The 85,759-nt window shown below is 43.5% G+C and carries 68 protein-coding genes, 2 pseudogenes and 1 riboswitch; of the genes and pseudogenes, 39 read left to right on the forward strand and 31 right to left on the reverse strand.

Features of this window, described 5'->3' with window-relative positions; all coding sequences use genetic code 11:
- Nucleotides 1–755: 755 nt before the first annotated feature.
- The 3 genes from gltB to CXF69_RS05010 all read left to right on the forward strand — a co-directional run bounded on the left by gltB (nt 756) and on the right by CXF69_RS05010 (nt 8,289).
- Nucleotides 756–5,219, forward strand: coding sequence for a glutamate synthase large subunit (gene gltB / locus CXF69_RS05000; RefSeq protein ID WP_101206079.1), 4,464 nt, complete (start codon nt 756–758; stop codon nt 5,217–5,219).
- Nucleotides 5,220–5,450: 231 nt separating this feature from the next.
- Nucleotides 5,451–6,872 (forward strand): glutamate synthase subunit beta, encoded by a 1,422-nt coding sequence (locus CXF69_RS05005; RefSeq protein ID WP_058024467.1) that lies wholly within the window; start codon nt 5,451–5,453, stop codon nt 6,870–6,872.
- Nucleotides 6,873–7,077: 205 nt separating this feature from the next.
- The gene (locus CXF69_RS05010; RefSeq protein WP_101206078.1) at nt 7,078–8,289 is read left to right on the forward strand and encodes an FUSC family protein; all 1,212 of its coding nucleotides are present in this window, start codon (nt 7,078–7,080) and stop codon (nt 8,287–8,289) included.
- Between the two features lie 82 nt (nt 8,290–8,371).
- Here CXF69_RS05010 and CXF69_RS05015 read toward each other — a convergent pair whose 3' ends face one another.
- Nucleotides 8,372–9,505 carry an ABC transporter substrate-binding protein gene (locus CXF69_RS05015; RefSeq protein ID WP_101206077.1) on the reverse strand — a complete coding sequence of 378 codons (1,134 nt, stop codon included), beginning with the start codon at nt 9,503–9,505 and terminating at the stop codon, nt 8,372–8,374.
- Between the two features lie 374 nt (nt 9,506–9,879).
- Between CXF69_RS05015 and CXF69_RS05020 the strand changes: the two genes are divergently transcribed.
- Nucleotides 9,880–10,707: a 3-oxoacyl-ACP reductase gene (locus CXF69_RS05020; RefSeq protein WP_101206076.1), complete on the forward strand. Its 828-nt coding sequence runs from the start codon at nt 9,880–9,882 to the stop codon at nt 10,705–10,707.
- A gap of 218 nt (nt 10,708–10,925) precedes the next feature.
- On the opposite strand, the gene CXF69_RS05025 is transcribed toward CXF69_RS05020, so the two are convergent.
- The gene (locus CXF69_RS05025; protein ID WP_101206075.1) at nt 10,926–11,756 is read right to left on the reverse strand and encodes a Cof-type HAD-IIB family hydrolase; all 831 of its coding nucleotides are present in this window, start codon (nt 11,754–11,756) and stop codon (nt 10,926–10,928) included.
- Nucleotides 11,757–12,055: 299 nt separating this feature from the next.
- Here CXF69_RS05025 and CXF69_RS05030 point away from each other — a divergent pair, with 299 nt between their 5' ends.
- The 4 genes from CXF69_RS05030 to CXF69_RS05045 all read left to right on the forward strand — a co-directional run bounded on the left by CXF69_RS05030 (nt 12,056) and on the right by CXF69_RS05045 (nt 14,928).
- Complete coding sequence (locus CXF69_RS05030; protein WP_101206074.1) at nt 12,056–12,562, forward strand: hypothetical protein; 507 nt, start codon at nt 12,056–12,058, stop codon at nt 12,560–12,562.
- Between the two features lie 452 nt (nt 12,563–13,014).
- Nucleotides 13,015–13,488 carry a BLUF domain-containing protein gene (locus CXF69_RS05035; RefSeq protein WP_101206073.1) on the forward strand — a complete coding sequence of 158 codons (474 nt, stop codon included), beginning with the start codon at nt 13,015–13,017 and terminating at the stop codon, nt 13,486–13,488.
- A 373-nt stretch (nt 13,489–13,861) separates the two neighbouring features.
- The gene (locus CXF69_RS05040) at nt 13,862–14,341 is read left to right on the forward strand and encodes a BLUF domain-containing protein (protein ID WP_101206072.1); all 480 of its coding nucleotides are present in this window, start codon (nt 13,862–13,864) and stop codon (nt 14,339–14,341) included.
- 107 nt (nt 14,342–14,448) lie between these two features.
- Nucleotides 14,449–14,928 (forward strand): BLUF domain-containing protein, encoded by a 480-nt coding sequence (locus CXF69_RS05045; RefSeq protein ID WP_101206071.1) that lies wholly within the window; start codon nt 14,449–14,451, stop codon nt 14,926–14,928.
- Nucleotides 14,929–15,057: 129 nt separating this feature from the next.
- Here the strand turns inward: CXF69_RS05045 and parC are convergent, their stop codons facing one another.
- Nucleotides 15,058–17,364, reverse strand: coding sequence for a DNA topoisomerase IV subunit A (gene parC / locus CXF69_RS05050; RefSeq protein WP_101206070.1), 2,307 nt, complete (start codon nt 17,362–17,364; stop codon nt 15,058–15,060).
- Between the two features lie 457 nt (nt 17,365–17,821).
- Here parC and CXF69_RS05055 point away from each other — a divergent pair, with 457 nt between their 5' ends.
- The 6 genes from CXF69_RS05055 (at nt 17,822) to CXF69_RS05080 (ending at nt 26,408) form a co-directional block, all read left to right on the forward strand.
- Entirely contained in the window at nt 17,822–19,615 is a 1,794-nt protein-coding gene (locus CXF69_RS05055) for a vWA domain-containing protein (protein ID WP_101206069.1), read from the forward strand.
- A 353-nt stretch (nt 19,616–19,968) separates the two neighbouring features.
- Nucleotides 19,969–21,696, forward strand: a complete 1,728-nt coding sequence (locus tag CXF69_RS05060) for an AMP-binding protein (RefSeq protein WP_101206068.1) — start codon at nt 19,969–19,971, stop codon at nt 21,694–21,696.
- A gap of 502 nt (nt 21,697–22,198) precedes the next feature.
- Nucleotides 22,199–23,998, forward strand: a complete 1,800-nt coding sequence (locus tag CXF69_RS05065) for an AMP-binding protein (RefSeq protein ID WP_101206067.1) — start codon at nt 22,199–22,201, stop codon at nt 23,996–23,998.
- Between the two features lie 181 nt (nt 23,999–24,179).
- Nucleotides 24,180–24,896: a ribonuclease PH gene (gene rph, locus CXF69_RS05070; RefSeq protein WP_101206066.1), complete on the forward strand. Its 717-nt coding sequence runs from the start codon at nt 24,180–24,182 to the stop codon at nt 24,894–24,896.
- A gap of 118 nt (nt 24,897–25,014) precedes the next feature.
- The gene (locus CXF69_RS05075) at nt 25,015–25,506 is read left to right on the forward strand and encodes a hypothetical protein (protein ID WP_101206065.1); all 492 of its coding nucleotides are present in this window, start codon (nt 25,015–25,017) and stop codon (nt 25,504–25,506) included.
- A gap of 263 nt (nt 25,507–25,769) precedes the next feature.
- Entirely contained in the window at nt 25,770–26,408 is a 639-nt protein-coding gene (locus CXF69_RS05080) for a hypothetical protein (RefSeq protein ID WP_102078421.1), read from the forward strand.
- A 112-nt stretch (nt 26,409–26,520) separates the two neighbouring features.
- Here the strand turns inward: CXF69_RS05080 and hemJ are convergent, their stop codons facing one another.
- From hemJ to serB, 6 genes are all read right to left on the reverse strand, one after another.
- Complete coding sequence (gene hemJ, locus CXF69_RS05085; RefSeq protein ID WP_101206086.1) at nt 26,521–26,955, reverse strand: protoporphyrinogen oxidase HemJ; 435 nt, start codon at nt 26,953–26,955, stop codon at nt 26,521–26,523.
- Nucleotides 26,956–26,995: 40 nt separating this feature from the next.
- Nucleotides 26,996–28,159, reverse strand: a complete 1,164-nt coding sequence (bioB, locus tag CXF69_RS05090; protein ID WP_101206063.1) for a biotin synthase BioB — start codon at nt 28,157–28,159, stop codon at nt 26,996–26,998.
- Between the two features lie 245 nt (nt 28,160–28,404).
- Nucleotides 28,405–28,911 (reverse strand): SCP2 sterol-binding domain-containing protein, encoded by a 507-nt coding sequence (locus tag CXF69_RS05095; protein ID WP_101206062.1) that lies wholly within the window; start codon nt 28,909–28,911, stop codon nt 28,405–28,407.
- 206 nt (nt 28,912–29,117) lie between these two features.
- A complete protein-coding gene (gene aciT, locus CXF69_RS05100; protein ID WP_227522969.1) occupies nt 29,118–29,510 on the reverse strand; it encodes an AciT family ciprofloxacin tolerance protein in 393 nt (130 codons plus the stop codon).
- Nucleotides 29,511–29,787: 277 nt separating this feature from the next.
- Entirely contained in the window at nt 29,788–30,783 is a 996-nt protein-coding gene (locus tag CXF69_RS05105; protein WP_102078422.1) for a DUF368 domain-containing protein, read from the reverse strand.
- Between the two features lie 351 nt (nt 30,784–31,134).
- Entirely contained in the window at nt 31,135–32,325 is a 1,191-nt protein-coding gene (serB, locus tag CXF69_RS05110) for a phosphoserine phosphatase SerB (protein WP_101206060.1), read from the reverse strand.
- Nucleotides 32,326–32,774: 449 nt separating this feature from the next.
- Between serB and CXF69_RS05120 the strand changes: the two genes are divergently transcribed.
- The 6 genes from CXF69_RS05120 to CXF69_RS05145 all read left to right on the forward strand — a co-directional run bounded on the left by CXF69_RS05120 (nt 32,775) and on the right by CXF69_RS05145 (nt 37,836).
- Nucleotides 32,775–34,232 (forward strand): hypothetical protein, encoded by a 1,458-nt coding sequence (locus tag CXF69_RS05120; protein WP_101206058.1) that lies wholly within the window; start codon nt 32,775–32,777, stop codon nt 34,230–34,232.
- Between the two features lie 186 nt (nt 34,233–34,418).
- Nucleotides 34,419–34,655, forward strand: coding sequence for a PA3496 family putative envelope integrity protein (locus CXF69_RS05125; protein ID WP_057761656.1), 237 nt, complete (start codon nt 34,419–34,421; stop codon nt 34,653–34,655).
- A 289-nt stretch (nt 34,656–34,944) separates the two neighbouring features.
- Nucleotides 34,945–35,502: a UPF0149 family protein gene (locus CXF69_RS05130; protein ID WP_101206057.1), complete on the forward strand. Its 558-nt coding sequence runs from the start codon at nt 34,945–34,947 to the stop codon at nt 35,500–35,502.
- A gap of 108 nt (nt 35,503–35,610) precedes the next feature.
- Nucleotides 35,611–36,051: a YbjQ family protein gene (locus CXF69_RS05135; RefSeq protein WP_227522968.1), complete on the forward strand. Its 441-nt coding sequence runs from the start codon at nt 35,611–35,613 to the stop codon at nt 36,049–36,051.
- Between the two features lie 48 nt (nt 36,052–36,099).
- Nucleotides 36,100–36,606, forward strand: coding sequence for a YbjQ family protein (locus tag CXF69_RS05140; protein ID WP_101206056.1), 507 nt, complete (start codon nt 36,100–36,102; stop codon nt 36,604–36,606).
- Nucleotides 36,607–36,912: 306 nt separating this feature from the next.
- Nucleotides 36,913–37,836 carry a bile acid:sodium symporter family protein gene (locus CXF69_RS05145; RefSeq protein ID WP_101206055.1) on the forward strand — a complete coding sequence of 308 codons (924 nt, stop codon included), beginning with the start codon at nt 36,913–36,915 and terminating at the stop codon, nt 37,834–37,836.
- A 187-nt stretch (nt 37,837–38,023) separates the two neighbouring features.
- Here CXF69_RS05145 and CXF69_RS05150 read toward each other — a convergent pair whose 3' ends face one another.
- Nucleotides 38,024–39,166 (reverse strand): formate/nitrite transporter family protein, encoded by a 1,143-nt coding sequence (locus CXF69_RS05150; RefSeq protein ID WP_227522967.1) that lies wholly within the window; start codon nt 39,164–39,166, stop codon nt 38,024–38,026.
- A 260-nt stretch (nt 39,167–39,426) separates the two neighbouring features.
- Here CXF69_RS05150 and CXF69_RS05155 point away from each other — a divergent pair, with 260 nt between their 5' ends.
- The 5 genes from CXF69_RS05155 to CXF69_RS05175 all read left to right on the forward strand — a co-directional run bounded on the left by CXF69_RS05155 (nt 39,427) and on the right by CXF69_RS05175 (nt 45,483).
- Entirely contained in the window at nt 39,427–42,396 is a 2,970-nt protein-coding gene (locus tag CXF69_RS05155; RefSeq protein ID WP_101206054.1) for a valine--tRNA ligase, read from the forward strand.
- Between the two features lie 399 nt (nt 42,397–42,795).
- Entirely contained in the window at nt 42,796–43,323 is a 528-nt protein-coding gene (locus CXF69_RS05160; protein WP_134292579.1) for a hypothetical protein, read from the forward strand.
- Between the two features lie 20 nt (nt 43,324–43,343).
- The gene (locus tag CXF69_RS05165; RefSeq protein ID WP_101206052.1) at nt 43,344–43,640 is read left to right on the forward strand and encodes a hypothetical protein; all 297 of its coding nucleotides are present in this window, start codon (nt 43,344–43,346) and stop codon (nt 43,638–43,640) included.
- Between the two features lie 4 nt (nt 43,641–43,644).
- On the forward strand, nt 43,645–44,040 hold the full coding sequence (locus CXF69_RS05170) for a protein-export chaperone SecB (RefSeq protein ID WP_101206051.1): 396 nt from the start codon (nt 43,645–43,647) through the stop codon (nt 44,038–44,040).
- Between the two features lie 132 nt (nt 44,041–44,172).
- Nucleotides 44,173–45,483: a VWA domain-containing protein gene (locus CXF69_RS05175; RefSeq protein WP_101206050.1), complete on the forward strand. Its 1,311-nt coding sequence runs from the start codon at nt 44,173–44,175 to the stop codon at nt 45,481–45,483.
- 109 nt (nt 45,484–45,592) lie between these two features.
- Here the strand turns inward: CXF69_RS05175 and CXF69_RS05180 are convergent, their stop codons facing one another.
- A complete protein-coding gene (locus tag CXF69_RS05180) occupies nt 45,593–46,489 on the reverse strand; it encodes an ABC transporter substrate-binding protein (RefSeq protein WP_101206049.1) in 897 nt (298 codons plus the stop codon).
- Nucleotides 46,490–46,659: 170 nt separating this feature from the next.
- Nucleotides 46,660–46,776: riboswitch (TPP riboswitch) on the reverse strand.
- 522 nt (nt 46,777–47,298) lie between these two features.
- On the opposite strand from CXF69_RS05180, the gene CXF69_RS05185 reads away from it, so the two are divergent.
- Together CXF69_RS05185 and CXF69_RS05190 are read left to right on the forward strand one after the other, a co-directional pair.
- Nucleotides 47,299–47,721, forward strand: a complete 423-nt coding sequence (locus tag CXF69_RS05185; protein ID WP_102078689.1) for a YbaN family protein — start codon at nt 47,299–47,301, stop codon at nt 47,719–47,721.
- Nucleotides 47,722–47,964: 243 nt separating this feature from the next.
- Nucleotides 47,965–48,174 carry a cold-shock protein gene (locus CXF69_RS05190; protein WP_045453470.1) on the forward strand — a complete coding sequence of 70 codons (210 nt, stop codon included), beginning with the start codon at nt 47,965–47,967 and terminating at the stop codon, nt 48,172–48,174.
- Between the two features lie 240 nt (nt 48,175–48,414).
- Here CXF69_RS05190 and CXF69_RS05195 read toward each other — a convergent pair whose 3' ends face one another.
- Nucleotides 48,415–49,536: a YeiH family protein gene (locus CXF69_RS05195; RefSeq protein ID WP_101206047.1), complete on the reverse strand. Its 1,122-nt coding sequence runs from the start codon at nt 49,534–49,536 to the stop codon at nt 48,415–48,417.
- A gap of 220 nt (nt 49,537–49,756) precedes the next feature.
- On the opposite strand from CXF69_RS05195, the gene CXF69_RS05200 reads away from it, so the two are divergent.
- Nucleotides 49,757–50,692, forward strand: a complete 936-nt coding sequence (locus CXF69_RS05200; RefSeq protein WP_101206046.1) for a LysR substrate-binding domain-containing protein — start codon at nt 49,757–49,759, stop codon at nt 50,690–50,692.
- A 107-nt stretch (nt 50,693–50,799) separates the two neighbouring features.
- On the opposite strand, the gene CXF69_RS05205 is transcribed toward CXF69_RS05200, so the two are convergent.
- Nucleotides 50,800–51,261 (reverse strand): universal stress protein, encoded by a 462-nt coding sequence (locus CXF69_RS05205; protein ID WP_057761630.1) that lies wholly within the window; start codon nt 51,259–51,261, stop codon nt 50,800–50,802.
- Nucleotides 51,262–51,364: 103 nt separating this feature from the next.
- Entirely contained in the window at nt 51,365–51,826 is a 462-nt protein-coding gene (locus tag CXF69_RS05210) for a universal stress protein (protein ID WP_101206045.1), read from the reverse strand.
- Between the two features lie 296 nt (nt 51,827–52,122).
- Between CXF69_RS05210 and CXF69_RS05215 the strand changes: the two genes are divergently transcribed.
- Nucleotides 52,123–55,203: an insulinase family protein gene (locus tag CXF69_RS05215; protein WP_101206044.1), complete on the forward strand. Its 3,081-nt coding sequence runs from the start codon at nt 52,123–52,125 to the stop codon at nt 55,201–55,203.
- 82 nt (nt 55,204–55,285) lie between these two features.
- On the opposite strand, the gene CXF69_RS05220 is transcribed toward CXF69_RS05215, so the two are convergent.
- Nucleotides 55,286–55,849 (reverse strand): NUDIX hydrolase, encoded by a 564-nt coding sequence (locus tag CXF69_RS05220; protein WP_101206043.1) that lies wholly within the window; start codon nt 55,847–55,849, stop codon nt 55,286–55,288.
- 558 nt (nt 55,850–56,407) lie between these two features.
- On the opposite strand from CXF69_RS05220, the gene CXF69_RS05225 reads away from it, so the two are divergent.
- The gene (locus tag CXF69_RS05225; protein ID WP_101206042.1) at nt 56,408–57,142 is read left to right on the forward strand and encodes an NUDIX hydrolase; all 735 of its coding nucleotides are present in this window, start codon (nt 56,408–56,410) and stop codon (nt 57,140–57,142) included.
- A gap of 132 nt (nt 57,143–57,274) precedes the next feature.
- Here CXF69_RS05225 and CXF69_RS05230 read toward each other — a convergent pair whose 3' ends face one another.
- From CXF69_RS05230 to nhaA, 3 genes are all read right to left on the reverse strand, one after another.
- Nucleotides 57,275–58,663: an oxygenase MpaB family protein gene (locus CXF69_RS05230; protein WP_101206041.1), complete on the reverse strand. Its 1,389-nt coding sequence runs from the start codon at nt 58,661–58,663 to the stop codon at nt 57,275–57,277.
- A gap of 77 nt (nt 58,664–58,740) precedes the next feature.
- The gene (locus tag CXF69_RS05235) at nt 58,741–59,343 is read right to left on the reverse strand and encodes a DUF2799 domain-containing protein (protein WP_101206040.1); all 603 of its coding nucleotides are present in this window, start codon (nt 59,341–59,343) and stop codon (nt 58,741–58,743) included.
- 209 nt (nt 59,344–59,552) lie between these two features.
- The gene (gene nhaA, locus CXF69_RS05240) at nt 59,553–60,755 is read right to left on the reverse strand and encodes a Na+/H+ antiporter NhaA (protein ID WP_101206039.1); all 1,203 of its coding nucleotides are present in this window, start codon (nt 60,753–60,755) and stop codon (nt 59,553–59,555) included.
- Between the two features lie 462 nt (nt 60,756–61,217).
- On the opposite strand from nhaA, the gene CXF69_RS05245 reads away from it, so the two are divergent.
- Nucleotides 61,218–61,973 (forward strand): TSUP family transporter, encoded by a 756-nt coding sequence (locus CXF69_RS05245; RefSeq protein WP_101206038.1) that lies wholly within the window; start codon nt 61,218–61,220, stop codon nt 61,971–61,973.
- A gap of 96 nt (nt 61,974–62,069) precedes the next feature.
- Here the strand turns inward: CXF69_RS05245 and CXF69_RS05250 are convergent, their stop codons facing one another.
- The 3 genes from CXF69_RS05250 to radC form a co-directional block, all read right to left on the reverse strand.
- The gene (locus CXF69_RS05250; RefSeq protein WP_101206037.1) at nt 62,070–63,446 is read right to left on the reverse strand and encodes a dicarboxylate/amino acid:cation symporter; all 1,377 of its coding nucleotides are present in this window, start codon (nt 63,444–63,446) and stop codon (nt 62,070–62,072) included.
- 524 nt (nt 63,447–63,970) lie between these two features.
- Entirely contained in the window at nt 63,971–66,904 is a 2,934-nt protein-coding gene (locus CXF69_RS05255; RefSeq protein WP_101206036.1) for an acyl-CoA dehydrogenase, read from the reverse strand.
- 348 nt (nt 66,905–67,252) lie between these two features.
- A complete protein-coding gene (gene radC, locus CXF69_RS05260) occupies nt 67,253–67,936 on the reverse strand; it encodes a RadC family protein (RefSeq protein ID WP_101206035.1) in 684 nt (227 codons plus the stop codon).
- A 128-nt stretch (nt 67,937–68,064) separates the two neighbouring features.
- Here radC and coaBC point away from each other — a divergent pair.
- The 3 genes and pseudogenes from coaBC to CXF69_RS05270 all read left to right on the forward strand — a co-directional run.
- Nucleotides 68,065–68,793, forward strand: a pseudogene (coaBC, locus tag CXF69_RS14625) (bifunctional phosphopantothenoylcysteine decarboxylase/phosphopantothenate--cysteine ligase CoaBC); the annotation flags it as partial.
- Between the two features lie 177 nt (nt 68,794–68,970).
- A pseudogene (locus tag CXF69_RS14630) lies at nt 68,971–69,471 on the forward strand (phosphopantothenoylcysteine decarboxylase); the annotation flags it as partial.
- A gap of 91 nt (nt 69,472–69,562) precedes the next feature.
- A complete protein-coding gene (locus CXF69_RS05270; protein WP_101206033.1) occupies nt 69,563–70,345 on the forward strand; it encodes a sulfite exporter TauE/SafE family protein in 783 nt (260 codons plus the stop codon).
- 33 nt (nt 70,346–70,378) lie between these two features.
- On the opposite strand, the gene CXF69_RS05275 is transcribed toward CXF69_RS05270, so the two are convergent.
- From CXF69_RS05275 to CXF69_RS05285, 3 genes are all read right to left on the reverse strand, one after another.
- On the reverse strand, nt 70,379–71,293 hold the full coding sequence (locus tag CXF69_RS05275; protein ID WP_102078829.1) for a histone deacetylase family protein: 915 nt from the start codon (nt 71,291–71,293) through the stop codon (nt 70,379–70,381).
- Nucleotides 71,294–71,438: 145 nt separating this feature from the next.
- The gene (locus CXF69_RS05280) at nt 71,439–72,233 is read right to left on the reverse strand and encodes a type III secretion system chaperone family protein (protein ID WP_102078830.1); all 795 of its coding nucleotides are present in this window, start codon (nt 72,231–72,233) and stop codon (nt 71,439–71,441) included.
- A gap of 30 nt (nt 72,234–72,263) precedes the next feature.
- Nucleotides 72,264–73,373 carry a hypothetical protein gene (locus tag CXF69_RS05285; protein ID WP_180952669.1) on the reverse strand — a complete coding sequence of 370 codons (1,110 nt, stop codon included), beginning with the start codon at nt 73,371–73,373 and terminating at the stop codon, nt 72,264–72,266.
- Between the two features lie 162 nt (nt 73,374–73,535).
- Between CXF69_RS05285 and ccmA the strand changes: the two genes are divergently transcribed.
- The 5 genes from ccmA to ccmE all read left to right on the forward strand — a co-directional run bounded on the left by ccmA (nt 73,536) and on the right by ccmE (nt 77,014).
- Nucleotides 73,536–74,165: a heme ABC exporter ATP-binding protein CcmA gene (ccmA, locus tag CXF69_RS05290; protein ID WP_101206030.1), complete on the forward strand. Its 630-nt coding sequence runs from the start codon at nt 73,536–73,538 to the stop codon at nt 74,163–74,165.
- A gap of 84 nt (nt 74,166–74,249) precedes the next feature.
- A complete protein-coding gene (locus tag CXF69_RS05295) occupies nt 74,250–74,957 on the forward strand; it encodes a heme exporter protein CcmB (protein WP_101206082.1) in 708 nt (235 codons plus the stop codon).
- Nucleotides 74,958–75,243: 286 nt separating this feature from the next.
- Complete coding sequence (gene ccmC / locus CXF69_RS05300; RefSeq protein WP_101206029.1) at nt 75,244–76,032, forward strand: heme ABC transporter permease CcmC; 789 nt, start codon at nt 75,244–75,246, stop codon at nt 76,030–76,032.
- Between the two features lie 16 nt (nt 76,033–76,048).
- Complete coding sequence (gene ccmD / locus CXF69_RS05305; RefSeq protein ID WP_101206028.1) at nt 76,049–76,270, forward strand: heme exporter protein CcmD; 222 nt, start codon at nt 76,049–76,051, stop codon at nt 76,268–76,270.
- Between the two features lie 243 nt (nt 76,271–76,513).
- Nucleotides 76,514–77,014, forward strand: coding sequence for a cytochrome c maturation protein CcmE (gene ccmE / locus CXF69_RS05310; protein WP_101206027.1), 501 nt, complete (start codon nt 76,514–76,516; stop codon nt 77,012–77,014).
- A 100-nt stretch (nt 77,015–77,114) separates the two neighbouring features.
- On the opposite strand, the gene CXF69_RS05315 is transcribed toward ccmE, so the two are convergent.
- The 7 genes from CXF69_RS05315 to CXF69_RS05345 all read right to left on the reverse strand — a co-directional run bounded on the left by CXF69_RS05315 (nt 77,115) and on the right by CXF69_RS05345 (nt 85,606).
- Nucleotides 77,115–77,963 carry an aldo/keto reductase gene (locus CXF69_RS05315; RefSeq protein ID WP_101206026.1) on the reverse strand — a complete coding sequence of 283 codons (849 nt, stop codon included), beginning with the start codon at nt 77,961–77,963 and terminating at the stop codon, nt 77,115–77,117.
- 327 nt (nt 77,964–78,290) lie between these two features.
- Nucleotides 78,291–79,268, reverse strand: coding sequence for a MetQ/NlpA family ABC transporter substrate-binding protein (locus CXF69_RS05320; RefSeq protein WP_101206025.1), 978 nt, complete (start codon nt 79,266–79,268; stop codon nt 78,291–78,293).
- 170 nt (nt 79,269–79,438) lie between these two features.
- Nucleotides 79,439–80,095, reverse strand: a complete 657-nt coding sequence (locus CXF69_RS05325; protein WP_370587210.1) for a methionine ABC transporter permease — start codon at nt 80,093–80,095, stop codon at nt 79,439–79,441.
- A gap of 49 nt (nt 80,096–80,144) precedes the next feature.
- Nucleotides 80,145–80,915: a methionine ABC transporter ATP-binding protein gene (locus CXF69_RS05330; RefSeq protein ID WP_057761581.1), complete on the reverse strand. Its 771-nt coding sequence runs from the start codon at nt 80,913–80,915 to the stop codon at nt 80,145–80,147.
- A 256-nt stretch (nt 80,916–81,171) separates the two neighbouring features.
- The gene (locus CXF69_RS05335; RefSeq protein ID WP_102078890.1) at nt 81,172–83,319 is read right to left on the reverse strand and encodes a sensor histidine kinase; all 2,148 of its coding nucleotides are present in this window, start codon (nt 83,317–83,319) and stop codon (nt 81,172–81,174) included.
- Between the two features lie 85 nt (nt 83,320–83,404).
- Entirely contained in the window at nt 83,405–84,127 is a 723-nt protein-coding gene (locus CXF69_RS05340) for a response regulator transcription factor (protein ID WP_057761578.1), read from the reverse strand.
- 255 nt (nt 84,128–84,382) lie between these two features.
- Nucleotides 84,383–85,606: an efflux RND transporter periplasmic adaptor subunit gene (locus CXF69_RS05345; protein ID WP_102078891.1), complete on the reverse strand. Its 1,224-nt coding sequence runs from the start codon at nt 85,604–85,606 to the stop codon at nt 84,383–84,385.
- Nucleotides 85,607–85,759 lie beyond the last annotated feature (153 nt).

The raw sequence follows: 85,759 nt of genomic DNA on the forward strand, positions 1-85,759 counted from the left end.
TTATCAAAGCCTTTTGCTAACTGTCATTTATATTGTTCGCATTAAAATTTTAACAGCATTTTTATTTGTCCTATAACCAATAGTAATAAGTCCTCTTACAATTTATGGCTAATGAATCGATAGAAAAGACTAGATTTTTCGACAATCATTAACTAATATAACTGTGGGCGACGTTCTGTATAGTTATCGTAAAAAATGTCTATTTAACAACTATTTAGTGGTTTTTTCTTAGTTTTTAGAGTTCTTTACTAAATATTATTGTCTCAAGCGCGGTTACTTACTATCCATAATTAGGTTATCGTAAGTGACGCAACCTCTCTTATTGTCACTCTTTTTAGGGTAAACAAAGTGCTTGAATACAGAGCGTCAGATATTCAAGATAAACAAGTGCACTGTTATTAAGTTATTGTATGCTTAGCTTTAAATGCTAGACATGACAACATAACAAATGATGCTTAAATGAATGGCATTAGATATCACTGATTGAGTAACTGGCATTTAAGGGCGTAGATTCTCCCGTTGCCAAGGGCTGCTACTTACTATCTTTTGATACACGGACCACATGTCAAGACATCAGCTAATGACCAGGAGGGTCAAGGGTTTTACTTTCTCTTAAAGTATGATGTCTATCGAGCATTGCGCTATTTGCCAATTCGAACACACGAATATCCACTATCAGCCCGTTCTGCTTACGGGTACCAACTTATACTCCGCATTGGAAATGTAAGTTGCCCGTCTACTTAAAAGGACAAGCTATGTCAATGATTTCCTCACAAACACACCTGGCCACGCCAGATGATTTTTCTGATAATTGCGGTTTTGGCCTAATTGCCCATATTGAGGGTGAAGCGAGCCATGATTTGGTAAAAACTGCCATTCATAGTTTAAGTTGTATGACACATCGCGGCGGTGTTGCTGCTGACGGTAGAACTGGTGATGGTTGTGGCTTACTATTAGCCACGCCTACTGATTTCTTTAAACAGATTGCTGACGAGCAGCAATTTGCCATTACGGACAACTTTGCTGTCGGTATGGTGTTCGTGAATTTAGATAGCGATAAAGCCAAGCATAGCCAACAAGTATTAAGCGATGAGATTACAGCCCAAGGGCTAGAAGTGGCTGGCTGGCGTGATGTACCACTCGACTTGAGTATTGTTGGTGAGATTGGTCGTGAGACATTACCAGACTTTAAGCAAGTGTTCGTTAATGCGCCAGATGATCTAGCTGCTGATGACTTCAACCGTAAGCTGTTTGTTGCACGCAAAAAAGCAGAGCAGCGTTTGACGGATGATGAGCTATTCTATGTCTGTTCATTGAGTTGTCAGACCATTATTTATAAAGGCTTGGTAATGCCTTCAGATTTGCCAGCGTTTTTCTTGGATTTGCAAGATGAGCGTTTGGCATCACATATCGTAGTATTCCATCAGCGTTTTTCAACCAATACGTTACCGCGCTGGCCACTGGCACAGCCATTCCGTTATCTTGCGCACAATGGTGAGTTAAATACCATTACAGGTAACCGCAACTGGTCTAAAGCCCGTACGCCAAAGCTAAAATCAGACAAGCTGCCTAACTTGAATGAGCTGACACCACTTGTAAATAGTACCGGTTCAGATTCATCAAGCTTAGACAACATGCTTGAAGTGCTTATGTCTGGTGGTATGAACCTATTCCATGCAATGTCTATTTTGGTACCGCCAGCGTGGCAGAATGTTGATAGCATGGATATGGATCTACGTGCGTTTTATGAGTTTTACTCACAGCATATGGAAGCGTGGGACGGTCCAGCAGGGCTAGTCATTCAAGATGGACGCTATGCGGTCTGTATGCTCGATAGAAACGGCCTGCGACCGTCACGTTGGGTAACCACTAAGAACGGCTATATCACTGTTGCATCAGAAGTGGGCGTTTGGGATTATGAGCCACAAGACGTATTGGCAAAAGGTCGTGTTGGACCTGGTCAAATGCTGGTCATTGATACGTTAACAGGTCAAATTTTAGATACGACGGCTATTGCAACTTTACTAAAAACGGCGCATCCATATCGCAAATGGTTGCGTGAAGAAGCGACGCGTGTTCGTGATGATGAGCGTCTAGAAGAGACATTGGCAACGCAAGCGTGCCGCGGTGATAAGCTCAAAGCGCTACAAAAAATGTATCACATCACCAATGAAGAGCGCACAGAAATCATTCGCCCTAATGCTGAAAATGGTCAAGAACCAGTCGGCTCAATGGGTGACGATACACCAATGGCTGTACTCTCGCAGCAAATTCGCCATGTCGGTGACTTTTTCCGTCAGCAGTTTGCACAGGTGACTAATCCGCCAATCGATCCATTACGTGAATCAATCGTGATGTCGTTGCAGACTTGTCTAGGTGCTGAGACTAATGTGTTTGCGCCATCAGCAAGAGATGCTCACCGTATTATTTTGTCATCACCAGTCTTGTCAGCCAGCAAGATGCAGCAGCTTGAAACCTTGGATGATCCAGCATTCAAGATGGCTCGTATCGATCTGAACTATGACCGTACTTTAGAGTTATCTGATGCTATCGTTGCTATTTGCGAAGAAGTGGCAGATAAAATCCGTTCGGGCAATACCTTGATCGTACTGTCTGATAAAGAGATCGATGCAGAAAAAGTACCTGCCAATGCCATCATGGTCACAGGAGCCGTGCACCATTACCTGATTGCAGAAGGTATCCGTACCGATGCTAACTTGGTGATTGAGACAGGTCTTGCGCGCGATTCGCATCAAGTGGCTGTATTGATCGGGTTTGGTGCAACTTGTGTGTATCCGTATCTGGCATATGATGTGATCGATGATTTGGTGGCTACTGGTGAGTTGCTTGGTGACCCAATTCAAGCCCGCGTTAATTTCCGCAAAGGCTTGGATAAAGGTTTGCTAAAAATCTTATCAAAAATGGGTATCTCTACCATTGTGTCGTATCGCGGTGCACAGCTGTTTGAAGCAGTTGGTCTGTCTGAAGAAGTCGTGAGCCTATGTTTTAAAGGTGTACAAAGCCGTATCAAAGGCGCTACCTTTGCAGATCTTGCCGCTGACCAAGCGCAACTGGCTGCCAACGCATTTAAGCGTCGTGCGCCACTAGATCAGGGCGGTTTGCTCAAATTTGTCTTCAATAAAGAGTACCATGCCTTTAACCCTGACGTGATCAACAGCCTGCATACGGCAGTACGTACGGGCAATTATGAGAATTATCAGAATTATGCCAATCTAGTCAATAGCCGCCCAGTGGCGACCTTACGTGACTTGTTGCAACTAAAGACTGACAACAGTATCGATGTCGATGATGTTGAAGATATCTCTGAGATTTTGACGCGTTTTGACTCAGCAGGCATGTCGTTAGGCGCGCTGTCTCCTGAGGCGCATGAATCGATTGCGATGGCGATGAATACTATCGGTGGACGTTCAAACTCTGGTGAGGGCGGTGAAGATCCTGCGCGTTATGGCACGTTGCGTAACTCAAAGATCAAGCAAGTGGCCTCTGGTCGTTTCGGCGTGACACCTGCATATCTGCGCTCAGCAGAAGTGATGCAGATTAAGGTCGCTCAAGGCGCAAAACCGGGCGAGGGTGGTCAGCTACCTGGTGGTAAAGTGAATGCGCTGATTGCGCGCTTGCGTTATTCGGTGCCAGGCGTGACCTTGATTTCACCGCCGCCGCATCATGATATTTACTCTATCGAAGATTTGGCGCAGCTGATTTTTGATTTGAAGCAAGTCAATCCAGACGCATTGGTATCCGTTAAATTGGTTTCACGTCCAGGTGTTGGTACGATCGCGACAGGCGTTGCAAAAGCCTATGCCGATTTGATTACGATCTCAGGTTATGATGGTGGTACAGCAGCATCTCCGCTATCGTCTATCCATCATGCAGGCTCGCCATGGGAGCTAGGTCTGGCTGAAACCCATCAGTCTCTACGAGTGAATGGATTACGTGATAAGGTACGTGTTCAGACCGATGGTGGTTTAAAAACAGGATTGGATGTCGTCAAGGCTGCCATTCTTGGTGCAGAGAGCTTTGGCTTTGGTACTACGCCGATGATTGCGGTTGGTTGTAAGTACCTTCGTATCTGTCATTTAAATAATTGTCCAACAGGGGTTGCTACCCAAAAAGCCAAGCTACGCGATGAGCATTTCATTGGCGAAGCAGAAATGCTGATTAATTTCTTTAAATTTGTGGCGACTGAAACACGTGAATGGTTAGCAGCGCTAGGTGTTCGTAGTATGGAAGAGCTGGTCGGTCGTACTGACTTGCTAGATATCTTAGAAGGTAATACGGACAAGCAGCGTCATCTTGATTTAACGCCATTGCTATTTAGTCACCCAGCCAGTGTGGGCAAAGCCCAAACGTGTCAGGTGGAGCGTAACGAGCCGTTTGATAAAGGCTTGCTCGCTGAGCAGATGATTCGCGATATGCTCGTCAATATTCGCCAAGGCTCAGGCGGCGATTATAGCTATTTCGTTGGCAACTGTGACCGCTCTATTGGTGCTCGTATCTCTGGTGAGATTGCGCAAGTATGGGGCAACCTTGGCATGAGCGATATGCCGATCAAGCTTCGTCTGACAGGTACTGCAGGGCAAAGTTTAGGCGTGTGGAATGCTGGCGGCTTAAATATCGAGCTTGAAGGCGATGCCAATGACTATGTGGGTAAAGGTATGGCGGGTGGTGAGATTGTCATTTATCCACCGAAAGACTCAAACTTTGTAGCACAAGAAACGGCCATCATCGGTAATACCTGCCTATATGGTGCAACGGGCGGTAAGTTATATGCTGCTGGGACCGCAGGTGAGCGTTTTGGCGTTCGTAACTCTGGCGCGCATGCAGTCATCGAGGGTACAGGAGACCATTGCTGTGAATATATGACTGGTGGCATCGTCACGATTCTTGGCCGTACTGGACTCAACTTCGGTGCTGGTATGACGGGTGGTTTTGCTTATGTACTCGATATGGAAGGCGACTTCTTTGACCGTTGCAACCATGAGCTAATCGATCTAAACCGTATTTCAAGCGAGCAAACAGAAGAGCATCGCATTCATTTGCAACAAGTTATTGAAGCTCATGTAGATAAAACAGGCAGTGCATGGGGTCAGACAATTCTGAACGACTTTGAGCACTATGTTCGTAAGTTCTATTTGGTTAAGCCAAAAGCGGCGAACATTGCAAGCCTTCTTAAAACTACCATGGCCGACCCACAATAGCCGATACGTAACTGCCTATCGTATCAATGGAATGCATTGATGGATTGTATTGATGGATCGGCAGTCGCTTTAATCAGGTTAGCCAGCGTTCCGTTTTTAGAGACGTTTTAACTCACAGGTTTTCAGCAGGTACGTGACAGCAGTGATATATGTCTTAAATTTTAGACAAACCAAACATCGCTGACTGTCACCACCCACTGCAAAAGAGCCTTATATAAAAGAGATAGCACCATGGCAAAACGCTTAGAAAATAACTTCCAGTTTTTAGATGTACCAAGATTTGATCCAACCAAAAAAGACATTGCAACGCGTTCAACAGAGTTTGTTGAAATTTATAAACCTTTCGAAAACGAAGCTGTTGCCCAGCAAGCGCATCGTTGTCTTGAGTGTGGTAACCCGTACTGCGAGTGGAAATGCCCAGTACACAATTATATTCCTAACTGGCTAAAGTTGGCGACAGAAGGACAGATATTCCAAGCGGCTGAATTATGCCATCGCACCAATACCTTGCCTGAAGTATGCGGACGAGTTTGCCCACAAGATCGCCTATGTGAAGGCGCTTGTACCTTGAATGACGGTTTTGGCGCAGTCACTATCGGTAACGTCGAGAAATATATCAACGATACCGCGTTTGCACTTGGCTGGCGCCCAGATATGTCTGAAGTCGTTTGGACAGACAAAAAAGTTGCTATCATTGGCGCAGGACCAGCAGGTCTTGGCTGCGCAGATATCTTGGTCAGAAATGGTGTCAAGCCTGTCGTCTTTGACAAACGTCCTGAAATTGGTGGCTTATTAACTTTTGGTATTCCTGAGTTCAAAATGGAAAAAGACGTCATGCGTAACCGCCGTGTCATCTTTGAAGACATGGGTATGGAATTTCGCTTAGAGACAGAGATCGGTACAGACGTCACCATTGATGAGCTATTGGCTGAGTATGACGCGGTCTTTATGGGTATGGGTACATACACCTATATGCGTGGCGGCTTCGCTGGTGAAGAGTTGACAGGCGTCTACGATGCGCTAGATTACCTGATTGCCAACGTCAACCGTTGTAATGACTGGGAAAAAGATGCCGAAGAGTACATCGACCTTAAAGGCAAAAGAGTTGTCGTACTAGGAGGTGGTGACACAGCGATGGACTGTAACCGTACCAGTATTCGTCAAGGTGCTGAAAAAGTCGTCTGTGCTTATCGCCGTGATGAAGAAAATATGCCTGGCTCACGCCGCGAAGTAGTCAATGCTCGTGAGGAAGGGGTTGAGTTTTTATTCAACCGCCAGCCTACTGAAATCATTGGCTTAAACGGCAAAGTCAATGGGGTAAAAGTAGTCACGACGCACTTGGGTGCGCCAGATAACCGCGGACGTCAGCGTCCTGAGCCGATTCCTAATTCTGAAGAGATTATCCCATGTGATGCAGTCATTATGGCATTTGGCTTTAGACCAAGTCCTGCTGATTGGTTCGAGTCGCAGCAAGTGGCAATGGACAGCTCTGGTCGAGTGTTGGCTGCAGAAAAACAAACCTTTAAATTCCAAACGCAGAATCCCAAAATTTTTGCAGGTGGTGATATGGTACGTGGCTCTGATTTGGTCGTGACGGCTATTTGGGAAGGCCGCGAAGCAGCAGAAGGTATACTAGACTTTTTAGAAGTATAATTACCTCGATTTAGATTCCACGATTTATTAGTGGTTTGTGATGTAAACGTCTTTTGTCTTTTATCAGACAAAAGACGTTTTTTTTGAGTGATGCTTGGTAAATCGAGGCTCGACTGCTAGCATGTTTTTGCGTACCCTATATGCTTTATCGTTTACCTCATTTATCCACTAAAACTCGTTTATTCACTAAAAAGAGTAGCCTTGCGTGAAATCAACCCTTTACCAGCTTATTACTGCTCCATTTACTGAGCCTTATGTTCGCTATCAACATGCCGACGTCTTGCACGCCATTCGCTTAGGAACGGCTGTCATACTGGCGCTACTGGCCAATAAACTCACCAACCTGCCGCATGGTGAGTGGACCACCATTACGGTTTTTATTATCTTGGGATTATTGCAGTATCAAGGCGCTATCTATACCAAAGCCAAAGAGCGTGTCTTGGGTACTCTATTAGGCATAGGTACGGCCCTTGGGGTGCTGTGGTTCATTCAAAATGCAGGTGCATGGCCATGGATCGATTATGCACTTATCGGTATATTAAGCGGCATCATTGGCTATTTAGCCGTCAGAAAGCTCGGATATACAGGGCTGCTAACGGGTATCACTATGTTGATGATTGTCTCTGACTTGGGTCACAACAGCATCGGTCAAGATGGCATCTACCGCGCGCTAAATATCTTACTGGGGACAGGCGTTTCGGTAGCAGTGACGCTGATTTTGCCGCTTAAATCAACGTTGATGTGGCGATTCTTATTGAGTAGTAATCTTGATGCTTGTAGTAGCCTCTACGCTGGCGTAGGTCATCATATTGAGGCGACGGATGGAGTGGTGGACGACTCTGTTCAAAAGCTAAACCCAGTGGCTTTTCCTGTCAAGGAAGTACCCGTTGATAGAGCGTTGGTCACAGCGTTACAGCAGATCAATAAACGCTTGCTAGCCGTGCGCCCCCATATCGCGGCGACAGCCAGTGAGTCAGGAATCGAAAAAGAAACATTAGAAACGATTCAGCGTACTCATCGTAATATCATTGGGACGATTGATTTACTACTAAGTGCGGCACCGCGCTTGGCAAATATCGACATTGATGAAGAAAACCATATTTTATTGGTACATTATCAGCATGAGCTAACCCAAGCGATGCAGCACATGGCAGCGGTATTACGTAGTCCAAGTGACGAAGTATTCCGGCCCATTACTCGAATCGCCGTCTCAGAGTATCCAAGCGTACAGCACCTGGCGTTTGAGTGGCAGGGCTATTTTTGGTTGACCCAAACCTTGCAGACTCAATTGCAGCAGCTGAGTGATTTACTGCAAACATCGAAACCGCATTGGTTTGCTGCATCTGGTCTGGGCTATCAGCGCCGCGAGCAGCGCCGGATGAAAGAGCAGGGCGGCGAGACGGATTTACATTTATGACATACAAAAAAACGCTGACCATTTAGGATCAGCGTTTTTATTTTAAAAGACTACGTTATTTTCAAGTGCTACATCAAAACTATTAACGACCCGTCTTTAGTTTGTCCCAATACTGCTGATACACTTGCAACGCCTCATCGCCCACATCTTCTTGGAACTCAGCTTTTGCCAGTACTTCTTTAGAAGGGTAAATCGTTGGGTTGTTTCGAACGCTCTCATCCATTAGCTCACGCGCTGCTATGTTTGGTGATGCGTAGCCGATCTCTTCGCTGACAACTTTTGCATTTTCAGGACGTAATAAATAATCAATAAACTTATGTGCTGCATCAACTTGCTTAGCATTTTTTGGAATGACAAAATTGTCCATCCATAAGATAGCGCCTTCGGTTGGATACTTATAAACCAAGCTAGTCAAACCTTCGTCATTGGCCATGACTGCTTCACCATTCCATGTCATACCAAGCGAAGTCTCACCTTCAATATACGGCATACGTGTCGCATCAGAGTTAAAAGTTTTGACGTTTGGCATCAACGTGGTGAGCTTATCGTAAGCGGCTTCGATTTCGTCAGGATTGCTACTATTACCTGAGTAGCCAAGAGTCAGCAGTGCCATACCGAATACTTCACGCACGTCATTGGTCAGCATCACCTGACCCTTATACTTAGGGTCCCAAAGGTCATTCCAGCTATTGACAGTTTTCGGATCGACACTGTCACCGTTAATGGCTAGACCAGTGCTGCCCCACATATAAGGGATAGAGTATTTGTTATCAGGATCAACTTTGGTATTGGTAAATGAGGTATCAAGGTTTTTAAAATTGCTCAATTTAGACTTGTCTAGCTCTTGTAGCAGTCCTTCTTTCGCCATTTTTTCGACGTAATAAGTCGATGGAATCGCTAAGTCATACTGACTAGAGTCATCGAGTAGTTTGAGCTTGGCATACATCGCTTCGTTAGAGTCAAATGTGGTGTAATTAACTGAGATGCCAGTTTCTTCTTCAAAACCATCTAAAATCTCTTGCGGCATATATTCTGACCAGTTGTAAAGGTTCAGCGTCTCATTGCTCGCCGCAGCACTGCCATCCGCTGCATTATCAGAGTTGCTACAGCTGGCAAGCACCAAGCCGACAGCCATTGCTAATAATGCTTTTGGCACTATACGACCGACACTAGCCGAGGTGTGAGTAGTGGGATGGAACGACGATAAATGGGTCAAAATATCTCTCCTAAATAAAGATAATGCAAATCAGAAAAATTCAATAAAAAAGCCAAAAACATACAAGCCTGACATGGCCAATAAAACTATTATGGTCATTAGTTTATACAATTTAAAGGGTTGTTATTAAGGTAATGCTTAACAATACTAATAAAAATAGTCAGTTGGGCTAATGAGATGGGTAGTAAACTAACTTAGTGACAGCTAATTTTGAGTAGAGTTGCTAGCGATCTGCTAAAGTCGAATCGAAAAAAGATAGCATATAACCATGCTATGATTGGCGCAGGCCGAAGTATGACGAACATCATCTAAGTAAGTATAAGCCTTCGGCTCTAAGACACCAACCATACCATAATAATAAAGGATACAGCACAATGACCGAAAGTACCTCAACTCAAAACGCCTTGAATAAAAGCCACTCAGTTATACCGGCATTGCTTACGGATAAAGTTGCCATAGTCACTGGTGCCAGTCGTGGGCTTGGTGCACAGATTGCACAGCAAATGGCAGCAGCAGGCGCTATCGTTTGCGTCAACTACCTCAATAGTAAAGAGGCTGCTGAGGCAGTAGTGGCTGATATCATCGCGACAGGTGGACAAGCATTTGCTTATCAGGCGGATGTGACCGATCTTGAGCAAGTACAAGCCATGGCAGCTGAAGTCATCACTCGTCATGGTCGTATCGATATATTGGTCAATAATGCCTTGCCAAGTTATCAGTTCAATCCAAGCGCTGCGTACACTAGTATTGAAACAGTAAGGTGGTCGCACTTTTCGCAACAAATGGACGGTATCGTCAAGGGCGCAGTCAATACAGTGCAAGCAGTGTTGCCGCAAATGAAAGCGCAGCAAGTAGGTAAAATTATTAACATCTCAACCAATCTTGTCTACAACCCAGTGGTTACCTATTATGATTACACCACGGCTAAATCAGCATTGATTGGACTGACCCGCAACCTAGCGAGCGAGCTTGGACAGTATGGTATTCGGGTTAATTTGCTAGCAGGTGGCTTATTAAAAACCACCGACGCAAGCAGCTTAACCACTGAAGAGGTATTTGACTATATCGCGACTACGACGCCGCTGCGCCAAGCGACTTCGGTAGCTGACTTTGCCAATTCAGTATTGCTCATGGCATCTGATTTGAGCATGGCTATTACTGGACAATCTATCGCTGTCGATGGTGGCTTAACCATGCCTTAATTGAGGCCTTAACTGACGCCTTACGTTCTATTAGATTTGTAGAAAGAATGAAATGAATACTCGACAAGGTATTGGAATTATCACCGCTACAGTTTCCAGTTGAAACGTTTATATAAAATTAGTCCATAACAAAAAGCCCTTACTAGTCGGTTAGTAAGGGCTTTTTTAATTGAACGTTAATTAAATAAACATTAATGGCTTTATGTGCCTGAACAGTCTTACGACTTCATTGCTAACTGATTAAGCACGGTTTGAATACCATACTCTTCAATCGTCCCAGTGACAAAGTCAGCGCGTTCTATTAAAGCTGGCTGCGCATCTCCCATGGCTACAGCAAATCCAACCAAGTCGAACATTTCTAAGTCATTCATACCATCACCAAATGCCATACACTCGCTTGCATCTACCGCATAGTACTCGCATACATCTTTGATGCCGCGAGCTTTTGATGCCTCTGCTGGCAATATATCGGCACCAATCTGATGCCAATGTACCAGCTTTAAATCATACTGGGCAAAGTCGATGTCTTGCATCTTTTCTTGCTGATTATTAAAAAATACCGAGCACTGATAGACGGTATTTGTTTTGTAGTACTCAGGATCAAAGATCGAGTTGGGCGTGACCGCATTGAACTCGCGTAAACGTTCATTTTCACCTGACCAAGCGATATGAGTGGCAGAGTCAAACTTATGAATCAAATCACTCTGCTGGCATAGGCGTACGATTTTATCTGTCTGTTCAGCAGTTAATGGGTAGTGGCTGATTCGGCCGCTTTTATCAAAACTATATTGTCCATTCATACAAATAATGGCGTCCAATATATCTGCATCAAGCAACGCTAAAATGTCTTCAGGCAATATGGCTTTAGAGCGGCCAGTCGAAATCACTAGTTTAATATCGGTATCTGCAAGCTGCTCAAGCGTCGCTTTATTGTGTTCAGCGATAATGCCGTTACGGCTCAAGGTATCATCGATGTCAAAAAAGATGATTTTTGGGGTCGAAATCTTAGTAGTCATACTTTCTTTGGCAATCTTATCTTCGATAAACATGATAATCCTATTATTTTTAGTCGTGTAGATACAATGATTCAGATACTACTACAACATACCCAATCAGATAAATACCTATCGAGTAACCTATGATGCTGCAAGCATGCTTATTGAAACAGTATTTGGATGTAGCCTGTAGAACCGCTCATTGCTTGTCCAGAGGATTAACAAAAATGCTAAACGATATGATTAACTTAACCGTGTCTATGTATTATAAAGTTATATTCAATTATCAAAAACAATCTACCAAATAAGATGGACTCTCGTTATTAATGCATCAGCTACCTAAAGGAATAAGTATGAAATTCTTTACCTTAAAATCGATTACAGTTTTTGCAACATTAGCTTTATCTACCAATGCTTTTGCAATGGATGTTAAATTTAATGATGCTGTTTGGGATGGCAAAAAAATACCTGAGGGGCAGCAATGTCTAAACTATGGTGGCAAAAGTCCAGCCACGCCTAGCATGACTGTCTCAAACATTCCGGCAGGCGCGGAAAGCTTGGTATTCGTCTATAACGATGTAAGCAACAAACGTATGCAGCATGGTGGCCATGGCATTGTGGAGTTCGCACTACCAGAGGGTGCTACGAGCGCAGAAGTGCCAAGAGTGTTTGGTCATACTTACGAAGTACCAGTAGATATTGAGATGGTCGCAGAATACCGTAACCGTAAAGGTGAGGCGGGCGGTGCATATAAGCCGCCTTGCTCTGGCGGCAAGAACCATCTGTATACGGTAGATGTACAAGCATGGCAAGGCGACTCGGTACTTGCTGAAACAACAGTTGAGATGGGACGGTATTGATACGTTAGCTACTCAATCAATATGCAACAGTTAGTATGCAACAAAGCCGTCTATACAAAACTGTTTATACATAGCATAGACGGCTTTTTATTGAGGGTAGGTTATGTTTCATATACCTATAAACGGGCTAGCTTAATAGACATTAAAGACCCTGATAAATGCTTGTAGAATTTAGTCTATAAGTAAACATGACTTAGTCATATAAGTGCGTTGAGGCAGGGCTATAGGAGAATATAGATTAGGCTTGTTAATTATTGGAATAATGCCAAGATACTGAACGTGACAACTTTGTAGTATAATTTTACTACTATGAATATTGGTATGCTATATCATTGAAACTTCTATGTTATAAATCTAAAAAAATCATAGCAAATGATAAAAAACGTTATTAATTATACTTTATCTTAAAGTGTATCTTGATTTGAATGAATTTTTTATAAATAAGGTTTCTTATGAACATAACGACAAGCCAATCCTCAGAAGATAGAAAAAGGCATGGCGAGCATATTCTTATCCACATGACATATATCGCCAAAAATGTCGATCTAGATTCTGGGATTGAGCTGACTCGCGCACTTGAGTACTGGCGCAGATATTTTGAAGAAAACGATATCGTTTCAGCTTTAGTCATTAGTGAAGGTTATTTCGTTCAAAGTTTTCAAGGGACAAGGCCTGCTATCAATACTGCCTTGGAAAAGATACTTGACGAGCATTCAACTATTGTCCCTAATATTGTGAATATAGAGGAAATCGAAACGCGTCAATGGAAAGGGTTTTTAGTTAAACATCTAACCTCAAGCGTTGAAGATGAAGAGCATGCCCTAAAGAACTTTTCAGCAGGCTCTGACTACAATCCTTATTTAATGAAAAGCTCTCAGATTGAAAGCTTCTTGAAGGCGGTTTTTGAAAATGCTGAATCTAATTAATTTTAAATGAATAGCATTTATTTCTTAAATATTTGCCTCTTAGAGTTGTTAGTAGTCACTTGTCCTAGCTTTCAGAAAAAAGCCGTCCATACGTTTGTATAGGTGGCTTTTTGTTGAAAGTAAGTTAGCAGTATCGGTACAGGATGTTTTCTTAGCAACTGGATAAAATATTGGCGGATGTTCATAGGTGACTATTCATACCTGACTCTTGCAGGATTTAACTACTAAAAATGACCTAGTGATACCTGTTTTTGTCATGTTATTTTAAAGTATGGATGATAAGAAGCTGGTCAATTCGCAAGAGTTTTATTGATTATACTTTATGATAGAGTGTATATTAATTTATATACCTACTATATAAATGGATTTTCTTATGCAAATAACGACAAGTCAATCTTCAGAAAATAGGAAAAGACATGGCGAGCATCTGCTGATTAGCCTAACGTATATCGGTAAAAATATTGAAATGAAAACAGGTATAGAGTTGACTCGTGCTCTTGAACAGTGGCGAAGATACTTTGAGGAAAGTGGGTTAGTTGCAGCGCTTGTGATCAATGACGGTTACTTTGTTCAAAATATTCAAGGCTCAAGACCGGCGGTCAACGCTGCTCTAGCGAAGATAATTGATGAGCATTTCAAGATTGTTCCTAATGTTGTCAAGGTGGAAGAAATAGAAGCGCTTCGGTGGGATGGGTTGGTAACCAAGCACCTGACGGAAAGTGCCGAAGATGAGGAGTATGCCTTAAAAAGTTTCTCAGCAGGGTTTGATTTCAATCCTTACCTAATGAAAAGTACTCAGATTGAAAATTTTCTAACAGCGATATTTGAAGGTGCTGAATCCGATAGGTTTTAAGTGAGTAACATTTACATATCATAAGAGTCATCTATTTTAATTGGCATAAAAAAGCCGCCTATAAAGTATCTTTTGATTTAGATAATTTTTTATAAATAAGGTTTCTTATGCGTATCACTACCAGCCAACCTTTAGAAGATAGAAAAAGACATGGTGAGCATATTACTCTCAGCCTAACGTATATTGGCAGAAATAGTGACAGTAATAATGGAATAGGATTGGCTCGTCTGCTTGAGCAATGGCGAAGGAATAATGAAAAAAGTGGTGTAACCTCAGCGCTTGTCGTGAATGACAATTACTTTATTCAAAATATTGAAGGTCCAAGACCTCTTATCAATGAAATACTAGTAAAATTAATCAGTGAGTACTCTTACCTAGTACCCCATCTCAGTGACATTGAGGAAATAGAGGAACGTAGGTGGGATGGGTTTTTAATAAAATATTTAACATCAAGTGCAGAAGACGAAGCATATGCCCTAAAAAGCGTTTCAGCAGGTGCTGACTTTAATCCGTATCTAATGAAAAGCACTCAGATTACAAGCTTCCTGAGAACGATCTTTAAGGATACCGAATTCAATAAAGCTTAAATAAATTCTATATTTTGATTAACGTAAAAAAGCCGCCTATACATTGTGTATGGGCGGCTTTTTAATAGGAGCTGTTTAATTTTATTAGCTAGATTTTGAACTAGGGTTTCCAAAATTTAACTAGTCAAACTACCCAATCTCAACACTCGTCACATTCTGAAAGCCTCTTGGCAACTGCCCACCACGATTACCGCGAACACCCGTATAGTTAGCCAAATCATTTGGCTTGAGTGTCACATGGCGTTTGCCAGCAGTAATGACAAGGCTGTCTTGCTGACTAAGTGGTGTGATAGCAAGTACCTCTTCGCCATCTTTCAGTTTAATAAGTTTGTTCCCTTTACCGCGAGCTTGTTCAGGCAAATCATCAAGGGCAAATATCAGTAGATATCCTGCATTGGTCGCGACAGCAACATGATCAGGTGTCACACGTATATTGCTACTTTCACCTTCGGCATTGGCGGCCGTCTCTACTGGTGCGTCGATACGTGCAACAGGGAGCAAGCGACTATCAGTTGCTAGGTTAATAACGTTTTTACCAGCTTTTTGATTGCTATCGAGATTACCAATGGTATTAATAAAACCATAACCTGCTGAGCTGGCAAGGATAATACGTTGATCGTTATCACCCGTTAGTAGCTGCTCAAAGCTAGCGCCTGCTGGCGGCTTTAATACACTGGTCAATGGATCACCTTGACCACGTGCAGATGCTAAATTATGCGCATCGATACTATAGCTGCGTCCCGTACTGTCGAGCACGTAAATCCTTTCGTTTGATTTGCCGCGCACGTGCGCTTGATAGCTGTCACCTGAGCGGTAACTCATACCAGCGGCATCGACATCATGGCCCTTGGCGGCACGAATCCAACCTGCTTTTGATAAGATGGCAGTGACCGGCTCACTCGGTACGAGATCTGACTCTTTCAGTGCTTGTGCTTCTTCGCGTTCTGCCAATGGTGATACACGCTCATTGCCATGTTCTTTCATATCGGCAGTAAGCTCATCGATCATCAAGTTGGTCAAACTGTCTGGATTGTCTAAGTATTCTTGAATGATGGCACGTTCGGCAGCAAGTTCATCTTGCTCGCGGCGCAGCTCAATCTCTTCTAATTTTGCCAACTGACGCAAACGAATATCCAAGATAGCATTGGCTTGAATGTCAGTCAGGTCATAATCCTGCATCAAGGTCGCTTTTGGATCATCCTCTTCACGAATGATGCGAATCACTTCATCAATATTCAGATAAGCAATCAGTAAGCCCGCCAAGATATGTAAGCGTTTATCGATTTTATCTAGGCGATATTGCAAGCGTCGCGTGACCACCGAGCGGCGACAGATTAACCATTCTTCCAAGACTTCCTTTAAGTTTTTCACCTGCGGCTTACCATTTAAGCCAATCATATTCATATTGACGCGGTAATTGCTTTCTAGGTCAGTACTGGCAAACAGGTGACTCATGACACGATCGACATCGACTCGCGTTGAGCGCAACTCAAGGACGATACGGCAGGCATTTTCGTGATCTGATTCATCATGAATATCCGTCACCCAAGGCAGCTTTTTATCGGTCATAAGCTTAGCTATTTGCTCTTGGATTTTGTTGCCTGACACTTGGTAAGGAAGCGCATCAATGATGACGAGGTTTTTTTCTTTAGGGTCAACATGAAAGGTGGCACGCATCTTATAACTGCCACGTCCAGTTTCGTACATCGCTTGCAAATCTTTTTTGCTAGTGATGATTTCCGCTGGTGTCGGCAGGTCAGGTGCGGGTATCGATTGGGTAAGCTGCTTAACCGACAGCTCTGGGTTTTTGAGCAAACGAATGGCTGCGCGTACCACTTCATTAAGGTTATGCGGCGGAATATCGGTTGCCATACCGACTGCGATACCTGTTGTACCGTTTAATAAAATATTAGGCAGGCGGGCAGGTAAGGTAGTTGGTTCTTGCATCGTACCATCGAAGTTATCTTGCCAATCGACTGTACCTTGACCCAATTCTGCGAGCAACGTATTGGCATAAGCCGACATTTTAGCTTCGGTATAACGCATCGCCGCAAAGGATTTCGGATCATCTGGGCTACCCCAATTACCTTGACCAGTGATAAGCGGATAGCGATAACTAAACGGCTGAGCCATCAGTACCATTGCCTCGTAACAAGCGCTGTCACCATGCGGATGGTATTTACCCAATACGTCACCGACTGTACGCGCGGATTTCTTGGCCTTGGCAGAGGACTTTAGCCCAAGCTCGCTCATGGCATATACGATGCGACGCTGGACAGGTTTTAGACCGTCAGCAATATTTGGCAGCGCCCGATCCATGATGACGTACATGGCATAGTTGAGGTAGGCCTGCTCAGTGAACTCTGCGACTGAACGAGTGTCCATCGGTTCATTGGGAATAATTGGGGCGATCGTATGATCAATAACATCAGACATAAAATAGGATTCACTTATCAGTTTTAATAGGTATAGATAATTGGTTCAAGCATACAAATAGGATAGTGCTATCGTAAAGGATATTGCACCAATTAAAAAGACGTATGTCAGAATATACGACATCTCGTGACGTGCTTAAAACAAGCGCTTACAACGGTCTTTTATAGTGTGGTGATTCATAGCTTTTATAGATTAAGTTAAGTATAGTAAATCTAATATTTGTTTTTTATATGGTTAATAAATGTCTTAAGGTTGAATCCTTTTTATTTAAGATATTTTGTCTATCATCAATCCAAAAACAGTAGGTTCAAAATAGTTCTAATGCAAAACTAATAACTGAAAGTATGACAGTTAATAGACTGAATAAGGCGGCTGATTTGCCTATTTAAATAGCGTTAACCATATATTGACACGGACAAGTCGCTACTGAATTATCTTACAATAAGGAATTTCTGTTATGTCATTTGACACTTTATCTAAAATTTCCGCCTCTAAAATGCTAAAAAACGAAAGTAAGCACCTAGGGAAAAACGCTACTAGAAATGTACTATTGATTACTGCTATAACCAGTCTGGGATTGACAGCCTGTAGCCCTTCACAAATGAGCAAAACGCTACCAGCCGAGACAAGCAGCACAGTCAATCAAGATGCAGCAGTGATGTCAGAGTCTATCATGGCATCACCCAGTGTGAGGCCATCAGTCATCAGTCAACAGATGATGATACGTTCTGCGGCACAGACAGGTATCGTACGCCCATCACCGAGCATCATAGTCACGCCAGAGGCAAAAGACAACTATCAAAAAAACGCCGCCAATCCTGTACATCGAACTACGGATATGGCGGTATCAACTTTGTCTATCGATACCGATACGGGCAGCTACGCCAATGTGCGCCGCTATCTAAACGAGGGTCAACTACCACCTGTTAATGCCGTACGCGTAGAGGAATTGATTAATTATTTTAACTATCAATTTGATGATGGCAAACGCTTAGGTAGTGCCCCGTTTGTTATATCAACTGAGGTAGTGGACTCACCTTGGGATAGAGCAGATCAGGATAATAAAATCGTCAAAGTTGGTATCAAAGCCGTTGATAGTAGCTGGTCGCAAAAAACGGATAAGCAATCTATGCCACCTGCCAATCTCGTATTTTTGGTAGACGTGTCAGGATCTATGTCGTCACGCGATAAGCTGCCATTGGCACAGTCATCGCTTAAGCTATTGACAGAGCAAATGCGCGCCCAAGACAGCATCAGTATCGTGACCTATTCAGGTAGTACTAGTGTGGTATTGCCTGCGACCAGCGGTGACCAAAAAGCAAAAATATTGGCTGCGATCGAGGGATTAAATGCCTCAGGCTCAACCAATGGGGAAGATGCTCTTAAATTGGCCTACAGACAAGCTGAGCAAGGACTAAAAAAGAACGGTATCAATCGAATCATGATGTTAACGGATGGCGATTTTAATGTCGGTATTAGTGATGTCGATGAGATGCTGGATTTGGTCAAAGCCAATCGCGATCGCGGTATCTCTTTGTCTACCGTTGGCTTCGGTCGTGGTAATCTGAATGATCACATGATGGAACAGATGGCGGACAACGGCAATGGTAATTATAGTTATATTGACAGCTTAACTGAAGCGAAAAAAGTCTTTGGCGATGAGTTAGCCGCGACATTCAACACCGTTGCCAAGGATGTAAAAGTCCAAGTTGAGTTTAATCCTGATGTGGTGAGTGAGTGGCGCTTAATTGGTTATGAAAATCGCGTACTGGCTGAAGAAGACTTCAATAATGACAAAGTTGATGCAGGTGAGCTTGGGGCAGGTAAGGCGGTTATCGCTTTGTTTGAGGTGACACCAAAAGGTCAAAAAGGGTTATACAGCGATCGCCGTTATGCTAATAGCAATGCCAGTATTAGTTCGAATAACAAACAGAACTCTAATGAGCTTGGCTATCTAAAAATTCGTTATAAAGCACCGACAGGTGGTAGCTCTAAACTGATTAGCCAACCGATTAATAAAGCTAGCCACGCTTTAAACAAAGCCAGTATCGATACTCAGTTTGCGATGGCAGTAGCAGGGTTCGGTCAACGCTTGACTCAAAGCGATTATATTAATGATTGGCAGTACAGTGATAGCACTAAGCTTGCCAAAAGTAGTATCGCAGATAGACCAAGTAGCGATACTGATGGTACTCGTCGCAACTTTGTGACGTTAACTGAGCTGGCGAGTGCGCTAAAAAATAGCCAATAGTGAACAGATATCGTGTCGGGATGGTCATTATGAAGCAGAAGTTAAGGGTCATATTTTCTAATAGCTTGACTGATATTTTTAATCTAATATGTTGATATTTATAGGGATATTGAGCGTCAAGCCTATTTGAGAACTGGTGTAGCAATCTTTTGTATTGAGTACTATGTATAAAGTGTGTATGTTAATGAACAAAGGGCTATTTACCGCTATATTGTTCGCTCAGCACTATACAAATATATCGCAGCCTTGCTTTTTATCATAACGATAGGCAAGACTCTGACGTTTTGTATATTTATCACACTGTGATTGGCGTGGGTTGACGGTAATGTATTATTACTAGGAGAGAAAAGATTATGGAAAATCAAGGAAACTTAACCCGTCGTGACGATAAAGTTTGGCTAAAAACGTATGAAGAACTTGGTTTGGAGTATGACATTGAATTGCCAGCCGACAATACGTCACTTATCGATATTTTCGAAAAAAGCTTCGCTGAAAATGCTGATAAAACTGCCTATATCTGCATGGGTTCATCGTTAAGCTTCCAAGAAGTAGATTTATACAGCCGTCAAATGGCCGCTTATCTACAATCATTAGGATTGGTTAAAGGCGATAAAGTTGCGGTCATGATGCCCAACATTTTGCAGTTACCAATCTCTGTCATCGCTGTACTACGTGCAGGCTTTACCTTAGTCAACGTCAACCCTCTGTACACTACCAGAGAGCTCGAGCATCAATTGACTGATTCAGAAGCCAAAGTGCTGATCATGGTCGAAAACTTTGCTAAAACCTATCAAGACATCGGTCGCAATGTGGTCGATAAAGTCGTGATTACGGGTATGGGCGATTTGATGGGTACGCTCAAAGGCTTTATGGTCAATACGGTCGTCCGCCATGTCAAAAAAATGGTGCCAGACTATAGTATTTCTAATAGCATCAGCTTCAAAACAGCACTAAAGCAAGTCACTGCTAGCAAATATAAGCGCCCAACCAATATCACACTTGATGACATCGCCGTCCTACAGTATACCGGTGGTACAACGGGTGTGGCAAAAGGTGCGATGCTAACGCACAAAAACTTGGTGGCAAACTTAATTCAGTCTAATACCTTTTTGGGCACCGCTTTTGATGATTTCGATCAAAGAGGTGAGCAACCTGTGATTATGACGGCATTGCCGATGTATCATATTTTCTCATTCACCGTATGTGGTATGTTCGGTCTGTATCGCGGTTGTGTTGTATTATTAGTACCAAATCCACGCGATCTTGATAGCTTGTTAAAAGCATATAAAGCCAATCCACCAGCGTTCTTCCCAGCGGTAAACACGTTGTTCAACGCGCTTGCTAATAACGAAGAATTTATCGCGATGGATCATAGCAAGCTGCGTCAATCGATGGGCGGCGGCATGGCAGTATTGAGCCCAACAGCCGAAAAATGGCGCCAAGTGACAGGTAATATTATTATTCAAGGTTATGGCTTGTCTGAAACATCACCAGTCGCGACCGCTAACCCTAGCAACAGCAAGACATTCACTGGCACTATTGGTGTCCCTATGCCAGCAACCGATGTGGCGATCTTAGATGATGCAGGTAATGAAGTAGCACTTGGTGAGCGCGGTGAGATTAGTGTTCGTGGTCCACAGGTCATGAAAGGTTACTGGAACCGTGAAGATGCTACTGCCGAAGTCATGACAGCAGATGGATTCTTCCGTACTGGTGATATCGGTATCATGGCTGACAACGGATATGTGACCATCGTTGATCGCAAAAAAGATATGATTTTGGTGTCTGGTTTTAACGTCTATCCGAACGAAGTCGAAGAAGTCATGGCTGGCCATCCTAAGATTTTAGAATGTGGCGTCATCGGTATCGAAGATGAGAAAAGTGGTGAGATTCCTAAGATCTATGTTGTCCGTAACGATTCAAGTCTGACTACCGAAGAAGTTCTTGAGTACGGTAAAGAGAACTTAACAGGTTATAAGCGTCCTCGTCGTGTTGAGTTTATTGACGAGCTACCAAAATCGAACGTTGGTAAGATTTTGCGTAAAGACCTACGCGTACTTGAAGAAAAAAACCACGGTTAATTTGCTGATCCACGCACCTAGATAGTTGTTTGATAGATGCGTGTATTAACCAAAGACACATGTGAAAGGGTCGCTCGATTAGATACTGTAGTAACTAAAGTAGTAACCAAAAATGATAAGGCTGCAACCATGCTGTCTTATCATTTTTTTGTCTTTATCGCTTTTAACATTTGCGGATGACAGCTACTATTAATAGAGAATATCTATTAAAACTGCTATAGTGCCCATCGACGTATTTTTGTTTTTGTCCAAAAAATCGTACTGGTTTTGCTCAAAATAACAGGCAAAATCATGGTAGTAAAGATTGTTCTCGACTTGGTCGTGCTGAGTGGTAGTATCATAGACCCAGTAACACACTTTAATTCGCAAAGCTTATGAATGACAAACCCGATCATACTTATCTATTTCTTATTCATAAGCTTCTGCTGTCAGCGATAATCATAAAAAATGGTGTTTCCATTAGCATATTCAATGTTTTTAACAGTAACATTTAGGGAGAATTATGACGGATAATATTAATAAAAAAACGACAGATAATAGCGCTGCAACTGACGATAAAGCCAATACTACTAACGACGTTTATCAAAGCAATGCGTTTCCTACTATGCCGACCATCGACAGTGATAGTCCGTGGCTGAGCGCTTATGAGCGCTATAGCATCGATGCTACTATCGAGATGCCAGAAGACAATACCTCTTTACTGGATGTGTTCGAGCGTAATTTTAGCCGTTATGGCCAAAAACCTGCCTATATCTGCATGGGCTCATCGATTACTTTTAAGCAATTAGATCTATATAGTCGCCAGATTGCTAGCTATTTGCAGTCAATAGGACTGGTCGCAGGTGATAAAGTTGGAGTCATGATGCCCAATGTCTTGCAGTATCCAGTGGTCGCTTTGGGTATCATTCGTGCAGGGATGGTGTTGGTCAATGTAAACCCTCTATACACCAGCCGTGAGCTATCACATCAGTTGCATGACAGTGGTGCGAAAGCGCTATTTATTGTTGAAAACTTTGCCAAAACGTATCAAGAGGCCGAAGACAAAGGTCAGGTAGAGCATGTAGTCGTGTGTACCATTGGTGATATGCTAGGTACGATTAAAGGAGCTGTGGTTAACCTTGTGGCTCGTCATGTCAAAAAGATGATTCCTGCTTATGGCATACCGAATAGCGTGAGTTTCAAGCATGCCTTAAATGCTGAGTCAGCCAGTAAGTACCAGCGCCCTGAGTTGAACTTAAGCGATGTGGCCTTGCTGCAATATACCGGTGGTACGACAGGAGTAGCGAAAGGCGCAATGCTGTCTCATGGTAATCTAGTCGCCAACATGCTACAGGTCAGTGCGCTGATGAACAGTGCATTTGATGATGATATAGATGGTAGAGATGTGATTTTGACCGCACTGCCGCTATATCATGTATTCTCATTTATGGTCTGCGGTATGTGTAGCATGTACCAAGGTTATGCCTCGCTACTCATTCCGAATCCGCGCGATCTTGATGGGCTTATCAAAGAGATGGCTAAATACAAGCCGGCGTTTATCCCTGCCGTGAATACTTTGTTTAACGGCTTAGTACACAAAGATAACTTTGCTGATTTGGACTTTTCTAATCTAAAAGCATCTATCGGCGGCGGTATGTCAGTATTGCCTAGCGTAGCGAAAGAGTGGCACAAAATCACTGGCCTGCCTATCGTTGAAGGTTATGGTCTATCTGAGACATCACCTGTCGTAGCATTTAATCCGATGACTATTGCAGAATTTACCGGAAAAATCGGTATTCCTGCGCCTAGTACCGATATCGTACTCATTGATGATGACGAAAATATAGTAGCCATGGGCGATCGCGGTGAAATCTGCGTAAAAGGCCCACAGGTCATGATTGGTTACCAGAATCGTCCGAAAGAAACCGCTGAATCATTTACAGCTAGTGGTTACTTCAAAACTGGCGATATCGGCATCATGGATGAAAAAGGCTTTATCAAAATTGTCGATCGCAAAAAAGACATGATTTTAGTCTCTGGTTTCAACGTCTATCCAAACGAAATTGAAGAGGCGATGAGTGAACATCCAGCAGTCGTAGAATGCGGTGCTATTGGTGTTCCAAACGATGATCGCGGCGAAGAGCCAAAGCTGTTTGTGGTCAAAAAAGGCAACGTGACTGAAAAAGAGCTACTAGAATATGGCAAAAAACAACTGACTGGCTATAAGCGCCCACGTCATATACAGTTCGTCGACGAATTACCAAAGTCGAACGTTGGCAAAATCCTACGTAAGGAATTGCGTAAGATGGAAGGGTTAGAATAGTTTATATCTGACATTCTGTTGATAACGGTGGCGTAATGGCAGGAGCGAATCTTGCTATTGCGCCGTTGTCACGTTAGGATATCTTAAGATTTTAGTCGACTACATATCTATCAATGTGTTTACTAACGACTGATAGGTATTTTTATGACACTGCTTTTATAACATTGTACTAGGAATTTTTATGCGTATTGACAATCGTGAGCTTGACCAACTTCGCTCGATCAGCTTTGAGCGCCATTATACGAAGCATGCTGAAGGGTCAGTACTGGTAAGTTTTGGCGATACCAAAGTACTATGTACTGCCAGTGTAGAATCTGGTGTGCCGCGCTGGCTCAAGGGTAAAGGCAAAGGTTGGATCACAGCTGAGTATGGTATGTTGCCACGTGCGACCAACACGCGCAATCAGCGTGAAGCAGCTCGCGGTAAGCAGTCAGGTCGTACGCAAGAGATTCAGCGTTTGATTGGTCGTAGCTTACGTGCCATGATTGATCTGAGTAAACTTGGTGAAAACACCATCTATCTTGATTGTGATGTGTTGCAAGCGGATGGCGGTACTCGTACGGCGAGTATCACTGGTGCTGCGATTGCGCTTATCGATGCGCTAGAGAGTATCCAAAAGGCCAAGAAACTCAAAGCAGATCCGCTAATCGGACTGGTTGCTGCGGTTTCTGTTGGTATGAAAGATGGCGAAGCGTATCTTGATCTGAACTACGAAGAAGACTCTAGCTGCGATACCGATTTGAACGTTGTGATGACCCAAAAAGGCGAGTACATTGAGCTACAAGGTACTGCTGAAGAAAAGCCGTTCACTCGTGAACAAGCAGATGCTATGCTGTCGTTAGCTGAAAAAGGCATTGCTGAATTGATTAAAATGCAACAGACGGCGCTTGGTTGGTAGACTAGCGTTTAAATACAACACACTGTCTTTGTTTTTAGTGTCAATAACTGCCTGTTAGCTGCTAATAGGCAGTTTTTTAATAGAAAATATTCGTACATTACGTAATAGGTAACAACACATGCTAAAGCTGACTGATGATGGCGCCAAAATCACCTTACAAGGGCAATCGAATGCTGCTGATAATGGCATGTTTTGGTTTGGTTCTGCATTATTGGTCGGGGCCGTAGCAGTCGCCATGGCGATGAGCCTATTGCCTGAGCGTCTAGCCATCGGTGCGCTTGCACTGCTTATCATTGGTAGCTTCATTTTTAATAAAAAGCGCCAACAGCATAAAAAAGCCATGAGCGGTATGATTAGCAGTGGCACATTATGGGTAAGGGCTGGCGAGTTGGTCCATGACAATCTAGGTAAGCGTGAGCATATTCATTTAACGGATGGTGATAAGATAACGCTGATTGGCGAGCAATTACAGATTGTCGATAGCAGTGACGTTCGCAAATATCATATTACTGGTTTCGAGAGTGCTCAAGAAGCAAAAGCTGCGAAAGCTATCTTAGAAGGGCAAGCGCTAACGAAACGCCATGTAAATATCAAAATGAAGAGTAATTAGTATCATTTTTCAGTTTCATACTCTATGAAAGCATAGCTACTATCCTCGTGCTATCCAAACTTCAAACTCAAATATCATTTTAAATCTCACTCGACGCGCCTCTCCAATATTGTCATTCATCAGTATGTTTATACCGTCTATCACCTATCGCAGGCGAATAGTGCTTGCAGATTTGTGCGCAAATGGTTTATAAGTAGGATTATAAAATTTATCCTTCTTATTATTGATACTGTCATTGGGATCTAGTTGACAAGGAGTTAGTCATGCTGCGTTTGTCTATACCGTCAGTTGCCGTGTCGTGCGGGTTTTTACTATTTACCTGCGGCATGGTAGGGCAAGCCCATGCAGATAGTATGAGTATGCTTATCGCCCAAAAATCCATTCAACCAACGATGAATACGTCCTATCGTTATCCTGAGGTACAGCGTTCAGCACCTACAGTCTTACCAGCATTTTTGTCAGGGAACTATGACAATGTTGATAGCGAGTACCTACCGCTGCTGAGCAATGCAGAGAAGCAAAGTAGTATGGCAGCACGTGATGTGGTCAGTACCGCACGCAAAATGGCACTTAACGAGCGCACGATTATTCAGGGTGGCTGCTGGGACTATTTAAATGCTGTATTCAATCGGGCAGGGGTATCGCGTAATACCATACACAAAGGCACTTATGCGCAAGGGCCCTATGCTAGTAGCAGTGAGATTGAAGCAGGCGACTGGCTCTATTATATCAATCATGGTTACAATGGCGTCGAGCATAGTGGACTGTTTGTCGGTTGGGTCGATGAGCGTGCCAAGCAGGCATTAATACTGAGCTATGTTGGCGAAAATCGCCGTGAACCAGCTCGTTATCGCGTTTATGATTTAAGTAATGTTTATCAAATTATGCGCCCTAGTGTTTAGTGCTCTATATCTTCAGTTTGACAACATGTTTTATAAGTGAATAAAAAAGCGTCCGCAACTCATTGAAGTTAAGGACGCTTTTGTTTTGTATATTTGATTGGTTTTTCTGATGCTAAAATGGTTTTACCACGACTAGAATCACGATAATCACTAAGGCAAAAACAGGCACTTCGTTAAACCAGCGCCAGAATTTATGTGTTTTATAGTGTGGATTATCTATCAGCTTCTTACGATAAAAGCCGCAAGCGCCATGATAGCCTGATAGCAGCACGACTAAGAGCAGTTTAACATGTAGCCAGCCTTGGGTTTTATAGACATCCCAGCCCAGCCCCAACATCCATAGACCAAAGATCCATGTCGCTATCATCGAGGGTGTCATGATGCCGCGATATAACTTGCGCTCCATAATGATAAAGCGCTCTTGGCTGATAGTATCATCGCTCATCGCATGATAGACAAACAAGCGCGGCAAATAAAATATCGCTGCAAACCAGCAGACCATAGAGATAATGTGCGCCGCTTTAATCCAGTTAAAATAATCTGCCATCATAGTTTCTCTTGCTTAGCTTATATTTTTTAGCGTGGGCTTAATCTGCCAATACAACTTGTGTTTGATGACCATTCATCGCATCCATTACAGGCAGTACTTTAGGCGCTCTTGGTGCGGCAAACTGTTTGGTAAGGCCAAGCTCACGCATGAGTCTGTCGTCGCCTGATTGGCTTGAGTTGCCAGTAGTAAGAAGCTTGTCACCATAAAAGAATGAGTTAGCACCTGCCATAAATGCCAAGGCTTGCTCAGAATCTGACAGACTTTCGCGGCCAGCAGATAGACGCACGTAGCTAGTCGGGCAGCAAATACGGGCGACCGCAATAGTGCGAATCCACTCAAGTACAGACAGCTGACCTTCGGCCAATACTTTGTCACCAATCGGTGTACCTGCAATAGGCACCAGTAAGTTGACTGGAATTGATTCAGGCGCTTTTGGCATTTTTAGCAGCTCGAGTACCCAATCGATGCGGTCATCACGGCTCTCACCCATACCAACGATATTACCACTACAGACGTTAATGCCAGAGTTACGCACGTTTTCTATCGTATCTAAACGCTCATCATAGCTACGCGTGCTGACGACTTGTTCATAGTAGCTGCGCGAAGTATCTAGGTTATGGTTATAATAATCCAATCCTGCATCGGCCAACTGTGTTGCCTGATTGGTATCAAGCATACCCAGTGTCATGCAAGTCTCAAGACCTAGTGCTTTCACTTCTTTAATCAGCTCAACCACATAAGGCATGTCCTTGGCACTTGGATGTTTCCACGCGGCACCCATGCAGAAGCGTGATGAGCCACTGTTTTTGGCACGCTTGGCCGCTGCGATGACTTTATCAACTTCTATGCGTTTTTCTGCTTGTAGTTTGGTAGTGTCGCGATGATGGCCTGACTGTGAGCAGTAGCCGCAATCTTCAGGGCAATTGCCCGTTTTGATAGAGAGTAGCGTGCTGATCTGTACTTCATTGGCAGTAAAATGCTTTCTATGGATGGTTTGCGCTTGTAACAGCAAGTCCATTAGAGGTAAGTCAAACAGTTGCGCGATTTCTTCACGGCTATACGTGGTGGCAACTTTACTATCAGTTTGAGTCGCGTCTGTGGCTAGATTGGCCAAAAAATCACTGTTGGTCGTATCTGGCTGAGTGGCTACATCAGTTGGCTGGGTGGCGTCAGGTTCGGAGATGCTAAGCAATCCTGCCATAAGGTAAGTCCTTTTATAAGAATTAGAGGGTATTAAATAAAACCAATGTTTTTATCTATTGTCATTTATAAGGTAACAAAAAAGGTTGCCGTATAGTATACCGCAACCTTTTTAGAAAATCAGAACACTGCTAGACAGTATGTATAATTGTCACAGTAGCGCACATAAATAGTAACTATACGTTTGGCTATCTAGTTCTATATCATCCATTCTACCAATGCCTATCGCTCAGTGCATCATTCTTTTTATTTGCCAAGTTTGTGCTTGGCGATACCAACCCAATGCTCAGCAAGTTTCTGTGCTTTATAAGCGTAAGGTTTGGCTTTTTGAATATATGGTTTGCACTCTTCTGGGATAGCTGGAACGATATGCTTAGCAAGTTTGTTGAACCACATCATTAAGCTATAGTCGCCTTCAATGCTCAAGTTACCTTCTTGTACAGCAGTCATAAAGGCAGGCAAGCTACCTTTGGTTAGCAGTCTAACGCCAGTCATAGAATCTTTGAAAGTGATGGTCAAATCGGCTTCTTTTGCATGGCCGCTTTGTTGACTGAATTGTCCATTGTCAAAGCTAAAAGTGCGGGCGATATCAGACTCAGTACTAGCAAACTCAATCGTAACTTGACGATCAGCGAATAATGCTTTGACATCTTCGTTATCGCTATCAGCTAACATAGACAAACGATAGCCAACAACAGCCAATAAAGCATCTAATGGATCAGATTTGATATCTAATACAGGAACAGTAAACATAGCAGAACTCCTAAAGAAATGAGGCATAAAAATAAAGCGTACTTTATACCAGTTTTTATGACAAATATATAACTGGATTATAAACTATCACAGGGTGCCAACTCTTTAGGAGTTAAGTAGAGAGCGTTAAGTATCTTGTAACATTCGATGTCACTGACGTAAGCAAGGTATTGATATAGACAAATAGAGGTATAAATAGGACGGTTTTAACGGAAACGTGGCTGATAGTTATCATCGTAGACAGGAGTGTGTTCGATATAACGTGCGGCTTCTAGCTCACGTTGCTGACTAACTGTCTGACTCACGTCATCATAGCGTAATGCCCGATATAGTACCCAAGCTGCCAACGGTAACCAACTGATGCCCATAGCGATGATATAGCGATGCCATGACGATAGCTCCATCAACATAGGGCGACCGGCTAGTATATTTTGAATCAATTCAACGGTGAACCAGTAAGCCATACCGCCAAACAAATATAGCAGTAGCCAACGATATGACGACAAAGCTAGCACCATTACTAAACTGGCTAGCAGTCCATAACCAAGCCATGCCGCGCCGCTCCATGCCTCTACACCGATAAAAGAAAATATAGTCATTAACATCATTCATCTCGCTATTCATAAGGTGAATTCCAATGAGACTATTATGAGAGGTTATTGAGTAAAGCTGAAGAGGGTGCAGGCGACTTTGCGACAACCGTTGACGTTTGGTTTTTTGGCTTGTTTTGCGATATTTGATGGCTAGGTTTTAGGCTAAGCGCCGTAAGGTCAGGCGCTTATTTTGAGGAATATGGAAACGGTTTTGTTTGCTCGGGAGGGTGTTTGTTAGCTAGCAAAGTAAAATAGAAAACAGGATTGACAGTTTGCTAAATATTTAGACTCGATTGGTACGATTACCCCACCACGATAATAGCGAAACTAGAATAGCACCGAGTAGCATAAGTCCTATTGTCGTTGACCACTGTGCGCCAGTAGGATATTGCCATGGCATGACATTATGGACGGCTTCAGTATTTAACGAGCCTAGCGCATCTACTTTCCATGGCCATACTTTTATTAGAGAGCCTGCAATAAAGCCTGTCAGCAATGCCAAGGTAGCTTGGTAATAATGCGAGAGTAGCCACTTAAGTGCGCGCGTGAATAACAATAGCCCAGTCGCCATACCCGCAATGACTGTGAAAATAGCACTTAGATTCATCGTATCGACTGCTTCTAATACCGCATCGTAAGCGCCTAGCAATAGTAAAATAAAAGACCCTGATATCCCTGGTAGGATCATGGCACAAATAGCAATTGCCCCTGCAAAAAACAGATACGGTAAGCTAGGCGTGGTCGTAAGCAACGGCATACTACTGATGACTACGGCGGCAATAAGTCCAGTCGCAAACAGTGCGACACGTCCTATATTCCAGCGCTTCATCTCACTGAGTAAGATAAATACCGTTGCAATGACCAGTCCAAAAAAGAATGACCAAATAAGCAATGGTTGGTTGTCCAATAAATGCTTAATGATACCGGCCAACGTCGCAAAGCTAGTGGCAATACCCAGTAGCAAACACAATAGAAACGTCGCGTCTACTTGTCGCCAAATCGCAGCGAACCCTTTAATACCACCTTCTTGTCGAAATATCGTCCAAAGATTGGGGCCGATACTGCCAAGCGCGTTAATCAAACGCTCGTAAATCCCTGCAATCAACGCAATAGTGCCGCCAGAGACGCCAGGTACGATATCAGCTGCTCCCATGGCCATACCTCTGACATAGATACCTACCAGCTGCTTTGGGCTATCAGTACGTACAGGTACCGTATCTTGCTCTAATGGCGTTGGCGCTGACGGCTGAGTTGGCCGTGGAGGTTGTGGTGCCGTCATGGGCATTCCTTTATCATTTAAAAATAAGTGTTATCTGAAAGTAAGCATTAGCTAAAAATAAGTAGTATCTAAAAATGAGTAATAACTAAAAACAGGCATTAGCTAAACATCAGTCTGCATAGCAGATTTTATTAATTATCATCACGTACTAAGGCATGTCTTTAATTCATTTAATAGTCATCTAACTGGTCTGAAAATGGCTAAATCTTGTCAGACATTGTCAAATAGCTGGTTAATATACTGATACTATCTACGCTACTTTTCTTGTTTAAGCCACATCCTAAAGCATAAAAGCCAGATTAATGACAAAACATTAACCTAGCTTATGAAATGGCATAAAGCGTCCTGCAATTACTCAGTAGGCGCCAGTGCAGGATAGCCAAGAGCGTACAGAGTACCTTCAAGCCCTGTCACGTTGATAGCGGCATCAGCACGTGCTTGAACGATTGGTTTGGCATGATAGGCCACACCAAGATCGGCAAGCGCCATCATCGGTAAATCATTAGCACCGTCACCGACACAGACCACTTGTGACATCTCAATGCCTAAGCGCTCAGCAGTATGCTCAACGATAGCGGCTTTTTTGGCACCGTTAACAATAGGCCACTGTACATGACCAGTGACTTCACCTTCCTCGATATCTAGAGCATTGGCATGCACTTCATCGATACCCAGCTGCTCCGCGATATAACGGGCAAAATACGTAAAGCCGCCGGATACTAGCACGGTATGATATCCCAATGCCTTTAGCGCACTGATGGTGGTGCGCGCACCTACCGAGACGGTCAGGCGGCTACAGATATCATCCAGTACGTCAATTGGTGTGCCTTTTAATAATGCCACGCGCTGAGCAAACGATTCATCAAAATCAATCTCACCGCGCATTGCTGCTTCAGTGATGGCTTCGACTTCTTCGCCAATACCAGCCGTTTTTGCTAGCTCTACGATGACTTCTTGCTCGATCAAGGTTGAATCCATGTCAAAGCAGGCAAGCTTGTGTGTCCGCAGCATATGACCGACAGACAGGATATGACAGTCCACGACGTTTATGTTGCCTGTGCTATCTGCACTGCGTGTATTGTTATATTCTTCAGTTAGGTCACGACGCAGGCGAGCGGTCAGTTGATCATCAATGATGTGAGCGGCTGCGGTTTTTTTGCCAGGGTGCATCAGCGTGTCAGTGACTGGTACTAGCAGATAACGGTAGACTTGAGTATGGGTAAAGGGTAGGCGCTGTGCGTCTGCCGCTGTAGGCTCTGTATCAGATACCGTGATATTGACGAAGCTAGCGTCAGTATCTTCGGCAACGGTCACTAGATGCCAGCTTGGCTGTTCATCGACCCACGACTGAACGTACTGATGAATATCCAATGCGGATACCTGAGTCGGCAGTACTACGATGAGCGCAAAAACAGGTAGCGACTGTAGCGCATCAAAGTCTTGCAAATTGGTATCTTCGGGTAATAATGCCGCAATAGAATCAACGGCTTGTTGCCATGCTTTGCTGTCTTTTGGTAACGAATAAGATGTATTTTTTGGCATGGCTCAATTGTCCCTTGTATGCTCATATAAGATTAGGAATAATAACAGTTTTACTGAGCAGCGCCTATAGATGACGCGCAAAGTAACAATGATGCTAAAGAACAGATTTTATGGCGTAAGAAGCCATAGAAAATGCAAGAAAGTTATTATGATAAATTTATAAAGCGCTCACGCTATAAGGCTTATTATGGTGATATAGTAGATGAGATAAGCTGGCTGTTTATCAACGGTGCTTTCTTATTAACGATGCCTTCGCAAAATATAATAAGGCAAAAGATAGCGAAGCTGGCAACAATATTGATGGTGTCGATAATCGCTAATAATCAGTACTGCTTTACAACTATGTGCGCACTACCATTGGCGCGCATCACAATTGTTTAAAAATTAGCCAAAAAATGAGCAGTAGCCTCGTTTTTTAATTTCTTCTCTCCAAAAAAGTTTAACATATCATGACGTATTTAGCGCCGCGGCAAGGGTTGTTTGCCATTATTCTTCTGGTTAGTTTTTGTTTGCAGACGCTGTTATTGGTCATTAGTACTGACCAACAGCTGAGCAATAGTCGTGCGTTAAAAGGCGAGCAGATGGTCGCCCAGCTGATTGATGAAGCAAGGTTGTCTTTAGAAAATAAAGACCGCGTGAGCTTAAGCGTTATTGCCAATCGCTATACCAGCGAGCAAGACGTCACACGGATACTGATTAAGGACAACAACGACGATATCTTGGTGCCAGTAGGCAATGCGCCGATGCAGCAAGGTGACACTATTCGTCAAATCGCCACCAATGGCGATGCAGTTATCGGTAGCGTTGCATTGACTTTGAAAGACGTTAGCAAAGGCGAGATTATCGCCATGCAATGGCCGTTTGTCATCGGCACCATGCTGCTACATTTACTGCTTTGGCTGATTTACGGTTACCTCGCTCGTCCGACCAAAGAGCAAATTAATGCGTTAAGTCGAGATATCCAAGAGCTGTATCGTGACCAATATAGACCAGTCGATCAACGCGGCTACGACCGTGAACTTGAGCGCCAGTCAACGGGTCAATCAGCGTCTCATTTGGCAGACAGTCAAGTAGCGACAGATAATACGGCTAATGTCAGAAATGACGAAGTGACTAATGCCCGCAAGTTTAATGTGCATAATGAAGTGAACGAGTACCTTAGAACGCAGCAAAACCAAGAAACAGGTAGTGATACTGACAATCTAGCGAGTGCGAGTGAAGGTAGCGAAAGCGAAATAGCGGATACAGATAGTGTTGCTTCTCAAGTTACCAGTCATACGTCTAAACTGTCTGCCACACGGTCTGTTGATAGCGTCAAAGTTCAAATTGTATTCCATGATGAGTTCAATATGCTTGAACGCCTTGCGCCTGCGCAGCGTCTTCCGTATCTAGCACTCTGCACCCAGCTACTCAATCAAGCCGTGACTGAGCTACTAAGACAACCATTGCTACTGGGCGTGAGTGCGATGAATGAAGCGCACTTTGAAGATAATGGCGCAAGTGTGGTACTAAAGGCTGATAATAGCCATGCAAAAGTGGCACTCGCAGGCGTGATGCTTGCCAAGCTATACTTAATGCTAAACAAAATTATCCACGACAAGCACATTGAGCTGTCACGTTTTGCCTTACCAGCAAAAGCGGGTGTCAGTGATGACGCGCAGTCAGAGCCAATGACTCACCTGCTCCAGAGTATCGGCAAAAAAGAGCAGCTATTAATACTATTGCCAAATGCCGGTCTCAAGCAAATCAGCAATCACGTACAAGTACATAACATCATGCGTCCAACCACTGTCTATGAGCGCGAGTGTGCAATATTTGATGGGGCTAACGACTCATTGATTCAGCGTTTGGCCGATGTGCGCAACGCAGTTCTGATGATTGAAGATGAGGACGAGCTACACATTTAATGCCAACTGTATTTGGTCATTTATATTACAATTGTCTGTTATATAGCCTACTGGACTATCTTAATCGTAAGGTTGAAATGTACCATATTGCGAAAAAGGATTGACAACATTCAATAGAGACTTTATAAGGCATATATATATTGATGTATTCTTAATACCCTTGCCTAAAAATGATAGGAGTTTGTCATGAGTGACGCTGATATTGACGACGATTTTGATGATGATTTTGTCGACGATGATGATGCAAAGATGGTTGAAGAAGCTGAGACGAGCGTACGTACACGTTTAAGTAGTCTTGAAAAACGTCGGCTAATCGATAACTTGCTAGAAGAAAAGCGTTTGGCTAAAGAGTTAAAAGACGATCTAGACGATATAGACAACTTCGATGAAGATGGCGATGATTGGGATGATGACGATTTTTAATTTATCGTCGTCAGTCTTTTAAGCGGACTAAAGTGCTTTAGTGACTACTTTAATGACAGTGGCTATTTTAATGACTAAAATCATTTAACCAATCAAACTGGTTGCCTGCTGTTTTCTAATTTTCTAGGTTGCTCGCAACCAGTTCATCTCGATAATACTTACCCGATAGAGGTTGCTTGAGTTTGATTAACTAAGCAGCCTTTAGTCTTAAAATAAGTACTCGTCCTCTTTTATTTAACCGATCGCCCACTGCGATTGATGACATCTATCTGCTAAGGAAAACCAAATTATGAGTAACCAACTAAGTTTTGATGAATTACTAGACTATTTGGACAATCAAGAAAGCCAGTTCGTGCTAGATAGTGTCGCAGCGCATGGTTTTTTGACAGCGACGGTTATCGGTCGTCCATTGCCTAACTGGATGGATGCCCTGTTCGAAGGTCACGTAAGTGAGATTCCAGACAACGTCATCGACGGTATCAAACGCTGGCGCGATTCGATCATGGCTGAGTTAAAAAACGAGACGCCGATCGAATTACCGTTTGGTGAAGATGCTGGTAACGAAGAAGTGGCGGTTGATTTTTCTGACGAGTCAGACATCGTTGCTTGGTCAATTGGTTTCGTTGATGCCATGTATGGTGATGAAGCAAGCGATTGGTTTGAAGATCAAGAAACGGCAGAAGACGTCGCAGTATTGACCTTGCCAATGATCGTACTTAGCGGTATTGATGATGAAGATCCAGAGCTGTCTGAGATGCGTAAAGACGAAGACAAAATGGTACAGATGGCCAATAGCATCGAAGGCAATTTGACTGAATTGTTCTTATTGTTCCATACCAACGATTAGTAATGCTAAGAAACAGCGCTGTTAGCAGTGCTGTTTTTGTCTTGTCTATGCTGTATCACAGCGCTTTGGTTTACCATGTATTTTATAAGTCACCGATAAGGTCATCCTATGACTGTGCAACTCTCTAACCTTGAACACTTACCTAATTATCAAATCACTGAACGCCTAGACGTGGTGTACGGTAGTACCGTGCGCTCAAAGCACGTGGGTAAGGATCTGTTTGCTGGGTTAAAAAACATCGTTGGCGGTGAGCTGACGGCTTATACCGAGCTATTAGAAGAGTCACGCCAAGAAGCAATCGATCGCATGATTGTCAAAGCAGAGGCGCTAGGGGCTGATGCAGTGGTCGGTCTACGTTTTTCTACTTCTAGTATTGCCCAAGGTGCCTCAGAGCTGTTTGTCTATGGTACGGCGGTCAAGGTTGCGCCGATATCGCAGCAGCAGTATCAAAACCCGCCAAGCGATGGTTACAATCATTCCAGCCAAAATGTGAGTACTCAGACCCAAGTCGCACCCGATGATTTGCCGCGTTTTAATCCTTTTGGTTAATCCTATAATACTAAAAGCACCAATGCTTTTTACGATGAGAAACGTGCTATGAATGATTCACTCACACAAGTGCTCATCAATTACGGGCCGTTTGTCTTCTTATTCGCAGCTGGCTGGTTCTTCGGGTCACGCCATGAGCGTCAGCATTTGGCACAGCTAACAGTAGCAGAGCAAGCATTGGGCGATATCACTGTCTCAAGCGAACGTCTATATCGTCCCAAGTTAGCAGCGGGCAGTGAAGGCGAGCTAGTGCTTGGTAGTGTCGTCATCGCTCAAGATTATTTCAAAATGATCATCGCTCGCGTATTAAGTGTCTTTGGCAAAAACTTAACCACCTATGAAACTTTGCTAGATCGTGCGCGCCGCGAAGCCATCGTTCGTATGCGGACTGAGGCAAAAGCCAAAGGCTACACGCATATCTACGGGTTACGTCTTGAGGTAACCAATGTTAACCAATTAGGCAGTATGGTCGAAGCCATCGCCTACGGTACAGCTGTTATCAGTATCGACCATATTCACTCTACATCTGCTATAAATTACAAAACCTCCACTTAAATCATTTCTAGTTTATTTTCAAGTGTAAAAACCTATAATTGACTGACGAGTAGTCAGAAAAATCAAAACCATACATTTTTACAACGATATACTGAATTTTGCCGTTCCGTTATTATTTCGGTTCGTAGTAACCAGTTTTATCAAAAATTGTCGGTTTAAAAAACACGACTGTATGGAAAAGTGTCATATAAAGAGCTGACAACGTCGGTGGCTTTTACCCAAGATATCAGCAGGATTGGCTGATTGAGCATGACGAGGTTGTCATAAACCTGCCCGTGTAAGGGCTCTATCTACAAGGATGTAGTTATGGAAGGTGTTGAGTTAGTCACGTTTATAAATGCAAAAGTCATTCCCATTAGTATCTTTTTGATTATGATGGGAATGGGATTGTCCTTAGTTACCAATGATTTTAAGAGAGTCGTCAAATACCCTAAAGCAGTCGCCATAGGCTTGACCAATCAGCTAATATTTTTACCATTGGTAGGTTTTGCTTTGGCAACCTCTATGTCTCTCGAGCCAGAGTATGCCGTTGGGGTTATGTTACTGGTACTGTGTCCTGGTGGCACGACATCGAATCTATTTACCTATTTAGCCAAAGGTGACGTCGCTCTTTCGGTCACCATGACCGCTATTGCTAGTGTCATTACCGTATTTACCATTCCTATCGTCCTCAGTTTTTCGCTCGTATACTTCATGGGTGCTGGTAGTGAGTTTCAGTTGCCAGTGGTCAAGACCATGATTAGCCTAATTGCTCTGACTATCTTACCCGTCAGTATTGGTATGTTGATCAAACGCTATGCCCCTAACGCGGCAGACAAGGGACAGGTGATGGTGTCTCGTTTTGGCGTGATATTTTTGAGCTTCTTGGTACTTTTCTTAAGCTATGTGCAACGAGATATTATCGTTGAAGCGTTAATCGCTACTGGCCCTGTGGCATTGATATTGAATGTATCGACGATGGCGCTTGGTTATTACACCAGTAAATGGTTCGGTCTAAATCCTGCACAAAGACGCTCGATTACTATGGAAGTCGGCCTACAAAACAGTACGCTTTCGATGTTTATGGCACTGACGCTATTGGCTAACTATAAGATGTCGATGACGCCAGCCATTTATACGCTAATCATGTTCTTGACCGCGGGTATCATGGTCAGAGTATTTACTGCCCAGCACAACAAAGCCAAAAGAACCGAGATAGAAAACAGCGTATTGGCAGCACGTAGAATGTAAGAGGTTTAAGATAACCGTAGTAACGCATTGTTGCGCAGTCGAGACAGTACTTGGCAAAAATCAACAGTGTATGATGCGATAAAAAAAGCCCATAATCCGCTTTTTATAATGAAGCTGGTTATGGGCTTTTGTGTTTAGTGTTAGTTCTAACTCAAACCAGTTTAGCTCAAACCAATTTAGCTCAAGTCTAGAATCTTCGTCTGTCCATTTTCGCTCTTGCTTCGGCAGCTTGCTCTTTGACTTTTTCAATTTCAAATAAGAACGTACGGTTTTTGAGTACCGCGACAAACACCACACCGCCTACCGTATTACCCACCAATACCACGACTAAAAATACCAAATAGCGCCAAAGACTGACGGTATTGCCATATAGCAGCGCTGAAAATATCTCGATATTGCCCACGATACTATGATGCAAGCCTAAAAATCCGATACTACCTGTAATCAGCGTCACCAGTACGATACGGCTAAGTGTATCTCGTGCAGAGGTCACTAGCCATGCGGCCACGCCCATCATCCAGCCTGCTAGCACCGCGCTACCAAAGATAACCCACCACTCAAAACCTAAGATATGCTCGGCATAGACATCGATGGCATGGTCTGTAAACAGATGCATATGTAGTCCCAGACCAATCATTAATGCTGCAAAGATACAGCCGCCAACGATATTACCAGCGATGACGATACCCCATAGCCGTAACAGCTTATGTAGCGGTTCAATTTTATTTAAGACAGGCAAGCTCAAGAGGGACGTCTGCTCAGTAAATAATAACGACTGACCAATCACCACGATAATAAAGCCGATTGGATACAGCAGTGACGACAGCACCATCGCATAGCGACTGGGTATCACATCATTGAGTAGGGCAAACATCGATAAAATCATAAAAAAGCTGATACCAATCTCTAGACCAGCTGTAAAGGCGCTGGTAAATAGCGAACCAAGTGAACGCTCAAAGGTTTCTTTTGCGTGGATAACTTGCTCGACTAAGATACTGGCGTAGCTTTTCGCTTGGCTTAGATTGTCATCACTGGCGACCTTTTTGATGGTTTCTTTGTCTTCGTCGCTGATTTCTTCTGGTAGGTCATCATTATCCAGATCTTCGGTGGCTTTGATAGGTTCGTCTGCGTCACTATCTGAAGTTTCGTTTGCATGACTGTCTGTCGTGTCGTCTGCATCCTTATCTACCTCAATGTCTTTAGAAGAATCGCTGTTTTCTTCTAGCGTATCGTCGCCTTCAGGCACAGGAGTAGTGGTACTCGCATTTGTACGCTCATCGTTTGGTCGATTAGCCTGAGAATCATGGTCATGCTCGGTATCTTGGGACACGGTTGGCTCGCTGGTTATAGGCTAATGATTTTGCTGCATAAGTAATCTCTATTATATTTCCCATTCTTTTGATTGCTGTTGTTAATTGATTAACAATTTGAGTAATAAATCGCCTTCAGGCTTTATAAATTGCCTTACCATCTAACAAAATCTGCCTATCTGCGTTAAAATCACACTATCAACTACTTTTCCTGTTTTTATAGCGTTTCGCGCTATCTCATTTTGACCACATTCATTATCAACAATAAGATCACCCTATTATGAGCAATCCTAATACCGATACCAGCATTGATAGCAATGCGAAAACCAATCTGACCCAGTCGATCCAAGCGGCGCTAAGCCAATTAGAGAGCGCCTATAACCCTGCGGAAGTTGAAGCAGGTATGTACCAAGGCTGGGAAGAAAGCGGCTATTTTCAGCCGACTTTTGATAAAGACGAGTCATTTTCTATTGCCTTGCCACCGCCAAACGTCACTGGCTCGCTACACATGGGTCATGGTTTTAACAATGCGATCATGGATGCGCTCACCCGTTATCACCGTATGGATGGTGACAATACGCTGTGGCAGCCGGGTACGGATCATGCGGGTATCGCAACCCAGATGGTCGTTGAGCGTCGTCTGGAGGCGCAAGGTATCAAGCGCCGTGATATGACGCGTGCAGATTTCATCGATAAAGTCTGGGAATGGAAAGAAGAGTCAGGCGGCAATATCACTAGCCAGATTCGCCGTTTGGGCAGCTCGGTTGACTGGTCGCGTGAGCGCTTTACCATGGATGATGGTCTGTCCAATGCGGTAAAAGAAGTGTTCGTTCGTCTATTTGATGATGGTTTAATTTATCGTGGTAAGCGCTTAGTTAACTGGGATCCAAAGTTCCAAACCGCATTATCTGATTTAGAAGTAGAAAACCATGACGAAAAAGGCAGCTTGTGGCATTTCCGCTATCATTTCACCGATACAGACCTAACCACCCAAGATGGTAAAAACTATCTGGTCGTCGCTACCACGCGTCCTGAGACACTCCTTGGTGATACCGCTGTCGCCGTTAATCCTAGCGATGAGCGTTATGCGCATTTAGTCGGCAAAACCATTACCTTGCCAATTACGGGTCGTGTCGTGCCTATCGTTGCCGATGACTATGTCGAAAAAGACTTCGGTACGGGTTGTGTCAAAATCACTCCAGCGCATGATTTTAACGATTATGAATTGGGTCGTCGTCATAGCTTGCCATTGATTAACATCCTTGATGAGCGCGCCAATATTTTGCCAGCGATGGAAGTTTATCCTGATTTGCAAACACGTGAGCCAGAGCTAGAGACTACACCGAGCGACTATGCAGGACTTGAGCGTTTTGCCGCGCGTAAATTCCTTGTAGAGCAAGCAGGCGAGCAGGGCTGGCTAGAAGATATCGAAGACTACGCACTAAAAGCCCCGCGTGCTGAGCGTGGCGGTACGATCGTTGAGCCGTGGTTGACCGATCAGTGGTATGTCGCAGTTAAAGAGCTTGCCAAGCCTGCGATTGACGCGGTAGAAGACGGCAGCATTGAGTTCGTCCCTGCCCAGTACAAAAACATGTATATGGCATGGATGACCGACCTGCAAGACTGGTGTATCAGCCGTCAGCTGTGGTGGGGTCATCGTATCCCTGCATGGTATGACGATGCGACAGGTGAGATTTATGTCGCACGTGATGAGGCGGAAGTACGAACTAAATACAACCTAAGCGACGATGTCAAACTGCGCCAAGACGATGATGTACTCGATACATGGTTCAGCTCGGGTCTATGGACATTCAGTACGCTTGACTGGGCAGACGCCAACGCCGATCCACGCGTGATGGACACTTTCCACCCAACTAGCGTATTGGTGACAGGTTTTGACATTATCTTCTTTTGGGTGGCCCGCATGATCATGATGACCATGCACTTCGTGAAAAACGAAGATGGCACGCCGCAAGTACCGTTTAAGACCGTCTATGTGCATGGTCTGGTACGTGATGGCAATGGTCAAAAAATGTCAAAATCAAAAGGTAACGTCTTAGATCCGATCGATCTCATCGACGGTATTGAGCTAGAAGCGTTGGTAGAGAAACGCACCAGCAACATGATGAATCCAAAAGACGCGGCCAAAATCGAAAAGCAAACGCGTAAAGAGTTCCCAGAAGGCATCCCAGCCTTTGGTACGGATGCACTGCGCTTTACCTTCACCTCTCTTGCCAGTACCGGTCGCGATATCAACTTTGATCTAAAGCGTGTCGAGGGCTATCGTAACTTCTGTAATAAAATCTGGAACGCCAGCCGCTTTGTACTGATGAACTGTGTCGATAGCGAAGGCAATGCCAAGCCTATCGACCAAGCGGCTAATCCTGATGTGTGGGAATTACCAGAAAAATGGATCATGAGTCGTCTGAACTCTACCGTTGCCGATATTCATCAGCATTTCGCTCAGTATCGTCTCGATATGGTCAGCCAAGATATCTATGAGTTTATCTGGAACGAGTACTGTGATTGGTACGTTGAGCTTGCCAAAGCCAGTCTGAATGATGACTCGGTATCAAGCGAGCGTAAAGCGCAAATCCGCTATGTACTGCTGCACGTCCTTGAGACAGCGCTACGCTTCAGTCATCCAATCATGCCGTATCTGACTGAGCAAATCTGGCAGACCATCGCGCCGCTACTGGGTCGCAAAAACACCGACAGCATTGTCGTTGCTGACTATCCACAGACCGATGCCAGCCAAATCAGTGAGCAGACTGAAGCGGATATGGCGTGGCTACAGGAGCTAATCGCGAGCGTCCGTAATATCCGTGGTGAGATGAAACTGGGTAATGCCGTACGTCTGCCAGTGCTACTACAAAACGTCTCTAGCGATGAAGATGCGCGTTTATCACGTATCAAAAACCAGTTTAAAGCGCTTGCCAAAGTCGAGAGCTTGGAGATCGTCAAAGAAGGCGATGAGGTTCCACTGTCATCATCAAGTATGGTCGGTCAGCTACGGGTACTCGTACCGATGAAAGGTCTGATCGATCCAACGGCTGAGCTGGCACGTTTGGGTAAAGCGCATGAAAAACTACAGAAGCAAGCTGACGGTATCGCTCGTAAGCTAGGTAATGAAGGCTTTGTCAGTAAAGCGCCTGCGGAAGTGGTCGATGCTGAGAAAGCGAAACTGGCTGAGCTAGAAGGGCAGTTGACCGCGATGACGGCGCAGATGGAGCAGTTAAAAGCGTTATAAATAAAGCGTAAATATCTATAGTAATAAAGAACGCTGTCACAATTGTGATGGCGTTTTTTATTGCCCATTTTAAACATAGTTTATGAATATTAAATGTAATAGTCGCTAGCTGTAGGAGAGGCCTTTTACAGATACGTTCGATGAAATAGTTGATTCTGATAACATTGTTTATAATGAAGTTAATATTCAAAAGATGTATAATCTCTGTACACAAATAAGATTTTATTTTATTTGTGACATATATCAGAAAATATTAATGTAATTCTATTGATGATATCTCCATAATAAGTGTGTTCAAAGAATATAACTTTTCTAAAATGTGCTGATAAAAATATCGAAGCTAGCGTAGCTAAATGTTAGTACATACCCTAAACTCAAATGTTACTGGTCGTTTTAACTGTGAATATATCTACACTAAAAGGCATCCACGGTACGACTAAGTATCATGCAGCAAATATATCAGTGAATGGGTTTGTTCTCTCTCCTACAGGCAAGATAGGTAAAGCAGGGAAAGGGATATATTTTTGGTACTATGCTCAAGATAGAACAACGGCAATACATTGTGCAGAAACTTGGTCTAGTTTTGCGTTAGCGAAAGGTTTTTACGATAAGGGAAAAGACTGTAAGATAGTCAAGTTTGACGTTCATATAGAATCTGATGAGGAAAAAGTATTAGATTTTGATGCTCAGATGCGTGAAAGTTTTTACACTGCTTTTCCAATAGGTGAGTACAAAGAGAGGAGCTATGGAGCAAAGCTCGATCTCTTTATAGAAGAATTAGAAAAAAATTTAAACTTTCAATTCAATTTGTTGAAAATATCTTTATCAGTGCCTAATTTGGGTCAGAATGTTGCATTCTCTAACTCCTTTCTAGCAATTATTGTTAAGAATGAAGTTGATATTAAGATTATAGAATATATTGAATAGTTATATTTAAGGAGAAAAAAATGAACCTCCAACAAGCGCTCGAAGCAACTGTAAAAAAAATAAGGTCTATGAATCCTATAGATGTTAATGAAAGACTGCTAAAGTCAGAAGATAACAAATTCGTTCTTACTTTAAATCATCTTTTAGATTTAGATAGAACGGAACATTATGAAATTGAGCAATACTCAGTTAGGGAAAGTTGTGCGTCAGAAACCCTATCTGGCTATTTTGTGCCCAAAGATATTAACTTAACTTATAAATCGATATATTCTTCTGAAATTGATAATTTCGATAAAGACTACCTAATAGCTGCGTGAAATTATGAAACATCATCCTATACAGTTGAAAGCGATACAAGTTAAAAAGCTTTATCTAGAAGTTTTTGATAAGGCTATAGCGTCTGCAGAAGAGTTAGAAGTCGATGTCCAGTTTAAAGTAGGTTCTAAAGTTCCTGAACCTAATGATGATGTTATTCTTGTAAATTTTATTTGTAACGTCAAAAAAAATGAAGGCTTTAGTTTGGAAGTCGATATTTTTGGTGTGTTTACACTTGAAGGTGAATTTCCAAGGGATAAGCTAGAGCATTGGTCCAACTATAATGCTCCCTTGATTCTACTGCCTTATGTCAGGGAGAATGTAGCCGCATTATGCGCACGTTCTGATTTAAATTTTCATCTGCCTCTGATTGAAGTTCCTACTTTTAGGTATGAAAATTAGCCTGAAAAATATCATGATCCAAAATTTTTACTGACATTAAAAAACCGTTTCAGTCCTAACTGTAGCGGTTTTTTAATGTCAGTAATTACGCTATCATCTTTAAAGGAATAACACGCTAAAGTAAGGAACACCATGAACCATCTCACCATCGGACAACGCGCGCCTCTAAGCAACCTTGCTGTTGACGATACTGCACCCATCACGCTTAAATTCACTCGTCAAAGCCCGATAGAGATGGACATCAGCTGCTTTGCCTTAGACGCAGCGGGTAAGCTAATCAATGATGATTACATGGTGTTTTATAATCAGCCAACCTCACCGTGCGGGCAAATCAAGCTCACCCATTACGAGTCGCAGCCAACGGCGAATAAAAGTATCCAAGCTGAGTTTGAAGTGAATTTATCCAAACTGGCAGATAATATAGACAGCTTGTTTTTTGTATTATCAGCCGACACGCCGCTGAATCAAATTCAGTCATTAGAGATTGGCATTTGGCAGCAATCACAAAAAGCGCAGGCAGAATATCAAGCAGCAGACTTTGCCCAGCAGCAAGCCAGTATGCTGATGCAGCTTTATCGTAAGAGTGGAGTTTGGCGTGTCGCCAATGTGGCGCAAGGCTTTAATGGAGGACTAGCGGCAATCGTGCAGCACTTTGGTGGCGATGTAGAAGAGGGTAAAAATGAAACTACGGCTTCACCAGCTCCGCAACCCTCTAAAATAAATACCTCAAAAATTCCCTTAGAAAAAGTGATGCTAGAAAAAGCACCGAAACTCGTTAACCTCGCCAAAAAAGCTACCATTTCACTAGAAAAACGCCAGTTACAGCAATTAACGGCTAAAGTTGCTTTAGTATTAGATGCCACAGGCTCAATGAATCGACAATATAAAGAAGGTCGCGTACAAGAAGTGGTCAACCGCCTATTGCCATTGGCAGTGAACTTCGATGATGACCAAGCGCTAGACTGTTGGGCGTTTGCCCGAGATCCGCAGTATTTGGGTGAGATTGGGCTGAGCAACTATGACGGCTTCATTGACAACGCTCATGGCGGTTGGCGCAAATGGGCACTTGGCCCGCGCATCAACAATGAAGCAGAGGTCATGAAAGCCGTGACGGAGTTTTATCAAAAAGATGGTTTGGATGTACCTGTCTATGTGCTATTTATCAGTGATGGCGGGGTGAATGACAATCGCGGTATCACAAGAGTCATGACGGAAGCGGCGAAACTACCGATATTCTGGCAGTTTGTGGGCTTGGGTGGTCGTGGTTATGGCATCCTAAAAAAACTAGACGACATGACAGGGCGTGTGATTGATAACTGCGACTTTTTTGAACTCGATGACTTGGACGATATCAGCGAAGAAGCCTTGTATGAAAATATGCTAGAAGAGTTTCCAATGTGGCTAAAAGAAGCCAAGCAACTTGGTATAGTCACTTCACTATAAAAGTATTACTGCGTTAACCTCATTATTCGATTACAGCTAAATAAAAAACCGCCACAGCAAATACTATGGCGGTTTTTTACTATTCAAAATATTGTAACTTCTAAAATCTCTATAGCGCCCAAAGCGACTGATATTGCTCATGAGTCAAGGTCACGATATCGATCTCGGCTAACATCTCACGCAGTTCTTCCCATTTATTTGCATCAGGCTTAATCGGCGTGATCAATCTACCTAACGTATTATCAATAATGGCATCCATCAGCACATCTGCTTCGGTTTTACTATAGTCATAATACATACGATGAGCAGTCTCTGGCTCGTTTTTGCACAGCTCCGTCATCTGGTTGGTCACTTGGATAAAGGTATCTATCGCTTCCTTTTTCGCGCTATAGATCTCATCAGTCGTGAGAATCTCTAACGCTGAAAAGTTCGGATAAGGTGACAGATGCTGATCGATAAACGTAAACTCCAACCCTTCATGAGTCGCTTCAACGCCTTCAAAGTTATAAAAGCATAGCCATGCACCATCTAGGCTTGGGTCTTCTTGCAGGTTTTTGATGTGATAAAAGTCTTTTTGTACAAAGGTCACATTATCACGGCTGATACTAAAGCCATTTTTCTTGGCATAGCGAGCCAATATCTCAAAGCCAATACGATTGGTCTTTTCTTCAGCGGCAGGGGTGCAAATGAGGATAGGTTGATTGTTTTTGAGCTTATCCATACTAGACTGCTGCATCAATATGCCGCCATCGGTCTCAAAAAAGCAGCCTAGTGCGCGTAGATTAGGCACGTAATGTTCAAACAGATGGATAGGCTCATTGACGTGCAGATCGATGCTCTGGTTCTGTAGTTCGGCAAAGCCATCATAGTGATCATCTGGCTCGATAATAGTGATATCAAGCCCTGCTTGCTCATATGCGCCCGTGGTCACACCAGCGATAAAGGGCAGGTGATCAGGGTTTAAAAACCATTCGAGGGTCAGAGTAAGTTTGGTGGTCGGTTGCATGGTTGTTTCCTTTTTAGGTATGGAAAACAATCAGACTGATACGATTAAGTAAAACAAGAAAGGCTAAATAAGAAAAGTGAGGTCGCAATGCTAACTGTCAGATGCTCGGCGTTTGATATAGGTATCACGAGTACATCATCTATAGACTGCTCTTATTTATAGACCTCTGAGGGCGTGTCACGCTTGTTTCCTACGTCAGTGCTAACTGCTTCAGGTTCACGGGTGTATCTCAGCGATGATGTGAGCTGTGTCTACAGCGTTAAATCAAAGCACCCCGACAAGATTGATTGGTATTACATTATTTTCGATCAGTACCGCTAATGAATCCGTACTGCGAATGGCTATTATCGATAGCTACTGCGTCATCATAGACGACTTACAAGATGGGATGCAAGCGTATCGGGAAAGACGATGACAGGTGATGACAGGTGTTCGTTAACCGCTCTTTATGATAGCTGTTGTTTATCACGGCTTTTTATAAGCGCTTTCAATCAATGTATTAATAAAAGAGTGCAGCATTTATTATTGGTACTTACCCAATTACTAACCAAACATACCTATCAATAGCAAAAACCTTATATAAATAGTCTTGAGCGCAGACGGGCGATATTGCATGATTAGCCTTCTATATTAGCCTTCTATATTAGCCTTCTATATTAGCCTTCTATATTAGCCTTCTATATTAGCCTTCTATATTAGCCTTCTATATTAGCCTTCTATATTAGCCTTCTATATTAGCCTTCTATGCCGCTGCTTATATAATAGGCGCTACTCTAGACAATTGACATTTGGCATAACTGACAACTTATATGACCGACAATAAAAAAGCGTTCTATTACCGACCCAAGACTGATCAATCCAACAGCCCAATGCTGCGTTGGGCCTTTGTGACGCTTGGTTGGTTGTTTTTTATCTTGGGTATTATCGGTATATTGCTGCCAGTGATGCCTACAGCGCCTTTTATTCTGCTAGCAGCAGGCTGCTGGGCGCGTAGTTCTCGACGCTTTCATTTTTGGCTGATTAATCATAAATACTTTGGTAAATTCGTCCGTGATTGGGAAGAGAATCATGCCGTTCCGCTTTATGCCAAGTGTTTAGCGACGGTTATGATGGCAGCATCGACAATTATGTTATTTTATCGTTTGCCTGCCGATATGATGTGGATGGCATGGGCGGTAGCCACTGTCTGTAGTGGGGTAGCGATATATTTGTTCCGTTTACCAAATGCCTAAATCCGTTGCAATTTGCGCCAAAATCAGCCAATAAACGGCTCTGGTTACACGAAACATGAGATAAGACTTGCGATACTGGGATGTACCCCTTATAATACGCCCAAGCTTAAGAGCAGTTCTGCACCAAATCATTACCTCGTAGTATTAGTTATAATCCTTCGTTTTAATATTTATCGTTCAGTAGCTATTTGCAAGCGTTACCGGTCACTAGACCATTAATAAATTTAAAAGTAGGATTATACTATGTCAGACGTTCAAAAAGGTACAGTTAAGTGGTTCAACGAAGCTAAAGGCTTTGGTTTTATCGCTCCAGAAACTGGCGCAGACGTTTTTGCTCATTACAGCGAAATCACTGGTTCAGGTTTCAAAACTTTGGCTGAAGGCCAAGAAGTTGAGTTCACTGTAACTCAAGGCCAAAAAGGCCCACAAGCACATAACATCGTTGCTATCTAATTTGTCTTTATAGACAGATAGATGAATAGATGTAGAAAAGCGAACCTTCGGGTTCGTTTTTTTTCGTCTGCGATTTAATATTTAAGATATGAGTACTTAAGCGAGTAGAAGTCTTATTTGAAAGGTTTTAACTAATCATATTAGACCGCGACCAATGCAAAAAGGCCTCTAGCTATTTATAACTAGAGGCCTTTTATGTTGTGCAATGAAGTAATAAGCTAAAAATGAACAGTCGAATTATTATATAAAGCTAATGCCGATATTAATCAGACCACCGCCCAGTATCAACCAACCAAACATAATGGCACCCAATATAAGCGGTCTAACGCCAGCTTGCTTGATCGCACTTAGATGCGTGGTCAGACCTAATGCAAACATAGCCATCGTAAGTAGCACATCATCTAGCATCACCATACTGTGTACGACACTCTCAGACATCGGCACCCAAGTATGTATCAACACAATGCCGATAAAGATAAACGCGAACCATGGCACTTTGACTTGTTTGACACGAGTCATAAATGACGCTGTCTCGTCTTTATTATCTTCTTCTACAGCTGCACTATCTACGGTGCGATCTTTGGTTAGCGCAAACGATAACACAAGCAGGAAAGGCGCGAGCATCATGACGCGTATCATTTTGGTCACGACCGCGGTATCACCAATCTCGGTATTGATTGCATTACCTGCGACTACGACTTGCGCTACTTCATGGACGGTTGAGCCAGTGTACATTCCGTACTGCTGGGCGCTGAGCCAAGGCTGTAACCAACCAAGATGATATAAAAAAGGATAGAGCAGCATCGCGATAGTACCAAACACCACCACAGTTGCCACGGCGATAGTGACTTTATGAGCTTGCGCGTTGACCACAGGCTCTGCGGCAATGACGGCAGCAGCACCGCAAATACTTGCCCCTGAGCCAATTAAAATAACCGTTTCTTTATCGACTTTTAACCACCTAGTACCTAACCAATAGGTCAGCAAAAAAGTTGATGTCAGTACCAGTGCATCCGTCATAATCGCTGGCATACCGACGCTCGCAACTTGCGTCATGGTTAGCTTAAACCCATAAAACATAATTGCAAGTCGCAGTATCTGACCTTTGGAAAAGCAAACGCCGCTGTTTAAACGTTCAGTGAATTTGGGATAGATAGTATTGCCTAAGATCATACCTAGCAAAATTGCTAGCGTTAAAGAGGATAGTCCAACGATATGCCCGTTTGACCAGATATCCAAACTGCTGTCCAACCATAAGCAAAATAAACTACCAATCAGAACGACTACCAATCCCGCCAAGTGACGGTGATTAGGGGTATAGTTATGAACGGAGTTGCTGACTGATTGGACGAATGTTTGCATGATGCGGCATCCTATTACTTATATTAAGATAAGCATAAGCTTATGAATAGACAGTATATGCCTGCTGTATTTATAATAAAAACAGATTAATAAGATATAAACTATCGATTTTTTAGGTTAGTATCTATAATAAAAATAGGTATACCGCGCATAAGCATCAAAAAAGACAAACGTCACGAATAAAACAGCGCAAAAACTGGCATAAGGCAATATCAATATTATGAAAAAATCTGTGCAGACAGTGCCAAAGATTACGCTTAAGCAGCTTGCTGTTTTTGTCAGTATTTATCAGACAGGCAGCACCAGTCGCGCCAGTGAGGAGCTGCATTTATCACAATCAGCGGTTAGTAGTGCACTGACAGAGTTAGAGTCTAGACTACAGATGCCGCTATTTGAGCGCGTCGGTCGCAGGCTCAATCAACATCCCAATGCCCATCCGATTTATATACAGGCACAGGCTATCTTGGGTCAGTCGCTCACGCTTGAGCATTATCATCAGTATCAAGCAGGGCAGATTCATATCGGTGCCAGTACCACTATCGGCAACTACGTGCTGCCGTCATTGCTTGGCAAGCTATATGAAGCGTTGCCCGATGCCAATGTTGATATGTATATTGCCAATACGCAAGAGGTAGTTAGCGAGGTTGAGCAACTAAATATCGATATCGCGCTGGTAGAAGGAATGCCGCGTCCGGTAGATATGAAAGCCATTGAGCAGCGCGAATGGCGTACTGATACGCTGATGATATTTGCCAAGCGTGATAGCAAGTGGCTAAAGGGTATAGCTACCTATAGCGAAGATAAGGACTACTATCAGCTGAGTATTAATCAGTTAGCGCAGTTGCCGCTATTGGTACGTGAGGCAGGGTCAGGCACACGGCAGATTATCGACGAGCAATTGCTTAAGTATCTACCCAATGCAGAAGTGGTAAAGGCCATACATCAGTCCGAGGCCATCAAGCACATGGTGAGTGCAGATATTGGTCTTGGTTGTCTATCGCAGCATGTAATTGAGACAGAACTGGCAACAGGTGAGCTGGTACAAGTGAACGTAGCGGGAATTGATCTATCAAGGACATGGTGGCTAGTTTGGCACAAAGCCCGTCACCAAAGCCCCATTTGGCAAACCTTTATAGATATTATTCAACAGAGTTAAACGATGACTCTAAAAACTATTAGCCATAAAAAAGCGCAGCGTTAAAAGTTACGCTGCGCTTTTTTTGAGACATGCTTTAGATAATATAAGACAATCAAAGCATATTGTTATGCTGAAACAGGCTTGTCCAATCTCACCACAAAGCTATCGCAAGGTACATTAGGCAAGATATTATCTGCTGTCGCGCCACTGATCCATGCAGCGATACCAGTACGCTTATGACGTCCGATGACCAATAGATCGACATCGTGTTTATGACAGTAGCTGACGATACCTTCACTGCTAGAGATGGCAGTCGTGACTTCCGACGTTGCGGCATTTAGCTGATTGCGTTCAAGGAATTGCGCCAGCTTTGCACGCGCTTCTTGGCAGCGTTCATCATCAATCTCATCGTATAGGCTAGAGGCAGGCACCAGCTCATAGCCGAAGCCAACCATGGTGTCTTTGACAATATGCAAAACAGATAGCTTAGAGCCTGGACGGTTTTCGACGATGCGCTTGGCCTTTTGGGCGACTATATCTGCATCAGAGAGTAAGTCGGTGACCAGTAAAATATGTTCGTAACTCATAGCGTCTTCCTCATGTCAGATAGTATTTACTATAGCACTACTCTAGGGCGCTGTTAAGTAAAGCTTGTCGTCTTTAGCAGCGGATTGGAGCAATCAATGCCAATTATTCCAAGACAGGCTGATCAAGCTTCACCACTAAGCTGTCGCAAGGGACATTTGGCAAGATACTATCGGCAGTGGCTCCTACCAACCAAGCAGCGATACCATGGCGCTCATGGCGTCCAATGATAAGTAAATCGACGTCTTTTTCACGGCAGTAATTAATGATACCTTTACTATTAGAGATGGCAGCGGTGACCTCAGAGTTGATTGCTTCTAGCTCATTACGTGCCAAAAATTGCGCTAATTTCGCCCGTGCTTCTTGCCACTTTTCATTATCGACATTACCCGAGAGGCTAGAGGCAGGCACGAGCTCGTAACCAAAGCGAACCATGTCATCTTTGACTATATGCAAGACAGACAGTCTGGCTTCAGGAGAGCCTGCGAGAATACGTTTGGCTTTTAGCGCCACTTTGTCCGCATCAGACAGCAAGTCAGTAACCAGTAAAACGTGTTGGTAGCTCATAAAGTACTCCACTCCTGTTAATAGTTAACTTTATAGTAGCAGTGCAAATCACCTTTGTTAAGTAATAAATCCATAATAAAATTGTGGATATTTATAAATTTGTAACTATAAGGCTTTAATAGTTAAAGTTGATAGCCGCGTAGATTATGTGGTGGATTATTGCATGGCTGCTGCCTTGACTTATCCATGTCGCAGCCCCACTAATAGCGCTAAGCCAACTCTTTTTTAGCCAATTTATTACTCTATTTTCCCTGACAGTCAGGGCACTATACGCATGATAAGCGATAAGGATAACTATGACGGACACGCCATTTACTGCTGATTTAACGCTGCATCCAGCATTTGAGCTGATTGAGCATCGCCATATTGAGGCGCTATCGATGGATGTGCTGATCAGTCAGCATGTAAAAACAGGAGCGATGCATTATCATCTGGCACACCCAAGTGATGAAAATGCATTTTTGGTCGGTTTTCGCACCCAGCCAATGGACTCAAAAGGCGAGGCGCATGTTTTAGAACACGTGGCATTATGTGGTTCGAATAAGTTCCCAGTACGTGATCCGTTTTTCTCAATGATTAAACGCTCATTAAACACGTTTATGAATGCGATGACCGCCGCTGATTGGACGGCCTATCCATACGCGACGCAAAACAAAAACGACTATTTTAACTTGCTTGCTGTCTATCTGGATGCGTCGTTTTTCCCCAATATTCATCCGCTCGATTTTGCCCAAGAAGGCATTCGCGTGGAGCTTGACGAAAATGACAAGCCGCAGTTTAAAGGTATTGTTTTTAATGAAATGAAAGGCGCAATGAGTGGCGAGATTGATCAGCTATATCATACGGTTGCTCATCATCTGTTCCCAACGACGACCTATCATTATAATTCAGGCGGCGATCCTGCCGATATTCCTGACTTGACGCACACTGAGCTGACCGAGTTTCACCAGAGCCATTATCATCCGTCAAACAGTGTGATCATGAGCTTCGGTAATATTCCTGTTGCTGAGACGCAAGCGAAGATACACGAAGATGCCTTGATTCAGTTTGAAGCAGGCAAAAAGCATGTATCGCGTCCTGAGCAACGTTTGTTTTCACCAATCAGCGCGGTTGACACTTATACTGCTGACGAAGCGGGCCCAGATCAGACGCATCATGTGGTTGCTTGGTTGCTACCATCGATTACCGATCCTAAGCAGCGCTTAGCATTGCGTCTATTAGAAGGCGTATTGATTGAGCATGCAGGCTCGCCATTGCGTGCTTATCTTGACAGCCATCCACTAGGTAAAGCGCCAAGTCCGCTATTGGGACTTGATGACAGTCATTATGAAATGGTCTTTTATACGGGACTGCGCGGTTCTAACCCTGAACACGCCGAAGCGGTCGAGCAGGGCATTATTGACTTACTGACCGAAGTAGCCAATTCACCAGTTGATGATGAGACAATCGAAACCATTCTGCATCAGATTGAAATTGATCAGCGTCACATCGGCGGCGATAGCATACCTTATGGTCTAAACCTTATGCTAGAGGGCTTTAGTACCGCTATTCATGACGGCAACCCTATCGATGTTTGGGAAGTAGACGAGCACCTACAGTGGCTACGTGAGCAAGTTGTCGATCCACAGTGGCTACCGAACTTGATTAAAACGCATTTATTGGACAATCAGCATCGCGTACGCGTAACGATGACCCCTGATAGCGAAAAAACAGCCCGTTTGGCAGCAGCTGAGCAGACTCGTTTGGATACTATCGCGATGGATTTGACTGCTGATGATAAGTCGATCTTGAAGCAACAAGCCTTAGATTTGGCTGCACGTCAAGCTGCGCCAGATGATTTAAGCTTATTACCAAAAGTAGGTCTAGAAGACGTACCAACGGATATCAGCTTTAAAGAAGGCACGCAAAAGCAGGTGCGTTTGAGCGGGCAAGACGGCACGCTATTTGAGTATGAAGCCGGCACCAATGGCATTTATTACTATCAAGTGATTGTTCCACTCACTGAGGCAATCGGTAATGCGAGCGCAGATGAGCTACCAGTCAATGATGTGATTAATCATCCATTGCTACCTATTTATTTAAGTCTATTGTCTGAGCTAGGTACTGACTCGCTTAGCGCTCACGAGATGCAAGCTAAGCAAGCAGCGCATTCTTCTGGTGTGACCGCTCGTATTAGCCAGCGTACCAACGTCGATGATAGCCAAGCAATTAGCAGTTATTTTGTGGTGGCAACGCGTGCGCTAAATCGCAAGCCTGAAGCGATTGATTTGCTCAAAGAAGTCATGGAGCATAGTATCTTCTCTGAGCATGACCGTATCAAAGAAATCTTGCAACAGCGTCAAGCAGGTTGGCAATCAAATCTAGCAGGATCTGGTCATTCATACGCCATGCAAACGGCCAGTCGTGGCATGAGTCGCCAAGCGCAGTTGGAATATGTGCGCAGCGGCCTACCAGCATTGAACGCACTTAAAGATTTCTTGGCACATGCTAGTACAGATGATGCTCAGTGGGATCAACTGGCTACGAGCTTGATGGATTTACATCAACGTCTGATCAGCTTGCCTAAGCATGCCGTTATTATCTGTGAGGCAGAGCAAACCGAACGCTTGAGTAGCTTAATCGTCGATAGCTGGAAAGACAGCCAAGCGACGACCGCTTCTAATGATTTAACGAACGCAGTAGCAAATATTCCAAGTGAGTTTGCAAACCTGCAATTAGATACTGCATTGAATGGTGCGACTGATACAGTCAAAACATTAGAGAGTGGCGACGATGTTAAAAACGACGTGCTAGATGTTGCAGATTTAGCATGGTTAGTACCAACCAATGTCTATCACAATGCCAGTGCTTATACCGTACCTGCTGCTGACCATCCTGATACCGCTGCACTCATGGTGTTAGCGCCTTACCTACGTAACGGTTATTTGCACAGTGCGATTCGTGAGCGTGGCGGTGCCTATGGTGGCGGTGCGGGCTATGATGCCAACGCTTGTGCCTTTAAGTTCTTTAGCTATCGTGATCCGCAATGCTCTGAGACCTTTGCTCACTTTGATGCCAGTATCGAGTGGTTATTAAACGAGCCACAGACCGATGAGCAATTGGAAGAAGCTATCTTAGGTATTATTTCAGGTATGGATAAGCCGGGCTCTCCTGCAGGCGAAGCAATCAAAGCCTGCTTTGCAAATCTGCATCATCGTGGTGTTGACTGGCAGCGCAAAATGCGAGCGTCGATATTGGCCGTGACGGTCGCTGATTTGCAGCGCGTTGCCAAGCAATATCTACAAGGTCAAAAGCATGTACGTGCGGTGCTAGCGCCTTACGACAAAGAAGAGGCAGTAAAAGGCCTAGGCTTTGAGGTTTGTAGAATTAAGAGCTAAGACCATTAGGTTTGTTTTTGATTAAAAGTTAAGCACAAAAAAGCCAAGCATCATGCTTGGCTTTTTGTGGTTAGGTAATTGACTAATATCGCTTGATACTCAAATCTTTGCCAATTTTGTCTTGATGAATCGGAAATTCTGACAACTCGTTATACTGCTTACGATCAGCAAAGTAGCTTTTTAAAGTACGGCGAATGGCTTCAAATGCCAGTGTATCCCATGGGATGTCTTCTTCGCTAAACAGTGCACAGTCGAGACTTTCTGAGCCAATACCATACGCGCCATCTTTTAGATCGGCCAGATAGATAGAGTAGATCTGCCCAATATCTGGTAAGTCATAAATGCAGTATAGATGCGGATTCAGTACGATGGCATCAGCTTCTTCGTAGCTCTCGCGTGCTGCGCCTTCAGCCATGGTCTCACCGTTTTCCATAAAACCTGCAGGTATCGTCCATAGCCCATATTGTGGCTCAATCGCTCGGCGGCACAGTAGCACTCTGTCTTCATGTACCACCAGCGAGCCACAGATAACTTTTGGGTTTTCGTAGTGGATATAGTGGCAATTGGGGCATACCAAACGCGGCATATTATCCGTAGGTGGGATTTTTCGTTCTGCTTCATGACCGCATTGGAGGCAATAGCGCATATCAACTACCTTGTTATAAAAGTTATTGTGTATGATGTTTTTTATAGGTTATAAGACCTATATTCTGAAGTGCTGCTGTCATCGTTTCGAGATACGTTAGATACAAGGATGATGAGACAATTGCTACAGGCAGCAAATGGCGTAGAACTGACAATAAACCTAACTTAAATGCATCTGATTTAAACGTACCTGACTTATATAAGATATTATTCTAAAGAGCAGCTATCGTCTTAAGATAGCACATATTATCGACGGACAGAATCACGATAACAGTAACGCATCATTTCACAGATAGGCTTACTGTTATTGGTCAACAAGGCCGTTATTGAGCATTGATAAGCAATGAATCAGTCACATAAATAGCATGCAGCCACTATTATATTGCGCTAGTCTAGTGAGTGTTCAGTAATTATTGATACTAAAGCCGCTGACAAGTCGCGTGGCCGAGAACAATAAATAGATTGTTGGTTTTATTTACTAGTCGCGATTTTAATAATAGAAAATAAGAAAGATGCTGGTGATACCGCTTAATAACGATAAAAATATAGGGCAATTATAATGTTATTCCCACCGGAGGCTGTAAGCTTCGATAACCTGTCAGTTGCTGTACCTACTTTTATTCGTCATCCGACGCTTCGTCAATTAGCCGAGCGAGTACAGCACGAGACATTGAACGCGCTGACGAGTCCAGCGATGTACGAGAGTGGCAATACCTCACAAAGTACGCGTATTCTAGACAGCTTATATCAGACACCCATTGCTGATGCATCAATATTGGTCGCGATTACTCATGAGCGCAGGCCTAAACTACTACTAACACGCCGCGCTGCCCATATGAACAGTCATGCGGGTGAAGTGTCTTGTGTAGGTGGTAAACATGATCGAGGCGATGGCAATAATGTCGTTACCGCATTGCGTGAAGCCTGCGAAGAAACAGCACTACCACCCAATAAAGTCCAATTGCTTGGTCAGCTACCGATCCAAACTTCAAAAAGCGGTATGAGCGTACGTCCAATCGTGGCACTTATCGCTCCTGGCCTAGTACTCGTACCTGAAGCGGGAGAAATATCACGTATCTTTTGGGCAGATTTAGAGTCGTTAGTCACTCAACCAACGGTAGAATATGAGATTGAGTATAAGATGCAAGAGCAAATGGCTACCATACTGACGCCGAGCTGGCAGGTCGATGGTGAGACAGTATGGGGGCTAACAGGACGGGTAATTGCTAACCTATTAGAAACAGGGTTTGATCGACAGCTAGAATGGTATTACCGCGTAGAAAACAAACGCTGATAAATGTCATCTATTTATAATATAGTCGATGCAATTTAAAAGTAGTACAAGGCAACCGAGTGTAGATGTATATGTAATACTTCAAACGAGGTTAACGCAGTAATGCTTTTATAGTGGAATGACTATGGTCATCTACTTATAATAATCATCGTTCTTTTTAAGCCACCAGTTCATATTGTCTTGGCGCTTGGCACGGAATGCTTCTAGCTTATGAGCAACGGACGCGTTATGCTGCCGTGCAGTATCGAGCGCAAAAAGAATCGGTACTGAAGACAATACACCAAAGCGTATCTTCGATTTTGGTAAGTCCAGCCCATCGCCTATATCATCACCAACTAAGGTGCGAGTGACACTTGCGTTGACCATTTCAACAAAACGTCCACGCCGATTGTCTTCACCCATCAGCTGACGCGGTAAATCATGCAATGCTTTTGCCAATGGCTGACCCATCTTAAAATCTAGCTGCTGTATCGATAGATAGGTATAGAGCCATTCCCAACACGCGGCCTCATCTTTTGGTAAACGATCTAGATCAACACCCATCCAATAACTGGCAAGATTCCATAGATGCAGGATACCTTCAGCTTCTTCTGTGCTAATACGTGCGCCTAACAATCTTAGACCGCGCATAATTAGTAACGAGAACTGTAAGTGGGTGGCAATCATATCGGTTTGATTGATAGGGATGCCCCAATAGTCAGTATTCCAACTACCATCAGGGTTATGATGTTGCTCGGCGTTTGGTATCACGCCTGTAGCAGCATTGCCTTTACCTTTGAGTAGGTTCTGCCTTACCAAGGTATGTATCTGACGTACTTGGATCGATTGTCGCCAGCCCTCAGAGCCAATGGCCAGCACTTGCTCGACAGGTTTATTTTGATTGCCTGCGCTCATATTAGATGAAGGGTGTTCAGACACGGCCAAGATATAGGCATAAGTACGCATCAGTCGTGGTAGCGCATCGTGCATCAGTGCGCCCGTCTGAATGAGCGGTAGCGAGAGGGCAGGGATGCTATAGCCAGCCATCAAAGCAACATTACGCAGTAGCCAAATGAGCATGAGTGGATAGCGCCGATAGGCAACCGCACCTATCCGAGCAAGCTTTGGGTCGAACCAATCAGGATGGCTGCTAAATTGCTCAGTGAGCGCTTTAAATGATGGGTTGGTTGCAAGGTCCTTGTTTACAAGGCCATTGTTCGCAGGATTATGATTTGAATTATCGCCAAGAATAGTATGCTGTAAAGGCTTTGCAAATTTTATGCTTTGAGCAGCTAACGCGTCTGCGAGTGGATCGCCAATATCGTAACCTGCCACGATCTCATCAAGTAGAGCAGGCGATATTGTAAAGTCTTTTGGTAATAGATAACGTTTAATGCGTTTTAAAACCTGCAAATCGCTATGGTCATCGATAGCAGTGGTACGTCCATGACGCTGATAAGCGTTCGATGATGGAGCGTTCGATGACTGAAAGTCAGGTTTGTCAGTTGGAGTACTTGCCGTATTGATGATTTTCTTATCCATAATTATCAAGTACCATTTTCAGAGTGAGGACATGCCTTAGAACGTAAAACTTGCATTGCGATAGCTTCGCATCCCAGTCATTCGTAAAAACTACTGGATCGGTTCAATGAGTCTAATTGCTGCTGTGTTGTTCGGATACGGCGTTTGGTATCACGAATCTCATCAGATAGAGATAGCAGCCGTGCACGGGCTTCTTTTTCATTAGAAAAGTCTAGCATTTCACCATTTTCTAGCTTATCGAATTCTGATTGGTAAGTATCTAAGAGGTGATTGTCTTTGTCTAATTGACTGTCTAAGGCGTAATAATCTAGCCCTTTTTGATTAGCCGCTTGCAATGTGTTGGCCATAGCAATTGGACAAACATTGTTTAATTGACGACCACGTCTACCGATGTTATAGGCATTATTGATAGTGCAGTATTGTTGTAGACCAAGTTTACGACCGCGCTCCCATGCTTGGTAGTCGGGGGCGACACTGGCTTTGGCACAGGCTTTTGTATGAGATGCTAATCGGTCTGAATGATAACCTGCCACGCCATCGTTATAGCCGATAGCTTGCCAATCACCGATGAGACATTCTTGCTTGGAGAGTGTTGCACAGCCTGCTAGCAGATAGATACTACCGAACACAGATAAACCTAATGCCAGTTGACGTACAACGCGGTGTATAAGTCGGTACATGGTTAGCTCCGATAGCTGTGATAACTATCATAACGATAATAACTGTGAACACAAATAAATGATGCTAGCAATCAACTACATTATGCAGACTTGTCATTAATTGCTAAGTCACTTATAAATATCTCGATAACGTACATACAAATAAAATAGAGCAGCTTATAAGTGGCATCAACATTAAGTAGTACCACTATAAGCCACTCTATGTTTCATCAATGTGGGCGAGTCAAATCGACCGATGTACCGCTAGCATTATCTTTCAAGCTCATTTTTAGCATGATGTAACCTGCGATACCAGAGACGATTGAACCCATGATAATGCCCAAGCGCTCATCAAACATAGTGGTATCGCCAGCAAATGCCAAACCACCGATGAACAAACTCATGGTAAAACCAACACCGCACAATAGAGCTGCACCGTAGATTTGCTTATAGTCCATACCTTTTGGCATGGTTGAGATACCAAGTTTGAAGATTAACCAGCACATCATCATGACGCCTAACTGCTTACCAATAAACAAACCAGCGGCAATACCTAGCGGCACTGAGTGGAATAGCTCAGCAAAACCTGCGCCTTCGAGAGAGATACCCGAGTTGGCAAAAGCAAAGATTGGCAAAATACCAAAGGCGACGGTATTGTGTAGATCGTGCTCTAGCTCTTCAAGTGGAGAGTGCTCAGGATCAGTGCGGTCGAACATCGGGATAAACAGTGCTAATACCACACCTGCCAATGTTGCATGGATACCAGACTTGAGTACGGCAATCCACATGATCAGACCGATGAGTAGATATGGTGTGATATTGGTGACGTTACGGCGATTAAGAACATATAAGAACGGCAAACATAGACCAGCTACTGCCAATGACTCTAACGACAACTCACTGGTATAAAACAAAGCGATAATCAGAATCGCACCAATGTCATCGAAGATAGCAATAGAGACTAAGAAGACCTTTAGGGAGTTAGGTACACGATTACCTAAGAGACTCAAAATACCGAGTGCAAAGGCAATATCTGTAGCCGCAGGAATGGCCCAACCTTTCCAAAACTCAGGCTCATTGTAGTTAAAGAGCAGATAGACAATCGCCGGCATAATCATGCCGCCGAGTGCGGCCCCTGCTGGCAGTATTATCTGTTTGACATTGGACAGCTCGCCGATGAGTACTTCACGCTTAAGCTCTAATCCAACCAAGAAAAAGAAAACTGCCATCAGACCATCGTTGATCCAGTGATGAGCATCTTTGGCAATCGCGAACTCACCAATCTGAATGGAGACAGGTGCATGAATAAAACCTTCATACCATACGTTGAGAGGGGAGTTGGCAATGATCATTGCAGCAATGGCAGCCAATGCTAAAACGATACCGCCCGCTGCTTCAAATTCAAAAAATGCCTTAATCCTTCGTATTGCCATATCATCCCCGTTTGCTAAATATAATTCACTAAATCATTCAATAACTTCAAATGTCTATCTCGCTGTTTGTATAACGATAGCAGATAGACCCTAACAGTTTCTCATACTCTTATTAATATAAACAACAAAATACGTTGAGCGAAGACCATCCGCTCGCTTTTTTATATCAATAACAGCAATATTATAAAGGGGATATGAAGGTCAATACAGTTGTAAGTCGTTAAATCTTTTTAATCAGTCGCTATTTGGCTGAGCATATTCGGAACGTTATTAGACAAATTTAGCAGACTTTGTTACGTTTTTGGCTTTTTTTACGGTTTTATCTTTATAATGAGCAGCGCTGTGCGACGTGTCATTATTTCTTTTGCTAGCACTGGTAAGCTGTCAGCTTATCGATAATGATATTTTAGCCTTATCTCAGAACTCCTTTTCTCTTCTTATCATATTTTGCAGGTCAGTGTCATGGACTTAACTTTCTCGTTAGAGATTATTTTAATGCTTACTGCGGTGGCCGCGTTGGCAGGATTTATTGATGCTATTGCTGGCGGCGGCGGGTTATTGACTATCCCTGCCATGCTACTGGCCAACATCCCACCAGTATTGACGCTTGGCACCAATAAACTGCAAGCGGCATCAGGCGCACTAGCGGCGTCTATTACTATGATTAGAAAAGGGGTCGTCAAACCGCAACGTATCAAAGTAGCTATTATCGCCGCTTTTATTGGTTCCGTTATCGGCACTATCGCTGTACAGATGTCACCACCTGACTTGCTTGAAAAGGTGATTCCATTTTTGATCGCTGCTATCGGTATTTATACGTTATTTGCCCCTAGATTGGGTGAAGTAGAGGCTGCACCGCGTATCTCAGAGAGCAAATGGCAAAAAGTCGTGGCACCGTTGATTGGTTTTTATGATGGTTATATTGGTCCAGGTACTGGTATGTTTTTTGCGCTTGGCAATGTGGCATTACGTGGTCGTCAAATTATCGAAGCAACAGGTGCGGCTAAAGTATTGAATTTATCGACCAATATTGGCTCGTTAATTTTCTTTATTTTGGGTGGCAACGTACTGTGGAAAGTGGGGCTAGCGATGATGGTTGGACAAACCATCGGTGCCTATTTTGGCTCGCACATGGTGGTTAAAGGCGGTAGCAAATTGATTCGTCCAGTGATTGTACTGGTCTGTCTGGCGATGTTGACCAAGTATGTGTTTGGCTAGTTAGTTTTTGATTTGACTAGTTATTGATCATAAAAAAACCTCAGCCAACTTGACTGAGGTTTTTTATTTTATGCACTTCTATCTCGCAATCGTGGGTTAGCGGCGACGATCAACATCATCATATTCACTACCCATGATGCCATCACTAAAGACTTCAGAGAACTCACGCTCATTGTCTTCATCGATATGACCATCAAATACATCTTTTGCACCAGCGTTAGGATCGTTGTAAATAGCCAGATCCATTTTGCCTTCTGATTTTGCCACGATAGTAGTAACAGCAGCATCACCACCGACGTTTACAGCAGTACGTAGCATATCAAGGATACGATCCACACCCAAGATTAGACCAATACCTTCGATTGGTAGACCCACTTGAGCAAATACCATAGATAGCATGATTAGACCAACACCAGGCACACCAGCCGTACCAACAGACGCCAGTACTGACATCAAGATGACGGTTAAGTATTCGGTCACGCCCAAATCAATGCCGTAAATGTTGGCAATAAAGATGGTTGCAGTACCCTGCATGATAGCCGTACCATCCATATTGATGGTAGCACCAAAAGGAACAGTGAACGACGCAACTGAGTTGTTTACACCCATACGCTTGGTAACCGTACGCAAGGTAATAGGAATCGTCGCGTTTGAGCTTGAGGTACTAAAAGCAAAGATTTGTACTTCACGCATTTTTGCCAAGAACGTCTTGATAGACAGGCCTGAAGACACTTTTAGTACAATCATCATGGTGATAAAGAAGTGGAAGGCCAATGACCCGACCAATACCGCGACATAACCCAGTAGTGACCAAATCAAGTCTAAACCTAGCTCTGCCATTGCTTTGGTCAATAGCGCAAATACACCATATGGTGCAAGGTTCATGATGATCGTGACCATCTTTAAGATAACTTCGTTGATCAGCTCTAGGCTCTGCACTAAGCCTTTGGCAGGTTTACCTACCATCAAGATACTGACACCGATCAAAATAGCAAAGAAGATGATCGATAACATATCACCATTTGCCATCGCGCTGATGGGATTCGATGGGATAATGTTAGAGAATACATCAAGTAGAGGCGGCGCTGACGCAGCTTCAAACTCGGCTTCCGTTCCGATATTCATGCCTTTACCGATACCGAATAGCGAGCCAAGACCAATTGCAGTCGCAATAGCGAGTGCAGTGGTTATCATATAAATAATGAACGTTTTGGTACCAATACGTCCAAGTAGGCGAATATCACCAATACCGCATACACCGCAAATCAGTGAGATAAGCACCAAAGGTACGACCAACATTTTTAGCGAGTTGACAAATAGTTTACCAACAATGGCAAGGAAGCCATTGGTGATGTAAGTGTTAACAAAGCCACCTTCGCCGTTCAATCCTGAGTAGTTTAGAAATAGGCCCAGTCCAATACCGAGCACCATGGCAACAATGATCTTGCCCGTCAGTCCCAAATTCTTCCACATAATTCATATCCTTTGTGTGCATAACAGCTTTATAGTAAGTGTTCATTAGCCAACATGATTGTACTTATCAGCCTTACTACAAAGCTTGTTATGACTATTAAGTTCCCGTGATTGTCGCTCGATGTCACATTTTCGTGGACAATATAAAAGAATAGCTAAGGGCACTGCAAGATTTTTTTCTGATTTTATTCTAAATGTACATTCCTCGTTACAACTATGTGCCCATAATATAGTCAATATTTATTCTAAACGGTTTGTTTCCCATATGAAACAAAATATTCATGAAAGAGTTTTTAGGGTAAGCAAATATGTCAAACTATTGATATTGAACCATTGATTTCAAGTTATCGAAATGCAAAGAAAAGAATAAGACTCATATGATTAATTAAGCTCAGAATTTCCAATAGACCAAAAAAAGCCAGACTATCGTTTATAGATAGTCTGGCTAATAAAAAGTGAAAGTTTTACTATAAAATCTAATAATACTCAGTTTCTAATAGCAATATTAAAAACAGAATAGACCATTAAACCTTATCGTCTTCTTCACGTGATAAGGGTGATTGGCGTTCTAAAGACTTGATGTCACTATCACTTGCTTCCGTATTTATCTCGTCAGGTGGTGCAATATGACGATTATGATTATTGCCCATACGCTCGTTAAGATGTGACTCAGCATCACGATGGCGATGATCGAGTGCCTCTATCTCAGGCTCTGACTCTTCAAAATCTGTCTGCGAATTTACTTCTTTGACAGTATCTTGCTCACTCACCAACTCTACATCGCCATCACTTTCATAACCATGATTAGGGTTGGCATCACCAGTATGATTGTCTGTGTTTGCAGGACTGTCTAGATCATTAATAGTTGGTTCGTTAGTGGTGGCTAGCTCATCGACGACAGATGCATCGGTATCCACAGCGATACCGTTTTTACTCTGAGCTTGTCTTTTTAGCTGTGCGTAATCAGTCAGTTGGTGAACTGCATTTTCAAGCGCATGTGGATTGTCACGTTCTAGCGCTTCCGATAGATGCTCGTCAAACGTATCGGTCAATAATGAATCAAAACGCATGGCGTTATATTGAATCAGAACTTCTGCTTCTTCTTCGGTAATGCCGCCATTTTGACTGGCGTGTACCACATGATCTTCAAAGGTTAGACCTTCAAAGCTGTCTTGATGCTCTGCCTTTTTAAACTTCTGCCACAATGGTTCGATTTCGACCAACGTCTGATAAGCATGCTCCATACGACCAGTTACATCGTCTGCATCTGTGTTGTAATAAACCATGGTTTTTAGATAATCGCGGAATGGGTTGGCTGCAAAATCATCCATGAAAGTATCGCCCAACTGGCGTTTTAGCTCATCGCTTGCTGGGGTGAAGATACGTCCACTTGGGAAAGTCACAAAGCTAACCACATTGGCTGCCATACGATTCGGGAAGTTAGCGAAGAATGACACAAAGGCTTCTTGAATCGTGTACAAACTGTTTTGTAGCGCAACTTCAGCATGTAAGCGCTCAGACTCTGATTTACTACCATGCTCATAGAATTGCAAAATAGCAGTCGCAATAAATAAATGACTATGGATGTCTGCTAAGCGACCAGAGAGCATTTCTTTACGCTTTAAGTCTCCTGCTAGTAGTCCTAATGCCATATCAGCAGTTAGGGCAAAGCTCGCACTTAAGCGGTTAATATGTTTGTAATAAGGACGGGTAAAGGCGTCTGCGAAACTCGGGGCCTTATCGCTACCACCAATATAACCTGCGACAAAAGCTTTGGCGCCACGGTTAAACGTATAACCCAAATGCTTGAAGAAAAGGGTATCGAATTTTTCAGTAGCAGCCGCTTTATCTTCGCTTTGTAGTAACTGAAGCTCGTCGAATAAATAAGGATGACAACGCATCGCACCTTGACCAAAGATCATAAGTGAGCGGGTCAAAATGTTGGCACCTTCGACCGTGATAGAGACAGGAATCGCTTGATAGGGTGTCGCCAAAAAGTTACGCGGACCCATCTGTACAGCACGACCACCGACCACATCCATACCGTCGTTGACAACGCTACGCATGGTTTCAGTCGCATAGTATTTTGCCATGGCAGTCATAACAGATGGCGTACCACCTTGGTTTAATCCGCAAGTAACCAAATGACGGAATGCTTCTAACATATAAGTGTTACTTGCCATACGGCTAGTAGCGTCCTGTACACCTTCAAATTTACCTACTGATATCTTGAACTGTTCGCGAACTTTGGCGAATGCACCGACAGATAGGTAAGTCATTTCACTGGCTGATGTCGATAGAGCTGGTAGAGAAATACCTCGGCCAACGCCCAAGCATTCCATTAGCATACGCCAGCCACGACCAGCGTTCTCAACACCGCCGATGATGTAATCTAATGGAATAAAGACGTCTTTGCCATCGACCGTACCATTCATAAATGGTGAGCCGATTGGATTATGACGTGGCCCTGTTACAACACCTTCGTGATTAGCTGGAACGAGGGCACAGGTAATGCCGTAATCGGTCTTTTGAGGATTGCCAAGTAGACCTTCAGGATCGTGCATTTTAAATGCTAAACCAACAACAGTGGCGACAGGTGCTAGGGTAATCCAACGTTTAGAGAAGTTCATGCGTAAGCCAAGCACTTGCTTACCTTCGTGCATACCGTAGCAGACTACACCTGTATCAGGAATGGCACCTGCATCAGAGCCAGCTTCAGGGCCAGTCAAACCAAAGCAAGGTACTTCATCACCTTTGGCAAGACCTGGCAACCAGCGCTGCTTTTGCTCGTCCGTACCGTAATGCATCAATAGCTCACCAGGGCCGAGCGAGTTGGGAACCATACAGGTCACAGCAGCAGTCGGCGAGCGCGAAGCAATCTTGCTCATTACACGGCTTTGCGCATAAGAGCTAAATTCTAAGCCACCAAATTCTTTTGGAATGATTAAACCTAAGAAACCATTACTTTTGATAAATTGCCATGCCTCAGGTGATAGATTTTTATCTTTATGCTGGATTTGCCATTCATCAAGCATGGCACATAAGGTTTCTACTTCATTATCGATGAAACTTTGCTCTTCTTCCGAAAGCTGCGGATAAGGATAATTGGAAAAGGTATCCCAATTCGGCGCACCCATAAACAGCTCTTTTTCCCACCAACTAGTACCCGCATCAAGCGCTTCACGCTCTGTATCACTCATACTCGGCATCGCACCGCCTAGCGCTTTATAGACAGGCTTAGTGATTAACGATTGGCGAAGCGGTGCAACGAGTAAGACCAAACACAGTAGCGCCATTGGTATACCCAGAATGAGCGACCATGGGCTGATAATTGCGGTAACGATAACCGTAATCAGGGCGACGATGCTACCGGTGACCCGTGATAAGGACAACAAAAAGATGGCCAAGACCACGGCTAACTGAATGATGACTGCCAAAATAAACAAGCCAATTGCCATGACTATCTCCTTTAAAGCGCTGAATAAAAAATGCGAAAAGTACGTAAATGAAAGAGCTAACTATAATTATTTTTCGTCTTGCCATTTACTGTCTTACAAGTAAATCGAATGATTTGTTAATCCATAAATGCTCGGTTTTACGTCTCTTAAGTACTAGTATTAATGGTCTAGTAAGTAATTGACAAATAAATGGCAAGAATGGCTACTAATATGAAACAGTTGTCGATAACTATCAAGAGCCAAAATGCTACGCTCTGTCGATGATATGTATCAAACATCATTGTTTATAGGTTAATCATATGTCTAGTTGGAACACGTAGCTAGCCATTATCGAAAAATTGCAAAAAACTAGCTAAAAGGGGAAAGGCAGCTTTCGGCATAAGACAAAGTGTCGTTACGTCCGACGATAATGTGATCGACAAGCGAGATATCTAATAGGTCGCAGGCTTTTTTTAGCTCATAGGTCAATAAGTTATCTGCCGTTGATGGCTTGGCATCGGTATGAGGATGATTATGCGCGATGATAAGTTGGCTAGCAGCGTGGCTTAGTGCATGCCGCAGTACATGCTTGATACAGACAGAACATGATGAGATGCCACCCGTAAATAGTATCTCGAAGTTTAAAAGGTTTAGGGCATTATCCAGACAGAGTACCGCAAATACTTCACGGTGCTCACCGCGCAACTGGGTGCTGATATAGTCTTTGACTGCTTGTGAACGTCCTAGTGCTTGCCCAGTTTTGAGTTGGCTGTCCAGATAGCGCGTACCCATCTCAAGTGAAGCTAATATTTGGGCGTACTTTGCAGGTCCCATACCATGGCAGGCAAGAACCGTCTTTTGAGGGGCGGCTAATAGCTCGGCTAAGCTACCAAACTGATCAATCAAATGCCGCGCTAATTCAATCGCTGATTGAGACTGAGTACCCGTACGCAAAAATATGGCCAGTATCTCGGCGTCAGACAAATGAGCTGCACCAAATTTTAAAAGTTTTTCGCGTGGCCTGTCATCCTCATGCCAGTCTTTGATCGCCATGGTCACTCCTTGAAAATGGGTTGATACTTGTTATCTGAGATAGATACGGAAAATCTTACCCAATTTATCTCATAATTGTTACTATAAGCGCAATTTTATCTTTTCACTTTTTTGTTGATGCCACGCTTATGTCCAATATTGTGCTTGCTATTACTGGCGGTATCGCCGCTTATAAATCTGCTATATTTGCCCGCTTATTGATTAAAGCGGGTTTTGATGTGCGCGTTATCATGACGACAGGTGCACAAGCATTTATCACACCGCTGACTCTACAGGCGTTGACGGGTAACGAGGTGCACGTGTCGTTGCTCGATGAGCAGGCAGAGGCAGGCATGGGGCATATTGAGCTGGCCAAGTGGGCCGACTTAATCGTCATTGCACCTGCTTCAGCCAATACGCTTGCGCGTCTGGCCATGGGTATGGCTGATGATCTATTGACTACAGTGTGCCTTGCCACTACAGCGCCTGTCATTATTGCTCCTGCCATGAATCAGCAGATGTGGGCGCATCCAGCGGTCAATCTAAATGTGCAAACCTTGCGCGATATGAATTATCAGATTATCCAGCCAGCTAGCGGTGAGCAAGCGTGCGGTGATGTCGGAGCAGGGCGATTGCCTGAGCCTGAGCAGTTATTGGGTGAGGTTTTACTGTTCATAGCGATGAACACGACGCCGCAATTGCTGGCAGGAAAAAGAGTAGTCATTACTGCAGGTCCAACAGTAGAGGCGATCGACCCTGTGCGTTATTTGTCTAATCACTCTTCAGGAAAAATGGGCTTTGCATTGGCGCGCGCCTGTGTGGCTGCTGGTGCCGACGTTGTCTTAATTGCTGGTGGTAAGGTGGCATTGCCCACGCCGCTTAATGTCACACGGATCGATGTGCTGTCTGCCGAAGATATGCTGATAGCGGCGCAGCAATGTGTGGAAGGTACGCATAGCGAGCTTCAATTAGTCTTTGAAGAGGAGCATGACCATTCTCATGAGCATACGCACGATCACTCTCATAACCATTCTCACGAGCATCATCATGGCGACTGTGGTTGCGGTGATGATGTAAGCGACCATAACGACAATCATGACTTGCTACAGTCTTATGATGACAAACAATTTGTGAAAGCAGATATCTTTATTGCCACTGCAGCCGTGGCAGATTATCGTACGGAAGAAGCCGCACCGCAAAAAATTAAAAAGACACAAGATGCCATGACGCTCAGTCTGGTTAAAAACCCTGATATTCTGGCAACGATTTCTCTTGCGCATCCAGAGCTATTTGTCGTTGGTTTTGCAGCAGAAACGCAAGATGTTGAACGTTATGCCCGTGGTAAGTTGGTCGCAAAAGATTTGGATATGATTGCTTGCAATGATGTCTCACGTGCAGATATTGGTTTTGCTAGTGATGACAATGCGATGCAGGTGTTTTTCTCTGAGCGCTATGAGCGTGACGCGGTAACACTTGAGAAGACCAGTAAAGATAAAATTGCTGAGCAACTGGCTAGCATTATTGGTCAAGCAATCGGTCAACGTAAAGATAGTTAGAGCTACAGGCGCTAAATCTGATAGCTAGCATGTAGATAGTGTGTAGATAGTGTGTAGATACAGACGCTGAGCCTAAAATGGTGTGACCGATATGATGAATATAGCTGGTAACGATAGCACTCAGATGCTAGTGCTGACGATCATTTTTGCGCTTGCCTCACTGCTGCATGGCATTAGCGGACTTGGCGCAACGCTAGTAACGACTACTGCACTTGCTAGTATGTACCCATTGCAACACGCTATTGTGTTAGTGATTTTCCCCTCGCTAGTCGTTAATGTGATGACATGGCTAGTAGGCGGTGAACGCACCATTTGGCAAAACTTTATCTACTACGGCAGACGCTATTGGTTGCTTGCGCTTACCAGCCTGCTAGGTAGCATTTTAGGTGCGAAACTCTTGCTATGGGTCGATAGCGCTTATATCCTCTTATTGTTGGCCGCGGTCATTGCCTTCTACGTTGTGAGTAGCTTACTTGGCAAACAAATCCGTTTACCAAACACCAAGCCTATGTTGATTGCCGTCGGCTTTGGTGCAGGCGTCATTGGCGGCTCGACCAATGCAATGTCGACCATACTGATGATGTATCTACTGTCTGCCAGTGACGATAAAAACACCATCGCCAAAGTCGGTAACATGTGCTATTTCTTGGGAAAGATTGCTCAAATTATCGTGTTGCGTGAGCCTATCATGGCACTGAGCAGTGGTGAGTGGCAGCTGATTACTTTTTTAAGTGTGCTATCTATAGTGACTCTTTTGGTTGGAATCCGTTTGCGTCGCTATTTACCGCAAGCGCGTTTTCGTCAGCTTATTTTATTGATTTTAATCGTGCTTGGAATACGTGTCGGTTGGCAAGGCATTACCGCATTGTTATAGCTAAAGTATATAAGCCTTTTCAGCGATATTTTATTAGACAAATTCTTCAAAAAATATCTGCTGCGCCAAACGAAAGGTATTGCAGTGCGCCTCGACCACATCTTCGATATCTTCTGAGTAGCCGCCACCCATCACGATAGCGACAGGGATGTTGGCGGCTTTTGCTTGCTGCAGAACATATTCATCACGCGCCTTGCACCCTGCTTGTGTCAAACCAAGTTTGCCGAGCTTATCGGTAGCGAGCACGTCGACAGCAGACTGATAAAAAATCATATCTGGCGCAACTTCAGCGATTAAACGTGGCAGCGTATCTTCTAATATCTGTAAATACTCAGCATCGCTGGTATCATTGTCTAGCTCAATATCTAAGTCTGATACTTGCTTACGAAACGGGTAGTTCTTTGCCCCATGCATGCTAAAGACAAAAACGCGTGGCTCATCTGCCATGATACTGGCGTTGCCATTGCCTTGATGAACGTCCAAATCGATAACTAAAATCTTCTTTGCCTGTCCGCGATTTAGCAATAAGTTGCTAGCGATACAGACATCATTAAATACGCAAAAGCCTTCTCCATGACCAGCAAAAGAGTGATGGGTGCCGCCTGCAACATTCATAGCCACGCCATATTGCTGAGCATATAGCGCGCACTCATACGTTGCATGAGCAATATAACGACCGCGTTCTACCAACTGCGGCGTCATCTCAAATCCGATCGCACGAGCAGCCTTGCGCGGCAGTGTTTGAGTCTTAAGCTGATACCAGTATTCTGCAGTATGCGTGGTCAAAATCTCATCTTCGCTCAAGCGAGCAGGGGCAAAGAAGTTATCTTGGCTGATAGTGCCTTCTGCCAGTAGACGCTCAGGAATCATAATGTATTTTTGCATAGGGAAGCGGTGCTTTTCTGGCACGGAATAGCGAAAGACGTCAGAGTAGGCGATTTTTAGCATAAGATTTCTAGCTTAGTATTGATGGTTTTTTGGATAGAAAAATAAAGAGATAAGTATCCGCTATCGTCGATTATGGCTTGATTGAAAAACCAGTTTATCGAATGAACTGAGCTGTTGAACAAACTGAGTTATCGAATGAACTGAGCTATTGAACAAACTGAGTCGGTAAAAAGAACGTGCGCGCGTCTGACTGTTGGCGTAGCTCGACAAGTAGCGTTTGCATGTCTTCAGCAGGGTCTTGATTATTGACCAAGTTGCCAAATAGCTCGTTGGCAACCGTGGTCATCGCGACCACGCTTTGTAGTAAATGCTCAATAATCTCATTATCTAGACCAACTGCTTCGACATCGATGGCATTTTTGTAGCGTATCTCACCATCGTTGACATCCATCTCTAGATTACCGACTAGCATGTCATAGTTGATTTGGGTGATGAGTAGCATCGCAGCGCTTTGATGAGTTTCTGGTATCAAAAATGGCAAGATGCCGTAGATGGCCAGTAGTTTGTTTTTTTCTTGCACCCGAAACAGATAGCCACAGTTTATTTGCTTATGACGCATTCTCAAGGATAAATGATGCGATTTTTGGCTGTCGTTGGTTTTGGGTCGATAATGCGTGTAGTGCCACTGCTTGTCATTGAAGTATTGCTTTAAGCAGTCGACAATAGGCGTGTCACTTTGGTTTTGAGGTTCTGCATTTGCGCTATCGGTTTTAAGTTGAGATGTATTTGCTTGTGCTTGAGCGTTATCCTGTTTGCTGCCCTGATTCGCCTCTAACTCATGAGAGATATCAGCCGATATATTTTTTGTATTACTAATCTCACTGCCAGCAAGTGATGACCGCCCTTGCTCGCTTGCAGCATCGACGACTGACTGCGGTGCGGCAGCAGTCAGTAACCGTTTGATTTTTTGCCACAAGCTGAGTTTATTGCGTTGACTCATAATAGTATGCTGACAAGTAAGGGTTGTAAATTAATCGTGAGTGAATGCTAAACCTTCTTTGATAGCAGGCTGTGCATAGAACGCTACTAGCATTTCACGAATATGAGTTGTCAACCAAGGCGTCTCAAGAGCATCGTACACGATAGGCAGTAGTGTAGTGCTACATTGCTTCATGGCCGCTTCATCAATGTGCAAACTCGCCGCAATGGTCGCTATCGTGTCAGACTGATGATTGGCATACCAAGTGTCGATGCTTGCCGAAACTAAGCTGTGCAGATATGGTGACAGTCGCAGGCGGTTGTAGCTTTGTTGGATGCTGGCTTCGATATGGTCGATGCTACTATTACCAGGCTCATCGCTTAAGTAAGTTTGCAGCTCGCTAATCGGTTGGTTTTTGATGCGATCCCAGCCCATGACCATCAGGCGCGCAACCTCTTCATTTGATAAATGCTCTTGGGCGTTGGCTTCGGCTTTGCGCGTCAAATCTTTAATATTGCGATGCAAGTAGGTTTGCAGTTTTTCATCGAGGTTTCTGTTGGTCGCCTTTTCAAAAGAGCTGCGCCCAAGCTTCATCAATTTACCAACGCCACCTGCTTTATCGAGGGTGCTTTCCATAAAGTCGTTGATAGCGTGATAGAGTGTTTGGGTCAATAAATCTGCAAAGGTTTCGTTACCGACCAGCGTATGAATCAATATGTTACGCTGCTGCTCGTGGCTACCGATATAGTTGGCCAGCGTTTCAACTTGGGCATCATCGACCAGCTCAGACAAAGGCACGTTGTCATTGACTGGGTGATAAATAATGGTGTGTAAAATATCACGGATATCGGTACGCATCACCTCAGTCATCGGCTGATTTAACAGCCAGTCTTTCATCAGCTGCTGTAAATGGTCACAGGTGATGTATTTGCTTAAAGGTTGCGCACCAAACCATTGCCAAGCTTCCATCGCTAGTGGCTCAGCTTGATTGTGCAACCACCGTTGCATAAAGTTGACTTGAGCATCGATCAAGCTATCTACTGTCAAACGGCTGGCTGATGGCTCTTTTGACAAGTTAGTGTCTGCGTTGTCATTTTTAGTCTCTGCAGCAGTATTATGTTTTTGGCTATCTTGTGAAGTCGGCATAGGTTTTGAAGTCATATTTTAAAGTCGTATTTTTTTGAGGTCGTACTTTTTGAAGTCAGAGTAATCGACAATTTGTTATACTGTGTGTTTGTAGCGAGCATACGGTATTATGCCACGAACATTGCCTTTGTTTGTGATGAATATTGACTGCTGCTTGATAAATAACCAGAGGTTTTGATGACGGTTTTGGGTACGCCTTTACTTGCACTTGATGAGCTGACGGTTCAGCGCGGTGAGATACCGCTGTGCGAAGGAGTTGCGTTGCAGCTATCTACGGGTAGTATTTGCCATCTAATCGGGGCAAATGGGACGGGAAAGACCACGTTACTCATGCAGTTGGCTGGGTTGTTACCTGTTTTGTCAGGTGAAGTTACTTATCAAGGACAATCGTGCCTGCCCATCCAGCCTTTATATGTCTCGCACCAGTTGGGCATCCATCCAAATCTGACAGTGGCACAAAACCTGACGTTTCTACTGAACTTATATGGCATCACGCCAAGTATTACCGATATTGATGATGCACTCACATGGGTTGGGCTACAAGGGTTTGAAACGATCAGCTCCAGTCATCTGTCCGCTGGGCAAACGCGGCGTATCACGCTGGCCAGATTGTACTTGTTAACTCCTGACGTGACACCGCTCTGGTTACTTGATGAGCCTTTCACGGCGCTGGATGTTGATATGGTGGCACGTATGGAAGCGCGGTTATGCGAGTTTGCACAGGCTGGCGGGTCGATACTAATGACCAGCCATCAAGCAGTCGGTGTCGCCAATCAAGTGCTCGATTTGTCAGATTACATGGTATAAGTTTGATTGATATCAGTACCATTAATATATGTGCAAGGTCAAATAATGACAGACAGTCCAATACAAGTAGGATCAGTAGCAGCCATGAATAAAAGTACAAATGCTATTGTCGTAGCACCTCGCAGTATTGGCTTCCTGCAGCTGTGGCGCCGCGAATGGCAAGTCAAGCAGCAAGGAGCGGTGCAATGGTTGTATCCGTTGGTGCTGTTCTTAGTGATTATTACTTTGTTTCCGTTGGCAGTGGGTAGTGAGTCTGCGCTATTGCAGCGTCTGGGCGTATCAGCAGTGTGGATTGCTGCGTTGCTGTCACTGGTAATGGGCGTTGATGGATTATTCAAGCCTGCGCTTGATAATGGTACGCTTGCACAATTGGTCGTGGCCAAAGCGTCACTACCGTTATGGGTGCTGATTAGACTGGTCATTCACTGGATTTTTAGCAGTGGTATTGTGGCGGCGCTTAGTTTGCTTGCCGTGCCGTTATTTCAGCTTAGTTGGTTTGAAGCGTGGATATTGATGGCGTCCATCGTGACAGGTAGTCCAATGCTCCTAATGCTATCCGCGATTGCCAGTAGTTTGACGCTATCGTTAAAGAATGGGGCAGTATTGGTGCCTTTGATTGCTTTACCGATGCAGTTGCCAGTATTGATTTTTGCTACAGGTGCGGTTGATTTATTCGCTTCTGGGCTGAACGGTTTGCCTATTTTGGCCTTGTTGCTAGCAGGAAGTATTGTTTCTGTCTTGGTTATGCCTTGGGTGATTGCTACAACTTTAAAAATGTCATGGCTCAATTAAACGATTTGATTGTTGCAATCCTAAAGTCCAGTTGTCGAAATTTGATTAGCTAAACCCAGTTATCTAAACCTAGCCATCTAAATCCAGTCATCGAAATTTAGTTATCTGCATCACATGTATTAACATCGTGGTGAAAACTGGCAATTTTGCTATAATAGTCAACTGAATACGTAAACAGCTCTCTGTAGATTCTATCCAGTGTTTAACGCCAGCAGGTGAGTTGATAGTGGTGCTTTTATAGACCACATCATTTATCGCCAGTAAGCTGTGTAATAGGTTTCTTCCCATGCCCAACCTGAATAACGTCTCATCCCCTAGCTTGTGGCAGCGCATTTGGCAGGGTTTCTTGACCACTGTGGGTACCAAGCAGTTTTTTCGTATCTTTAGCCCTTGGGTCAAGTGGTTAGCGATATTAGCCGGTCTCTGTTTGCTCATTGGTAGCGTATGGGGCCTTGCTTTTGCGCCGCCTGATTATCTTCAGGGTAATAGCTATCGCATTATATTTATCCATGTTCCAGCGGCCAGTCTTGCCATTTCTATCTATTTTTCTCTCGCAGTCTTGGGGGTGATCTATTTGGTATGGAAGATTAAGACGGCCAGTTTGGTAGCGCAGGCACTTGCCCCAATGGGCTTTTTGCTATGTGTCATTAGTTTGCTTACAGGCTCTATCTGGGCAAAGCCAACATGGGGTACTTACTGGGTATGGGACGCACGCCTTACGTCAATGTTGATATTAGCGTTTTTGTACGCGGGCGTGATGGCACTGTTTGCTGCTTTTGAGCATACGGCCAATCGTGGTAAAGCGGCCGCTATTTTATCTATCGTGGGCGCAGTGAACCTGCCTATTATCAAGTACTCAGTAGAGTGGTGGAATACCTTGCATCAAGGCGCGACCTTTAGCTTGACCGCCGCACCAAAGATGTCGGCAGATATGTGGATGCCCTTATTACTGATGATTATCGGCAGCTATTTACTGGTTGCGACATTAGCGATTTATCGTACCAACACGTTGATTTTATACCGCGATCAAGGCAAAGCGTGGGTCAAAGAATACATTCGTGGTCAATACAAATAACGGCTAGGAAAATACTATGCAGCCTTACTTTTATAGCGTATCTGAGTTTTTCGCCATGGGTAAGCATGGGGTTTTTGTGTGGTCGTGCTGGGCGATAACGATTGGCGTGATGTTGGCGTTTATTATCTATAGCCGCAAACAACGACAGTCACTTATCAAACAGCTGACTATCCAGCAAGCGCGTCAAGCACAGCGAACCACCAAAACCTCAACGCCTGCGACTAAACAAGCTGAATAAAAATCATCTTAATATCAGAGTTTTAGCGTAAGAAACCGTATCCTTACACTGACAAAAATATGACCTTATAGGCAGTGATGAGGCTTATTGATTTGTCTGAAAAATGCTACCATATAGCGATTAGAAGAGTACGATTAGAAAGACATTTTCAAAACGTTTTTCTAATGGTAGTTTCTTCAAACTTTTCTGTTTTGTAGATTGATTATGGTTTATAAAACAGTGACTCATTAATGGGGTAGTGGTATGAATGCAGTTCGTCGGAAAAAACTGACTTGGGTTATGTTTACGCTGGCAGGTGCGGCAGTAGCAGTTATGTTGGTTATCTATGCCATCGGGCAGCAAACTGACTACTACTTTGATGCAACTGCGATTGCCCAAGGTGAAGCGCCTCAAGACAAACGTATTCGTGCTGGTGGTATGGTGGTTGCAGGTAGTGTGCAGCGTGCAGCAGACAATCCATTAAATGTTGAGTTTGCGATTACTGATTTTCAATCAACCGTGCCAGTGACTTACCAAGGTATCCTGCCAGACTTATTTGCTGAAAATTCAGGCGTCGTAGCTACGGGTAAAATGCAAGGCGATACTTTTGTTGCTGGGGAAGTATTGGCTAAGCATGACGAAAACTATATGCCACCAGAAGTTGCTAAATCTATGAAAGAAAATAATCGCAGCGGAGCGATACCTTCTTCTGAACAGTATAACCCTGCTGAAAAAATTCATGAGACTGAAACGCTACAACAGTAATGATTATAAGTTTTCATATCATATAAAAAAGCCACCGATTATCGGTGGCTTTTTATTGAGCTTGGTTTAGCTAATCAGCTAATCGTACTTATTAACCCTGTTAGTCATCCCATACTGGACTATAGTCAGGATGTTCAATTTTACGACCGTCAGAGCTGGCTAAGTTACCGATTTTTTCTAACTCATCTGCACTTAACTCAACCTTGATGGCGTCTAGATTGCCTTCCAAGTGATCAGGGTTAGACGTTTTCGGAATAGCCACACGATGCTTGTCTGATAAGATCCACGCTAGTGAGATTTGTGCTGGTGTTACGTTGTGCTTATCCGCAATCTCTTTGATAACATCATTGTCGAATACATCGCCACGAGCGAGTGGTGAGTAAGCTTCTAGCAAAATATGATGGTTGTTCAAAAAGGTTTGTAATGTATCTTGCTTAATGAACGGATGAAACTCAACTTGGTTTACGACAATAGGCACATCAGCATATTTCTTGGCCTCAATGATATTAGCAATATTAAAGTTTGAAACACCAATATGACGCGTCAAACCTTGCTTCTGGAGTTCACACAGCGCAGGAATGGTCTCAGATAACGGTACGCGGTCATCAGGCCAGTGCAATAGCAATAGATCGACATAATCTGTACCCAAATCTTCCAAAGAACGTTTTGCTGCTGCGACCAGTTTTTCTGGCTCAAACTTCATATCATCTGGAAAAATCTTGGTAGTCAAAAAGAACTTATCACGAGCCACGCCTGACTGTCTGATACCTTCGCCAACTTCTTTTTCATTGCCATAAGCTTGAGCGGTATCGATATGCTCATACCCCATTTCTAACGCTTTTTTGACCACATCTACGCAGTCTTGCCCAGTTGACTGCCAAGTACCTAGCCCTAGGATGGGGATGTTTGCTTGTCCAGCGGTACGAATATTATAGTTTTTAGCGCTCATATTATTATCCTTGTTATGTGTGTCTTATAATTTTCATTAGTTTTAAATGTCATCAATAGTATGGTCTAACGAGTAAATTACTATTGAGCCTGTCCACTATAGGAAAAACCAAGGACAAGTGGAAGCGTGAGTGACGGTTTCCTACAAAGGGCAAACAGGCTGTAACGTGATTTTTAATAGTTGCTTAATGCACAGTTAGTCTTTTGATAACGGTATTGGAAAACAGCACTCCCAAAATTAAAGACAAAAAAACACCCATCACTTTAAGTAATGGGCGTTTCTATTAATCATAACACCTGAAAAACTAGGTGTTTTAGACTTAAGGTCTTATTGAGCAGCAGCTTCTGTAGTTTCTGGAGCGTCAGCGCTTTCAGTTTTAGCAGCAGTGTCCGTATGTGCGCTATGATCAGTACCCCAGATTTTTGGGTACTTGTAGCCAGGGAACGTTTCATGAGCGTACTTTTTGAAAGCTTCTGAGTTATAAGCGTTGGTCACATCTTCAACCCATTTTTTACCAGTATCAGCAGATTTGATCGCTGACCAGTTTACATAAGCAAAGCTTGGCTCTTGGAACAATGCTTCGGTCAATTTGATACCAGAGTCAGTAGCATAGTTACCGTTGATAACTGCGAAGTCAACTTCATCACGTGCGCGTGGTAATTGAGCAGCTTCTAGCTCAACGATTTCGATATCGTATTTGCTGTTGTCAGCAATATCAGCTTTTGACGCAGTCAATGGATCGATGTCGTCTTTTAGGGTAATCCAACCAAGATCATCCATCATAACCAAAGCACGTGCAAAGTTACTAGGATCGTTTGGTGCAGAAACACTCATACCTTTAAATGCAGCGTCAAGGCTAGTCTTTTTACCTGAGTAGATGCCAAGCGGTGCGGTTGGTACTTGGAATACTTCAACCAAATCAAGGTTGTTTTCTTTTTTGAAGGTATCAAGATAAGGCTTATGCTGGAAAATGTTGATATCCAAATCGCCTTCAGCCAATGCAAGGTTAGGACGGACATAGTCAGTAAAAGCAATCAACTCAACTTCATAACCTTGAGCTTCAAGCGTGCCTTTTACTTGGTTACGAACCATATCAGCAAAATCACCCTCAGTCGTACCGATAACAATTTTGGTATGGTCAGGATCGATATCGCTAGCGGCAGTTTCTGCAGTGGCACCTTCGGTTACTGGCTCTTTAGTTGCTTCTGGCGCTGATGAATTGCTGCAACCAACTAAAACTAGACCTGATACACCAACAGCGGCAAATGCGGTAGCTAACTGACGGCTGATATCTGTTAATTTCATAATATGTCCTTAATAATGAATGGGGTTGAGTAAAACGTTTATCGTCTGAACATTAAAAAAGCAACATTATAAATAGTAATGCTGCTTTTGTTGTAAGAGCTGAGATAAGGGTTGAGTGTTGCCAAAAATAAACCTAGTCGCTCGTAAAGTCAAGTATTCTCTAAAGCGGTTTAACGTTTGTCTAAACGATTGGCGAGCCAGTTACCAGAGGCTTGAATCGAGACGACCATGATTGATAGTACAATCACGATAAAAATCATTACCTCGGTTTGATAGCGATAATAGCCATAACGAATGGCCAAATCACCCAAACCGCCACCACCGATCATACCAGCGGCAGCTGAATAAGAGAGCAAGCTGATACAAAGAATAGTGACTGACAATACTAAACCTGAGCGCGCTTCATTAAGTAATACTTTAATAATGGTAAAAGGCCTGGCACCCATCGACTCGGTTGCTTCGATAATACCGCGCGGCACTTCACGCAAATTTTGCTCGACCAAACGCGCAAAATAAAACGAACCAGCGATAGCAAGTACCAGTGATGCAGCGATCGGTCCGATACCTGTGCCAACGATAGCCTTGGTAAACGGACTCATCGCAATCATCAAAATCACGAAAGGGAAGGCACGCATAAAATTGGTAATACCGCCAAGCACACCGTACAACGTCTTGTTTTGCAAAAACTGTCGATCACTAGACAAAAACAAGAATACGCCAAACAGTCCACCGATGACGATTGCGACCGTGGTGGAAATACCAAGCATCACAAACGTATCAATAAATGCGCTCACGATCTCTTTGCGTAACACAAGTAACTTGTCTATAGAGGCGGATAATTCAGTACCAGTTAACATATCTATTTCTCCTGCCTCATTAGTCCTCGACGACTAGGCCTTTGCCAATCGGGGTAGTTGCCTGAATCAGACCGTCTCGCACATCCGCAACTTCTAATAGTTGTCCTTGATGCAATAACGCTGCGCGATCACAAAGTCTACGAATAACACTCATCTCATGGGTCACGATGACGATAGTCACGCCAAGCTGCTCATTGATATCGCGCAGACAAGTCAGCAAACTACGGGTCGTGGCAGGGTCAAGCGCACTGGTTGGCTCATCGGCCAACAATACTTTTGGACTAGGGGCAATCGCGCGGGCAATACCCACACGCTGTTTTTGTCCACCTGACAACTGCGCAGGATAGTGACCAGCACGATCGGTCAAATCAACAATCGCAAGACAATCCATAACGCGCTTATGAATGTCGCGACTTGGATAACCAGAGATTTTTAAGTTAAATGCCACGTTGTCAAAAACCGTTTGATTAGACATCAGATTAAACTGCTGAAAAATCATACCGATATTATGACGGGCAATACGCAGCTCACTGGCAGACAGCGTGGTTAGGTCAGTACCGTCTATCACGACTTGACCTGAATCTGGACGTTCAAGCATGTTGATTAGGCGCAATAAGGTAGATTTACCTGCACCTGAATAACCCATTAGACCAAAGATTTCGCCTTGTTTGATAGTCAGAGATGTCGGCTCAACAGCGGTAAACCAATGTGGCTTGCCGTCTTTGTCTTTGATTGATCGGTCGCTTAAAAAACTTTTGGTCACATCGTTTAAGACAATCATGTCATTCATGGAGGGCTCAAAATTTAATAAATTTTTTAATGGTCAAAAACCCGTCATCAGGCCTCTTTCAATATGTAAGAAGCTTGTCAAAACGACAACAGTCAATAACCGTATAATAAGGGGCGGTAATATAGCATATTATCAGGCACTTTGGATATGCACATACGTGTCCGGCTTATGATTAATAGCTATTAAGAATAAGCAGTTAAAATGCTAAGTATGAAGGTGACAGCGTGATAGCTATCTATATAACGATGGGGATTGATTACTCGTGATAGTTGTAATGAGGGTCATGATGAATTGGGATGGTCACCAAAAATCTAGTATGACCATTTAAGGTATCTGTAATAATACGCCCTTGATGAGCGGTAACGATTTGTGAAACTAGGGATAACCCTAATCCAGAGCCTTTGTTTTTTTGCTGCAAACGTACAAATGGGCTAAAGACTTCTTCTCGCTTACATTCAGGGATACCAGTGCCTTCGTCGATTACAGCCAGCACCGCATACTTTGGTAAAGGACGTTCAGGCTCAGTTTTGGCTTTCTTCATATGCTTAGCAAATAAGCCTTCTTTACGCACAACTGCGCTTGAGTTCTCATTATTTGAGCTATTAGATTTGGCATCATCTTTCGTATTGTTTGATCCGTTATTTTTAGTAGCGGTATCAGTAATAGATTTATCTGATTTTTGAGCACTGTTCTCGATGAGAGTGTCAGTATTCTCGCTTTCTACGTTGCTTATAAAGTTTGTGGGTGCTACTTCAGTCATGTCAGTATTACTAATACTGTCAGCATCGTTAGCAGGTTCATTGGAGTCTGGAACAGCCTTCCAAATAACTTTCTTAATTCTGTCAGTTAATTCACTGGTAAAGCTGTAATAGTCAGCAAGTAGTGATGATTCGCTAGTAGTAGGTTGGGGTTTGCTAGCACTGTCTATTAAGCTTTCATCTGAAAGGCCGTTATCAATACTGACTTCATCATTGCTCTCGTTGCTCTCGTTGCTCTCGTTGTTCTCATTGTGAGCAGCTATATCTTCACCGTTTTTATAGATAGTCGGCGTTGGTAGCTCTGCTATTGAGTCAGTCATTTCTGATTTATTTTTATCAACCGAACTAGTAGCTTCATGCTTAGAAGCTTGGTGCTCAACTACTTTGGCATCAGCATTTTCTTCATAATCGTCAAAGTCTAAACTGTTGTAATCGACAAAGCTGCTGCATAGTACTGTTTGTAATAGATAGTCAGGCACAGTTCCAGCTTCTTCTATGCTTTGAACACCATATAGCAATACCGTAACAGGCGGCTTGCCATGTAGCATAGCGTTGGTAAGTAAGTTACGAATCAAATGAGTCAACATTGATGACTGACCATCTATTACGATGTGCTCACCAATCAGCGTGGCTTCAGGGTAATGCTGACGCTCTTGATTTACCAAATCGTATAAATCTAAGTTTTCAACTTGCTGTAAGGCATGACCTGCATCCAAACGACTAACCAGTAATATGCTTTCTACTAAGTCATTAAGACCTGACAAGTCTCTATTGATTGCTTGTGCACGTTTATCGAACTTTGCTTTGGTATCAGTTGGTAGCGCACCAGCCAACATATCCATCATTTCAATCTGTAGACGGATACGTGTAATCGGTGTACGCAGTTCATGAGAGGCATGTGCCAGTAGCAATTTATTGGCATCAATTAAGTGTTCAATTTTTTGTGCTGCTTGGTTGAATCCGCGTGCTAATGCAGCGATTTCATCATTACCACGCGCATTCACTCGCACCGTAAAATCACCATCACCCAATTGAGTCATTTGTTGGCTCATCTGATTGATACGCCAAGTAATGGTACGCGCAATCCACCAAAGTACCCCTGCCATGATAAGCAGCAGCAATAGCGTACCAGTAAATAAGTTTAGGGCGGCAGAGAGGACAGGTTTTTTAGGCGGCAAGCGTGATTCGTATAATAGCGTATAACCGGTGCTACTATAAACTTGGGCTTGCTTGGTTGGGGAGGTTTCGGCAAATGAGGGAAAGACGCGCGCTAATAGTGAGGGCGGCGCAGGCAATTCTAACGGCAAATCACTGTTGTCGCTTTGCATGAGCAAATGACCTTCATTGTCATATAGCCCCATTTTTGCTTGCAGTGATTCATCAAAAATATCAAAGCTTTTCTTGACCACCGCTAGCATAAAGCGCGCTTGTAAGCGGTTGTCTTTGCTGATGGAAATATTTAATTCGTGCAAGAATGGATCGATTTGACCCAAAATCTGTGTGGCTAATATCTCTGAGCGAATACCCGCATCTTTATCATGAACAAGTTGGGTCAACAGCACCATTGCTACAGCAAATAACGTAAGTGCCAGCATAACGCTGGCAAATAGTTTGGCAAATACGGAACGAAAACCCAATTGCTGCATTAAACGATCTCTATTATTAAACGCTTGTACCGACTCATGGTATAGAGTTTACACCATGAGTCAGCTAATTAGGCATCCTTTATGGTCATACCTGATCAGTAGCAAATTGATAGCCGACGCCGCGTACAGTAATAATACGCTTTGGCTGGCGTGGATTGTCTTCAATCAAAGCACGTAGACGCGAAATATGTACGTCAATTGCACGGTCAATGTTGTCTGAGCTGTCATCGTTTGGCATCGCTTGCCAGAGTTGCTCACGATTCAACACCTTGCCAGAATGAGTGGCAAAGTAATGTAACAACTGAAACTGATGCGTGGTTAGACGTACCGGTTGGTCATCGATAGTGACTTCATGACTATCAGGGAACACACTCAAACGGCCAAAGGTTAAGCTGTCTGATTGGCTATCGGCTTGATTTGGTTGCTCATGACGACGAATAACCGCACGGATACGAGCTAAAAGCTCACGTGGCTCAAAAGGCTTGGCGATATAATCGTCAGCACCCATCTCTAGCCCCAACACGCGATCAGTTGTATCGCCTTTTGCGGTTAGCATAATAATAGGCACTTTATTGGTCATGTTGTTCTTGTTGCCACGAATCTTTTGACACACTTGCATACCGTCCATATCAGGTAGCATAAGATCCAATACAACCAAGTCAATATCGCGCTCTTTGGTGTCTAATAAGTCGAGACCTTCTTGACCAAGACCAGCATGATGCACATCATAGTAGTTCATGGTCAAATAATCGCTGATCAGCTCAGCCAAATCTGGATCGTCTTCAATCAATAAAATCTGCTTACTCATGGAGTGTCCTCTAATTGTTATTGTGATTTATAAAAATATAACGTTTTCGGTAATGATGAGCTGTTGGAAATAATAAACAGTTAAACCTCAGCCTCTATGTTTTCAAATATAAAGAATAGCGCATAATTAAATATGAGTCGTATTTCAATACTCGGATAATGCTATATAGTAGGGTCATATTGCCTAATTATGCTGTTACAAAACAAGAGAAGCTTTGTTAATGTTTCTGCGTAATGTAACTGTCAGCATAAGCTATTATGACACAATAACTTTTTTACCTTTAGAATCAACAGGTAAGTCGGCCAAACAAATCAAGCTATCATTGCTAACACCAGCTATTAAATACTGCTGCGTAGTAGGGTCGTATTCAACTACCTCAATAGGTTGGCGCGTTAAACGCTGATCTTGTCCGATTATCCAAACATTTGCAGTCAATGGTTGTAGCGGCATATAAGGAGGAGTTTGCAACTCTGTCAGATCAACATCATGTAGCGCGCGCTTAGGTACGATAGTACCGACATCTATTTGACCATAATTGACGCGGCCTGTGACTTTCATATTTGGTAATAACTTATCACGACTTACTTCGTTATCAATGACATTAACATAGACCAAGAGCTTTTTGGGCTGACTGGTCGATACCAGTTTGCTGACCTGGCCCGTAAACTTGTCTGAGATACCTTCGGCGGTAAAGTTGACTGTTTGACCAACTGAGAGCTGTGGTTTTGCTTGTATAGGCAGGGTAGCCATAAAGTGCAGCTTGGTCTCGTCACTGATCTGTAGTAGAGGTTTGCGCGCCGCTAGCTGTTGTCCTGCATCAGCAGATAAGTTTTCTATCCGACCCGAAAAGCTGGCATGAATGGTAATCGAATTATACTGTACATCTTGTTTAGCCGTATTAATGTCTGCATCCTGACTAATAGAGGTGTTGCTATCAGTATCTATCGAAGATATTGCTTCTAACGTTTTATCACTATCAGTTTTTCTTACAACAGCAGTGTCTGCGTCTGGCGCAGCTTGTGCAGATTTAGCATCGAAGTTTTGCGTATCTTCTGGAGTGTTCTGATTAGTATCCCCTGATTCTGAATTAACTTGCTCAGGCTTTTTCAAATCTTCAGCTTTGCTAGCCGTGCCCGTACGTCTAAAGACGAGCAATGGCGTGCCTTTTTCTACCCATTGACCTTCACTAACCAGTGTCTCTTCTATACGAATGGGATGTACCGCAACAAATGTGGTCTGCTTGATAGGTTCGATATTACCTTGTAATCCGAGACTCGGCTGATACCTTGAAGGTTTGATACTCAATATATGTTCTGGTGTCATTGTGACACTGTCGCTTGTGATGATAATTGGCGTGTCTGCGGTCTCTTCTTCAGTGTCAGTAACAGCTGATTCATTTATAGGTGACGGCTGACAAGCAGCGATAAATAGTACGCTGAATAAATAAAGGCTTTTTCTTAAATGTCTAGAAGCTGTCATAGCAGTCACCATTGTAATCGTCATATTATTATATAGTGAATTGTAACTCGGTGAAACGACTGTAAAATATTTACTAAATTTAATAAAGTTGATGAATCGAATACTAAGCAGAGTCGAAGTTATACCTTTAATAAATAAGAACAGCTATTTGTT

Origin of the sequence: Psychrobacter sp. Choline-02u-9 (assembly GCF_002836505.1) — a bacterium.
In the GTDB taxonomy this organism is placed as follows: domain Bacteria; phylum Pseudomonadota; class Gammaproteobacteria; order Pseudomonadales; family Moraxellaceae; genus Psychrobacter.

Excerpts from the sequence above, each read along its gene's own strand:
- CXF69_RS05145 (WP_101206055.1), top strand. The coding sequence starts at position 36,913 with ATGGAAGGTGTTGAGTTAGTCACGTTTATAAATGCAAAAGTCATTCCC.
- CXF69_RS05080 (WP_102078421.1), top strand. The coding sequence starts at position 25,770 with ATGCTGCGTTTGTCTATACCGTCAGTTGCCGTGTCGTGCGGGTTTTTA.
- CXF69_RS05330 (WP_057761581.1), bottom strand. The coding sequence starts at position 80,915 with ATGAATGACATGATTGTCTTAAACGATGTGACCAAAAGTTTTTTAAGC.
- CXF69_RS05280 (WP_102078830.1), bottom strand. The coding sequence starts at position 72,233 with ATGAGTCAACGCAATAAACTCAGCTTGTGGCAAAAAATCAAACGGTTA.
- CXF69_RS05210 (WP_101206045.1), bottom strand. The coding sequence starts at position 51,826 with ATGAGCTACCAACACGTTTTACTGGTTACTGACTTGCTGTCTGATGCG.
- CXF69_RS05125 (WP_057761656.1), top strand. The coding sequence starts at position 34,419 with ATGAGTGACGCTGATATTGACGACGATTTTGATGATGATTTTGTCGAC.
- CXF69_RS05200 (WP_101206046.1), top strand. The coding sequence starts at position 49,757 with ATGAAAAAATCTGTGCAGACAGTGCCAAAGATTACGCTTAAGCAGCTT.
- CXF69_RS05005 (WP_058024467.1), top strand. The coding sequence starts at position 5,451 with ATGGCAAAACGCTTAGAAAATAACTTCCAGTTTTTAGATGTACCAAGA.
- CXF69_RS05345 (WP_102078891.1), bottom strand. The coding sequence starts at position 85,606 with ATGACAGCTTCTAGACATTTAAGAAAAAGCCTTTATTTATTCAGCGTA.
- gltB (WP_101206079.1), top strand. The coding sequence starts at position 756 with ATGTCAATGATTTCCTCACAAACACACCTGGCCACGCCAGATGATTTT.
- CXF69_RS05205 (WP_057761630.1), bottom strand. The coding sequence starts at position 51,261 with ATGAGTTACGAACATATTTTACTGGTCACCGACTTACTCTCTGATGCA.
- CXF69_RS05340 (WP_057761578.1), bottom strand. The coding sequence starts at position 84,127 with ATGAGTAAGCAGATTTTATTGATTGAAGACGATCCAGATTTGGCTGAG.
- CXF69_RS05045 (WP_101206071.1), top strand. The coding sequence starts at position 14,449 with ATGCGTATCACTACCAGCCAACCTTTAGAAGATAGAAAAAGACATGGT.
- CXF69_RS05060 (WP_101206068.1), top strand. The coding sequence starts at position 19,969 with ATGGAAAATCAAGGAAACTTAACCCGTCGTGACGATAAAGTTTGGCTA.
- CXF69_RS05120 (WP_101206058.1), top strand. The coding sequence starts at position 32,775 with ATGACGTATTTAGCGCCGCGGCAAGGGTTGTTTGCCATTATTCTTCTG.
- CXF69_RS05295 (WP_101206082.1), top strand. The coding sequence starts at position 74,250 with ATGAATAAAAGTACAAATGCTATTGTCGTAGCACCTCGCAGTATTGGC.
- CXF69_RS05190 (WP_045453470.1), top strand. The coding sequence starts at position 47,965 with ATGTCAGACGTTCAAAAAGGTACAGTTAAGTGGTTCAACGAAGCTAAA.
- bioB (WP_101206063.1), bottom strand. The coding sequence starts at position 28,159 with ATGGCAGGATTGCTTAGCATCTCCGAACCTGACGCCACCCAGCCAACT.
- CXF69_RS05215 (WP_101206044.1), top strand. The coding sequence starts at position 52,123 with ATGACGGACACGCCATTTACTGCTGATTTAACGCTGCATCCAGCATTT.
- CXF69_RS05275 (WP_102078829.1), bottom strand. The coding sequence starts at position 71,293 with ATGCTAAAAATCGCCTACTCTGACGTCTTTCGCTATTCCGTGCCAGAA.
- serB (WP_101206060.1), bottom strand. The coding sequence starts at position 32,325 with ATGCCAAAAAATACATCTTATTCGTTACCAAAAGACAGCAAAGCATGG.
- CXF69_RS05270 (WP_101206033.1), top strand. The coding sequence starts at position 69,563 with ATGATGAATATAGCTGGTAACGATAGCACTCAGATGCTAGTGCTGACG.
- CXF69_RS05055 (WP_101206069.1), top strand. The coding sequence starts at position 17,822 with ATGTCATTTGACACTTTATCTAAAATTTCCGCCTCTAAAATGCTAAAA.
- CXF69_RS05170 (WP_101206051.1), top strand. The coding sequence starts at position 43,645 with ATGAAACATCATCCTATACAGTTGAAAGCGATACAAGTTAAAAAGCTT.
- hemJ (WP_101206086.1), bottom strand. The coding sequence starts at position 26,955 with ATGGCAGATTATTTTAACTGGATTAAAGCGGCGCACATTATCTCTATG.
- CXF69_RS05175 (WP_101206050.1), top strand. The coding sequence starts at position 44,173 with ATGAACCATCTCACCATCGGACAACGCGCGCCTCTAAGCAACCTTGCT.
- CXF69_RS05285 (WP_180952669.1), bottom strand. The coding sequence starts at position 73,373 with ATGACTTCAAAACCTATGCCGACTTCACAAGATAGCCAAAAACATAAT.
- CXF69_RS05230 (WP_101206041.1), bottom strand. The coding sequence starts at position 58,663 with ATGGATAAGAAAATCATCAATACGGCAAGTACTCCAACTGACAAACCT.
- CXF69_RS05030 (WP_101206074.1), top strand. The coding sequence starts at position 12,056 with ATGAAATTCTTTACCTTAAAATCGATTACAGTTTTTGCAACATTAGCT.
- CXF69_RS05155 (WP_101206054.1), top strand. The coding sequence starts at position 39,427 with ATGAGCAATCCTAATACCGATACCAGCATTGATAGCAATGCGAAAACC.
- ccmD (WP_101206028.1), top strand. The coding sequence starts at position 76,049 with ATGCAGCCTTACTTTTATAGCGTATCTGAGTTTTTCGCCATGGGTAAG.
- CXF69_RS05130 (WP_101206057.1), top strand. The coding sequence starts at position 34,945 with ATGAGTAACCAACTAAGTTTTGATGAATTACTAGACTATTTGGACAAT.
- CXF69_RS05025 (WP_101206075.1), bottom strand. The coding sequence starts at position 11,756 with ATGTTTATCGAAGATAAGATTGCCAAAGAAAGTATGACTACTAAGATT.
- CXF69_RS05135 (WP_227522968.1), top strand. The coding sequence starts at position 35,611 with ATGACTGTGCAACTCTCTAACCTTGAACACTTACCTAATTATCAAATC.
- ccmC (WP_101206029.1), top strand. The coding sequence starts at position 75,244 with ATGCCCAACCTGAATAACGTCTCATCCCCTAGCTTGTGGCAGCGCATT.
- ccmE (WP_101206027.1), top strand. The coding sequence starts at position 76,514 with ATGAATGCAGTTCGTCGGAAAAAACTGACTTGGGTTATGTTTACGCTG.
- CXF69_RS05075 (WP_101206065.1), top strand. The coding sequence starts at position 25,015 with ATGCTAAAGCTGACTGATGATGGCGCCAAAATCACCTTACAAGGGCAA.
- CXF69_RS05040 (WP_101206072.1), top strand. The coding sequence starts at position 13,862 with ATGCAAATAACGACAAGTCAATCTTCAGAAAATAGGAAAAGACATGGC.
- CXF69_RS05105 (WP_102078422.1), bottom strand. The coding sequence starts at position 30,783 with ATGACGGCACCACAACCTCCACGGCCAACTCAGCCGTCAGCGCCAACG.
- CXF69_RS05185 (WP_102078689.1), top strand. The coding sequence starts at position 47,299 with ATGACCGACAATAAAAAAGCGTTCTATTACCGACCCAAGACTGATCAA.
- CXF69_RS05220 (WP_101206043.1), bottom strand. The coding sequence starts at position 55,849 with ATGCGCTATTGCCTCCAATGCGGTCATGAAGCAGAACGAAAAATCCCA.
- CXF69_RS05250 (WP_101206037.1), bottom strand. The coding sequence starts at position 63,446 with ATGTGGAAGAATTTGGGACTGACGGGCAAGATCATTGTTGCCATGGTG.
- CXF69_RS05245 (WP_101206038.1), top strand. The coding sequence starts at position 61,218 with ATGGACTTAACTTTCTCGTTAGAGATTATTTTAATGCTTACTGCGGTG.
- CXF69_RS05320 (WP_101206025.1), bottom strand. The coding sequence starts at position 79,268 with ATGAAATTAACAGATATCAGCCGTCAGTTAGCTACCGCATTTGCCGCT.
- ccmA (WP_101206030.1), top strand. The coding sequence starts at position 73,536 with ATGACGGTTTTGGGTACGCCTTTACTTGCACTTGATGAGCTGACGGTT.
- nhaA (WP_101206039.1), bottom strand. The coding sequence starts at position 60,755 with ATGGCAATACGAAGGATTAAGGCATTTTTTGAATTTGAAGCAGCGGGC.
- CXF69_RS05235 (WP_101206040.1), bottom strand. The coding sequence starts at position 59,343 with ATGTACCGACTTATACACCGCGTTGTACGTCAACTGGCATTAGGTTTA.
- radC (WP_101206035.1), bottom strand. The coding sequence starts at position 67,936 with ATGGCGATCAAAGACTGGCATGAGGATGACAGGCCACGCGAAAAACTT.
- CXF69_RS05020 (WP_101206076.1), top strand. The coding sequence starts at position 9,880 with ATGACCGAAAGTACCTCAACTCAAAACGCCTTGAATAAAAGCCACTCA.
- rph (WP_101206066.1), top strand. The coding sequence starts at position 24,180 with ATGCGTATTGACAATCGTGAGCTTGACCAACTTCGCTCGATCAGCTTT.
- CXF69_RS05195 (WP_101206047.1), bottom strand. The coding sequence starts at position 49,536 with ATGCAAACATTCGTCCAATCAGTCAGCAACTCCGTTCATAACTATACC.
- CXF69_RS05225 (WP_101206042.1), top strand. The coding sequence starts at position 56,408 with ATGTTATTCCCACCGGAGGCTGTAAGCTTCGATAACCTGTCAGTTGCT.
- CXF69_RS05035 (WP_101206073.1), top strand. The coding sequence starts at position 13,015 with ATGAACATAACGACAAGCCAATCCTCAGAAGATAGAAAAAGGCATGGC.
- CXF69_RS05065 (WP_101206067.1), top strand. The coding sequence starts at position 22,199 with ATGACGGATAATATTAATAAAAAAACGACAGATAATAGCGCTGCAACT.
- CXF69_RS05315 (WP_101206026.1), bottom strand. The coding sequence starts at position 77,963 with ATGAGCGCTAAAAACTATAATATTCGTACCGCTGGACAAGCAAACATC.
- parC (WP_101206070.1), bottom strand. The coding sequence starts at position 17,364 with ATGTCTGATGTTATTGATCATACGATCGCCCCAATTATTCCCAATGAA.
- CXF69_RS05165 (WP_101206052.1), top strand. The coding sequence starts at position 43,344 with ATGAACCTCCAACAAGCGCTCGAAGCAACTGTAAAAAAAATAAGGTCT.
- aciT (WP_227522969.1), bottom strand. The coding sequence starts at position 29,510 with ATGACTATATTTTCTTTTATCGGTGTAGAGGCATGGAGCGGCGCGGCA.
- CXF69_RS05095 (WP_101206062.1), bottom strand. The coding sequence starts at position 28,911 with ATGTTTACTGTTCCTGTATTAGATATCAAATCTGATCCATTAGATGCT.
- CXF69_RS05140 (WP_101206056.1), top strand. The coding sequence starts at position 36,100 with ATGAATGATTCACTCACACAAGTGCTCATCAATTACGGGCCGTTTGTC.
- CXF69_RS05180 (WP_101206049.1), bottom strand. The coding sequence starts at position 46,489 with ATGCAACCGACCACCAAACTTACTCTGACCCTCGAATGGTTTTTAAAC.
- CXF69_RS05255 (WP_101206036.1), bottom strand. The coding sequence starts at position 66,904 with ATGGCAATTGGCTTGTTTATTTTGGCAGTCATCATTCAGTTAGCCGTG.
- CXF69_RS05335 (WP_102078890.1), bottom strand. The coding sequence starts at position 83,319 with ATGCAGCAATTGGGTTTTCGTTCCGTATTTGCCAAACTATTTGCCAGC.